At 47.0% G+C, this 115,343-nt stretch carries 114 protein-coding genes, 3 pseudogenes and 2 other annotated features (1 of these 119 only partly in view); of the genes and pseudogenes, 25 read left to right on the top strand and 92 right to left on the bottom strand.

The window, feature by feature from the left end:
• Positions 1-439 precede the first annotated feature (439 nt).
• Together BLS58_RS05095 and BLS58_RS05100 are read left to right on the top strand one after the other, a co-directional pair.
• Positions 440-1,075: a DUF4328 domain-containing protein gene (locus tag BLS58_RS05095; protein WP_090396650.1), complete on the top strand. Its 636-nt coding sequence runs from the start codon at positions 440-442 to the stop codon at positions 1,073-1,075.
• A gap of 6 nt (positions 1,076-1,081) precedes the next feature.
• Entirely contained in the window at positions 1,082-1,813 is a 732-nt protein-coding gene (locus BLS58_RS05100; RefSeq protein ID WP_090396653.1) for a (S)-benzoin forming benzil reductase, read from the top strand.
• Between the two features lie 2 nt (positions 1,814-1,815).
• Here the strand turns inward: BLS58_RS05100 and BLS58_RS05105 are convergent, their stop codons facing one another.
• The 4 genes from BLS58_RS05105 to BLS58_RS05120 all read right to left on the bottom strand — a co-directional run bounded on the left by BLS58_RS05105 (position 1,816) and on the right by BLS58_RS05120 (position 6,374).
• Positions 1,816-2,394 (bottom strand): CPBP family intramembrane glutamic endopeptidase, encoded by a 579-nt coding sequence (locus BLS58_RS05105; RefSeq protein ID WP_090396655.1) that lies wholly within the window; start codon positions 2,392-2,394, stop codon positions 1,816-1,818.
• 42 nt (positions 2,395-2,436) lie between these two features.
• Positions 2,437-2,994: a thiol-disulfide oxidoreductase ResA gene (gene resA / locus BLS58_RS05110; RefSeq protein ID WP_090396657.1), complete on the bottom strand. Its 558-nt coding sequence runs from the start codon at positions 2,992-2,994 to the stop codon at positions 2,437-2,439.
• A 104-nt stretch (positions 2,995-3,098) separates the two neighbouring features.
• Positions 3,099-5,141 (bottom strand): thioredoxin domain-containing protein, encoded by a 2,043-nt coding sequence (locus tag BLS58_RS05115; protein WP_090396659.1) that lies wholly within the window; start codon positions 5,139-5,141, stop codon positions 3,099-3,101.
• Positions 5,142-5,426: 285 nt separating this feature from the next.
• Positions 5,427-6,374 (bottom strand): metal ABC transporter solute-binding protein, Zn/Mn family, encoded by a 948-nt coding sequence (locus BLS58_RS05120; protein WP_090396660.1) that lies wholly within the window; start codon positions 6,372-6,374, stop codon positions 5,427-5,429.
• A gap of 147 nt (positions 6,375-6,521) precedes the next feature.
• Here BLS58_RS05120 and BLS58_RS05125 point away from each other — a divergent pair, with 147 nt between their 5' ends.
• Genes BLS58_RS05125 through BLS58_RS05140 form a run of 4 tightly spaced genes read left to right on the top strand, consistent with a single transcriptional unit; the run spans position 6,522 to position 9,913 of the window.
• A complete protein-coding gene (locus BLS58_RS05125) occupies positions 6,522-7,457 on the top strand; it encodes an AEC family transporter (RefSeq protein ID WP_090396662.1) in 936 nt (311 codons plus the stop codon).
• A 14-nt stretch (positions 7,458-7,471) separates the two neighbouring features.
• On the top strand, positions 7,472-8,032 hold the full coding sequence (locus tag BLS58_RS05130) for a cysteine hydrolase family protein (RefSeq protein ID WP_090396664.1): 561 nt from the start codon (positions 7,472-7,474) through the stop codon (positions 8,030-8,032).
• Between the two features lie 22 nt (positions 8,033-8,054).
• Positions 8,055-9,026 (top strand): 2-hydroxyacid dehydrogenase, encoded by a 972-nt coding sequence (locus BLS58_RS05135; RefSeq protein WP_090396666.1) that lies wholly within the window; start codon positions 8,055-8,057, stop codon positions 9,024-9,026.
• 17 nt (positions 9,027-9,043) lie between these two features.
• A complete protein-coding gene (locus tag BLS58_RS05140) occupies positions 9,044-9,913 on the top strand; it encodes an SMP-30/gluconolactonase/LRE family protein (RefSeq protein ID WP_090396668.1) in 870 nt (289 codons plus the stop codon).
• Between the two features lie 100 nt (positions 9,914-10,013).
• Here the strand turns inward: BLS58_RS05140 and BLS58_RS05145 are convergent, their stop codons facing one another.
• The 4 genes and pseudogenes from BLS58_RS05145 to BLS58_RS05160 all read right to left on the bottom strand — a co-directional run bounded on the left by BLS58_RS05145 (position 10,014) and on the right by BLS58_RS05160 (position 15,208).
• Positions 10,014-11,684 carry an FAD-dependent oxidoreductase gene (locus BLS58_RS05145; RefSeq protein WP_090396670.1) on the bottom strand — a complete coding sequence of 557 codons (1,671 nt, stop codon included), beginning with the start codon at positions 11,682-11,684 and terminating at the stop codon, positions 10,014-10,016.
• 132 nt (positions 11,685-11,816) lie between these two features.
• Positions 11,817-12,749, bottom strand: coding sequence for an alpha/beta hydrolase (locus tag BLS58_RS05150; RefSeq protein WP_090396673.1), 933 nt, complete (start codon positions 12,747-12,749; stop codon positions 11,817-11,819).
• Between the two features lie 22 nt (positions 12,750-12,771).
• A pseudogene (locus BLS58_RS05155) lies at positions 12,772-13,434 on the bottom strand (SDR family NAD(P)-dependent oxidoreductase); the annotation flags it as partial.
• A 106-nt stretch (positions 13,435-13,540) separates the two neighbouring features.
• Positions 13,541-15,208 (bottom strand): flavin-containing monooxygenase, encoded by a 1,668-nt coding sequence (locus BLS58_RS05160; RefSeq protein ID WP_090396676.1) that lies wholly within the window; start codon positions 15,206-15,208, stop codon positions 13,541-13,543.
• A 122-nt stretch (positions 15,209-15,330) separates the two neighbouring features.
• On the opposite strand from BLS58_RS05160, the gene BLS58_RS05165 reads away from it, so the two are divergent.
• A complete protein-coding gene (locus tag BLS58_RS05165) occupies positions 15,331-16,023 on the top strand; it encodes a helix-turn-helix transcriptional regulator (RefSeq protein ID WP_090396678.1) in 693 nt (230 codons plus the stop codon).
• Positions 16,024-16,084: 61 nt separating this feature from the next.
• Here the strand turns inward: BLS58_RS05165 and BLS58_RS05170 are convergent, their stop codons facing one another.
• The 5 genes from BLS58_RS05170 to BLS58_RS05190 all read right to left on the bottom strand — a co-directional run bounded on the left by BLS58_RS05170 (position 16,085) and on the right by BLS58_RS05190 (position 21,877).
• Positions 16,085-17,221, bottom strand: coding sequence for a Gfo/Idh/MocA family protein (locus BLS58_RS05170; protein WP_090396680.1), 1,137 nt, complete (start codon positions 17,219-17,221; stop codon positions 16,085-16,087).
• 13 nt (positions 17,222-17,234) lie between these two features.
• Positions 17,235-18,206, bottom strand: coding sequence for an ABC transporter permease (locus tag BLS58_RS05175; protein ID WP_090396682.1), 972 nt, complete (start codon positions 18,204-18,206; stop codon positions 17,235-17,237).
• A 1-nt stretch (position 18,207) separates the two neighbouring features.
• Positions 18,208-19,704 (bottom strand): sugar ABC transporter ATP-binding protein, encoded by a 1,497-nt coding sequence (locus BLS58_RS05180; protein WP_245723059.1) that lies wholly within the window; start codon positions 19,702-19,704, stop codon positions 18,208-18,210.
• Positions 19,705-19,784: 80 nt separating this feature from the next.
• Entirely contained in the window at positions 19,785-20,762 is a 978-nt protein-coding gene (locus tag BLS58_RS05185) for a substrate-binding domain-containing protein (RefSeq protein ID WP_090396686.1), read from the bottom strand.
• Positions 20,763-20,887: 125 nt separating this feature from the next.
• Entirely contained in the window at positions 20,888-21,877 is a 990-nt protein-coding gene (locus BLS58_RS05190; RefSeq protein WP_090396687.1) for a LacI family DNA-binding transcriptional regulator, read from the bottom strand.
• Between the two features lie 169 nt (positions 21,878-22,046).
• Here BLS58_RS05190 and BLS58_RS05195 point away from each other — a divergent pair, with 169 nt between their 5' ends.
• Complete coding sequence (locus BLS58_RS05195) at positions 22,047-23,015, top strand: sugar phosphate isomerase/epimerase family protein (protein ID WP_090396689.1); 969 nt, start codon at positions 22,047-22,049, stop codon at positions 23,013-23,015.
• Between the two features lie 116 nt (positions 23,016-23,131).
• Here the strand turns inward: BLS58_RS05195 and BLS58_RS05200 are convergent, their stop codons facing one another.
• From BLS58_RS05200 to BLS58_RS05240, 11 genes are all read right to left on the bottom strand, one after another.
• Positions 23,132-23,416: a metal-sensitive transcriptional regulator gene (locus tag BLS58_RS05200; RefSeq protein WP_090396691.1), complete on the bottom strand. Its 285-nt coding sequence runs from the start codon at positions 23,414-23,416 to the stop codon at positions 23,132-23,134.
• Positions 23,417-23,565: 149 nt separating this feature from the next.
• Entirely contained in the window at positions 23,566-24,534 is a 969-nt protein-coding gene (gene trxB / locus BLS58_RS05205; protein ID WP_090396693.1) for a thioredoxin-disulfide reductase, read from the bottom strand.
• A gap of 193 nt (positions 24,535-24,727) precedes the next feature.
• On the bottom strand, positions 24,728-25,405 hold the full coding sequence (locus BLS58_RS05210; protein ID WP_090396695.1) for a hypothetical protein: 678 nt from the start codon (positions 25,403-25,405) through the stop codon (positions 24,728-24,730).
• A 121-nt stretch (positions 25,406-25,526) separates the two neighbouring features.
• On the bottom strand, positions 25,527-25,733 hold the full coding sequence (gene copZ, locus BLS58_RS05215; RefSeq protein WP_090396697.1) for a copper chaperone CopZ: 207 nt from the start codon (positions 25,731-25,733) through the stop codon (positions 25,527-25,529).
• A gap of 82 nt (positions 25,734-25,815) precedes the next feature.
• Entirely contained in the window at positions 25,816-26,385 is a 570-nt protein-coding gene (locus BLS58_RS05220; RefSeq protein ID WP_090397046.1) for a YdhK family protein, read from the bottom strand.
• 142 nt (positions 26,386-26,527) lie between these two features.
• Positions 26,528-26,866 (bottom strand): YncE family protein, encoded by a 339-nt coding sequence (locus tag BLS58_RS17925; protein ID WP_245723060.1) that lies wholly within the window; start codon positions 26,864-26,866, stop codon positions 26,528-26,530.
• Between the two features lie 19 nt (positions 26,867-26,885).
• Positions 26,886-27,293, bottom strand: a complete 408-nt coding sequence (locus BLS58_RS17930; protein WP_245723061.1) for a YncE family protein — start codon at positions 27,291-27,293, stop codon at positions 26,886-26,888.
• Positions 27,241-27,474: a hypothetical protein gene (locus tag BLS58_RS17935; RefSeq protein WP_245723062.1), complete on the bottom strand. Its 234-nt coding sequence runs from the start codon at positions 27,472-27,474 to the stop codon at positions 27,241-27,243. The genes BLS58_RS17930 and BLS58_RS17935 overlap by 53 nt, the downstream gene beginning before the upstream one ends.
• 107 nt (positions 27,475-27,581) lie before the next feature.
• A complete protein-coding gene (locus tag BLS58_RS05230) occupies positions 27,582-28,109 on the bottom strand; it encodes a GNAT family N-acetyltransferase (protein WP_090396699.1) in 528 nt (175 codons plus the stop codon).
• A gap of 88 nt (positions 28,110-28,197) precedes the next feature.
• Positions 28,198-28,533 (bottom strand): thioredoxin family protein, encoded by a 336-nt coding sequence (locus tag BLS58_RS05235; RefSeq protein WP_090396701.1) that lies wholly within the window; start codon positions 28,531-28,533, stop codon positions 28,198-28,200.
• Between the two features lie 115 nt (positions 28,534-28,648).
• Positions 28,649-29,779, bottom strand: a complete 1,131-nt coding sequence (locus BLS58_RS05240; protein WP_090396703.1) for an MBL fold metallo-hydrolase — start codon at positions 29,777-29,779, stop codon at positions 28,649-28,651.
• Between the two features lie 837 nt (positions 29,780-30,616).
• Between BLS58_RS05240 and BLS58_RS05245 the strand changes: the two are divergent.
• Positions 30,617-31,205 (top strand): annotated as a pseudogene (locus BLS58_RS05245) (CGNR zinc finger domain-containing protein).
• Between the two features lie 206 nt (positions 31,206-31,411).
• Complete coding sequence (locus BLS58_RS05255) at positions 31,412-32,200, top strand: C40 family peptidase (protein ID WP_090396709.1); 789 nt, start codon at positions 31,412-31,414, stop codon at positions 32,198-32,200.
• Positions 32,201-32,295: 95 nt separating this feature from the next.
• Here BLS58_RS05255 and BLS58_RS05260 read toward each other — a convergent pair whose 3' ends face one another.
• From BLS58_RS05260 to BLS58_RS18325, 13 genes are all read right to left on the bottom strand, one after another.
• Positions 32,296-32,913: an SCO family protein gene (locus BLS58_RS05260; RefSeq protein WP_090396711.1), complete on the bottom strand. Its 618-nt coding sequence runs from the start codon at positions 32,911-32,913 to the stop codon at positions 32,296-32,298.
• Positions 32,914-32,936: 23 nt separating this feature from the next.
• On the bottom strand, positions 32,937-33,104 hold the full coding sequence (locus BLS58_RS18245) for a thioredoxin domain-containing protein (RefSeq protein WP_342705459.1): 168 nt from the start codon (positions 33,102-33,104) through the stop codon (positions 32,937-32,939).
• Positions 33,105-33,124: 20 nt separating this feature from the next.
• On the bottom strand, positions 33,125-33,526 hold the full coding sequence (locus BLS58_RS05265) for a peroxiredoxin family protein (RefSeq protein WP_342705460.1): 402 nt from the start codon (positions 33,524-33,526) through the stop codon (positions 33,125-33,127).
• An 18-nt stretch (positions 33,527-33,544) separates the two neighbouring features.
• Positions 33,545-34,303, bottom strand: a complete 759-nt coding sequence (locus tag BLS58_RS05270) for a cytochrome c biogenesis CcdA family protein (RefSeq protein ID WP_090396713.1) — start codon at positions 34,301-34,303, stop codon at positions 33,545-33,547.
• On the bottom strand, positions 34,303-34,938 hold the full coding sequence (locus BLS58_RS05275) for a hypothetical protein (protein ID WP_090396716.1): 636 nt from the start codon (positions 34,936-34,938) through the stop codon (positions 34,303-34,305). Before BLS58_RS05275 ends, BLS58_RS05270 begins: the two co-directional genes overlap by 1 nt.
• A gap of 38 nt (positions 34,939-34,976) precedes the next feature.
• Positions 34,977-35,696: a cytochrome c biogenesis CcdA family protein gene (locus tag BLS58_RS05280; RefSeq protein ID WP_090396718.1), complete on the bottom strand. Its 720-nt coding sequence runs from the start codon at positions 35,694-35,696 to the stop codon at positions 34,977-34,979.
• A gap of 41 nt (positions 35,697-35,737) precedes the next feature.
• Entirely contained in the window at positions 35,738-35,953 is a 216-nt protein-coding gene (locus BLS58_RS05285) for a hypothetical protein (protein WP_090396720.1), read from the bottom strand.
• Positions 35,950-37,302, bottom strand: a complete 1,353-nt coding sequence (locus BLS58_RS05290; protein ID WP_090396722.1) for a HAMP domain-containing sensor histidine kinase — start codon at positions 37,300-37,302, stop codon at positions 35,950-35,952. Before BLS58_RS05290 ends, BLS58_RS05285 begins: the two co-directional genes overlap by 4 nt.
• Before the next feature lie 3 nt (positions 37,303-37,305).
• Positions 37,306-38,007, bottom strand: a complete 702-nt coding sequence (locus BLS58_RS05295) for a response regulator transcription factor (RefSeq protein WP_245723063.1) — start codon at positions 38,005-38,007, stop codon at positions 37,306-37,308.
• A gap of 161 nt (positions 38,008-38,168) precedes the next feature.
• Positions 38,169-38,612: an OsmC family protein gene (locus BLS58_RS05300; protein WP_090396726.1), complete on the bottom strand. Its 444-nt coding sequence runs from the start codon at positions 38,610-38,612 to the stop codon at positions 38,169-38,171.
• 18 nt (positions 38,613-38,630) lie between these two features.
• A complete protein-coding gene (locus BLS58_RS05305) occupies positions 38,631-39,287 on the bottom strand; it encodes an ArsR/SmtB family transcription factor (protein WP_090397048.1) in 657 nt (218 codons plus the stop codon).
• Between the two features lie 72 nt (positions 39,288-39,359).
• On the bottom strand, positions 39,360-40,334 hold the full coding sequence (gene trxB / locus BLS58_RS05310) for a thioredoxin-disulfide reductase (RefSeq protein ID WP_090396728.1): 975 nt from the start codon (positions 40,332-40,334) through the stop codon (positions 39,360-39,362).
• Positions 40,335-40,688: 354 nt separating this feature from the next.
• Complete coding sequence (locus BLS58_RS18325) at positions 40,689-40,838, bottom strand: helix-turn-helix domain-containing protein (protein WP_218126149.1); 150 nt, start codon at positions 40,836-40,838, stop codon at positions 40,689-40,691.
• A 42-nt stretch (positions 40,839-40,880) separates the two neighbouring features.
• Between BLS58_RS18325 and BLS58_RS05320 the strand changes: the two are divergent.
• Positions 40,881-41,345 (top strand): annotated as a pseudogene (locus BLS58_RS05320) (arsenic resistance protein); the annotation flags it as partial.
• A 148-nt stretch (positions 41,346-41,493) separates the two neighbouring features.
• Here BLS58_RS05320 and BLS58_RS05325 read toward each other — a convergent pair.
• The 3 genes from BLS58_RS05325 to BLS58_RS05335 all read right to left on the bottom strand — a co-directional run bounded on the left by BLS58_RS05325 (position 41,494) and on the right by BLS58_RS05335 (position 45,228).
• Entirely contained in the window at positions 41,494-43,659 is a 2,166-nt protein-coding gene (locus BLS58_RS05325; RefSeq protein ID WP_090396732.1) for a heavy metal translocating P-type ATPase, read from the bottom strand.
• Positions 43,631-44,008 (bottom strand): ArsR/SmtB family transcription factor, encoded by a 378-nt coding sequence (locus tag BLS58_RS05330; protein ID WP_090396734.1) that lies wholly within the window; start codon positions 44,006-44,008, stop codon positions 43,631-43,633. The genes BLS58_RS05325 and BLS58_RS05330 overlap by 29 nt, the downstream gene beginning before the upstream one ends.
• Positions 44,009-44,628: 620 nt before the next feature.
• Positions 44,629-45,228, bottom strand: a complete 600-nt coding sequence (locus BLS58_RS05335; protein WP_090396736.1) for a class I SAM-dependent methyltransferase — start codon at positions 45,226-45,228, stop codon at positions 44,629-44,631.
• A gap of 62 nt (positions 45,229-45,290) precedes the next feature.
• On the opposite strand from BLS58_RS05335, the gene BLS58_RS17455 reads away from it, so the two are divergent.
• From BLS58_RS17455 to BLS58_RS05360, 6 genes are all read left to right on the top strand, one after another.
• Complete coding sequence (locus tag BLS58_RS17455; protein WP_176764625.1) at positions 45,291-45,437, top strand: hypothetical protein; 147 nt, start codon at positions 45,291-45,293, stop codon at positions 45,435-45,437.
• Positions 45,438-45,894: 457 nt separating this feature from the next.
• Positions 45,895-46,839 (top strand): metal ABC transporter solute-binding protein, Zn/Mn family, encoded by a 945-nt coding sequence (locus tag BLS58_RS05340; RefSeq protein ID WP_245723065.1) that lies wholly within the window; start codon positions 45,895-45,897, stop codon positions 46,837-46,839.
• Positions 46,840-46,918: 79 nt separating this feature from the next.
• Positions 46,919-47,674: a metal ABC transporter ATP-binding protein gene (locus tag BLS58_RS05345; protein WP_090396738.1), complete on the top strand. Its 756-nt coding sequence runs from the start codon at positions 46,919-46,921 to the stop codon at positions 47,672-47,674.
• A complete protein-coding gene (locus BLS58_RS05350) occupies positions 47,667-48,947 on the top strand; it encodes a metal ABC transporter permease (protein WP_090396741.1) in 1,281 nt (426 codons plus the stop codon). Before BLS58_RS05345 ends, BLS58_RS05350 begins: the two co-directional genes overlap by 8 nt.
• On the top strand, positions 48,948-49,829 hold the full coding sequence (locus tag BLS58_RS05355) for a metal ABC transporter permease (RefSeq protein ID WP_090396743.1): 882 nt from the start codon (positions 48,948-48,950) through the stop codon (positions 49,827-49,829).
• A 307-nt stretch (positions 49,830-50,136) separates the two neighbouring features.
• Positions 50,137-51,003, top strand: coding sequence for a YitT family protein (locus BLS58_RS05360; RefSeq protein ID WP_090396745.1), 867 nt, complete (start codon positions 50,137-50,139; stop codon positions 51,001-51,003).
• Positions 51,004-51,345: 342 nt separating this feature from the next.
• Here the strand turns inward: BLS58_RS05360 and BLS58_RS05365 are convergent, their stop codons facing one another.
• The 7 genes from BLS58_RS05365 to BLS58_RS05395 all read right to left on the bottom strand — a co-directional run bounded on the left by BLS58_RS05365 (position 51,346) and on the right by BLS58_RS05395 (position 58,831).
• Positions 51,346-52,047: a hypothetical protein gene (locus BLS58_RS05365; RefSeq protein WP_090396747.1), complete on the bottom strand. Its 702-nt coding sequence runs from the start codon at positions 52,045-52,047 to the stop codon at positions 51,346-51,348.
• Positions 52,048-52,065: 18 nt separating this feature from the next.
• Positions 52,066-53,739 (bottom strand): gamma-glutamyltransferase family protein, encoded by a 1,674-nt coding sequence (locus BLS58_RS05370; RefSeq protein ID WP_090396749.1) that lies wholly within the window; start codon positions 53,737-53,739, stop codon positions 52,066-52,068.
• Between the two features lie 38 nt (positions 53,740-53,777).
• Positions 53,778-54,920 carry a CapA family protein gene (locus BLS58_RS05375; RefSeq protein WP_090396753.1) on the bottom strand — a complete coding sequence of 381 codons (1,143 nt, stop codon included), beginning with the start codon at positions 54,918-54,920 and terminating at the stop codon, positions 53,778-53,780.
• A 13-nt stretch (positions 54,921-54,933) separates the two neighbouring features.
• Positions 54,934-55,383, bottom strand: coding sequence for a poly-gamma-glutamate biosynthesis protein PgsC (gene pgsC / locus BLS58_RS05380; protein WP_090396755.1), 450 nt, complete (start codon positions 55,381-55,383; stop codon positions 54,934-54,936).
• 20 nt (positions 55,384-55,403) lie between these two features.
• Positions 55,404-56,618: a poly-gamma-glutamate synthase PgsB gene (gene pgsB / locus BLS58_RS05385; protein WP_425433667.1), complete on the bottom strand. Its 1,215-nt coding sequence runs from the start codon at positions 56,616-56,618 to the stop codon at positions 55,404-55,406.
• Positions 56,619-56,877: 259 nt separating this feature from the next.
• Positions 56,878-57,522 carry an SDR family oxidoreductase gene (locus BLS58_RS05390; RefSeq protein WP_090396756.1) on the bottom strand — a complete coding sequence of 215 codons (645 nt, stop codon included), beginning with the start codon at positions 57,520-57,522 and terminating at the stop codon, positions 56,878-56,880.
• A gap of 73 nt (positions 57,523-57,595) precedes the next feature.
• The gene (locus tag BLS58_RS05395) at positions 57,596-58,831 is read right to left on the bottom strand and encodes a M20/M25/M40 family metallo-hydrolase (RefSeq protein ID WP_090396758.1); all 1,236 of its coding nucleotides are present in this window, start codon (positions 58,829-58,831) and stop codon (positions 57,596-57,598) included.
• Positions 58,832-58,951: 120 nt separating this feature from the next.
• On the opposite strand from BLS58_RS05395, the gene BLS58_RS05400 reads away from it, so the two are divergent.
• The gene (locus tag BLS58_RS05400; protein ID WP_090396760.1) at positions 58,952-60,451 is read left to right on the top strand and encodes a BCCT family transporter; all 1,500 of its coding nucleotides are present in this window, start codon (positions 58,952-58,954) and stop codon (positions 60,449-60,451) included.
• Positions 60,452-60,961: 510 nt separating this feature from the next.
• Here BLS58_RS05400 and BLS58_RS05405 read toward each other — a convergent pair.
• On the bottom strand, positions 60,962-62,833 hold the full coding sequence (locus BLS58_RS05405; RefSeq protein WP_090396763.1) for an ABC-F family ATP-binding cassette domain-containing protein: 1,872 nt from the start codon (positions 62,831-62,833) through the stop codon (positions 60,962-60,964).
• A 111-nt stretch (positions 62,834-62,944) separates the two neighbouring features.
• Between BLS58_RS05405 and BLS58_RS17460 the strand changes: the two genes are divergently transcribed.
• The gene (locus tag BLS58_RS17460) at positions 62,945-63,097 is read left to right on the top strand and encodes a hypothetical protein (RefSeq protein WP_176764626.1); all 153 of its coding nucleotides are present in this window, start codon (positions 62,945-62,947) and stop codon (positions 63,095-63,097) included.
• 59 nt (positions 63,098-63,156) lie between these two features.
• On the opposite strand, the gene BLS58_RS05410 is transcribed toward BLS58_RS17460, so the two are convergent.
• The 3 genes from BLS58_RS05410 to BLS58_RS05420 are packed head-to-tail and all read right to left on the bottom strand — an operon-like array spanning position 63,157 to position 65,856.
• Positions 63,157-63,963: an iron ABC transporter ATP-binding protein gene (locus tag BLS58_RS05410; RefSeq protein WP_090396765.1), complete on the bottom strand. Its 807-nt coding sequence runs from the start codon at positions 63,961-63,963 to the stop codon at positions 63,157-63,159.
• Positions 63,963-64,913 carry an iron chelate uptake ABC transporter family permease subunit gene (locus BLS58_RS05415; RefSeq protein ID WP_218126152.1) on the bottom strand — a complete coding sequence of 317 codons (951 nt, stop codon included), beginning with the start codon at positions 64,911-64,913 and terminating at the stop codon, positions 63,963-63,965. Before BLS58_RS05415 ends, BLS58_RS05410 begins: the two co-directional genes overlap by 1 nt.
• Positions 64,903-65,856 carry an ABC transporter permease gene (locus BLS58_RS05420; protein ID WP_090396767.1) on the bottom strand — a complete coding sequence of 318 codons (954 nt, stop codon included), beginning with the start codon at positions 65,854-65,856 and terminating at the stop codon, positions 64,903-64,905. The genes BLS58_RS05415 and BLS58_RS05420 overlap by 11 nt, the downstream gene beginning before the upstream one ends.
• A 337-nt stretch (positions 65,857-66,193) precedes the next feature.
• On the opposite strand from BLS58_RS05420, the gene BLS58_RS05425 reads away from it, so the two are divergent.
• Entirely contained in the window at positions 66,194-68,842 is a 2,649-nt protein-coding gene (locus BLS58_RS05425; protein WP_090396769.1) for a S8 family serine peptidase, read from the top strand.
• Positions 68,843-69,176: 334 nt separating this feature from the next.
• On the opposite strand, the gene BLS58_RS05430 is transcribed toward BLS58_RS05425, so the two are convergent.
• From BLS58_RS05430 to BLS58_RS05440, 3 genes are all read right to left on the bottom strand, one after another.
• The gene (locus BLS58_RS05430; protein WP_090396771.1) at positions 69,177-70,130 is read right to left on the bottom strand and encodes a hypothetical protein; all 954 of its coding nucleotides are present in this window, start codon (positions 70,128-70,130) and stop codon (positions 69,177-69,179) included.
• Positions 70,131-70,264: 134 nt separating this feature from the next.
• Positions 70,265-70,480, bottom strand: a complete 216-nt coding sequence (locus BLS58_RS05435; RefSeq protein ID WP_090396773.1) for a hypothetical protein — start codon at positions 70,478-70,480, stop codon at positions 70,265-70,267.
• 593 nt (positions 70,481-71,073) lie between these two features.
• Positions 71,074-71,496: an organic hydroperoxide resistance protein gene (locus BLS58_RS05440; RefSeq protein ID WP_090396774.1), complete on the bottom strand. Its 423-nt coding sequence runs from the start codon at positions 71,494-71,496 to the stop codon at positions 71,074-71,076.
• A gap of 173 nt (positions 71,497-71,669) precedes the next feature.
• Between BLS58_RS05440 and BLS58_RS05445 the strand changes: the two genes are divergently transcribed.
• The gene (locus BLS58_RS05445; protein ID WP_176764628.1) at positions 71,670-72,110 is read left to right on the top strand and encodes a DUF4064 domain-containing protein; all 441 of its coding nucleotides are present in this window, start codon (positions 71,670-71,672) and stop codon (positions 72,108-72,110) included.
• A 34-nt stretch (positions 72,111-72,144) separates the two neighbouring features.
• Here BLS58_RS05445 and BLS58_RS05450 read toward each other — a convergent pair whose 3' ends face one another.
• Entirely contained in the window at positions 72,145-73,305 is a 1,161-nt protein-coding gene (locus BLS58_RS05450; protein WP_090396778.1) for an FtsW/RodA/SpoVE family cell cycle protein, read from the bottom strand.
• A 167-nt stretch (positions 73,306-73,472) separates the two neighbouring features.
• Here BLS58_RS05450 and BLS58_RS05455 point away from each other — a divergent pair, with 167 nt between their 5' ends.
• Positions 73,473-73,790, top strand: coding sequence for a hypothetical protein (locus BLS58_RS05455; RefSeq protein WP_090396780.1), 318 nt, complete (start codon positions 73,473-73,475; stop codon positions 73,788-73,790).
• On the opposite strand, the gene BLS58_RS05460 is transcribed toward BLS58_RS05455, so the two are convergent.
• The 4 genes from BLS58_RS05460 to BLS58_RS05475 all read right to left on the bottom strand — a co-directional run bounded on the left by BLS58_RS05460 (position 73,787) and on the right by BLS58_RS05475 (position 77,491).
• Positions 73,787-74,218, bottom strand: a complete 432-nt coding sequence (locus BLS58_RS05460) for a chemotaxis protein CheW (RefSeq protein ID WP_090396782.1) — start codon at positions 74,216-74,218, stop codon at positions 73,787-73,789. The two genes, BLS58_RS05455 and BLS58_RS05460, sit on opposite strands and share 4 nt — an antisense overlap.
• A gap of 18 nt (positions 74,219-74,236) precedes the next feature.
• Complete coding sequence (locus BLS58_RS05465) at positions 74,237-76,180, bottom strand: chemotaxis protein CheA (RefSeq protein ID WP_090396784.1); 1,944 nt, start codon at positions 76,178-76,180, stop codon at positions 74,237-74,239.
• A 140-nt stretch (positions 76,181-76,320) separates the two neighbouring features.
• On the bottom strand, positions 76,321-76,953 hold the full coding sequence (locus BLS58_RS05470) for a superoxide dismutase family protein (protein ID WP_090396786.1): 633 nt from the start codon (positions 76,951-76,953) through the stop codon (positions 76,321-76,323).
• A gap of 142 nt (positions 76,954-77,095) precedes the next feature.
• Complete coding sequence (locus BLS58_RS05475; RefSeq protein ID WP_090396788.1) at positions 77,096-77,491, bottom strand: DUF1516 family protein; 396 nt, start codon at positions 77,489-77,491, stop codon at positions 77,096-77,098.
• A 126-nt stretch (positions 77,492-77,617) separates the two neighbouring features.
• Here BLS58_RS05475 and BLS58_RS05480 point away from each other — a divergent pair, with 126 nt between their 5' ends.
• Positions 77,618-78,670: a glycoside hydrolase domain-containing protein gene (locus BLS58_RS05480; RefSeq protein WP_090396790.1), complete on the top strand. Its 1,053-nt coding sequence runs from the start codon at positions 77,618-77,620 to the stop codon at positions 78,668-78,670.
• A 169-nt stretch (positions 78,671-78,839) separates the two neighbouring features.
• Here the strand turns inward: BLS58_RS05480 and rpmA are convergent, their stop codons facing one another.
• The 17 genes from rpmA to BLS58_RS05565 form a co-directional block, all read right to left on the bottom strand.
• The gene (gene rpmA, locus BLS58_RS05485) at positions 78,840-79,124 is read right to left on the bottom strand and encodes a 50S ribosomal protein L27 (RefSeq protein WP_090396792.1); all 285 of its coding nucleotides are present in this window, start codon (positions 79,122-79,124) and stop codon (positions 78,840-78,842) included.
• Between the two features lie 14 nt (positions 79,125-79,138).
• Positions 79,139-79,477: a ribosomal-processing cysteine protease Prp gene (locus BLS58_RS05490; RefSeq protein WP_090396794.1), complete on the bottom strand. Its 339-nt coding sequence runs from the start codon at positions 79,475-79,477 to the stop codon at positions 79,139-79,141.
• Positions 79,478-79,489: 12 nt separating this feature from the next.
• Complete coding sequence (gene rplU / locus BLS58_RS05495; protein WP_090396796.1) at positions 79,490-79,798, bottom strand: 50S ribosomal protein L21; 309 nt, start codon at positions 79,796-79,798, stop codon at positions 79,490-79,492.
• Between the two features lie 13 nt (positions 79,799-79,811).
• Positions 79,812-79,885, bottom strand: a sequence feature (ribosomal protein L21 leader region).
• 85 nt (positions 79,886-79,970) lie between these two features.
• On the bottom strand, positions 79,971-80,819 hold the full coding sequence (locus BLS58_RS05500) for a M50 family metallopeptidase (protein WP_090396798.1): 849 nt from the start codon (positions 80,817-80,819) through the stop codon (positions 79,971-79,973).
• Positions 80,812-81,612: a M23 family metallopeptidase gene (locus BLS58_RS05505; RefSeq protein ID WP_090396800.1), complete on the bottom strand. Its 801-nt coding sequence runs from the start codon at positions 81,610-81,612 to the stop codon at positions 80,812-80,814. Before BLS58_RS05505 ends, BLS58_RS05500 begins: the two co-directional genes overlap by 8 nt.
• Positions 81,613-81,678: 66 nt before the next feature.
• The gene (locus BLS58_RS05510; protein WP_090396802.1) at positions 81,679-82,437 is read right to left on the bottom strand and encodes a Fic family protein; all 759 of its coding nucleotides are present in this window, start codon (positions 82,435-82,437) and stop codon (positions 81,679-81,681) included.
• A gap of 377 nt (positions 82,438-82,814) precedes the next feature.
• Positions 82,815-83,618 carry a septum site-determining protein MinD gene (gene minD, locus BLS58_RS05515; protein WP_090396804.1) on the bottom strand — a complete coding sequence of 268 codons (804 nt, stop codon included), beginning with the start codon at positions 83,616-83,618 and terminating at the stop codon, positions 82,815-82,817.
• 12 nt (positions 83,619-83,630) lie between these two features.
• The gene (gene minC, locus BLS58_RS05520) at positions 83,631-84,320 is read right to left on the bottom strand and encodes a septum site-determining protein MinC (RefSeq protein ID WP_090396805.1); all 690 of its coding nucleotides are present in this window, start codon (positions 84,318-84,320) and stop codon (positions 83,631-83,633) included.
• A gap of 66 nt (positions 84,321-84,386) precedes the next feature.
• Positions 84,387-84,902, bottom strand: a complete 516-nt coding sequence (gene mreD / locus BLS58_RS05525; protein ID WP_090396808.1) for a rod shape-determining protein MreD — start codon at positions 84,900-84,902, stop codon at positions 84,387-84,389.
• Positions 84,902-85,828 carry a rod shape-determining protein MreC gene (mreC, locus tag BLS58_RS05530; protein WP_090396810.1) on the bottom strand — a complete coding sequence of 309 codons (927 nt, stop codon included), beginning with the start codon at positions 85,826-85,828 and terminating at the stop codon, positions 84,902-84,904. The genes mreD and mreC overlap by 1 nt, the downstream gene beginning before the upstream one ends.
• 132 nt (positions 85,829-85,960) lie before the next feature.
• On the bottom strand, positions 85,961-86,998 hold the full coding sequence (locus tag BLS58_RS05535) for a rod shape-determining protein (protein WP_090396813.1): 1,038 nt from the start codon (positions 86,996-86,998) through the stop codon (positions 85,961-85,963).
• 507 nt (positions 86,999-87,505) lie between these two features.
• Complete coding sequence (gene radC, locus BLS58_RS05540; protein WP_425433668.1) at positions 87,506-88,198, bottom strand: RadC family protein; 693 nt, start codon at positions 88,196-88,198, stop codon at positions 87,506-87,508.
• A 17-nt stretch (positions 88,199-88,215) separates the two neighbouring features.
• Positions 88,216-88,803 carry a Maf family protein gene (locus tag BLS58_RS05545; protein WP_090396815.1) on the bottom strand — a complete coding sequence of 196 codons (588 nt, stop codon included), beginning with the start codon at positions 88,801-88,803 and terminating at the stop codon, positions 88,216-88,218.
• 15 nt (positions 88,804-88,818) lie between these two features.
• Complete coding sequence (locus BLS58_RS05550; RefSeq protein WP_090396817.1) at positions 88,819-89,787, bottom strand: hypothetical protein; 969 nt, start codon at positions 89,785-89,787, stop codon at positions 88,819-88,821.
• A 105-nt stretch (positions 89,788-89,892) separates the two neighbouring features.
• A complete protein-coding gene (locus BLS58_RS05555) occupies positions 89,893-90,642 on the bottom strand; it encodes a prepilin peptidase (RefSeq protein ID WP_090396819.1) in 750 nt (249 codons plus the stop codon).
• Positions 90,643-90,738: 96 nt separating this feature from the next.
• Positions 90,739-92,016, bottom strand: coding sequence for a bifunctional folylpolyglutamate synthase/dihydrofolate synthase (locus BLS58_RS05560; protein ID WP_090396821.1), 1,278 nt, complete (start codon positions 92,014-92,016; stop codon positions 90,739-90,741).
• Between the two features lie 2 nt (positions 92,017-92,018).
• Entirely contained in the window at positions 92,019-94,664 is a 2,646-nt protein-coding gene (locus BLS58_RS05565) for a valine--tRNA ligase (protein ID WP_090396823.1), read from the bottom strand.
• A 49-nt stretch (positions 94,665-94,713) separates the two neighbouring features.
• Positions 94,714-94,926: a binding site (T-box leader), on the bottom strand.
• 122 nt (positions 94,927-95,048) lie between these two features.
• Between BLS58_RS05565 and BLS58_RS17950 the strand changes: the two genes are divergently transcribed.
• Positions 95,049-95,267, top strand: coding sequence for a hypothetical protein (locus BLS58_RS17950; protein WP_090396825.1), 219 nt, complete (start codon positions 95,049-95,051; stop codon positions 95,265-95,267).
• A gap of 120 nt (positions 95,268-95,387) precedes the next feature.
• On the opposite strand, the gene BLS58_RS05575 is transcribed toward BLS58_RS17950, so the two are convergent.
• The 8 genes from BLS58_RS05575 to hemA all read right to left on the bottom strand — a co-directional run bounded on the left by BLS58_RS05575 (position 95,388) and on the right by hemA (position 104,171).
• Entirely contained in the window at positions 95,388-96,389 is a 1,002-nt protein-coding gene (locus BLS58_RS05575; RefSeq protein ID WP_090396827.1) for a protein kinase family protein, read from the bottom strand.
• A complete protein-coding gene (gene spoVID, locus BLS58_RS05580; RefSeq protein WP_176764630.1) occupies positions 96,382-97,425 on the bottom strand; it encodes a stage VI sporulation protein D in 1,044 nt (347 codons plus the stop codon). Before spoVID ends, BLS58_RS05575 begins: the two co-directional genes overlap by 8 nt.
• Positions 97,426-97,876: 451 nt before the next feature.
• Positions 97,877-99,169 carry a glutamate-1-semialdehyde 2,1-aminomutase gene (gene hemL / locus BLS58_RS05585; RefSeq protein WP_090396831.1) on the bottom strand — a complete coding sequence of 431 codons (1,293 nt, stop codon included), beginning with the start codon at positions 99,167-99,169 and terminating at the stop codon, positions 97,877-97,879.
• Positions 99,170-99,209: 40 nt separating this feature from the next.
• Positions 99,210-100,190, bottom strand: a complete 981-nt coding sequence (gene hemB, locus BLS58_RS05590; RefSeq protein ID WP_090396833.1) for a porphobilinogen synthase — start codon at positions 100,188-100,190, stop codon at positions 99,210-99,212.
• A gap of 3 nt (positions 100,191-100,193) precedes the next feature.
• Positions 100,194-100,943 carry a uroporphyrinogen-III synthase gene (locus BLS58_RS05595; protein ID WP_090396837.1) on the bottom strand — a complete coding sequence of 250 codons (750 nt, stop codon included), beginning with the start codon at positions 100,941-100,943 and terminating at the stop codon, positions 100,194-100,196.
• 5 nt (positions 100,944-100,948) lie between these two features.
• Complete coding sequence (hemC, locus tag BLS58_RS05600) at positions 100,949-101,881, bottom strand: hydroxymethylbilane synthase (RefSeq protein ID WP_090396839.1); 933 nt, start codon at positions 101,879-101,881, stop codon at positions 100,949-100,951.
• A 10-nt stretch (positions 101,882-101,891) separates the two neighbouring features.
• On the bottom strand, positions 101,892-102,725 hold the full coding sequence (locus tag BLS58_RS05605) for a cytochrome C assembly family protein (protein WP_090396841.1): 834 nt from the start codon (positions 102,723-102,725) through the stop codon (positions 101,892-101,894).
• Positions 102,726-102,758: 33 nt separating this feature from the next.
• Complete coding sequence (gene hemA, locus BLS58_RS05610; protein WP_090396843.1) at positions 102,759-104,171, bottom strand: glutamyl-tRNA reductase; 1,413 nt, start codon at positions 104,169-104,171, stop codon at positions 102,759-102,761.
• A 272-nt stretch (positions 104,172-104,443) separates the two neighbouring features.
• Here hemA and BLS58_RS05615 point away from each other — a divergent pair, with 272 nt between their 5' ends.
• Entirely contained in the window at positions 104,444-104,941 is a 498-nt protein-coding gene (locus BLS58_RS05615; protein ID WP_090396845.1) for a hypothetical protein, read from the top strand.
• Here BLS58_RS05615 and yihA read toward each other — a convergent pair.
• The 8 genes from yihA to leuD all read right to left on the bottom strand — a co-directional run.
• The gene (yihA, locus tag BLS58_RS05620; RefSeq protein ID WP_090396847.1) at positions 104,938-105,525 is read right to left on the bottom strand and encodes a ribosome biogenesis GTP-binding protein YihA/YsxC; all 588 of its coding nucleotides are present in this window, start codon (positions 105,523-105,525) and stop codon (positions 104,938-104,940) included. The genes BLS58_RS05615 and yihA overlap by 4 nt on opposite strands.
• Positions 105,512-107,848 (bottom strand): endopeptidase La, encoded by a 2,337-nt coding sequence (gene lon / locus BLS58_RS05625; RefSeq protein ID WP_090396849.1) that lies wholly within the window; start codon positions 107,846-107,848, stop codon positions 105,512-105,514. The genes yihA and lon overlap by 14 nt, the downstream gene beginning before the upstream one ends.
• Positions 107,849-107,958: 110 nt before the next feature.
• The gene (lonB, locus tag BLS58_RS05630) at positions 107,959-109,614 is read right to left on the bottom strand and encodes an ATP-dependent protease LonB (RefSeq protein WP_090396850.1); all 1,656 of its coding nucleotides are present in this window, start codon (positions 109,612-109,614) and stop codon (positions 107,959-107,961) included.
• 162 nt (positions 109,615-109,776) lie between these two features.
• The gene (clpX, locus tag BLS58_RS05635; protein WP_090396853.1) at positions 109,777-111,057 is read right to left on the bottom strand and encodes an ATP-dependent protease ATP-binding subunit ClpX; all 1,281 of its coding nucleotides are present in this window, start codon (positions 111,055-111,057) and stop codon (positions 109,777-109,779) included.
• Between the two features lie 236 nt (positions 111,058-111,293).
• Positions 111,294-112,625: a trigger factor gene (gene tig, locus BLS58_RS05640; RefSeq protein WP_090396855.1), complete on the bottom strand. Its 1,332-nt coding sequence runs from the start codon at positions 112,623-112,625 to the stop codon at positions 111,294-111,296.
• A gap of 100 nt (positions 112,626-112,725) precedes the next feature.
• On the bottom strand, positions 112,726-113,715 hold the full coding sequence (locus BLS58_RS05645; protein ID WP_090396857.1) for a tetratricopeptide repeat protein: 990 nt from the start codon (positions 113,713-113,715) through the stop codon (positions 112,726-112,728).
• Between the two features lie 31 nt (positions 113,716-113,746).
• On the bottom strand, positions 113,747-115,180 hold the full coding sequence (locus BLS58_RS05650) for a sodium/glutamate symporter (protein WP_090396859.1): 1,434 nt from the start codon (positions 115,178-115,180) through the stop codon (positions 113,747-113,749).
• Between the two features lie 103 nt (positions 115,181-115,283).
• On the bottom strand, positions 115,284-115,343 hold the 3' end of the coding sequence (gene leuD, locus BLS58_RS05655) for a 3-isopropylmalate dehydratase small subunit (protein WP_090396861.1). It continues 522 nt past the right edge of the window; only the last 60 of its 582 coding nucleotides appear in the window; its start codon lies beyond the right edge, outside the window; the stop codon is at positions 115,284-115,286.

Below are 115,343 nucleotides of genomic sequence, written 5' to 3' on the forward strand. Positions count from 1 at the left end.
GTATGATTTGAGGCCGTCGCGATGCATCCACCGCAAAACATTAATCAAAATCGATCAAGAGACTAAAGCGTTTTATTTAGCATACGAGAAGATACATCATAGGGGCGCACTTGAGAGCTTATGAGAGGCTTTTTTAGCAGATAAGAAACCATCATGGCGGCTGAGCATACCGCCACCATCTATCATGAAAACAACTGATTTAGCGCAAAAAGTATAATCGTGACATATGTTGGTTATACTGATTGGTTTGCGCTGCTCCAATAATGGTTGTTTTCATACAAAAGTATAACTTTCTTATCATGCATAAGTGCAACTAAGGCTTTCGCCAGGCTTGGCGATAAGCCAAGTTTTCTTTAGCGAGGAGGCTGCGGCTGCATTTTCCTTTCCATTCTGATATATTTTTCATAACGTGATTTTCTTTACAAAGGTGTCGATCGTGATGTATCAAGATCCTTCCGGGGCAAAAAAACGTTTATTGGCTTTGATGTTGATAACCACGCTTTTTGCCTTTGCTTTTTCGATCTCCAGTTTCTATGAATGGTATGTGCTTGCCGATTATGATCCCCGGGCAACGCCCGAAGATTTAAGCAACGACACGATGCAAACACTGGGATTGCTTTCCCTTGTGATCGTCATGCCTCGTATGCTTTTGTTTATCGTTACCGCCGTATTTTTTTTGATATGGGTTTATCGGATGCATGAGAATGCCCATGCGTTGCAACTGGACGGGAATATCTCTTCACCGGGGTGGGCCATTTCCGCTTATATCATTCCGTTTATTAACTTTTTCATGCCCCTCGTTTCGCTCGTACAACTCGCGAAATCACAAGCGGCCCAGCTTAATGTTCAAACGAAAAACGTGTGGCTTGTCTCCTGGTGGTTACTGTTTTTGTTTTCCATGTTAATGGCGGCTACCCGCGGTTTCTTTTCCGAAGAAGGAGCTACGGTGGAAACGTTGCGAAATGATGCATTGACGACGGGCGTCTCCGAATTTACGCTTTTTCTGTCGGGGTGTCTCGTGTGGATGGTTATTTCCCGACTCACGAATCAACAAGTTGAAATTAAAGAGGAGTGATGAAAAATGGAACACGTCATTATTACGGGCGCATCGCGAGGGTTAGGGGCAGCGATGAGCCGGGCTTTTCTCGAAGACGGTGCGACCGTGCATGCGCTCGCGCGCTCGGAAATACCCGCAACGAAAAACCAATACAGCTACCAGGTTGACATCGGCGATGTGCAAGCCCTCGTTCATACTTTTCGGGACATCTTTGCAAGTATCGATGGAGACACATGTACATCCGTAACCCTGATTAACAACGCAGGCCTTGTTTCTCCGGTGGGACCGGCGGCTGAGAATGACCCCGATGAGATCGCGACAAGCATCGCCGTAAATGTGAGCGCGCCCATGATCGCGGCTCGGGAGTTTTTGCAACACAGTTCGTCGTTGTCCGTGCACCGGACGGTTTTAAACATTAGTTTCGGAGCCGGCAAAAGCCCGATGGAAGGCTGGAGTGCCTATTGCACCGGGAAGGCGGGGCTGGATATGTATACGAAAACCGCCGCCCTCGAACAAGAAGACGCCGCGAATCCCGCCCGCTTTCTTGCCGTTGCTCCGGGGATTGTGGATACAGACATGCAGTCGACGATTCGCGACACATCGAAAGAATCCTTTAAACACGTGGATAAGTTTCGCGACTACAAAAAACAGGGCAGCCTCAGCGACCCTGACGTTACAGCAGCAGCCATGCTGCGTTTGCTCGCTGATCGCAAAGCCACTAACGGAAAACTGCTTGATATTCGGGAATATTTATAGGCCTAATTGGCGCGCAAGTGCCAGCCGAGAATAGCATTGTAAAGCGCGTGGGCAGCCACCGGCGCCCACAGCGTGTGACTGAGCAAAAATAAGGCCCCAAGCCATAGCCCCATGATAAAGACGATCGCGTGCATTAAGATTTTTCCTTTATACTGTGGAATGTGCAGAGCCGCGAAAACAAGCGCGTTTAAAACAAGGACGAGCGTTGTATTCCAGTGATCGATGACCAAACCCATGAGGACGCCGCGGAAAAAAAATTCTTCGGCAAAACCTGCGCCAAGGGCGATGGTTACAATACCCCCGCGCATATGTATGATTCTTTTCAGCATCTGGGTCAATTCATTTTCCGGCAACTCCATTTTCGACACTTTCATGATGACCGTGACGATCAAGGCCATGAGGGCACCGCTAGCGAGGCCGATTACGACATCAATACCAAAGGATTCCAGGCTAAAAAGCCCGGCTATAAAAGGGATGACTTCTCCCCACCGAAAAATAACACATAGAATAAGCCCGGCTAGAACCATAAAGCCAAACCCTTGCCACACGGCTATTAGCAGGCGTGAATCTGTCGTTCCCATTAAGTGGCCTCCTTCAACAAAACAAAAGAGCGACTGCTTCCGTTACGAAGCAGCCGGATCTACCATTTCCATAAAATCAATGACATGTTGCTCGCTCATACCGCCTGTACGTATATGTTCCACTTCTCCGCTTTCATCGATGAGATAGGTCGCGGGAAGTTGTCCGACGCCATATTGGTCGAGCACATCACGGTTTTCATCCTTCAGGAGCGGAAAAGTGAGTTGATGGCGCTCGGCAAACCGGTCGATTGTCAATTCGGATTCCCCGACGTTAACGGCAAGAATTTCTACATCTTCATCGGCATATTGTTGGTGCTGATCTTCCATATAGGGCATTTCATCTTCACACGGCGGGCAAAAAGTCCCCCAAAAGTTGAGGAATACGCCCTGTCCTTCGTAATCGGCAAGCTCCACTCGCTCGCCATCCATATTTTCCAACGCGAAATTCGGCGCTTGTTCCCCTTCGGATACAGCGGCGGGTTCAGCCTGAATGAAATTGGTATAAAACACATAGCCAACCCCGAGGGTGAGCGTGAGCAATATGGCTGTGCGCATGATTAAGCGGCGTCGTTTACGTTTATAGCGTTCCTCTTTACCCATATGTCCACCTCTACGATGATAATTATTACCATAAGCATCTCACACACGAAGGAAAATGATCAAGTAAACGGGCTGATTGTCTGCTGATTGTCATAAAAACTTTTTTAAATGCTTTTCAGCACTTCATCGTCATCGGTTGTTGGCCGTTGACAGGCGAAATTTTCACACAGGTAATACGTCGTCTTGCCATCTATAGTTGCGAATGCCTCGGCAAATGCCGGGATGCTTTCATCGCCTTCCGCGATCACGAGCGGATGAATATGGGGGCTGAACGCCGTTCTTAAATGATTGACGACGACGTCTTCTTCCAGGGACGTATTACCGCTTACAATCACGAGTGTTTTTCCGCGCCATTCGTGCATGAGCAAAGCCTGCAATAAATGGAGATGGCCGATCGGGTAATGTTCCAGTCGCCAACTGGCTGCCTGTAACAGCTCATCGACTTCAGCGAACAGCGACTGGTCAGCTGTGATTTCTGCCAGACGTAACATTTGCACGGCGGCCACCGAATTGCCCGCGGGCTCTGCCCCCTCTGACCATGATGACGGACGCGTAAGCAGCGATTCTGCATCCGTACCCGTGAAATAGAAGCCGCCGGATTCAGCCCGGAAAAGCCGCTTCATATCCTCGGCCATCTGCTGGGCGCTTTGGAGGTATTTCGGCTCATAAGTGGCATCATACAGTTCCAGACTCGCCCACATCACATTGGCATAATCATCGATAAACCCTTTTTCCTTCACTTCCCCATCACGATAACGCACCATTAAGCGGCCGTCCACGAACATGGTGGAATTGAGAAATTGATAGGCGTCTTCAGCCACAGCAATATATTCGGGTTCAGCAAACGCCGCTCCTGCTTTCGCAAACGCCGCGATCGCATAAGCATTCCAGCTCGTCAGGATTTTATCATCCTTATGCGGGTGCACGCGCTCTTCACGGATATCAAACAAGTGGGTGCGACACGCTTCCATGCGCTGTTCAAGGGTATCCAATGACATGTCGTGCTCTGTGGCGATTGCTTCTACATCCGCATCCAATTGATTCGGGATATTCTTCCCTTCAAAATTCCCCGCTTCGCTGATGCCGTAAACGTGGCAAAATAATGCGCCATCTTCATCGCCGAGGGCATCCATGATTTCCGCCTTCGACCAAATGTAAAATTTCCCTTCTTCACCCTCGGAATCCGCATCTTCGGCCGAGTAAAAACCACCGTTTTCATCGCGCATGCCGCGCGCGATGTAGTCGAGAATTTCTTTTGCGGTCGTTTTATACAGAGGCTCTCCCGTTAACTGATAGGACTCTGTGTAGGCAAGCGCCAGTAATCCGTTATCGTAGAGCATTTTCTCAAAATGAGGCACGAGCCAACGCTCATCGACGGAGTAGCGGGCGAAGCCGCCGCCAATATGATCATAAATGCCACCTGCACGCATTTGCGTGAGCGTTGTTTTCGCCATGTCCAACGCTTCGGAATCATCCGCCCAGGAGGCATAGCGTAAAAGATAGAAAACGTGTTGCGGCATCGGAAATTTCGGTTCGCCGGCCAGACCGCCGTTCGTATGATCAAAGTGTTCTTTCAACTCCGCGTAGCCGTTCTCAAGGGTATGTGCCCCGATGGCTTCCTGATCCTGTGTGATTCCCTGGGATAACGCCTGCTGGACACGTCCACCGATATCGGTAATGCGATCCCGGTTTTTTTGAAACTGCTCGGCGAGTTGCGGCAAGGCGTCGAGCATACCCGGCATTTGCTGCAGACTCTTTTTCGGCAGATACGTCGCCACATAAAACGGCGCCTGTTCCGGTGTTAAAAACGCCGTAAGCGGCCAGCCCCCGTGCCCGTTCATCGCCTGGCACGCATCCATATAAATAGAATCGATATCCGGGCGCTCTTCGCGGTCCACTTTAATGGAAATGAAATCCTTGTTTAAAAGCGCAGCCACCTCTTCATCTTCAAACGATTCATGGGCCATGACATGGCACCAATGGCATGTGGAGTAGCCGATCGATAAAAATACAGGTTTATTTTCATCCTTCGCTTTGGCAAATGCTTCTTCTCCCCATTCATGCCAATCCACCGGGTTATGGGCGTGTTGAAGCAGATAGGGGGATTTCGCGTGGATAAGTGCGTTCGGCGTTTCTGGCGTAGACATTGTGACACCTTCTTTCTCCTTTTATCATCCGTTGTACCCGTATTGCCTATGTATGAAAACAAAAATACTTTTAGTATCTTCATACACCAACGTTGACGACCTAACAACTTTCCCTATATCGCATTAGGGCGTCAAAACCAACCGTTGGCGACCTAACGGCTTCCGCCACAAAGCGTTAGGTCACCATAAGCCATTGTTGGCGACCTAACGACTTCTGCCATAACACGTTAGGGCGCCAACCCCCGTTTCAATCCGGTAAAAAACCGTCACCTTACCGCTTAATCCCTACTCATTCAACGCCGTTTCCAGCGTGTCGATATTCATCTGCATCATGCTGAAGTAATCTTCCTCGTTTTCGATGTCTTCTTCGGAAACGGATTCCAGGTTTCGGAGGATGAGGCTTTCGGCTCCGATTTCTTCCTGGATGACTTCCGTCACCGTACTGCTGACATTATTTTCAAAAACAATGTACCCGATATCGTCCTCTTCAGCGATCTCAACGATTTCAGTGAGCTCTGACTGGGAAGGCTCCTCCGTGGATGAAAGACCGAGGACGCTGAGTTGCTCCAACCCGTAACGCTCTTCCCAGTATCCGTAAGCGGCATGGGAAACGATCATCTGCTCACGCTCCGCTTCGGCAAACGTGTTTTCCAAATCTTGATCGAGTTCTTCTAAATCATCTCGAAGCACTTCGTAGTTTTCCGTAAAATATTCTTCTTGTTCGGGGTGCAATTCGACAAGGGTGTTTTTCACATTTTCCGCGACTTCAATGCTGCGGATCGGGTCGAGGAAAATATGAGGGTCGCCGTCGCCGTGTTCATGGTCATGATCATGGTCATGATCATGTTCATGATCATGATCGTCCCCGATGAGATCGACACCCTCCCCGGCCGGAACCATCGCCACGTCTTCGTCGCCAAGCATATCTTCAGCCGTATCCACAAATCCTTCCATCCCGACGCCGGAATAGATAAATGCATCCCCTTCCGCGAGTTCGACCATTTCATTGGCGGACGGTTCAAAAGTGTGGGCATCTGCATTCGGCGGGTAGATGCTTTCGGCTTCAACGTAATCTCCCCCGATTTTAGAGGCGAAATCCTCCAGGGCAAAAACGGTCGTATAAATCATTAATTGCTCCGGATCACTCTCATCTTCGGAACTTTCCGCCTGACACCCCGCGAACAACATCCCCGAAAGACCGATGGCAGCGATAAAATAAGCCTTCTTTTTCATCATTCAACATCCTTATAAATTGTAATCATTACGATTAAACAATAGAGGAATCTCCTTTTTATGTCAATCCCTAAACATTTGCAAGCGTCTCTAGTATAATAGCTATTAATGACATAACTTCATAGAAAAGCAGAAAGGGCCCCGTTTATGGATGTAGCAACTGTCACGTTTACGATCGCCACGATGGCGGTCATTATTGTGCTCGGCGCTGCCGTCACGTTTCGATATCCCATCACTGAAAATACGAAACAGACGTTTATGCGTATTATTCTCAACATAGCGGTCCCCGCAATCATCTTAAACGGGATATTCAACACGGAAATGACCGGTGAAGTGATCAATCAAGTTGTAACGATTTTTCTTTTTTCGGTTATTTTCCATTTATGTGCGCTTTTTTTCGCCTTTCTCATCGGCCGGATGATTCGGTTTCCATCAATGCTGGCGAAGCAACTGGCGATTCTCTCAACCTTTGGAAACGCCGGGTTTATCGGGATCCCCCTGAGTTTCACCATTTTCGGTCCGACCGGCGGCTTGCTCGCCTCCGTATTTACGACCGGCCTTGATCTTATCATCTTTTCACTCGGCGTTTTTTTGTTACAATCGGGTGAAAAGTTTGATCCCAGACAATTGAAAGCGTTGCTAAACGGACCCTTAATCGCCCTTGTTTCCGGAGGTTTGTTTGTACTCAGCGGGCTGGAGGCCCCGGTGCTTTTACAGGACCTGACCGAGATGCTGGCAGCGCTTTCGGCGCCGCTCTCGATGTTATATATCGGCTTTTTATTGCCTCCGTTTTTTAAAAAAGGACAGGCTTTCGTATTTCCGCAATTATGGTTCCCATTGTCGATGCGCCTGATCGTCATCCCGGTGCTCAGCATTACGATCATTGTGTTCTTGCCCTTCGATGAGTTTATAATACAACTTTTCATCATCCTCGTGCCTTTACCGACGTTTACGTTAGCGACGGTGTTGTTTTCCAGGTATACCGATCAGGAAAATGAATCAGTGATGGTGATCATTTATTCTACGCTTCTTTGCCTGGGGACGATTCCATTGATCGCTCTCTATGCCAATTTAATTACCTAAGGGAGGTTATTTTCATGAGTGAAGCATTGCTTGTCATCGATTACACGAATGATTTTGTGGCCAGTGACGGAAGACTAACGTGCGGAGAACCCGGTCAAAACATCGAGGGAAGGTTGGCGTCCATTCTGCAGGGTTTTCATCAAAATGAAAAAGAGATTTTCTTCCCCGTCGATGTCCACGAGGAAAATGACCCATACCATCCCGAAACCGAGCTTTTCCCGCCCCACAACATCCGCGGAACGAAAGGTCGTGAACAATACGGGCAAGTACAAACATTCCTCGACGATCTGGGCGAGGAATGGCCCCAGCATATCCACTGGATGGATAAAACACGCTACAGCGCATTTGCCGGTACGCCTTTAGAACTGAAGCTGCGGGAAAGAGGCATCACCCACCTTCATCTCGTCGGCGTCTGCACCGACATCTGCATCCTGCACACGGCTGTCGACGCTTATAATCGCGGCTTTCAGCTCACCGTTCATGAAGATGCGGTGCAAAGTTTCAATGCCGACGGGCACGCGTGGGCGCTCGGACATTTTCAAGATTGCCTGGGCGCGAACGTCGTTTCCGGATAAAAAACAGAAAACGGAGGTAACCATGAAACCATACGTCTATATCGCTCATCCCATTCCCGAACACGTGGAATCGTACATTGCTGAACATTGCGATTACAACATCTGGAATGACTCGAATGAAAAAATACCGAAAGAACGACTAAAGGAAGAACTGAAAAACGCTGATGGCGCGATGCTGACAGGTCAGCCCGTCGATGAAGAACTGCTGGCGGCCACCGAAAACCTTAAGGCTGTGAGCACCGTTTCCGTCGGTTATGATCGCTATGACATCGACGCACTAAAAAAATATAATGTCTACGGCACACACACGCCCTATGTCCTTGATGACACCGTCGCGGACTTGATTTTCGGGTTGATATTATCCGGCGGACGCCGCATCGCCGAACTCCATGAATATGTCAAAGCCGGAGAGTGGGGGGTGGAGCCGGATAGCGCGTTTTACGGCTATGATATTCATCACAGCACGCTCGGTATTATCGGGATGGGAAGAATCGGGGAAAAAATTGTCCAGCGCGCCCGTTTCGGATTCGAGATGGACATCGTCTATCATAATCGCTCCAGAAAACCGGAGCTGGAGGAAACGTTTGACGCCGTGCGCCTCGAACTTAACGAGCTCTTATCCCGGGCCGATTTCGTTGTCGTCATGGTGCCGCTCACGGATGAAACGAAACAGCTCATCGGCGAGGAAGAATTACGTTTGATGAAATCCAGCGCCGTATTAATCAATGGCGCCCGCGGGCCTGTCGTCGATGAAAACGCCCTCGTTGCAGCGTTGCAGGAAAAATCCATTTTTAGCGCGTCGCTTGATGTCTTCGAACAGGAACCACTGCCGAAGGATCATCCGTTGTTGGACCTTCCAAATGTTACATTAACACCCCATATCGGCTCCGCCACGCAAAAAACCGACGAAGAAATGATGATGCGAGCCGCCGTTAATATGGTCGAAGGCGCGAGTGGCCAGACGCCTCAGGATGTCATAAAAGAGCAGCGTTAATCAAGGAGGCATTTTTTATGAACAGCGCGAGATGTATCCATGATTTGAAATCTTCACTGGGAGAAGGGCCGGTATGGAATCACGGCGAGCAAGCGTTATACTGGGTCGACATCAATGGCCAAATCATTTATAAATGGCAGTCTGACGAAGAGGAACCCCACGCTTACCACCTTCCGGAAAAAGTAGGCTGCCTGTCCATGCGCGAACGCGGAGGCCTTTTGCTCGGAATGGAAAATGGGTTTTTCTTTTTCGACGAGACCACGGAAGCATTAACGGCGATTACCGACCCTGAACCCGACCAGCCTGATCAGCGTTTCAATGATGGAAAGCCTGATCCCGTCGGCCGCTTTTACGCCGGTACCATGTCTCCGGAAAAGGGAGGGGCTGCTTTTTACCGCCTGGATACGGACCTGGAAGTAAAGCGAATGTTCGGGGGCGTTACGACTTCCAACGGGCTGGCGTGGAACCTCGATGAAACGAAACTTTATTATATTGACACGCCCACGAAGAAAGTGAGCGTGTTTGACTATGAACGTTCAAGTGGGGTTGTGAGCAATGGACAAACGTGCATCACCGTTCCCGAGGGCATAGGAAAGCCTGATGGGATGACGATAGATGAAGAAGACATGCTCTGGATTGCTTTTTTCGGCGGTAGTATCGTCGGCCGTTTTAATCCTGACACCGGTGAATGGCTGGAAACGATCGATGTCCCCGCGAGCCAGGTGACGAGCTGCACATTCGGAGGTCCCGACTTAAAAACGCTATATATCACCACCGCACGGAAAAACTTAACCGCCACCGATTTGGAAAAGGAGCCTTTAGCCGGGGGACTGTTCGCCTATGAAACGAACGTACGGGGTCTGCCGGCGTATACGTTTCTGGGGTAACGCTTTATCAAGTGAAGTCAGGGGCCCGTTTCTTATTTCAATTCCGATTGCTCCAAATGTAAAAAGCACCTGTTTACGGACAGGTGCTTTTCTGAATCCATCAAGGATCACTTTTTTCAGCCATATGAGTTGCTGCAGCATAACCGAATACCATAGATGCACCTATGGTTGCGCCTGGTCCGGGGTAAGTTTCTCCCATGACTGAGGCCGTGCAGTTCCCGGTGGCATACAAGCCTTTGATTGTTCCCCCTTCTTTATTGACGACTCCCCCTGATTCATCGATGACAAAACCGCCTTTTGTTCCGATATCTCCCGGATATACAGGCATGGCATAATAGGGGCCCTTATTGAGCGGAGCCAAATTCGGATTTTTCAATGTGGGATCGCCATAATATTGGTCATACGCACTCTTGCCGCGTTGAAAATCTTCATCAACGCCATTAGTGGCAAAAGTGTTAAAACTCTCTATCGTTGCCGCTAAATTCTCTGGAGGGACGTCGATTTTCTCTGCTAATTCAGCTGGGGTGTCGGCTGCTTTGGCATATCCCTCCTCAAACCACACTTTCGGAAAAGATTGAAAAGGCATGATGCCAAATATAAGATAACGATTCTTCACACGCTTATCCAATATAATCCAAGATGGAATCGTTGAAGCGTTTTCTGTGTTATTTTCATACATTTTATCAACAAATTCATGATAGGGAACCGATTCATTAATGTAACGTTCCCCATTATGATTGACGATAATTAATCCTGGTGTGGACCGTTCTGCGACTGGCATGAATGCCGAAGATCCAGGTGGTGCTGAGGTAGGGGTCCCCCACATTTTATTCATCAGATCTATTTTTCCTCCTACTTTCACCCCTGCCTCAATGACATCTCCTACTTGTCCTTCAGATGCTAATGTCCATTCGGCGCTCGTTGGATGTAGCAAATACTTCTCCCGTAGTTCCTGGTTATGGGAAAAACCACCAGAAGCAAAAACAACACCATGGCGAGCTTGGATGTTAATTTTTTGCCCATCTTTCTCAGCAATGATCCCTGTTACTTGACCATTTTCATATACGAGATCGTTAAACGGTGTCGACAACCAAACTTCACCTTCTACTGCTTTCAGTGAGGCATACAGTCGAGCGACAAGTGCCTCACCCAATGTCGTAGGCTTATACGAAGTCAGTAGTGTACGTATGAGACGTAACCCTACTTTCAATGCTTTAACTTTGCCAATCCACGTGCGTGTAATCATATTTACTTTATGAAATTCGGTTGATTTAAGTACCATACCTTTTGTCGGCAATCCAGACGGCCTTAAATGATTGATATCTTCGCCCAAATTGCGCAGGTCAAAAAGTTGGGCTTCTACTGCTCGGCCAGCGGCCAATCCCCCCGGCAATTCCGGATAATAGTCGGAGTATTTTGGTGTATACTCCCATTTGAAATATCGGGCATGATCGTATAAATACTGTACCATTTCCGACCCTTTCGACAAATATGCGTTTTTTAATGAGTCTGGCACACGGTCCCCTATAGTGGAATCAAGATAAGTCTTAGCTTGTTCATACGTATCTTCAACCCCGGCCTCTTGTAGATACAAGTTGTTTGGAACCCAAATCGTTCCACCCGATCTTGATGTTGATCCACCGAAAAGCTCCGTTTTTTCAATGACGATAGCTGATAAACCACGTAAGCGTGCGGTTAGTGCAGTTGTTAACCCTCCGGCTCCCGATCCGACTACGACGACATCATATTGTTCATCCCAATGCTGAGCCATCGCTACATATCTCCTTTATTATCGCTCGTGTTTGGCAAGCTGTATAGTACATATTTCGCACTACACAGCTCCTTACATATATCTTACAGATCTATTAATATTTTAATTTGGTGGAAATGAGTGTAATACCTATCATTTTTGCATAGCTTGTTGTAAAGCACGAACATATTCCGTTTCAGCACGCTGACTGACTTCAGCTTGAGGAATATAGCCTTCAAATCCGTGGAAGCACCCCGGATATAGGTGAAATTCAGTTGGGACACCAGCCCGGTTCAGCCTTGCCACATAATCGATCGTTTCATCTCGGAACGGGTCTAATTCCCCCACACAAGTATATGTTGGAGGCAGTCCTGATAAATCAGTTGCACGAGCTGGAGCTGCATAAGGTGAGATTTCTTCCTTATTATCTGCTCCTAAGTACATGTCCCATGCTTTAATATTTAAATCTCTATTCCACACCCTTTCATCCGTTATTTCATAACTTGAAGGAGTCGTGTTACGATCATCAATCATGGGATAAAGTGGCATTTGGAATGAAATTGAAGGGCCTTCACGATCCCTGGCCAATAGTGAGACAGCAGCTGTTAACCCTCCACCGGCACTTACACCGCCAACAGCGAGACGCGTAGGATCTATCCACAGTTCATCTGCATTTTCGGAAAGCCATTTCAAAGCTGCATAGCAATCGTCCACAGGAACTGGGAACGGACTTTCAGGTGCTAATCGATAATCTACTGATACGACGATACAATCCGCTTCCGTAACAAAGCGCTGACATAAACTATCATGCATTTCGGGGCTACCGAGGATATATCCGCCCCCATGAATCCAAAGGAGCCCGGCAAGGGTTTCATTTTTCATGGCAGGTTCATAAATTCTCACACGAATATCATCTGCCCCTTCAACACTTGGAATAAACCTGTCTGTTATTGAAACAGATTGATTTACAGGCGTTGCCATAGCCATTTCCAGCATTGCGGCTCTAACCTCTTCTAATTGGTCAAAATGCATTGCAGGCATTTCAGAAAATATAGGTCTTAAAGTAGGATGAACTTTCGATTCCATTATAACGCCTCCCTAAATCTGTTTAAACTGCCAGCCCTCCGTCGACAGGCATTACAACACCGTTCACGTAAGAAGCTTCGTCCGAGAATAAAAATGATACAACTGAAGCGATTTCGTCGGCAGTTGCTGTACGCTGCATTGGGCTGGAGTTTTCTGAATCGTCAACCATTCCGTCTGTCATCGTAGTTTTTACGGCACCGGGGCAAACGGCGTTTACTCGAATACCTTGTGAACCATACTCATTGGCGGCTGTTAACGTCATACCGGCTAAAGCATGTTTTGTTGCCCCGTAAACACCAAGATACGGCTCGGCCCGTATGCCAGCATGGGAAGAACCATTAACGATCGAACCGGATTGCTGCTGGGCCATCATCTCAAGAACGTATTTCAAACCGAGAAAAGCCCCTTTTAAATTGACAGCCATAACCTGATCAAATTCTGCTTCTTCTACTCCATGAAGCAAGGAAGGTTTCTGCAAGATTCCGGCATTGTTGTGAAAAAAGTCAATTCTACCAAACTTCTCCTTTGCCTCCTTGACATATCGCTTGACATCTTCCGCCTTCGATACGTCTGCCAAAAACCCGTGAGCTTCAATGCCCTTCCGTTTAACCTCATCAACGGTTTTATCCAGTGTTTTTTCATTAAAATCGAGCAATAAGAGTTTTACACCTTGAGAGCCCAATTTCTCTGCTGTTGCTCATCCAATTCCGCTTCCTGCACCTGTAATAATTGTTGTTTTTCCTTCGACATTCATTTCTCTGGCCACTCTTTCTGATTTAATCTATATAACTCTATTCCGTTGTGACATGGTTTTTTTCAATGTTACGCATTTCTTTTTTATACATCCAAAAACCTTCGTAACCGTTCGCAGCAACTTCATTACATTTCTGCCGGTATATCGGGAAACCTGCGAGATAAATCGGGAATCTACCACTCGGCTTACCGGCGATATTAGCACCCGTGTACCATGATTCTGTCTTGGGGAAAAGCGTTGCCTGAGCTACTTCATTACAATGTTCACTCCATGCCTCTTCCGCCTCTTCCTTTGCCTCAATTTTTTCAATCTCATGATCAGAAAGATATTGAATACAATTCGCGATCCAATTAACATGTTGTTCAATAGCCGTAGGCACGTTGGCTAGTACAGAAGGGCTTTCAGGCCCGGTAATCATGAAAAAGTTTGGGAAGCCGGCGGTGGTCATTCCTAGATACGTTCTCGTCTCTGCACCATCCTTCCATTTTTCCTTGAGTGTTGTCCCATCTTCTCCATGAATATCAATCTTAAACAAGGGACCTGTCATTCCATCATAGCCGGTAGCAAAAACTAGAATATCCAGGTCGTATTCAGCCTCTGCGGTTCTCACACCACTGGGCGTCACCTCCTCAACCGGGTCTTTTTTCACATCTAACAAAGTGACATTGTCACGGTTATACGTTTCATAATAATAAGTATCCAAGATAGGCCTTTTGGTCGCATAATAGTGTGTTGGTAACAACTTCTCGGCTACTTCAGGGTCATGGACGGTTTCGCGTATTTTGTTTCGGATGAACTCGGAAGCGGTTTCGTTGGATTCTTCTGAAAAAAGTAAATCGTTATAAGTTGCTGCTGCAAACCCTTCTCCTCCTTTCTGCCAGGCATCCTCGTATACTTTTCGACGCTCTTCCGGCGTATCTTCCAGTGCCGAACGATTATGTGGCACAAAAGGAAGGGCACCCCAGGAATTATACATTTTTCTCTTAATTTCATTGTAATTTTCTTTTGTCTGCCGTATGAAATTCGGATCATACGCATGGTTTCTTGCAGGGACAGCATACTGTGGGGTTCTCTGAAAGACAGTGAGGTGACTTGCTTCTTGAGCAATGACCGGAATAGATTGAACACCACTTGAACCTGTACCGATGACGCCAACCCGCTTACCATCAAATTTTACTTTTTCATGCGGCCAGTTTCCGGTATGGTACCACTCGCCCTCGAAAGAGTCTAAACCTTTAAAATCAGGGATATTAGTCGCGGAGAGGCACCCTACACCTGTAATAAGGTATTTAGCCGATATGCTGGTATCATCGTTCAAGTAAATTTGCCATCTGTTATGTTCATTATCAAAATGTGCAGCAGTGACGCGTGTTTTGAACTGGATATCCTGACGTAGGTCGAATTTGTCTGCCATATAATTGAGATAACTTAAGATTTCCGGTTGCTCTGGGTATCTGGAAGACCATGTCCATTCTTGAAGAAGCTCATCAGAAAAAGTATAGTTGTAATATATGCTTTCCGAATCACAGCGCGCACCGGGATAACGACTCCAATACCATACACCGCCAACGTTCTCGCCTTCCTCATACGCGCGGGTTGAAAAACCATCCTCACGAAAACGATAAAGCGCATACAATCCTGCAAAACCAGCGCCGATGACAACTACATCCAAGCTAGTGGCCTGAGTTTTATCGTGAGATGCCATTTTTATTTCTCCCTCCATAAATATAGTCCATTTTCAAAGTCTATTTTAATCATAAATATTTTCCCATTATTTGAACATTCCCTATTTTGTATGTATAATTTCCTCTAAAAGAAGGTGTTTTTATGATACCCGAATATCTCCTTCAGGAACAACTTAGAAAGGTAGAAACTACTCTCAGTCATGAAGAGAAACTGTATAAAATCCTGGAAGTGTATATGGAGAACTTTCCCGTTTTGAATTCATTTTTATCAAGATATTCACCTCTCGGATATTTTGGGGAAGGTATTATTTCACTAACCTCAAACCGTTTTGAAAATATAAGTTATATGAGGGACGATATTCGGTCATTGCCCGTAATTTTCTCAGCCATTCGTGAAAGAAAAGCTAAATATTCTTCAGGTGTCGAATTTCTGAAACAGACGAGCAGTAAATACATTTCCCATGACCTTTCCGTCGTCGTTGTGCCAATTTGTTTCGATTCAGCCGTCATCGGATTTATTTGCTCAACAGAGCTTGAAAAAGGGACGACCATTGATGAAAAAATGCTTTCAACACTCACTCTTTATGGAAAACTGGTTGGACAGTTTCTCGAGAGCTCCGACAGTGTTATAGATGATGCACAAGTATTAAGCAAAAGAGAATTAGAAGTGATGAGAAGAATTTCTTGGGGAGAAAACACAAAAGAAATCGCTGACAGAATAAATATCAGTGAGGTAACCGTAAAACAATATGTTAAATCCGCAAGAGGAAAGCTTGGGGCTCAAAATCGTTCTCATGCCGTCGGGGAACTGTTTAGAAAAGGAATTATTAAGTGAATAAATCAAACCCGCATTTCACATCGATAATGCGGGTTTAACGTTGATTCCCTTCAATCGTTTAATCATTACTCTTTTCTACAATTTCCCATGTCCGGGTTTTCACGGAATTCTCGACAGCTTCCAGAACTTGTTGACAACGTAATCCGTCTTCAAAATTTGGATAAACAGGGTGTTCGCGTGTGATCGCGTTTGCAAGATCATTGGCCTGGTGTGTAAAAGTATGTTCATACCCTATTAAATGACCGGGCGGCCACCATGCCTTCATATAATCGTGAGCATCTGGTTCGGTCACAAGAATGGTTTTATATCCCTGTATATGTTCTTCATCTTCGTTTGAAAAAAATTGCAGCTCATTCATGCTTTTAAAGTCGAAAACGATCGATCCCCCGGACCCATTAATCTCTATATACTTTTTATTCTTGCGGCCGGTAGCATAACGGGTCGCCTCAAAGCTGCCTACAGCCCCATTGTCAAATCGAGCCATAAAAAGTGTGGTATCATCGACGGTTACATCCCTTTTACCCTCATCACTATCGACAGGACGTTCTTTTACAAATGTTTCAGACAAGCCGATGACTTCAGCAAATTCACCGACAAGATAACGGGCCAGATCCACAATATGGGCGTTTAAGTCCCCGTGTGCTCCGGAACCGGCTACATTTTTGTCTAATCGCCAGGCAAAAGGAGATTGGGGATCGGCAAGCCAATCCTGTAAATAGTGCGCGCGTATATGATAAACGTCCCCGATCCGCCCTTCAGAGAGCAAGCGTTTAGCCAAGGCAATGGCAGGTATGCGACGATAGTTAAAACTAACCATATGTTGCACACCGGCTTCTGTAACCGCCTGCAACATTTCTTTTGCATCACTTACACTTAATGCCATCGGCTTTTCGGTTAAAACATGCTTGCCTGCTTTCGCAGCCGCAATCGCAATATCTTTATGCGTATTACTCGGTGTACCGATATCGATAAGATCAATGTCGTCGCGTTCGATAACGGAGCGCCAATCCGTTTCATAAGACTCCCAACCGTACGTATGAGCCGCCGACTTTACACTTTTTTCGTTTCTGCCGCAGATCACTTTTAATTGATAAGGAGCTTGTGGTTCGAAATAAAAGTTGGTGTTTCTATAGGCTTGCGTATGGGCTTTTCCCATAAATTTGTAGCCGATCAATCCGACTTTGATATCACTCAAAAGACCACCTCATTTATTCTCTCTTTTGAAATACAACAGCAATAATAATCACTAATCCAGTGACAAAGCCTTGCAAGTACGGAGAAACATTCATTAAGTTCATCATGTTATTCAAAATACCCAAGATTAGCACGCCAAAAAGTGTTCCGACCACTTTCCCGCGTCCTCCGGTCATGCGTGTGCCGCCGATGATAACGGCAGCGATCGCATCCAACTCATAGAGCTGCCCGGAACTGGAGGAAGAAATGGAATTCAGGCGGGATGTCTCGATGATTGCCGCAACGCTTACGAGCATCCCCGCCAGGGTATAAACGGCCATTTTTATCCGATCTACCCGGATCCCTGACAAAAGCGCCCCTTTTTCATTACTGCCAATCGCATACACATAGCGGCCGAAACGTGTTTGATGCAATAAGATAAAAACGAGCACCGCCATCAATCCGAAAATAAAAATCGGCGATTGTACCGCGCCGATACTGCTGTTTGAAATGGCGCTAAACCCTTCTACTTCCCCGGAAATGCTACCGCCATCTGATGTATATAAAGCAATCGAGCGGGCGGCAGCCATCATCCCCAGCGTGGCAATAAAGGCAGCAATCTTTAATTTTGCGACCATAAACCCGTTAAGAAAACCTGTGAATGCGCCAACGGCCAAAGCCGTTATAATCGCAATAAAAATACTTCCGGAAGCATTTAAGGCGATCACCGAAAATACACCGACTAAGGCCAAAACCGACCCCACGGATAAATCTATCCCGCCTGACAGCATAATCATCGTCATGCCTAAAGCGATGACACCGATAATGGACACTTGCATTAAGATATTCATGAGATTGCTGAATTCCAGAAATCTCGGACTCAAGATGGACGAAACAACAAACAGAATCAAAAAGGCGATAATCACGCTGTATTCTGTCCATATCCACGAAAGGCGGCTATTCCATTTTGTCGATCTTTTGGCTCGTTCGAATTCCGGTTCTGCCATGCTATCGCCCCCTTTTTGAGCCTGTGGCATAACTCATAATCTCGTCATCCGTCGCTTCTTCACCTGCAAATTGCGCCGTTACCTCCCCTTGGTACATGACATGAATGGTATGACAAACTTTTCGGATTTCCGATGCTTCCGAAGATAAAATAATTACAGCTTTACCCTTGTCAGCCAAAGCAACAATATGTTGATAAATTTCACGTCTAGCTCCGACATCGATGCCCTGCGTCGGGTTATCAAAGATAATAATATCCGCGTTCACTTCAAGCCATTTGGCGATAACCACCTTTTGTTGATTCCCACCGCTTAACTTGTCGATCGTCGTTTTCGGGTTGGGGACTTTTATATTTAACTTTTGTTCGTAAAAATTGAACTTTTCTCGTTCAGCCCTTCCTTTAATCAGTCCTGCTTTTTCAAAATGGGCCAATGATGACAGGCTCATATTTTGGATGACGTTAAGATCCTTAATGATCGCATTCTCTTTTCGATCTTTAGGAACAAGCCCCATCCCCGCTTTTAATGCTTGTTTCGGATGGTTGATATTGACATCCTGAGCAAATATTTTGATCTGTCCGTTATATTTTTTCCGAAAGCCGAACAAACTTTCAAAAAGCTCGGTTCGTCCATCACCGGCCAGCCCCGTAAACCCAACGATTTCTCCTTTGCGGACGGTAAAATTGATATCCTTAAAAAAACCTTCACTCGTTAAGTGTTTCACTTCCAATGCCACCGGTCCGAATGAATGCGATTCTGTTAAACGGTCTTCAGAAACTGATTTGCCCACCATCAGCTTTGTGATTTCGTCCAGGTTCTCATCTTTCATACGGTTGCTGCCTACGACATGGCCATCGCGCAAGACGGTATAGGTGTCACACACTTCCTGGATCTCTTTTAATTTGTGAGAGATATAAATGATGGACACGCCTGTCTGTTTAAGATTTTTCATGAGTGCAAACAGGCGATGAACTTCGTGTTCTGCTAAAGCAGTCGTCGGTTCGTCCATAATAATCAGCCTGGAGTTATGTAGGAGCGCCTTTGCAATTTCAAGCATCTGTTTGTAGGACGTATCCAAATGACGGACGTACGTCTTCGGATGAATATCAACGCCTAACTCAGCCAAAATATCGCTCGTTTTGTCACACATCTCTTCTACCTTTACAAAACCAAACCGATTCTTAAGTTCATTGCCTAAAAACAGATTTTCATATACGCGCAGGTCGGAGATGACATTGAGTTCCTGATGGATAAAGCTGATCCCGTAAGATTGAGAGGTTCTGGGCGTGGTCATTTCTACCGTCTGCCCGTTTAAAACGATGGCGCCTTCATCGGGTTGATGAACACCGCCCAATATGTTCATTAACGTAGATTTACCGGCCCCATTCTCCCCCAGCAAGGCATGAATTTCCCCGTGTTCCACGTTGATAGAGACGTTTTTCAGCACCGGCACATGATTGAATGATTTACTGATATTTTTCATGGACAAAAAGGACGACATCGTCATCCACCCTTTCCATCTTAATCAAAAAGGGAATACAACATCTATTTTCTTCTATTGTATTCCCTTGAATTAATTCTCTAGAATGGCGCATCCTCGTAATGTTCATCCACGTTTTCATCTGTTACTTCGGTTGCTTCCATCACCACTTCTTCTTCCTCAGGCTCTTCCCCTTGAGCTAGATCTGCACCTAATCGAACACCTTCGACACTCATGGAAGGCGAATACAGGAAAGTGGCTGTAATCAAGCTATCTTCGTCCTGAATATGGTCATACATCTCTTCTTCTCCACCTGCACCCGTAATGTATTGAATATCCTCTCGGTCCGCCTCTTCAATCGCTTGCAATACACCAAAAGCCATGCCGTCATCCTGGGTATAGACAGCATCGATGTTATCTTGAGCCTGTAAAACGTTTTGCATGACATCTAGCGAGGTCTCCGTTGAGAAATCCCCGTCCTGGGAAGCGACGACTTCAATGCCGTCTTCGCCTTCAATCGCTTCTTCAAAACCGGCGCCACGTTGTTCCGTCACCGAGTTGGGCGGCCCGGTAATTTCTACGATATCCCCTTCCCCATCCAATTCGTCAATGAGATATTGACCGGCATTATAACCGATGCCTTCATTATCCCCGGTAACAACCACTTCGGCAGCATCATTTTCCAACTCCCGGTCTACGATAACCAGGGGAATATCCGCGTCAGCCACATTCTGTCCGGCCGGCGTCAACGCAGCTGATTCGATAGGAAGGAGGACCAGGGCATCTACATCCTGGGAAATTAAATCATCGACGTCGTTCGCTTGCTCGTTGGGATCCTCGGCATTAGTCATCACATAATCGATACCTTCATTTTCTGAAATGTCATTTGCTTCTGTTTCGGCCTGATCAATTAATGCGCCCATCCACCCGTGCGTGGCAGATGGTAAAGAGATTCCGATCGTCAGATCAGTATCTTCATCATCACCATTTTCACTGTCACCGGTGGCTTCACCGTCTCCACATGCAGACAAACTTATGGCTGTTCCCAGGGCCAAGCCGAAAAACCATACTCTCTTCATCACCGTTCTCCCCCTTTGTTTTGTGGATACGCTCTCCCTGTAAACGATTACAATTACAGCTAAGGACAGCGCTCTACTATTAATCCTTTTATATTTAATAGCAGAGCGCCAGCCTTAATTGCTTGTTATCCTGATGTCGACTCGCGCATGATTAATTCATGGTCCAAAATAATGCTTTCAACGTCATTTCCCTGAATCTTTTTAATCAGCATGTCAACGGCAAGCGTTCCCATTTTATACATGGGCTGGGCGATGGTTGTAAGAGCGGGGTTCGTCATATTGGAAAAATCGATATTGTCAAAGCCCACCACAGCGATATCATCCGGCACATGAAAGCCGCAGGCATGTATTTCTTTTAACGCACCAATAGCCAACAAATCAGACACGGCAAATACTGCCGTGGGGCGGTCCTCCAAGTTCAAAATACTTTTCACCGCTTGCTGCCCATACTCAAACCCCAGGTGCTCGGTGTGGTATATATATTCTTCTTTAACGGCCAGGCCATGCTCCTTTAACGCTCTTTGATACCCTTCATTCCGTTGTCTCGCATAAAGATATCTTTTATCCGAATTGATAAATGCAATGTTTTCATTCCCGATCTTGATTAAATGCTTAACGGCCCGATAAGCGGCTTCTTCGCTGTCAATCGTCACATAAGGAATGTCACTCTCCACCGCGTATTCACTGCATTGAACGATAGGATGGTTCTCAGCCAATTCCATTAGGGCTTCCATGTTCACAGCCGGGTCCATGGAAATGATGCCATCAGCCATTTTAGTCCTGACTAAATCGAAATATATGTTTTCCCTTTCCGGGCTGGAGTCTGTTTCACATAATAAAATATTATAACCTTGGCTGATCGCGATGTTTTCAATGCCTTTAATGATATCAAAATAAAACGGATTGGAAATTTTGGGGATAAGTATTAAAAGCAACCGGCTTTCAGAGTTTCTTAGGTTTCTACCGAGCATACTCGGTTGGTAATTCAATTTTTTAATGGTATCTTCAACTTTAATTCTTGTTTTTGTCGCCACTGACCCCTGGCCGTGCAAAACGCGGGAAACAGTCGCTACAGATACCCCTGCTTCTTGTGCCACCTGCTGAATGTTTGCCATCATTATTCGTCCCAACTGTTTGTAATCGATTACATTAATTATTGTAATGCCCTCATAATTATCTGTCAACTAAAAATTTTTTACTTGATAAACGCACATATTTTGTATATGGTAATAGTGTAAAGGATTACATTGCTGTCTATTCAGAATAATTGAAAGGGAGGCTATCATGAAATTAGGTGTTTTTACCGTATTATTTTCCGATCAACCATTTGCCGACATGCTGGACTATGTTTCTTCGAAAGGGATTGAAGCCGTTGAATTGGGTACCGGCGGCTACCCCGGTGACGCACACTGTAACGTTGATGAACTATTGAACAATGACCGGGCTCTCCAAACGTTTCAACGACAAATATCCGAACATAATCTTACGATCAGTGCTCTCAGCTGTCATGCCAATGCGCTTCATCCCCGCAAAGAGATTGCTGAACCAGCCATTGATTTATTGGATAAAACGATACGTCTTGCTTCCAAATTAGGGGTATCAGTCGTCAATACATTCTCCGGTTGTCCCGGCGATCATGAACATGCCCTATACCCTAATTGGCCGGTGACCCCGTGGCCCCATGATTTTCAGGACATTCTAAAGTGGCAATGGGAGGAAAAACTCATTCCGTTTTGGAAAGAAAAAAATAACTTCGCCGAGGAACACAATGTAAAAATCGGTTTGGAACTTCACGGCGGCTTCTCCGTCCATACGCCCGCGAATATGCTTCGTTTGCGGGATGCTTGCGGCGATGCGATTGGCGCTAACCTTGACCCGAGCCACATGTGGTGGCAAGGCATCGATCCGATCGAGGCCATCAAAATTCTCGGGCGCGAACAAGCGATTCATCATTTCCATGCTAAAGATGCGATTATCGATCAACCGAACATGAATCGCAACGGGGTCACCGATATGACCGATTACGCCGACATGAAGAGCCGCGCCTGGTATTTTCGCACCGTAGGGTTTGGACACGACACGAAAACGTGGGCCGACATCGTCAGCACCCTGCGATTAATGGGGTATGATGATGTTGTAAGCATTGAACATGAAGATGGATTAATGTCTATTGATGAAGGATTTACGAAGGCCGTTGAAAACCTGAAACCTGTGATGGTTAAAGAATCGGTTCAAGAGATGTGGTGGGCATAACTTTCAGTGGCGAGCGCGCAATACTGCGCGCTTTTTTGGGACGTTTTATATATTTACCCGTAGCAACCGTAGGCCTCCACCACATGAATCCTCGGTATTTCAATGCCGAGAGGATCTCACATTAATCGCTTCATAACATCCATCATTTCATTGATCATTTCTTCCTTATTCCCTTCTTGGATGGCATTGGCGACACAGTGGTTTGTATGGTCTTCCATTAAAGCAACATGCACCTGCTTCATGGCTGATTGAATCGCCGAGATTTGATGAAGGATATCGACACAATATTTATCCTCATCTACCATCTTCTGTACCCCGCGGACTTGGCCTTCAATTCGTTTCAGCCGGTTGAGTAATGCTTGCTTGTTTGGTTGGACGGTTTCCTTTTCTTGTGTTGGCATATATATTCCCTCCTTTGTTGAGAAGGGATCGTGCTGATGAGAACACGATCCCTCTTTTTTAAGCTACATTATACCCTTGTTCTTCAATGGCTTCCGTAATTCCTTGAGATCTATTTTCGATTATATTTCACCATACACGGGTAAGGTATTCAAGTGATGAGTTGAACGCTGCTTTTCTCGTCCATCTTCTCAGCCATGGTTTCAAGGTATTGCTGCACATGTTGAGCAGCCAGCGCACCGTCTCCCGTCGCTGTCACAATCTGGCGTAGGGATTTTTCGCGAATATCCCCGGCTGCATAAATGCCTGGGATGTTCGTCGCCATTTCTTCATCAGTGACCACATAACCTTCTTCGTTTGTAATGCCCAGTCCCTGGACACTATCATTTAAAGGAAGCATGCCAATGTAAATAAACACACCGCCTACAGAAAGGGACGACATTTCCCCGCTTTCCGTATCTTTCATGGTTACACTGCCGACTTTCCCCTCTTGTTCATGGATGTCTGTCACAACTTTGTTCCAGATAAATGTGATTTTCTCATTCTTAAACGCGCGTTCTTGTAGAATTTTTTGGGCACGAAGTTCGTCCCTTCGGTGAATAATGGTCACCTTGGAAGCAAAGCGGGTGAGATACATCGCTTCTTCTACAGCAGAATCCCCGCCTCCAATCACCACAAGTTCACGATCTTTAAAGAACGCGCCATCGCATACGGCACAATAGGAGACCCCACGCCCGAGAAGTTCTTGTTCTCCCGGAATGCCGAGCTGTTTATACGCTGCTCCTGTTGCTACAATGACTGAACGGGCACGAAATGCTTGATTTCCTGTCAGCACTCTTTTCGTGTCTCCTTCATCGATGATTTGCTTAATGTCGCCATACGCATAGTCAGCTCCAAATGCTTGGGCGTGTTGAAACATCTTATGCGAAAGGTCAGGACCTAGAATGTGATCAAATCCGGGATAATTCTCAACATCTTCGGTATTGGCCATCTGACCGCCCGGCATGCCACGTTCAAGCAATAGCGTGCTGGCATTTGCACGTGAAGCATAAACGGCAGCTGTCATTCCGGCAGGGCCTGCACCGGCAATGATTACATCATAGATATTTTGAGCATTCACAGTAAACACCTCCTTCCCATCGTTTATGACATTTTGAAATCCTACTGTGGGTGCTTCACTGTCTGTGCCCTGTTGACTCAGGAATTGAGCGTTTATCCCTTTTTTCATCCCCTCTTTTTTATGCTTGTATCCCTACGGGGGGTGGGTATTATTTCGTTTAAAAAACCCAGGTATATAATGATGATGACTTTGGTTATTCTTTTACTTCTATAATAAATGGATAGGCGTTAACGTCATCGCCAAACTTAAATTCGGCCCAGATTTTGTACATGCCAGGCTTAGAGAAATGCGCATTAAACGTTGTTGTGTTATCTGTTTCTGGATGGACATGAATGTAGTGTTCAACATCCTCATCAACAATCACAACATGACCCAAGGCGCCTAGATACGGATCCGGTTTTTCGCCATGCGTATCAAAGACTAAAGGAACGTCTTCCCCAACCGTAGCATCCACCGCATTTAACGTGACGGTCTTCCCATTACGCTCTTTCGTCCAATGATCTTTTCCGTCAAGGTTTGCTTTAGCTTTACTTGTTTCGTCGGTGCCCACTTGTAAAGTATTGGGCATAATTTGGTATGTCTTATTTTCCGGTGCAATATCAACGAATGCTTGATAAGTGCCGTCACTTAACGCTTGATTGACCGAATAATATCCCGGTTGCTCCTTCTCCGGATGTAAATGATAGTACGCCTCTAAATCATTGGAAACCATGATAAAATGCATCTTTTTATCATGTTGGATAGCTAATTCAGGCGGGCTCCCAGTATCATCTTCCAATTCAATAAAAACTTTCCCATCATTATATGTCACATTAGTTTTAACCTGTGATTCGACATTATGGTCATGATGATGGTGTTTGCTATGATCCATTGTTTATTCTGCCTCCTTTTGAACGTCTGAAGTTTCGTTGGCTATGGCTTCACCTCATACCTTATAGGGGTATATATTTTTGTTAAAAGGAGATCGTGCTGCATAAGCACGATCCGCCTTCCTAGGCAACATCGTATCCTTGTTCTTCAATGACCTCTGTAATATTTTTTAACTCCACTTTATCCGGATCAAAGGTGACGTCGACTTTTCCACCTTCCAAATTGACCTTTACTGTTTCAACCCCGTACAGTTCTCCCACATTTCCTTCTATAGAGCTCACGCAATGTCCGCAAGACATTCCTTGTACGTTAAGTGTTTTATTTGTCATTTAAATGACCTCCCTCATTTTTAATTCTTTTCCAGTTTACCCCGGATAGGTATTGTGAAGTGAAAATTTCCGTTCCACGCTCTTATTCAATATTTGATAGTTCATCTTCTGTGACCCATTTATGATTTTCCACTTCTTCGCCACCGGTCGTCGGTGTGTAATCAATCATATAGACGGTTGTTTCTTCAGCTTCATCAATCTCAGCCGTGGCTCCTTCCATCCCGTCCATATGATCAGCATCTAATGTGACTTCTGTTCCCGGTTCAAGTGTTTCCTCCCCGACGTCTTCGATTTCTTCATGAACCACCCATTCATGATTTTCTACTCTTTCTCCGCCATTGGTTGGGGTATAAGAAACAATGTAGGCAGTCGTATTATAAGCTCCAACGATGGTAGCTTCGGCACCTTCCATTTCTTCCATATGGCCGCCCTCCACCGTTGCTTGGCTTCCCTCTTCAAAAGATGGATTCTCTTCTTCCTCTAAATCATCCGGAACCTCACCGGAGCTGGAATGATCCATGTCTTCGTGCATGTCTTCGTCCATACTGTTATCCTCGCCGGAATCCATATCTTGATCTGGCATTGAATCTTCCTCGCCAGTGCCACATGCAGCTAATGCAAATGCTGTTACCAGGGAAACGGACCCTATCATGATTTTTTTCTTCACTTTAATACGTCCTTTCAAAATGGCATCCTTATTTTAATTCTTTTTTAATTTACCATACCCTGGATACGTATTGTCAAGTTAGCGCAGATTATCTTAATCGAAAACCACTTTCTGCCCTAAACAATGTTTATTGTATTGTAATTCCGTTTGGATTTTCGCCAACATTTACAGTTGTAATCACTTCACTTTTTTCTATATCAATAACACTCACGGTATTGTCATACATATTGGTTACATATACGAACTTGTTATCTTTGCTTGTAACAATGCCGTGAGCACCATTACCCACTTCGATGGTTGCAACAACCTCTTTTGTTTCTAAATCGACTTTCGTAACACTGTTTGACGGATTTTCGGAAGTCCCTTGATTTGCAACCCAAGCATATTTATCGTCAGATTGAATATAAACTTGGACAGGACCTTTACCAACTTTAACCTTCTCGACTTTTTCAGAAACAACGTCCACAATAGCTAGGGAATTTTCACTATTTAATGTCGCAACAAGTGTTTCTCCATCTTTGGTGATTCCTGTTGTAACCGGAACATTTCCCGACTATAATTTTCTTCGTTTCTTTCATTTGCCCTAAATCAATGACGCTAACAGTATTTTCATTCATATTTGCGATATAAGCGAACTTACTGTCTGCTGAAATTCTTAAACCGTGCGGACCATTACCTGTTGAAATAGTATGAACCACTTCATAGGTTTTCATATCAATAACAGGCACATTATTATTTCCGGTATTTGTCACAAGAGCATATTGATTGTTTTCTGTAAATACAATGTGAGCAGGATGTGCTCCACTATCTACTTCTTTGATTAGTTCGTTTGTTTTGGCATCATAAAAGAGCTGCCTTCTCATTTTTTGCATCGTGTCCATCATGGGCTTCATGTCCTCCATGTCCTCCTGAAGGAACAATCGTAATACCCATCATTTTATTATCAGGCGACATTTGTACGTTATGCACTGTACCATTGATTTTTATTGAGTCGAAAACTTTATTTGTTGAAACATCAATTTTTGAAATACCACCTTCATTTGCCGTGAAATAAAAAAGTGTGTTATTTGTCATTTTAATGACCTCCTAATTTTTGATTCCTTTTTTATTTACATTACCCCTGTTAGGTATTTTACGGTAAAAATTTATATTTTATTTCATGACCTTCTTGTATGAATTTTTTAGATCTGTATCCATTCATTCTCTAAAATGCTCATCTGCCACAAGCTCCAATAACCATCTTCCATTTTTCTAAAATCCCTGAGTAGACCTTCTTTTACAAAGCCCGCTTTTTCATAAGTCTTTATAGCTGGTTCGTTAAAAGCAAATACGCCTAGCCCAACCCTGTGTAAAGATAAGCTATCAAAAGCAACTTTGAGTAATTCAGTAACCATTTTCTGCCCTATTCCTTTGCCACGTATTTGGGTGTTGCCTAATAAAACTTTGCTTATGCTTGCAGAGCGGTTCTTTAAGTCAATATTTTTTAGAGAAATGTGTCCAATGGTTTCATTGGTTTCATTTAAAACGGCTTTGTATATATACACTGTTGAGTTTTCCTCATTTGCACCTTTTATATATTGATTTAATTGTTCTTCATCTAACGGGTAACTAAATTGCGTTCCCGCCCATTGCATAAGAAACTCAGGCGAGTCAATCCAACTTATTAGTAAATCAAAGTCTTCTCTGCCAAAGTGTTCCAACCTAATCAATAACATTCACCTCTCTCAAAAGTCATATTGCCAAAATCCATAATGCAATACGATCCTAGGGTATACAAAAAGTACGGGTGAGAACGATTTATTCAGTCGATTTAATTGAAATGCTTTCTAACCGATGTCTTAGCTGATCCATACGGACAAACCGGTCTTCCCGCATTACTTCCTTTTGGCCTTTGAATAATAGGAGGATAGGAGCGGTGAACACAAGAAATTGTCCTGCAACTTCCTTTACTTGATCCACATCGATATGTGCAAGTTTTATTTGAGGAAATTGAGATACCATTTCTTGAACCTTAGGCCACAGTGCGTGACACACACTGCAACTTTCACTTGATAGGAACAAGAATGTCACATCGTTGTTCACTAAAAATTGATTGACTTCTTCAATCGTCTTTAATTCCAAGAAATGGGCCATACTATCCCCCTAGCTTATAAATTTCCCCTCGAAATCATTATTATTCATTTGTGAATAACTATTATCTTTTCTATTGGTGTTAGATTTTCCAAGAGTTTGCACCAGTCTCAGAATCCTATACATGCACTGCACAGCGGTTTGGTCCAATTTCCATTTCGCGTTGTTTTTCTTCTGCCGGATTCACTTTACCCATATTGGTTTGGCGTATATTATCATGTTCATTTGGCTGCGGTGGCAGATTCTCGGTGACCATCTTCCGAAATGCTTGTTCATCCTCCACCTGCAAGGCTTTATTGCGCTGATATAAATCACCAAGTCGTACATTAACACTGGCATCTTCGCTCAGTTCCTCTATAGACGAATAGTGGCCAGGCAATACAATCAAATCATCAGACAGGTCTTTATAACGGCTGTACAAGGTTTCGCGCAAATCGCCAACCCAGTCTTCCGCCTTACCGGCAAGATCGGGACGGCCGATGGATTTAACGAACAGAATATCACCGGTCAGAAGGTACCGATCATCAATAATCAGGGACGTGCTCCCTATGGTATGTCCCGGTGAATAAATTGGTTGCACTTTTACAGTTGTATTGCCGACTGTTAGATCACTGCCTTCTTCTAATGATGCATAGTCAAATGTGACCTCGCGAGCGTCTTTAGGTGGAAGGTGATAAGTTCCGCCTGTATGGTTAGCAAGCTGAAGGCTACCGGAAACATGGTCGGCATGGAGATGGGTATCGATCGTATGCTTGATGGTGACACCTTTTTCTTCAGCAAACCGTTCATAAATGTCCGTCATCCGGTTGGCGTCGATAACCGCTGCTTCATTTTCGGAAATAACCATATACGACAGACAACCCTTGCCAAGACGAACAAATTGATAAAGACTTCCGGCGTCATTCAAGTCAGCTATTTTGACCGGCTCCAGGTGCTCACTCCAGGCTTTCATACCGCCTTCCAAGTCTTTGACATTCGTAAAACCGTTTTCTTCCATCATCTTAGCTACCTTCTTGGATGATCGGCCTTTTGCACAAACAACGATAATTTCCTGATCTTTATTCAGTTTCTTAGTGACAGGATCGATGCCGTCCAGCAGATTGACGTAAGGTTCATTGATGACATAGACGCTGTCTCCTTCAATCTTCCAGTCATCAAACTCATCTGTATTCCGAACGTCCAAAATAAGCGTTTCTTCACGATTAACCACACGTCTTGCAAGTTCCTTCGTCGTTATACTTTGTGACATTCTCCATAACCTCCCCTTTTCTTTTGCACTTCCTTATCCATTGCTGCTCCCTCCTCCAAGCTTGCCAATGACATAATTGCATAGAGGGGGGGGGCCAACATCCTTGTGTCTTTTTGGATCGTTGCTTACATTCATAATACTATACATGCCTAGGGTATGCAACAGGTTGTGCTTGGCTCTATTTATTCCGGTTGGGACTCCCGCAGCACAGTCAAACAACAATGCATAGTGCTTGTACCATTATTGAACGCATATTTGAGATCTCAAAAAACGGATACAGTCTTCGATGTGTACGGGGGAACATATGAGCATGTCTCGATTTGAAGAAGAACAGACTGTAAGAACACTAAAGAATAGGGAACACACTTTTCAGTGATATCCCCCCCAAAAGTTTTATTTTAATTTTGGCAGAGCCTCTAGTGCTCCATGCCAGAAATTCTTTTCCGAACAAGTCCTCCTAAAAAAGAGTCGGGAACAGCCTTTGGGATGCACTTGGTGGATGCTACAGCCGCCTATGCTATGAACCTAATATTTGGGATTTTTACCATTTCGAGGACACTGGAACGCCCTGCACACCCCATTGGGGTTGTTCATCTATTTTGGGGGGCGGTGGAGTGGAGTGCCCTTCTTTTAGAGAATCCTAGCCATATTGAAGAAAGAACTTAAGAAACGTTCCACTAGATTAAATCTATCGTTTTATATGCAATCGAAGGGAAGGTAGGTAAGAACTTTTCTTACCATTTGCTTTTATCTAGATTCAGACCAATGCACAAAAATTTAATGCAAGAAAACCTTCCCTCCCCGCTGCCTCCAACCGATTGTTGAGGTGAAGCATACATGGATAAATTACACTTCATATTAGGTGGAGCTACATGGATTAATCTAGTCAATACTAAGTATATCTCCCATAAACAAGAAGTTGACATCCTCCTGGATCCATCAAGAACTCTTCAATGGATGGTGGAAAATAACCTATTACGGGAGTCTGACACTTTGGCTTTAGAAAACGAAGATTTGCTTGTTCCATTAATTGAAGAGCTTCATTCGCTTCGTCACTTTTGCAAAGTGATTCTGTCTGAGTTAAAACAACAAGGAAAACTATCTCTCGATACTACCGAACAATTAAATAGGCTTGTCCAACAAGTAAAGGTTAGTTTGACTGTTGTTCCAAAACACGAAAAATTAAACTTGGTAACCGAAGGAATAACAGCTAGAGATCATGTACTTTACAATATTGTCTTCTCAATTATTAACACATTGGATAGTACCTTCTATCGGCCGTATTAGGGAGTGCGAACATCCGGAATGTATTCTCTACTTTGTCGATACATCAAAATCCGGAAAAAGACGCTGGTGCAGTATGGAGCTATGTGGAAATCGCCAAAAGGCGGCCGATTTTTATGCAAGGAAAAAGAATAAAAATTAAAAGAAGCGGTTAATGGCAATTGGTCGTATCATGACTTTTTGCCACATTTGTTTTTTGAGAGTGTTATATAAATATTGCTTTCCCTCCCTCCTCCCGGCTCATTCAATTTAAATATATTGTAATCATACAGTAATAGAAACTCCATATATTCTTCATATTTTCTTGTTATCTTGATTTATGAATTCAAATATAGGGAGGACGATTCCATGTCAATTGGAAAAACTGGCAAAATACTTTTCTCTTCATCGCTCATAACGGCGGTTATGTTTGCACCGGCGTGGAGCGAAAGTGTCTCCGCATATGCCCCGGGAGACGAAGATTCTAGTGGACAAAATGTCGAGGAAAACACAGGGGATTCCCAAAACTACCTATTGAGAAATGACCAAGGTAGTGAGGTGGAGCAACTACAATCTGATTTAAGCACTCAAGGGTACACTCTTCAAGTCGATGGGATATTCGGTCCTGAAACAGAAAATGCTGTCGAAGCGTTTCAAAGTGATCAAGGACTCGGAATAGACGGAGTAGTAGGCCCAAATACATATGATGCATTATCATCAGACAATTCAGGTAGTGGTGATGCATCAGCATCAGAAGGATCAGATAACGGTGAGTCGCAAACCCAAGATTCATCCTCTGACTCGGGAATTGTGGCCACCGCTGAAAGTGTCCTGGGAACACCTTATGTTTGGGGCGGTACAACACCGGACGGATTTGATAGCAGCGGCTTTATCAACTACGTGTATGATCAAAATGGCATCGATGTTTCCCGAACCCATGAAGCAATGTGGAATAACGATGGGGAACACGTAACGTCTCCGAGCATTGGGGATCTTGTCTTTTTTGAAGGAACGTATGAGACATCGGGAGCTTCTCACAGCGGTATATATATCGGAGATGACCAAATGATTCACGCAGGAAGTGATGGGATTGTAGAAGCAGACATCTCCAGTGATTATTGGCAAAACCACTTCTTGGGAGTTAAATCTATGCAGTAATCATAATAAGGATAAGCTGTTGCTATGATTAGTTCATTGCAACAGCTTTTTTTAGACCAACCGGAACGAAAATCACATATTATCGAAAGAGTTCGCTAAAATGGCCATAAATTTTGCGAATCGTCACTTTGCGCCGCTTCAATATCTGCAGCAATAGGCACCGTATCCGTCTCCATTCCATCATATTGGCGAATGATCTGACCATCCGGATCAATCAAATAATGCTGTGTGGAATGAATAATATCGTTTGCCTCCGGATCTTCTTCGACAACAGTTGCAAATGATTGTTGCGCAAGCGCTTCTATGTCTTCTTGTTCATATCCGGTGAGAAAATGCCAACTGTCAAAATCAGCGTTATAATTCTCCCCATACGATCGTAATTGTTCAGGATCATCAAAGTCCGGATCAACAGTAAACGACACGATGGGGATCTCCAGTCCTTGTTCTTGAAGATCCACTTGTAAACTCGCCATATTTGGCGTCATCATATTGCACACCGTCGGACAACGGGTAAATACCATATTGGCGACCCAGTAATCCCCTGCCAAGTCTTCATTTGTGACGGTTTCCTCATCTTGATTCGTAAAGAAAAAGTCATTCACGTATAACTCTGAATCCGACAAATCGGTGTCATCGGTCCCTGTTCCGTATAACCAACTGCAACCACCAGTCATCAACATCAGCGTTCCAAAAATAAGGGTTATTTTTTTCATTTATGATTTTCCCCCATCTGCCCCTATTCCATCTCTTCCAACTGTTGCAGCATTTGCTCGTGGTTCATGGCTCCAAGTGCCATGAATTGTATTCTTCCATTGGAATCAATCATATATGATGTCGGGTATGCCATAATCTCATAGGCATCCATGACGTCGGCTTCTTCATCCATAGGAATCGGGAAGGTCAAATCAAATTCGTCTACAAAGTCTAAACCTCCTCCAGATTATTTTCCGTCTCTGTCATATTGACGGCCAATATGACGACATCCTCTTCATCATAAAGTTTCTGCATATCAGGCATTTCTGCCCGGCACGGTGGGCACCAGGTTGCCCAGAAGTTGAGCATTACCCGTTCTCCCCGATAGTCGGATAAACGCATTGTTTCACCATCCAATGTTTTTAGCTCGAAATCAGGAGCAATTTCACCTTCCTCCAATCCAAATTCATCTGATTCATCTGATTCTTCCGCTCCCTCCGTAGGTGGAGATTGAACACTATCATCTAAAACGGTATTATTTTCTTCTGCTGAATCATCCGATGACATTACAAAATCAAAGATGGCCCAGCCAAGCGCTCCGATCACAATGACAATGAGAATTCCTTTTTTCATTGATAAGCCCTCCTCTAGTTACCCTAGTTGTGACATCCACGTATCATCGATTAAATCAAGCAAAAATGTGGAAATAGCCGGCATCAAACCTAAGAATAGAACCAGACCCATAATAACCATAAGTGCTCCGCCAACCTTCATAATCACCCCGCTGTGCCGCACAATCCATTTCGTTGAACCGAGAAAAAACGTTAAAATAATGAAAGGCAGCGCAAAACCAATGACATAAAACATCGTGTAGAACACACCCTGACCCGGATTGGATGCCGCAAGGAGCAAAATGGATCCAAAAATCGGCCCGATACAAGGCGTCCATCCGGCAGCAAAGCCTAATCCGACGAAGAAAGTGCCCATAAACCCGACCGGCTTTTTTGTATAGTGTAAACGTTTTTCCTTCATCAGTGTCGGTATCGTAATCCATCCAGCAACAAACAACCCCATGAATATGATAAATATCCCGACAATTCGCTGGATTAACAGGCCGGTATCACCGATTAATAAATTTTGCACCCATTGTCCCAAAAAGGAAGCCCCAGCCCCCAGGCCGATAAATACCAGCGACACCCCGAGCAAAAAGAACATTGAATGGCTTAATAGCTGACCGCGGATTTTTGTATCATGATCCCCCTGTAATTCCTTCACACTAATGCCGGTAATGTAGGACATGTAGGCAGGAAAGATCGGCAGTACACAGGGAGACAGGAAGGACAACGCCCCTGCACCGAGCGCTAACATCATTCCGACTAACAACATTGTTTCTGCTTCAATGGCACCCATTATGCATCCCACTTTCTTTTGCTAAAAAACATGATTGATAAACAACCAATGAAAAACAAACCGATAAACCACGGGTCAATCATATAACCAAATACGGTAACAAATGGTTGAATAAAAGTTAATACCAGCATCCCTGCTGTCCAGCCGGCTAATATCGTTATGAGCGTCGTTATATGCTCACGCATAGAAAAATATATGATGAGTAATATGGCCAATAAAACCAAATACCCTAGAGAGTATGAATTGTCCAAGACCATTTGCATAAATTCATAGAAAAAGGAAGCGACTAGAAATACATGCGCAAACACTTCAGCAAATGCGAAGATATCCAAATGATGACGTATCGTTTTATAAACAACGATGATGGCAGTGAACAGCGTTGCCAGATAGAATGCGCCCGAATCCCCGGGATAAGCCAGCACAGCCATGGGATCCTGAATGAATAATGATAGATTCAACAAGATTTTCCCAACCCAGACAAAGATAACGAAATTAATCAGTTGTGACGTCAACGCTTCTATTTGTTTTTTCTTTTCTGCTTTCGGCCAATCACTTAATAAATTAAAGGAAATCAACCCGACAGCAACACTTGCAATAATGATACCGATAGATACGATGGCGCTGGTAATCACCATGAAGCGCTTCCTCCATTTACTTTCATCTTAAGCAACGTTTATATCATCCAGGAAGGAACAAACTGCCCTAAATACATCGCGATCGTCTCGAAATAACCTGTGAAAAGAAGAATACCCAGGATAATCATAATGACGCCACTCCCTTTTTGAATGGCAGGTAAAAAACGATTGATGGAACTAAGCTTCTGGAAAGATTGCGCATAAAGAAGCGAAATCCCTATGAATGGTAACCCCAGTCCCATTGAATAAGCAAAAAGCATGGTTGATCCGGTGAGCATCGTTCCGGATGCGCCCGCAAGGGTGAGAATGGAACCGAGCGTGATACCAATACAAGGGGTCCATCCAGCTGCAAATACAAGCCCAAACAGAACCGAACCGGAAAAGCTCGTAGCTTTTTTCGGGGTTTTTGCTACTCGTTTTTCAGTAAACAAGGCGCGAATGGAAATGAGCCCCGTCATTTGTAATCCAAATACAATGATGAGGATGCCGCCCACTTGCATAATGGCGCTACTGTACTGATTAAACCATGATCCCAGCAAGGTTGAGGATAATCCCAGCAGCAGGAAAATAATCGTAAAGCCAAGAATAAAGCCGATGCTTCGGGAAAAAATTAACCGGCGATCCGCATTGATAGCCCCCGATGATACATTGGCGCCGGTCAATTGAGCCAAATAAGCCGGAAGCAATGGAAAAATACAAGGGGAAAAGAAAGATATAAGACCTGCCATAAAAGCGATGCCGAGCGATACATCATCCATATAACGAGACCCTCCTCTTATATTGAGACATGATCATCCACTTACGCTCTTCTTGAGCGACGTTTGCTAATGAACAAAAAGAGGACGTAGATGACCACACCTGCTAATAATGGTTTTCCCATCCAAAGACTAATGTTGAAAAGAAGATGGAAATAAGATGGAACATTGTACGCGGCAGATATAATCCCGGACATACACAAACAATGCAATCCGATGGCGATGACAGCCAAAGCAACCCACCAATCCCTTCCAGTCATTCATCGCCCTCCTTTGCTTCCGGAAACTGCAGCACAAATGTCGTCCCTTTTCCGGGAACACTTTCTGCTTGAATGCTTCCATATTGAAGTTCCGTTAATTGTTTCACTATGGCCAGTCCTAAGCCTGTCCCTCCGAAATCACGTGCTCTTGACTTTTCACCACGATAAAAACGCTCAAAAATGTAGGGAAGATCTTCAGCGGCGATGCCTCTTCCCGTATCCGAAATTTTTACTTCGATGTTCCCTTCTTTCAAGGATACCTCGATCCAAACATGCCCATTTTCCGTATAACTCACCGCGTTTTGAAGCAAATTGGTGAAGATCTGTTCCAGACGGAAACTGTCAGCTACAATGGGAGGAAGCTCTTCTTCTATATCGACAGTCAAGGATGTGTTCTTTTTCTTTGCTTCGGTCGCCACTTTTGTGTTTGTATGCCGGATGATGTCTCTGATATAAACCAACTCAAGGTTTAAGGGAAAACGCCCTTCTTCCATTCGGGATAATTCAAATAAATCATGGATCATTCGATTCACACGGTGCACTTCTTCATGAATAATATCGATAAACTGTTGTTTTTCGGTCTCATCCTGATAAAGCCTTTTCTTTAGTGCATCACCATAGCCTTGGATATAAGACAGTGGCGTCCGTAATTCGTGGGACACGTTCGAAAAAAAAGCCTGCCTATTGTTCCGATATCTTTTGAGTTCGCGCGCCAACTCATTCATGGAATGGGAAAGCAAGCCCACCTCATCTCTCGTTTTCACAGGTACTTCCACGTCTAGCTCCCCCCTCGCCATTTGATTTGCCGCTCCTTCCATCATCTGAAGAGGATTTGAAAATTGTCTGGAGATAATAAACGTAAAACCAAAAGCAAGAAGGAAGGCGCCAATCCCTGATAGAAACAATGCATGCTGTACTTGAATGGCTGATTGATCCATGAGGTCTGAAGGCGAAAAAACAAAGACCTCTCCAATATCGTCATCCTCCACTTGTTCTCCGGCATAAATATATTCTTGCTGATCATTTGGGTCTGTAAATGTTCCAATATCATGTTCAGGGGGATGAAAACCGCTGATTCCACAATCTTCGACAACGTTTCCACTCGGGTCAGTGATCATTATCTTTCGAGGTGTCTCCTGATCCATCGATTGGATAAGTGGTTCTATGTCAGGATTAGCGACCTCAGCAAGAATGGTTGCATAATGAGAAGCCATTTCCTCTGTATCTTCGTACAAATGGGCTTCATTATAGTTGGTAAAAATCTGGACCATCACATAACCTAACGGAAGCAGGACAATGAGAAACAAAATCATGATCGATCCGCCAAGCTTATAAAAAATCCTATTCATCGGCTATGTCCCTTCCGTTGTATTAAATGTGTATCCCACTCCCCACACGGTCTTTATTGGGTTAAATGGTAGACCGGCCTTTTTCAACTTGGTTCGGATATTTTTGATATGGGTATCAATCGTTCGAGGATCTTGCCATTCACTCTCGATTGACCAAATCTGCTCGATGACATTCTCCCTTGTATACACCCGTCCGGGATGGTTAGCCATTAAATATAAGATCTCGAATTCTTTTGCAGTTACTTCGACGGATTGGCCCGCCACTTTTACGTCGTACCGGTCCGGTTGAATAAATAATTCACCGGCTGTGATTTCTACCGGCTCCTCGTTTAAAGGGCTGGATTTTCGCCTGAGCAGTGCTTTTACACGTGCGACGAGTTCCTCCGGTGCGAACGGTTTGACGAGATAATCATCCGCCCCAAGATCCAGCCCTTTAACCCGATCTTCCACTTCTGTTTTCGCTGTAAGTATCAAAATCCCTATAGGGGACCCTCCAATACGCAGGTGCCTGCAAACCTCCCAGCCATCGGTTCGCGGCATCATAATATCCAAAATGATGGCATCGTAGCTTTGATTGGTGGCCATTTGTATCGCTTCTATTCCGGAACTTGCTTCATCAAGTTCATAGCCTTCCTTTGTCAGATAAAGTCCGATCAACTGTCGCATTTTTCGCTCATCATCTACAATGAGAATACGTTCCGCCACTTTGGCTCCTCCCATGATTAATCTGTTTTCAGTTTAACGAGTAAATATGTGATTTATGTGAAGACTGGGCGCTTAAAATTTGATCATTCTTTGAAAAATAAAAAGATACCCTGAAGACGGATAGGATACAGCCTCAGGGTCAAGAGTATTATGCAGTCTTTCTACGTCGATTCAATGGATACATTACCTTCCGCTTTTATTTGAACATCTGCTTTTCTCAACATATTTCCGACTTCGCATTTGTTGTCTGCGATCTCAATGGTTTTATGAGCTGATTGGATTTGGGCTTCTGTTGCATCGGCAGATACAGTAATACGGGTATCATGTATGATTTTAAAGCCTTCTTCCTTTGACTTGATCGATTCTGTATCCACGTCTATAGAAGAAACTGGTATCTTTCTTCCTTCAAGCATACCTGTAAGTGTCATAATGAAGCAGGCTGTCGCAGAAGTTAAAAGTATTTCTTTTGGATCTGCGCCTTCTCCACTTCCACCTAAAGATTCGGGTATCGCGATGTTTGTTTCCAGGTCATTGACTTTAATGCTTCCACTTCCTTTTGCGCCTCCACTCCAAACAGTCTTTAGGTTTGTTTTTGTATCAGCCATATTTATCAAAACTCTCCTTTAATGTAAATGATCCTGAAACTCATTCCAATCTTGAACGCTGTTTTCTAAACGAAAGGCATTGATGCCATTACTTCGTAAAAGCTCTACAGCCTCTGCCGATAGCAAACAGTATGGCCCTCGGCAATAGGCAACAACATCAGTGTCGGTTGGCAAAGAAGAGAGTTTTTCCCTTAATTCCTCAAATGGCATGGAAACAGCACCCGGAATGTGCGCATTTTCATATTCTTCTTTCGGTCTGACATCCAACAATAAGACTTCCCCTTTTTCCATACGATCGTTAAGGTCTGCAAGCGAAATCCCGTCCATGCCCATATTGGCATTTAGAAACGTCTGTTTTATTTGTTGGACTTGGGCAAACTGTTTTTCCGACAATGTATGCAGGGAATGAATAAAGTCGGAAATGACGTCATCTGCCAATTCATAGATCACATAATTGCCTTCCTTCCGAAACTTGACCATTCTGGCATTATTAAGCGTTTGTAAATGCTGCGATACATTCGCCACAGACATCGTCGTTGCTTTCGATAATGCTTCCACCGACTTCGGACCTTGAGATAAAAGATCAAGAACTTCCAATCGTTTCGGACTGGACAGGCATTTCCCTATTCGGGCGAATTCTTGATACAATAAATCTTTTAAATCTCTTTCATCCACCATTTCAAAACACCTCCTATTCAATTATATTGATGTATAGTTGAATTAAACCTGACTAACCTTTTGGTCAAACTAAACGGTACCTGCGATCTTTTGTAACCTGCTATTGTTTGAATGTTCCTTTATTTCTTCGACATATTGTTGTGCAGCTTCAGCGGCAATACTGCCATCGCCGGTGGCTGTTACAATCTGTCGAAGTCCTTTTGCGCGAATATCCCCTGCTGCAAAAATGCCCGGAATACTCGTTTCCATTTGTTCGTTTGTCGGAATATAGCCATCCTCATTTGTAATGCCTAACGATTTAAATGGTTCACTAAGTGGTATCAACCCAATGTAAATAAATACCCCATCAATCGGATGGTCATATTTTTCACCGCTTTTGACATTTTCAAGTGTGGCACTGCTCACCTTGCCGTCTGTTCCATTGATGGATTTAGCAACTGTATCCCAGATAAATTCAACTTTTTCGTTGTTAAAAGCACGATCCTGTAGGATTTTTTGTGCACGCAGTTTGTCGCGGCGGTGCACAATGATTACTTTACTGGCGAAGCGGGTGAGATACATTCCTTCTTCTACTGCTGAATCCCCGCCACCGATAACGATAAGTTCTTTCTCTTTAAAGAATGCGCCGTCACACACAGCGCAGTAGGACACACCGCGCCCTGTCAGTTCATCCTCACCTTCAATGCCGATTTTTTTAAATTGTGCTCCGGCTGTAATAATAAGGGAATGTGTTTTATATGCTTTATTACCGGCGATCACGCGTTTATAATCACCGTGATCTTCAACATCATTAATATTCCCGTAAGCATATTCAGTACCGAACTTTTTCGCATGCTCGAACATCTTATTGGATAAATCGGCGCCATAAATATGATCATAACCCGGATAATTCTCTACATCTTCCGTATCAGCCATTTGACCGCCCGGAATACCTCTTTCGATCATCAACGTATCTAAATCCGCACGTGAGGCATAAACAGCTGCTGTCATACCAGCAGGTCCAGCACCAACAATAATAACATCATACTTTCTTTCTTCGGACAAATGAATCCTCTCCTATTAAAATCGAACTCATCCAATCTATTCAATTGTTTAGTTGAATTATTGAATTATAAATCCTTTTTATCAAAAAGTCAATGAGGTTAACTTACCTACTTTCGTAATTGTACCGTCCTCAACGGATTATATTGTTTAATCTCTTGTATGGACAACAGGTTTAAGCTATAGTTCCCATGATATTCAATTCGTTAATTGTCAATCAATCATTGTATAAGCTCCACCATACAAAAGAATCGAATCGCCTGCCTCAGGAAGCAGCAGCTGAATTAATCATTTCCATATAGTCTTTATCATTTTCATCGTCGCAATTAGGGTATTTTTGCCCAACCCCTCAAAAAATCATGAGTTAAGAAACTTCTTACGAAATTCCTTTGGTGTTTGATTTTCTAACTCTTTAAATTTCGTTGAAAAATGGACACTATCGCTGTATCCTACTTCTAGACCAATTTCTGTGATCGAATGGACATTTTTATTATGCCCTAGACACAACCAAGACAGTATGTAGACCTTCGTGTACGGCTCGCAAGCCTAACCCTAAGAACATTGTTACCCGTGTATCTATTCATCTTTGTAGGCGCAATGGAAGCTGTTTCACCTTCCACGATTATCGAAAGCATTGTCATGGTTTTAGTTATACCATTTGCAATGGCTCATTTAACACGCTATTTATTAAAGAATAAGCAAACGTTTTTAAACGATAAACTGATCCCCTTTTTCTCTTCGGCTCAGATTATTTTTTTAGCATTAGCTATTACAGCCATGTTTGCTTCAGAAGGGTCTTATTTGATCAACAATCTAGAGATCATTTATATATTAATGATTCCTGTCTTGCTCTTCTTTGTCATTAACTTTGTTGTGGCACAGACGGTTGGAAAAGCATTGAAGTTTTCTTACGAAGATACAGTGAGCCTAAACTTAACCGTCATTGCACGTAATTCCCCTGTTGCTGTGATGATGGTGATCATGAGACATTATGGATCTCCTTCCTATCTTTAATATGTTCATATGTTCATATAATAACATCTATCTTTTTATACTACAAACTAATCCTGGCAGTATTCGACCTTGCAATATTGATCAGGAAGTTTTAAAAGGTACCTTTAGAGAAAACTTGCACAATCAAATTAAGGCGCTAAGAACCTTCTTAACGCCCGGCGTTTTCTTCTTTTACCCGTAACAACCGTAGGCCGTTCGCGGTCACAAGCAGTGTCGCCCCAACATCCGCAAGGATCGCGATCCAAAGGGTTAACCATCCCGGTATCACCAATAACAGCGCCAATAATTTAATGCCTAGTGAGAAACTAATGTTTTGTTTAATAATGCGTAGCGCTCGTCGACTCAGTTTCATCGTATAGGGCAATTTTTGTAAATCGTCTCCCATCAAGGCAACGTCGGCGGTTTCCAATGCGGTATCAGCGCCTGCTACTCCCATGGCGATGCCTACATTGGATGAAGCTAAGGCAGGGGCATCGTTTACCCCGTCTCCAACCATAGCTACTTTTCGATGCTTTTCTCTAAACGCTTGAACATAAGATAGTTTATCTTCCGGTAAAAGATTGGCTTGAACATCGGTCACACCCACTTGTTGGCCAATGGCAGACGCCGTATCTTGATGGTCACCCGTAAGCATAATCGTCTGGTCGATGCCGATGTCATGGAGTTTGGAGATGACTTCCTGGCTCGTGTCTCGAACTTCATCAGCAACGGCAATCAGAGCTAAAATGGACTTATTCGTTCCAACAAACATTCCCGTCTTCCCTTGCTTTTGGAGATCTTCAAGGGAATGACGAATGTCTGGATCAATGGCATATCCCAGCACATCTTCCCATAAACTTAGATTCCCAACGTGGTACGTCGTCCCATCGATCGTGCCTTTGATCCCTTTTCCCGTGATCGAAGTAAAATCTTGAACTTTTTTATGTTGGTAAGAAATATTCGCTTGCTTGGCTTGATCGACGATGGCCGAAGCTAAAGGATGCTGAGATCGCGACTCTAACGCAGTCACTTTGGCTAATAGCTCATCTTCGTCTCCCGGGTGAAAAAGAGAAAAATCCGTCACCACCGGAACCCCTTTGGTTAAGGTCCCTGTTTTATCAAAAGCGATCGCTTTCAACGATCCGGCTTCTTCCAAATAAGCGCCGCCTTTAATTAAAACACCATTCTTAGCCGCATTGCCAATAGCTGTAACAATGGAAACCGGGGTTGAAATTACAAGTGCACACGGACAAGCTACAACCAATACAGCAAGCCCTTGATAAATCCATGCTTCCCAAGACGCTCCCATCATCAATGGCGGTAAAACAGCTACCAGCATAGCCAAAACCATAACGGCGGGTGTGTAATATTTCGCAAATCGATCCACAAACGCTTGGGCCGGAGCACGCTCCGCTTGTGCTTCTTCCACGAGATGGATCACTTTTGAAATGGTCGTGTCTTCGACATGCTTGGTAACACGAACTTCAAGGAACCCTTCTTCATTCAATGTTCCCGCAAAAACCTCATCATCGAGATTTTTTTCAACAGGAATGGACTCGCCGGTAACAGCTGCCTGATTTATGGAGGAATGACCGGCTACAACAACACCATCCATGGCCGCTTTTTGCCCCGGTTTGACGATCATGATGTCTCCAATCGCAATGTCGTCGACATGCACGGCCATCTCTTGGCCGTGTCGTTTAATAAGCGCTTCTTTGGGGGCTATATCCATGAGCGAACGAATGGATTGTCTCGCCCGATCCATGGAAAATCCCTCGAGTTCTTCACTAATGGCAAAAAGAATGACCACAATGGCTCCTTCCACCCATTCCCCGATTATGGCCGCCCCGATGACAGCGACCGTCATGAGCGTCTTCATATCAAATCGCAGGCGCATTAAATTCATAAGGCCGGCCTTAAATAGCGTATACCCCCCAACGACCATTGAAGTGGCATAAGCAAGCCAAGTGAGAAGGTTCTCTTGGCTATTGATAATTTGAGAAGCCACTCCAAATCCAAAAAAGAGGATCGCCAATATTATGGTTTGATATTTTTGCAAAAAGGATGGCTGATGAGTTGGTTCCGCTTCATCAGATGCATGTTCTGAACGGACTTTCAAATTTTCAAAGGAACCGGCCTGCTCCAATTCTTCCTTTGATGTGGATCCGTAAACGGTAATCTTTGAAGCCGCAAAATTCACCTGCGCATTGTCAACGCCATCTAATCGTTGCACATTCTTTTCAAACGTATCGGCACAATTCGCACACGAAAAGCCTTGGACGCGATAGACATATTTCTCAGCCTGATCAGCCACGATGGGTCTCCTCCCGGCCATGCGCCATAGCCGTTTCAATAATTTCTGTAACATGGTGATCATCTAAGGAATAAAACACCAATTTTCCTTCTTTCCGACTTTTCGCAATGCGTAAGTTTCTAAGATGACGGAGATGATGAGAAGCCGTTGCCGTCGTTGTCCCGATAATATGGGCCACGTCACAGACACAGAGTTCAGTCTCCTGAGTTAAGGCATAAGCAATTTTTAACCGGGTCTCATCAGATAACGCTTTAAAAATATCCCCTGTGAATGTGAAGCTTTCCGATTCGATAAGGGAAGATAATCGATGAACCTTTTCCTCGTCATAACAAAACACTTCACACTGATCTTGTTTTTCTTTCGTTTTCATCTCCTTCACCTTCATTCAAATAATCATTTGATTATTATACTATGGTGTAAAGGTCACATATGTCAAAAGAAACGACTGCCTCAGGATGAAGCAGCCAGATCTGCAATCTTAGAAGGAGTGTTTTTAAAAGAAAAGCTTAATCGTAGGGGTTGGATGGATTCAAAAGCTACGCCGAAACCCTTTAAAATTATGTTATACTAAAGAGACAATAGACAACCCATCCAGGGGTGGATGTTCACCGTTTTACCTTCACGCCATTGGCGCCCTTTTCTCAAGGGAGAAGGGAGGTGAACCGTCATGATCACATATGATACGGCTATGCTCTGTGTAGCCGTGGCCACGTTAGTGCTCTTGATGATGAAAAATGACGACGAAAAAAAGAAGTAACCACCCCTGGCCGCTAACCAAAAGGGTGGCTACTTCATCTACTCAATAGGTGAACAAAACCCCTGGCAAGTAGCAAGGGTTGTTCTATTGGGAGACCGTCGGTGCAGCAACACCGCACGGTCTTTTTAGTGTATGCCATTTCTATCTTAAGTATACAACAGATCGTTGCTGATGGCAAATGTCTCAGAATACACCAACATTCCAAGATTTGGCACTTTATTCAGTAATAAATATCATTTCTTGATAACAGCCTGAATCACATGGCCTAAACCCGAATGTCTTTTTCCTTCATTCCGCGTCGCTTCACCGTAATAAAAATGAATACATGTGTAATCTTTCATCCAATTCAGGATGTCTGCCGGGTCATATAACAAGTCAAGAGAGGGCGGTCCACCTGTTTGATACTTGAGTTGATCCTTGGAATACACTTCAAAAATGACATACCCACCAGGTTTCACTGCATCGATCATGTTTTCCATCAAGAATGATTGATCTGTTTTTGCAACGTGTCCAAATACCATAATGGCTGCATCAAATTGATGAATATTCACTTTCTCATTCGTTAAATCAATTTGAATGGTTTTTACATCAACGTTACTTTCACTTGCCAACGTTTGAGTTTTCTCAAGGCCAATGGCTGATTGATCATAAGTCGTCACGTCATGACCCAGTTTGGCTAGATAAACCGCATTCCGACCTTCACCTTCGGCAAAACAACCAACGTTTGAATGGTCCGGAATGATACTGCTCATATCGTGTATGAATTCATTTTCTTTTTGACCGTAAACAAAATCATTATCTGCAAAACTGTTATCCCAATGTTCTTTTGACATTTTATTCCTCCTCGTATTTATTTCTTTTCCGAGGGCTTCCGCCAGCTTCAGAATATTACGGTTTGGCGAATATTATCATGTTCATTAATGCTTGCTTAATCGTAGGGGTTGGATCGATAGAAAAAGATACGCCGACACCTATGCTCTGTGTAGCCGTGGCCACGTTAGTGGTCTTGATGATGAAAAATGACGACGAAAAAAAGAAGTAACCACCCCTGGCCACAAACCTAAGGCGGTTACTTCATCTACTCAATAGGTGAACAAAACCCCTGGTTGAATAACAAGGATTGTTCTATTGGAAGACCGTCGGTGCAGCAACACTGCGCGGTCTTTTTAGTGTATGCCTTTTCTATCTTAAGAATACAACAGATCGCTGCTGATGGCAAATGTCTCGGATCACATTATTTCTCACCGAATCGATCATGCTTTCCCTTCAAGAATGGTTGATCTGTTATCCATTCCACGGGACAATTTAACCTCTTCACGATAAAATTTATACAACTCGATTGTTTTTTATTGACAAATAATCCTTCTGGGCATATCATGTAACTATAAGTTGCATTAGGGCAAAAATTATTGCTCATGCAAAATTGTTTGTCCAAAGGAAATTTATTGCTTTGCTGTCGTGCTCGCTTAACTAAACATAGAAGAAATGAGGAATGGAAATTGAAGAAACCAGTTGTTATTTTATCTCTCTTTTCAAGTTTAGGGTTGTTGGTGTCTGCCTGTAGCGATGAAGAATCCGGTGCGGAAGAATCGGCCGCGGATGGGGATGGCCCCATCCAAGTGACATCGACGACGAGCCAAATCAGTGATATCGTGGAAAATGTCGGCGGGGAACACGTAGACAACACCGGGTTAATGGGCCCCGGCATTGACCCGCACGATTATGAAGCTTCCCAGGGAGATGTGGAAACGCTCGACGAAGCGGATATTATTTTTTGGAATGGTTTGAACCTGGAAGAACAAATGACTGAGATGTTGGGGCAAATGGGGAACGAAAAACCGGTGTATACACTAGGGGAAGAGGTTCCTGACGAAGACATTTTGGAGGACGAAGAAGAAGCCGGGACACCTGATCCACACATTTGGTTTGACCCTGAACTATGGTCTTATGCGGTTGAAGGCGTAGCAGACGGTTTAGCGGAGCTTGACCCTGAAAATGAGGACGATTACCGAGCAAATGCTGACACGTACATCGACGAAATCCAGGAACTGCAAGCATGGTCCGAAGCGGAAATCGAAAATATTGATGAAGAGAGCCGTGTACTCGTGACCGCCCATGACGCCTTCCAATACTTCGGTGACGCCGTAGGCATGGATGTGATGGGGCTGCAAGGCATTAGTACAGAGGCCGAGGTTGGACTAAGTGATGTGCAAGGCGTTATTGATGAAATGATCGAACGGGATATCAACGCGATTTTTGCCGAAACGAGCGTGTCCGACAGTGCCGTGGATGCCGTCATCGAAGGCGCGCAAGAACAAGGGCACGAGGTTGAAAACGGCGGTGCCCTTTATTCCGATGCGATGGGAGAACCCGACACCGAAGAAGGCACGTATGTCGGAATGTACGAAGCGAATGTCAATCAAATCGTGGAAGCCCTGGATTAAAGTAAAGTGAAGTGGGGGGAAGCATTCATAATTCGCTTTCTCCCAGTATTTCGTTTAATCACGAAAAGGAGTATCCATTATGAATCCGATAACTGCAAAGAACGTTACGGTGGCCTATCAGCGCAAACCGGTCCTCCAAAGTATTGATTTTGAGGCCCCGGAAGGCAAACTTATTGGCATCATCGGCCCCAACGGGGCGGGGAAATCAACATTGTTGAAATCGATTCTCGACCTTGTGCCCAAAGCCTCCGGGGAAGTCAACATTTATGGAAAACCATACCGTAAGCAACGGCAAAAGGTCGGTTATGTTCCGCAAAGAGGGTCGGTCGACTGGGATTTTCCGACGAATGCCCTCGACGTTGTGCTCATGGGACGATATGGACAGATTGGTATGTTTCGCAGAGTAAAAAAGAAGGACCGCAGAGAAGCCATGTCCTGTCTTGAAAAAGTCGGTATGGATCAATACGCAAACCGGCAAATCAGCCAGTTGTCGGGCGGCCAGCAACAGCGTGTGTTTCTCGCTCGCGCACTCGCCCAAAACGCGCAGGTCTATTTTATGGATGAACCATTCGTTGGCGTGGATGCCGCTACGGAAAGAGCGATTATCCAGTTATTAAGCGAGCTGAAAGACCAGGGCAAAACCGTTCTCGTCGTCCATCATGATTTGCATACCGTCCGGGACTATTTTGACTGGACCATGCTTCTGAATGTCCGTAAAATCGCTTTCGGGCCGACGACGGAAACATTCAAAAAAGACCTTTTGCAAAAAACATACGGCGGCAAATTAACACTTCTCGACCAGGAAGAAGAACAGGAAGTGACTCCACTTGCTTGAAATACTCAGTAACCCGAATGTCCAATGGGTGCTATTCGGGACGACCGCACTCGGCATCGCCGGCGGGGTGCTCGGAAGTTTTGCGCTGTTGCGCCGGCAAAGCCTGATCAGTGACGCCATGAGCCACGCTGCCCTCCCCGGCATTTGCATCGCCTTTCTCATCGTCGGCGAAAAAATGATGGGCGCCTTGCTGGTAGGGGCAGGATTGACGGCTTACCTGGGAACGTATTGCATTCAAGCGATCGCCTATTATACGCGCCTAAAAACCGATGCCGCCATCGGTTTGGTTTTATCTGTTTTTTTTGGGATCGGCATCGTTCTCCTCACCTTTATTAACAATCTTCCCATCGGGGGGCAAGCCGGTTTAAATGAATTTATTTTTGGGCAGGCAGCCGCGATGACAAGCTCGGATGTCCGTGTTATTTCTTCTGTCGCCTTGGTTTTGGTCATTATTACTATTTTACTTTTTAAAGAACTGAAATTGCTCATTTTTGATCGCGAGTTCGCACGAGGTATTGGTTTACCTACGACGGTTCTCAATGGTCTCTTAATGACGATGATCGTCGCAGCTGTCGTCATCGGTCTTCAAGCGGTCGGTGTCGTCTTGATGGTCGCGATGCTGATTGCGCCGGCGATTACCGCTCGCTATTGGACGGATCGGCTGGACGTCATGGTCATTTTATCCGGTGTTTTCGGTGCCATTTCCGGTATATTGGGCACGGTGACCTCGGCGCCGATTTCCGGTATGCCTACAGGTCCGATTATTATCGTTGCCGCTTGTATTGTTTTCTTTGTTTCCCTGATCGTTGCGCCAAAAAAAGGACTTGTTGTCAAAGCTTACCGTTTGCAGCAATTGCGCAAGCAAACGGCGAGAGAGCAAATTTTGCAAAGCCTGTATGAACTCGTGGAAGAACATTACCAAGCGTCCGGGTCGCTCACAGATTTCGCACGGGAAGAAATACGTGCATTACGCCCGTTATCCGAGCGAAGGTTTCGGAAAACATTGAACGGTCTGGAACGATCCGGGAAGATTGATGCAAAGGAAGAAGGGTATGCATTAACGACATCCGGGAGAGAAACAGCGCATAACGTTACACTCAACAATCGTTACATGCAGATGTATGCCATGCACGAAGCTCGCTTCGCCAATCTGCAAATGGAAAAACGGAACTGGGATTTCCTATCCCTCCCTGAAGAAGAGCGGGAACGTCTACACGCGTTATTGCAGGAGCATCAACTGGAACCAAGATTAATGCAGGGAGGTCGGCTTTAAATGAGTTATACATTTTGGATTCTTTTAACCGCCTCTCTTGTGGGTGTTTCCTGCGGGATCATCGGCGTCCTGCTTATTTTGCGGAAATTGGCGATGCTGTCCGATGCCATTAGCCATACGGTGTTACTGGGCATTATTTCTGCTTTCCTCATCACCCAATCGCTGGATGGGTGGACCATGTTTATCGGGGCAGCGATTGTCGGCTTGCTCACGACCGTGTTTGTGCAAATGCTCCATTCTGCAGGCGTACAATCCGATGCTGCGATCGGCATCGTATTTACATTTTTGTTTGCCATCGGGGTTATCCTCGTGTCCATGTATGCGGGCAATGTCCACATTGACGTGGAGCACAGCATCATGGGGGACATTGCGTTTATTCCCTGGGAGACGGTCAACTGGTTCGGGATTGAAGGGATTCCGCAGGCAGTTTGGATGCTTGGCATTGTCCTCGTCATCGATGTGATCCTGCTCTTTCTCTTTTATAAAGAATTCAAGGTTAGCACCTTTGACCCGGAACTGGCGGCTGCGATTGGGCTTCCCGTCGGTGTATTGCATTATCTCCTCATGGGAATGACATCCCTCACGGCGGTTGCCTCTTTCGACGCGGTTGGCGCCATTCTCGTCGTGGCCATGTTGATCGCGCCGGGCGCCACCGCGTATTTGCTGACGGAACGCTTAAGTATGATGTTTGTCCTTAGTGCTGTTTTCGGGGTGCTCGCCGCATTTTCTGGGTATTACATCGCGGCCTGGCTGGATGCTTCCATTGCCGGCATGATGGCGACGATGGCAGGCGTCATCTTCTTGCTTGCGTTTGTTTTCTCCCCGACCCATGGATTAATTGCGAAACGATTGCTGCAAAATCGGATCAAATATGAAGTATAATTGAAACCTGAGTGACGAATTTCAGGTTTCTTTTCACGTGATCAAGGCTTATGAATTCCAGTCTTATGATTTGTATGAAGCATTAAAATACTTTTCGAATTATTTTGTATTTATATCACTCAATTCTTTGATCGAATTGTTTTAGCGCTATTTACTTAATCATAAATTTGTTGTTATTATATTATCACTTGTCTCTTTTCTACCTACAGCATTTTCGTCACTCATGCTCTCCGGTGAATATGGTTCAATTTAGGGTGAAGGCTAGAGGCTGAGATGTATATTTCATAAAAGGGGGGGGAAATAAGAATTGAAAAATATTTCATTATTATTTTTTGGCACATTATTATCAGCATTGAGTATAACGTTATTTGCAATGCCTAATGAAATTGCTGATGGGGGCCATGTTGGTGTATCCTTACTTTTGTACTTTTCTTTAGGTATTTCCCCGGCACTCGTCGTATTTATATCATTTATCGTTATAACACTCATCAGCATTAAATATTTATCCCGGATTGTCGTTATTAAGACTGCCATTTCTACCGCGCTATTATCTCTTCTGACTTATTTGACAGAAGACCTCGGGCAACAACCAATCGGTGATCCATTGGTTGGTGGTATTTTTTTTGGTCTTTTTATGGGGGTGGGTTTTGCACTCATATTACACGCAGGTGGTTCTTATGGTGGGTCATCGACTGTAGCTTTAATATTGCGTAAAAGATTTGGCTGGGATGTCGTATTAGTCACTTTTATTTTAGATATTCTAATCGTTACGTCAGGTATCTTCATTATCGGTATACTAAATACATTGTATACGGTCATTGCTTTGTTTGTTGCAAAAGTAGCAACGGATTATGTATTAAATGGGTTCGATGCTAAAAAAGCTTTCCAAATCATATCGATCCATAATGAAGAAATTGCCAGGAGAGTAACGACAGATTTAGCATCCAGTGCCACGTACATTAATGGTTCTGGTGTATATACCAGTAAAGAGCAAAAAATATTATACATTATTGTAAAAAATCACAGGGTCATCCACTTGAGGAACATGATTAATGATATAGACAGTGAAGCTTTTGTCGTTGTTAGCAATGTCAAAGATGTTTCCGGAGGTACATTTTTTGCAGGAGATATGTTCCAAATAAATGAGGAAGAACAGGAAGATCAATCGAGTTAAATCCTTTTAACCGCACACGGAATTGATTGCAAAGCGGTTTTTACGCAAACGCATTCGTGACGTTAATGCCTATTTTCCTTCATTTGTGGTCAATGATCCTCCTGCTTCGACCACTTCACCGACTTTTTCTCCTAATCGATTTTGAGGGATCACATCCCGCTTCTGATCCCTCTCGGAACGGTTCAACCGACGGTTGAGGGATCACATCCCACTTCTGATCCCTCTCGGGACGGCTTCACTGGCGTTTGAGGCCACTTCGCCTGTCTGTTCCGATATTCTTTGCAACTCTGCACAAAAAAGAGCATCCTCCAAAATGGAGAACACTCAATCCATTATCTCTCATTATGATCCGGCTTCCAACTCTTCCGCCTGGGTCAGTGCGGAATCACTCACTCCCTGTTCATCCGGGCCCACATATTGAAGTTCTTCTTCATCCGCAAAATCTGTCCATTCCTGAACGAATGGCTCGGGGTCGCCCGAATTTTCATAAGAAGGGATTTTTAAAACGGGGTAACCGTCGAAGCCGTTGATGATTTCACTCGTCCTTAATTTCGATTCTTCCAGCTGACCATCACGATGAGCGAGGGGCTCATAAATCACCAAATCCGCCCCTGTTTCGTTAATGGTTTGCCAGTCTTGCTGCTCTACGAATTCCGTGGAGTCATTGCTCTGAAAATCATCCATATTAAAGTTATAAACCTGAAATTGATGATCGTAGTTATCCTCCAGGCTCTCCAGAAAAAGATTCGTCGCTTCGTCCTCTCCTGCCTCATTCGCAGTAAAAACCGCAACATGAATCTCATCGCCGGCTTCATACTGCTGTAAAAGCTCATCGATATCTTGATCCCCGTCCGCAGATGGAGCAGCAAACTCTCCTTCCATCTCCTGTTCCTGATCGCCTTCATTTTCTTGCTGGCTTTCGGAGAACTGCGCTATATATTGTGATTCTCCACGAGTGAGGGTATCTTCATGCTGCAAATTATAAAGCGCGATAACAACTACAACGGCTACTGCGTATGGGGCTACTCTTTTTAATATTTGCATCGTTATCCCCTTTTCCCTTTAATCACGGCGTTCATCATTGATGTCTTCGACCGTTTCGTCTTCATAATTAACTTCCAGGAGCTGGATGCCACCGAAGAATACGTCCGTCGGTCGTTCCTCGACGATATAGTCTAATTCACTCAGCTCTGCATCGGTTTCAGCATCGCCCCATTCCCCTTCGATGATGATCTGGTCTACACCTTCCTGACCGCTATAAACAAAGCGGGGGTAGTTCATCGCCTCGTAAATATCTCCATCAAAGTATACCGTATTCATGAGCACCTGACCCATAATTTGTGGAATTCTGCGTCCACCGGGGCTCCCTAGCCCCATAACAGTTTCCTGTTCTTCGCTGATAAAAATCGATGGCGCGATAAAACTGCGGGCACGTTTGCCGCTATCATAGTTATTCGGAGGCAAATCTTCGGGCGCAAAATTGCTCATCACGTCGTTGAGAAAAAATCCGGCGTCTGTCATCTCGCCTGAACCGAAGAAATTGCTCAGTGTATTCGTCGCGGATACCATGCGACCCTCTTCGTCAACGACGACGATATGGGTGGTATTTCCGTCACCGCTGTACTCGGACACCATTTCCTGTTCTTCCCCGGCCACGCTCACTTCATCGGTCTCGACCTCATCGGCCAAACCCTGCGTGTGTTCTTCACTCGTTAAATCATCCACATCCACATCCACATCGTTTGGGTCGCCAATATTTGACATTCGATCGTCGTATGCCACATCCGAAATTTGCGCGAACAAGTGCGCGAACGAGGCTGAATCCGGTTCATGTTCGTAGATCTCCAGTTGTTCAGCCATCTGTAACATTTGGATAAACGTTACCCCCGACGTGGGTGGTCCGCCTGAATAGACTTGATGGCCGTAAAACGATCCGGAAGCAGGTTCGGTTTCCAGCACGTCATAATTGTCCAAATCGTCTTCGGTGATACTGGACCGGTCTCCGGCTATCTCACTCGCCAGTTCACCATTGTAGAAATCCTCAAAACCCTCATCCCGAAGTTGCCTTAGCGTTTCCGCAAGCCTGGGCTGCACAAGCTCCTGCCCTTCCTGAAGCGCCATCCCTTCCGGATAAAATTCTTCGGCTGCATCGGGATCAATCCGACCGTCCGGTTGGTTGATCGTGCCGGCGTACTCCAGACGATTCGCCAACATATAATCGACTTCAAAGCCTTCCTCGGCATATTCAATCGCCGGTTCTATCAAGTCTTCCAGCGGCAGCGATCCATGTTCATCGTGAATATGCTCCATACCTCTCAAAAAGCCGGGCACGCCCGCCTGACTTTCACGTCCCTCGGCAGGTGATTCTTCCCGATAATCATAATAATCCGGATCCGCAGCCGGGTTATCGAGAACCAGCATTGCTCCGCCGCCCCCGATGCCTGATCCGTAAGGTTCTGTAACACCAAGGGTAAGGGAGACGGCAATCGCGGCGTCAACAGCATTGCCGCCGGCATCCAGCACATCCATGCCTACTTGCTGTGCCTGTTCATTGGATGTGCTCACACCATAATCACCGTCAAACTCGACGACATCTTCGGTTACCTCATCGTTTGTTTCCGTATCATCGGAGCCGTCTGTCGCCGGCTCCCCATCATTATCCTGAGTCATTATAAACGCGGTTATGAGCAAAAGCACCGCAATCATCGACATAACCACGATCATGTTTCGTGACAAAACCCGACCCCCTTCTTCAAAACACTACACCATAAAAGTTATTCTAACACATGTCCATGGTCAACTTCGAATACTAAGCGTCCATCGGATTGTTCATATGTCGAATCATCCGATGTATCCTTTGTTAATTGTTGAAAAATCCGCTCGCGATGATACGGCTCGGCCAGGCCATCTATCGGTCTTGGCTGGGCTTCGCGAATGCGAAAGGGGACGAGCTCAATCTCGGCCATGCCATCCTCGCCTAATTCATATTGAGCCACTACAGTATCCCTTGCCCGTGTCCAGCCCTGGTCAAACACAAAATTGCCGAGCGAGTAAAAGATAATACCGTCATTATAGACATCGACAGATTGCAATACGTGGGGATGATGCCCGACAACGATATCCGCTCCGGCATCCACATAGGCTTTCATCAACTCTTCCTGTCGATCCGTAACCGTGCTTGAGTATTCCACCCCGCTGTGAAGATGAGCGACGACGAGATCGGCTTGTTCATCCGCATCCTGTATCATTTCCAATGACTCGGCAGGACTGGACTCAGCGACGCCTTCACTCCCGGTGAGGGGCCAAACGTCATTAAAACCGACCGTCGCCACGGTGAGGTCATCATGCTGCTCGATGGAGATCGCTTCCTCGTCCTGACCGAAATAGGCACCCACCGTATCCACTTCTGAAGGTTCGAAAGCTGTAAGCGTAGACTGTAGCCCTTCTGAACCGTAATCGCGAATATGATTATTGGCGAGATTAACATTGGTAAAACCGGCATCATCAAGAATGCCGACGGTTTCCTGACCAGCTTCGAGAACGATCTCCTTGTCCTCGGGTTCATATTCGTTACCATCCATTAAGACGGGATTTTCAAGATTTCCGGTTACATAATCCGCTTCGTCAAAATAAGGCCTGGCATACTGAAACAAGGCCTCCGTACCACGATGATCGACCACTTGCTCGACATAACGGCCCGTCATAATGTCGCCGACAAAAGAGGCCGTGAAGGCATTTTCCTCATCACTGGCCACCGATGCAACATCCGGTGTGGGCCACCAATTGACGGACAGCAGGATGAGCAAGCAAATAATGGTACCAATCACCGCGTGCGGGAACGCTTTTCTTTTATGTTTTTTCGTTCGGGCGAGCATCGATTCCTGTAAATTAAACTCGCGTGTACGCTTTTCTCTCATCTCATCCCACACCCTAGATCATGTAAAGTATCGTTATGATGAAGAACGTAATGCCGCTGATCACCAACGTGCTCAACAATGTCGGCAGGACACCCTGACGTTGAAAGGAATTCGCGACCAGTCCGGGCACAATCACACCCAGCCCCCGAAACTCAACGGTCTCAAACGGGAAAATCGGAAAAAAATAATCGAAGATCATCTTCAACAAAATCCCGATCGTCATCATCGCCGCAAATTTACGGCGTCCGTATAAAATCGTCAAACGGCCGACGACCTGCATCGTAATGATGTATGTCAAAAAGCTGATAAAAAAGATCATCACGAGAAAGATCGGCTGATCAAAAACGAGGGCGACATATCCCGGCACAATCAGTCCCGCAGGCATAATGCCTGTCCGTTCCGTATAAATAAGGCTCAGTATCGTTCCGATCACGAGCGCAATATAAAGTTCTGTTCCAAACAATGCTCACCCAACTCCTCTGTTTAAACGGTCGACAGTTTCTTGTAATTTTCCAGTTCATGTATTAAGGGTTCTGCTGCACCATGGTAGTTGCCAATGCCCAATATGGTCGATCGGTCCATGGCTGAGACAACGAATTCATATATTTTTTCGGTTTTCTCATTTTCCATATTGTACAGTTCTTTAACATCCAGTTTTCCTTGTTCATAGGCTTTCACGATCTTGTTTGTACCTTCACCGATCAAAACGAGCTTACCTATGGACATATACGGAAGTAAATGCTCCAAAAATTGCTGCGTTCGTTCCGGACGATCCTCCCGGCAGTTCATGATGACGATAGGGTCGTCCGCGGGATATCCAAGGTGTAACGCATTTTCCCAAATATTCATCGTCGATGTCGGTTCATTCGCCGAAAACCCGTTCACAAAAAAGGAAACCTGTTGCTTTTGATCAACCATGGGCATTACGTGTGTCGCGCCGGGGGCTGCCTTCGCTTTTAACATCCCGCGGCTCGCTGTATGTTCATCGATACCGAGCGCTTTGGCAACGGCCAGGGCCAACGCTACATTTTCGGGAAAAACCATATACTCAAATTTTTGCAGAAAATGCGGGGATACAGCATTGGTATCCGCGACGAAGACCTGGGTATTTCGCCTGGCGGCCTCTTCTTCAAAATCCTCGACAAATGGTGACGGTGATGTGATGAATATGCCGTTATATGGAATCGTCACGCGGAATGCATCGACGACGTCCTCGATGGTTGGCCCCATCACTTCCATGTGATCTTCAATCACATTAACGACAACGCCAATATTCGCCTGCATCCAGTCATCCTGGAAAATTTTCTGGTACTCGGGATGAACCGCCATACATTCACTGACAAAAGCTTCGGCACCGTCATCGGCGGCTTCTTTCACCGCTTCTTTCTGTTCGCGAATGTTCGGCCCCTCCAGGCGTCGGACGATCGGTTTTTCCTCTTCCTGATACCAATAGAACATGCGCGCTTCAGTACCGGTTATTTTCCCGACGGTTTTGATGTCCGCTTCCATGAGAGCACCGGCGACGAGTCGAGTCACGGTAGACTTTCCGCGCGTACCGTTAATATTGATCCGAATCGGGATTTCGTTCACATGTTTATTGTGATTCTCTTTTTCACGCATACCTAACGCGAGGACGATGAGCAGGCTAATACCTACAATAAGGGTAAACACATAAGGCCCTTCTTTCTTGGCTTCCATTCTTTTTCCTGTTTAAGTAACATGTTTCGACAAGCATTGGTTCCATAAAAAGTATACGTGAATCACGCTCATTTATCTACCGTTAAAACGTTGCAATTCTATTACAATCTCTGCTCATTTTCTTACCCGTCTGTAATCGTTACAAAATTGCTTTTAAAACGATTTTTCTTTTTCCAGCATACCCTGATTTTCACCCTTCCATAATTTTAATAAAGAAAAAAATATGCCTAGCAGCGGGTTAAACTGCTAAGCATAGCCCTTACATGTTTTGTAATGCGCTTTCAATAGATTCTTCGCCTGAAGTGAGGTCAAATGATTTGCCGATCGTATCTCTATTTTTTAATGATGCTATGATCGTATTCGCAACGTCTTCACGAGGGATCTCATCCCGGTCAAGATCGTACGCGGCCTTGATCTTCTCTTTTCCGGCATCGTTCGTTAAGAGACCGGGTCGAATGATCGTGTAATCGAGACCACTGGAGGCAAGCCATACATCGGCATAGTGTTTCGCCGCACTGTAATAAGCCGCTTTTCCCATCCATTTTTCCCGATGATGAACCCCGATCGCACTCACGATCACGAAGCGTTTGGCACCGGCTGCTTTCGCGGCCTCCATGGATTTAACCGCGCCATCGAAGTCGACCATCATCGTTTTATCCGCACCGGTATGTGCGCCGGATCCTGCCGTGAACACGACGGCATCCATCCCCTGGGCGGCGGCCGTTAAATCTTCAACGCTTCCTTCGACATCGGCCAGCACGGTGTCGGCCCCCATATCCTTAAATGGCTTTTGCTGCTCTTCTTTTCGCACCATCGCCCTGGGTGTATAGTTTTCCTCGTTAACGAGCTTTTCTACAAGTTGGTTTCCTATTTGACCATTTGCGCCTATGACGAGTACATTCATGGCTTGTCCACTCTCCTTCAAATACTGAACTCACTTAATATGTGTACCCTAAAGCAAGGCAAAACAAACATCGTTACCGCTTTGCCAATAAGGGGCGAATAAGGTCACCGTCACTATATAAACCCACGAGTCCAAGCATTGTTAACAACACGCGTTGGGGACCGAGATAGCTCTTCTCCGGTTGATACCATTCATCGAGGGAGTGGGCCGCCCCCGCCTGCCCCCCGCCACCCAGGGTAAGTGAAGGTATCCCAATGCTGATCGGATAGTTGGCATCTGTACTGACAGCTTTTGAGAGCTTTGGTTGCAGCGAAAGCGTTTCTGTTGCCTGCCAGGCGGTCCGGACGATAATATCATCCTCGGCTTGCCTGGCAACCGGCCGGTCGCCGATTTTTTCAATCGAAGAGCTGATACCGTGATCCTCCGTGTATCCCCAGCGCTCGTTTTCCGCATTCATCGCTTGCTCCACAATCTTCTGTATGTTTTTCTCCAGTACATCCAATTCCCCTTTTCCATTTGAACGAATATCCACACCTATCGAGCACGTTTGGGCGATGGCTGTCGGAATCGTTCCGCCTTCGATCACACCGACATTAAACGTCGTCTTCGGATCGGTCTCTACTTCCAGTTCGGCAATGGCAGTCGTTGCCCGTGCCGCTGCATGAACAGCGCTCGGCGTGCCAAAAGAACCGAAGCTATGGCCTCCCGGCCCCCGAAACGTGATCGTATACCGGTAGCTCCCGGTGCCTTTATAGATGATTTCGCTCGGAGACACGGCATCGATGGAAATAAACCCGTCAACGTTATCGTGTTCCCGGAAAAAAGCTTTCACTCCCCGCAAATCTCCCGGCCCTTCTTCTCCTACCGTTCCCCCGAAAATGATATCTCCGATCGTTTGCAGGCCCGCTTCATTGCAGGCACGAATCAACGATAATAACGCCGCGAGCCCGCGCGCGTCATCAGTAATCCCGGGCCCGTAATAAACACCCGCTTTTTCCGTTACCGTGAGGTCAACATCGGCCGAAAAAACACTGTCCAGATGAGCACTCACAAATAGTGTAGGGCCTTTGCCCTCCCCTTTTTGCCAGCCGTATACATTCCCTTCCATATCCGAGGTGACATCCTCCAAACCGAGGGAACGCAAACGTTTTTCATAATCTTCTGCCCGTGCCTCCTCCGTAAACGGCGGGGCCGGAATCTCTGCGAGTTCAATTTGTTCTTTCAGGACACGCGCGTCATCTTCAAAAAGAAACTGCAGCGCGCGCTTGACTTGTTGCGATTGCTTAAGGCGTGCATAAACATCATTCATTTTCAAGCCTCCTCTCCCCTCATTATGGAGGATATCCTTTTTCCGGTCACTGTCTGCATGAAATTTATCCGTTTGCAGACGATAAACGGATAAGAGATTTTCGGAAAAGAGGTCGAGCCCATGAACAAGAAAAAGATTGGGGCCGTTTTTTATTGGTCAGCCAGCATTGTTTTACTCATTGTTATAGTTGGATTCTTCGCACCTGATTTCCTCGAGACGGTGACCGCGCAAACACAGGAAATGATCTCGTCAATCTTTGGTTGGTATTACTTAATCATTGTCTCAATCTTTGTGCTGGTATGTCTCTTTTTTATCGTTAGTCCGTACGGGAAAATAAAACTGGGCAAAGAGGAGGATCAGCCTGAGTTTAAGCTGCCTTCCTGGTTCGCTTTGCTGTTCAGTGCCGGTATGGGTACCGGTCTGCTCTTCTGGGGAGCAGCCGAGCCTATTTCCCATTACGCACTCGATTCGCCGACTGTTGAACCCGGAAGTGATGAGGCTATACTGGAATCCATGAGATTCGTGTTTTTCCATTGGGGCCTGCATGCCTGGGGTATTTATGCCATCGTTGCCATCTGCCTCGGTTATTTTAAGTTTCGCAAAGAGGAATCCGGGACGATTAGCTCTGCGCTTTCTCCGCTCATGGATTCAGAAGGCGCATGGGGGATGATCATTAATGTGATCGCGGTTGTCGCGACCGTGAGCGGGATAGCGACCACACTTGGATTCGGTGCTGTGCAAATAAACGGGGGCATTACGTTTCTGACCGGCATAGGCGAGAGTTTCCTGTTTCAATTAGGGATCATTGCGGTGATCACCGTCTTATACCTTATCTCATCAGCCACGGGCATTCAAAAAGGCATTCGTTACTTAAGCAATACGAATATGGTCCTTGCCGGTGTATTGCTGTTATTTGTCATAATCGCAGGCCCCACCCTTTTTTCATTAAACATTTTTACAAACACCATTGGAGAGTACTTGCAATCATTGCCGGAAATGAGCTTTCGCATCGCCCCCACTGATCCGGATGCCCGGGCCTGGATTAACGACTGGACGATTTTCTATTGGGCCTGGTGGATGGCCTGGTCACCCTATGTTGGTACCTTTGTCGCCCGTGTATCAAAGGGGCGTACATTACGGCAATTCACCGTAGGTGTCCTGCTCGCCCCTTCGATTGTCGGGTTCATCTGGTTTTCTTTTCTGGGGGGATCGTCGATCTTCCTGGAAAGCCAGCAGGGGGCAAATCTTTCATCACTGGCAACCGAAGAAATGTTGTTCGGGCTGTTGGACCATTTGCCGCTGGCGACGGTTATGTCCATATTAGCGATCGTGCTCATTGCCATATTCTTCATAACTTCCGGAGATTCGGCAACCTTTGTCCTCGGAATGCAAACGAGTAACGGGGACACGAACCCCGCCAGAAGGGTCAAGTTCATCTGGGGGATTTTGCTCTCGGCGATCGCCACCATTCTTTTATATTCAGGCGGCCTGCAAGCGGTAGAAAATACGATGATCATAGCGGCGTTTCCATTCTCGATTGTGATGCTTCTCATGATATTCGCTTTACTAAAGGCTTTACGTAAAGAGAGAAAAGAGCAAAAACAAGCGAACACGCGATAAAACCCTGGGGGGCTCCGGGGGGCCTGCTTTCGGGAGGGGGGGATCTCATTTTTCGTACCCCTCGGAGTTGATCGGCGTCCTTTTGGGGATGATTTTCGCTTTTTCGTACCCCGCGGAGTTGATCGGCATCCTTTTGAGGGATGATTTCCGCTTTTTCGTACCCCGTGGAGTTGATCGGCATCCTTTTGGGGGATGATTTCCGCTTTTTTATACCCCGCGGAGTTGATCGGCATCCTTTTGGGGGATGATTTTCGCTTTTTCGTACCCCGCGGAGTTGATCGGCGTCCTTTTGGGGGATGATTTCCGCTTTGTCGTACCCCGCGGAGTAACTCCGCATCCTTTTGGGGGATGATTCCCGCTTTGTCGTACCCCGCGGAGTTGATCGGCATCCTTTTGGGGGATGATTTCCGCTTTTTCGTACCCCGCGAAGTAACTCCGCATCCTTTTGAGGGATGATTTCCGCTTTTTCTTACCCCGTGGAGTTGGTCGGCATCGTTAAAGCCCCCAACGCTACCTCTCTTCTTCCATCACCGTCGCGAGTTCCGTCCAGCGATTCATGGCTTCCTCCAGATCAGCGGCGACTTGTTCCTGTTCTTTTAACAGTTCCTGAATACGGGCGGAATCGCTGCCGGCAGCCGCCATGTCTTTTTCCAGTTCCGCTTGTTTGTGCTCAAGGTCGGCGATGGTGTCTTCGATCGTTTTCCATTCCTGTTGGTCTTTATAAGAAAGTTTTTTTCCCTGGCGCTGTTTAGGTGCTCGTGAAGCTGATTTTTGTGTTGTCTGCTCGGCTTCCTTACTCTGCAAATAGTCTTCAAACCGGCCATAATAGCTTTCTATCTTCCCGTCCGATTCAAAGATCAGGAGACGTTCGGCGACGCGATCGAGAAAATAACGATCGTGCGAGACACTGATGACAGCACCGGGAAATTGGGTCAAGTAATCTTCAAGCAACCGCAACGTTGAAATATCGAGGTTATTCGTCGGTTCGTCCAAAAACAGCACATTCGGCTCTTCCATGAGGATGCGCAGCAAATACAAGCGGCGCCGCTCCCCTCCGGAAAGACGGCTGACATACGTCCACTGCTGCGCGCGGGGAAACAAAAACCGCTCCAGCATTTGCTCGGCCGTGATCGTCACGCCTTCTTTCGTCGTGATCACTTCCGCGCCTTCGCGTATATATTCGAGTACGCGAAGGGAACCGTCAATCTCCGCTTCGCCTTGCGTAAAATAACCGATGCGCACCGTCTCGCCTATGTCTACAACGCCTCTATCGGGTTGCAGGCGCCCGGCCAGGAGGTGAAGAAAGGTGCTTTTCCCCGTCCCGTTGGCGCCGGTGATTCCGATTCGATCGCCCCGGTCCACGCGCATGCTGACATCATCCAAAATGACTTTATCCCCGAACCATTTCGAAACGTCCGTCGCTTCAATCACTTTTTTCCCGAGCCTTTTCGAATCTGAAACGAAGTCAATCGTCCCCTGCTCCGGCTCGGGCGTATCCGCTTTTAAAGCTTCGACGCGCTCGACGCGTGCTTTTTGTTTCGTGCCCCGCGCTTTCGGCATGCGTTTGAGCCAGGCCATCTCCCGGCGCAGCGTATTCTGGCGCTTTTCTTCTTCCCGTTCGGCCTGGGCGTCCCGTTCCGCTTTTTTGATTAAATACGTTTCATAATTGCCTTCATAATAATGGAGTTTGCCATGTTCAAGTTCATAAATGGCATCTGTCACCCGGTTCAAAAAGTAACGGTCGTGCGTCACGAGGAGGAGTGCGCCCGTATAGGCATGCAAAAATGATTCAAGCCAGGTGATCGAAGCGGCATCGAGGTGATTGGTCGGCTCGTCAAGGATGAGCAGATCGGCAGGTTGAATGAGCGCTTTAGCCAGGGCCACGCGTTTATGTTGGCCACCGGAGAGCTCATCAACATCGGCCTCCAGATCGGCGAAACCTAATTTGGTCAGAACGGTTTTCGCCGCTGTCTCTGCTTCCCAGGCACCTTCTGCGTCCATGTCCGCCTGCGCTTCATAGAGTTGTTTTTCCGCCGCTTGGTCTGAAGGATTTTGTTGATAGCGGCGAAGCGCTTGCTCATAACGACGAAGGGTGCGCAACACCGGAGCCCCACCTTCATATACTTTGGAAAGAATACTCCCGCCTCCGCTTAACTGCGGCTCCTGGTCGACATAAGCGACGGTAAATGATTTGGCGTGTCGAATCTCTCCTTGTTCTGTCCCTTCAGCTCCGGTCAGTATTTGCAGCAGCGTTGACTTCCCGGTTCCGTTCGCTCCGATTAATCCGATTCTTTGTTTCGGTTCGATGGTAAAAGAGACATCGTCCAGTAATGTTTTATCCCCGAACGTTTTCTTGAGATCATTGGCGACTAATAGACTCATAAATGCCCTCCTTCCATCACTGTCTGCCATATTAACACATATTTTGAACGTTTGAACATCTGTCAACCTGGGAAGTAATCGTTATAGATGAGGATCACAAGGAGGAAAGCCATGTACATTATCGAGAAAAAACGCCGACTCATCCATGATCATGATGGTCGCTGCACCCCCTCCGAGCCGACGGAAGTCATTTCAAGGACACAGGCCCGCCAAAAAGTAGCCTATAAAGCCTATCACTTTTGTTCCTGCGCAAGAAAAGACTAGCATTCATTATTTCTATTACGACTAGCGGCTACCTCATCACTCGTGAGGTAGCCGCTTCTTTAGGTAAAGTAAACACAAATTCTATTACAGTTCACTTCCTGAACGTCAATCTCCATGTCATAAATATCGCGCAACGTATCCCGATTAATAATCTCGTGGCATCGTCCCTTTTGAACGAGACGCCCGCCTTTCAAGGCGATAATTTCATCGGAATAACAGGAGGCAAAATTAATGTCGTGGACGACGATCATGATCGTTTTCCCCAAATCATCAACCAGGCTTCGCAACGTTTTCATAATCTGGACCGAATGTTTCATATCCAAATTATTTAACGGTTCATCCAGGATGATATAATCCGTATCCTGGGCGAGGACCATGGCGATATAAGCCCTTTGCTTTTGCCCCCCGCTCAGTTGATCGAGAAATTTATCCTGGATGTCCCGCAGCGCCATATAGTCAATGGCATCATCCACGTGCAACCAATCTTCTTTCGTTAACTTGTTTTGCGAATAAGGAAAACGGCCAAAGCTCACGAGCTCCCGAATCGTTAAACGAATATTGATATCGTTGGATTGTTTTAATATCGATATTTTTTTCGCCAGTTCGTTGCTCTTAAATTTGTCAATGTTCTTGCCGTCAAAAAATACATCGCCTTCATCTTTTTTGAGCAAGCGGCTAATCATCCCGATGAGTGTGCTTTTGCCTGCGCCGTTAGGACCGATAAAAGATGTAATCGTCCCTTTCTTTACTTGTACCGAGACATCATCGACGACTTTTTTTCCATCATACATTTTCGTTAGATTATTTGCTTCCAGAACGGATTCTTTGGATACGACCTGTTCTTTTTCCAACATTTTCATGCTCATTACCTTTTCGTCCCCCTTAGTAACAGGTAAATAAAGTAAGTGCCGCCGATGAAGTTAATAATGACACTGAGTGGCGCAGCATATTCAAACACGTGCTCAACGACCAGCGTTCCCCCGACGAGGGCAACAATACTGACGAGAATCGATGCATTAATCAAATGGCTGTGCTTAAATGACCGGAGCAGCTCGCGGGCTACATTGACGACGAGGAGTCCAAGAAACATGATCGGCCCGACGAGGGCGGTTGAAACGGAAACCATAACCGCAATCACGATCAGAAATCTCCGGATCACACGGTCATAAGGGACCCCAAGATTGATCGCCTGATCACGCCCGAGTGAAAGGGCATCGAGATACTTGAGGTATGGCCGGACATAGATCATCGTCAGAATGAGAATCACCATCGCCAGCCATAAAAGGTCTTCATTAATATTGCTGAAGCTGGCAAACATCTCGTCCTGTATGGATAAATATTCATTAGGGTCCATAAGCACTTGCATAAACGTCGATAAACTTGAAAACAGTGTTCCGAAAACAATGCCGACCAGCAAAAGAAAATAAATATTTTGTTGTTCGCCCCGAAACAGCAAAAGGTACAACAGAAGCGCAAAAAGCACCATAATGATAATCGACGCGATGAAATTGGCCCCTTGACTAAATAGAACGAGACCGGCCGTCCCGAAAAAGAAAATCAGGACCGTTTGTACGAGTATATAAAGGTTATCAAGGCCGATAATGCTCGGCGTTAAGATGCGGTTATTGGTGATCGTCTGGAAAATCATCGTCGAAAATGCGATGGCAGCGCCCACGATGATGATCGCGATGACACTTCTTCCTCTTCTCGGCAGGGCGTAATCCCAGCCTTCCGGGCTAAGGCCGATAAACATGTAAGTGGCGATCAGTCCGGTTGCGGCAACGATAAGTGCGGTAAATATCCATCTAGCCTGCATGTTTGTTTCCCCTTAAGAGAAGGTAAAGAAATATGGCGCTGCCGATGATTCCTACCATAAGTCCGATCGGGACTTCATACGGATAGATGATAACCCTTCCCAAAATATCACAGGCCAACAGGAAGATAGCACCGAATAAAGCGGTATGCGGCAGACTACTCTTAAGATTATCGCCCCTCATGATCGAGACGATATTCGGGATAATGAGCCCCAGAAAGGGAATGGAACCGATCGTCACAACCACCGTTGCCGTAATGATCGCGACGATAAACAGGCCGGCATTCATAATTCGATTGTAGTTCATCCCTAAATTGGCTGAAAAATCGCGTCCCATACCAGCCACCGTAAAGCGGTTGGCATATAAAAAGGCAAGGATCACCAACGGTACACCGATATACAGAATTTCATAATTCCCTCTGATTACGAGCGAAAAGCTCCCTTGCATCCATGAAGACAGGCTTTGCATCAAATCATTTTGATAGGCAAAAAACGTCGTTACCGCTTCGACGACACTGCCGAGCATTAAACCGACGAGCGGAACAAAGATCACATTTTTAAAGCGGATCCGCTCCAGTATTTTCATAAAAAGAAACGTTCCCCCGAGGGCAAACAACATGGCGACGAACATCCGCTCCAGCGTACTCGCCCCCGAGAAAACCAGTATCGCGACGAGAATGCCCAGGCGCGCCCAATCCATCGTTCCCGCGGTCGTGGGAGAGACGAATTTGTTCTGTGTGAGCTGCTGCATGATTAATCCACATACACTTAAGCTGACACCGACAATGATAATGCTCATCAACCTGGGAAACCGACTGATCAGAATGGTCTGGACTTGTTCGTCGTCAAGATTGAAAACATCCAATGGTGTTATGTCCTGAACGCCGACGAATAAAGAGACCAGCGATAATATAATAAGCAGCGGCAGTAAGTATTTGATTTTCATAAGTTTATCACCATGCAGCAACTCTGAATCAACACAAAACAGAAAATGATAATCATTATCACTGATATGCTACCTACGATTATATCATTCATTTGCCTCTGGTCAATGCCTATTGAGAATATTTTTCAAGTGCCGAAACGCGGTTTGTCTTTTCGTCTCTTATTGGTCTTAAGGTCATATATTATTTTCCAATAATTGAAGGAAATACCTCCTGATTTGTCTAATTTTGCAGGAAATTAGATATCTTTCCAGAATCCTGTATTAAGTACCTGAAAAAGGAGGGTGAGTGAGACGAACGTCGGGTAGACTAAGGGATTCAAATATCAGGAGGTATTGTATGTTTGACAAAGGTCGTTATATTGCCATGTCCAGCGTGCTTATTCTACTCATGTCAGGGGCTTTTCCGAACGCTTCATTAGCCGAGGAAGATGAACCGACAGCGGATCTCTACGGCGAGCATGATTTCTCCTCTTCGGATGATGCCACCGTCATTGTCGAGCTGGAAGAAGAATCGGTGGCTGAAGCCAATCACGAGGGCTTTACTCAATCCGAAGACACGATTGAAACACAGCAAACGCAGGTGCTTTCCGAAATTGAAACGTTTGCCGGCGACTATGAAGTCGGCCATACCTATAGCCACGTCTTCTCAGGCTTTTCCATCGATGTGCCGGAAGACGAAATTCCCAACCTTTTAACGGTTGACGGTGTAGAAGCTGTTTATCCTTATGTTGAATACGAGACGACCGACATCGGGGAGCCTCTCATGATTCAGGAAGACGAAATGGATCCGCAAATGTTGGATAGCGGTCCGTTTATCGGTGCCGACGAAGCATGGGATTTAGGGTACACCGGTGAAGGATCAACGGTCGCTGTCATTGATACCGGAGTCGATTACACCCATCCTGATCTTGAACACGCGTTTGGAGATTACAAAGGGTATGACTTCGTGGATGACACCGACGATCCCCAGGAAACACCTCCGGGCGACCCACGTGGGACAGAGACGAATCACGGGACCCATGTGGCCGGAACCGTTGCGGCTGATGGCTTAACCGTCGGCATCGCGCCTGATGCCGACCTACTCGCCTACCGGGTACTGGGACCGGGCGGCACCGGCTCGAATGTTGATGTTATCGCCGGTATTGAGCAAGCGGTGATCGACGATGCCGATGTCATGAACCTTTCGCTCGGAAATACGCTAAACGACCCTGACTATGCGACGAGCATTGCGCTGGACTGGGCGATGGAAGAGGGCGTAGCCGCAGTGACTTCCAATGGTAATGCCGGTCCGGACAATTGGACGGTTGGTTCTCCCGGCACATCCAGAGATGCCATTTCTGTCGGGGCTTCCGAGCTTCCTTACAGCGAGTACAGTGCCGAGATAGAAACCGAACAGAACGAATATCCTTCCGCGGCAGTTATGGGCTACCCGAATGAGCTCGATTTGTTAGCCCTTGACGAGGAAGAATTTGAGTTTGTAGATGTCGGCCAGGGACACCCGGAAGATTTTGAGGGCGAAGACCTCGAAGACAAAATCGCACTCATGATTCGCGGGGATATTCCCTTTGTGGAAAAAGTGGAAAATGCCGAAGAAGCGGGCGCCGTTGGCACGATTATTTTTAACAATGTCGAAGGGGAGCAACCTCTGGTCCCCGGGCTGCCTTTACCGACGATGATGCTCTCGCTTGAGGACGGCCAGCAAATGCAGTCGGCACTCGCCCAGGGGGACGATACGGTGTCTTTTGACCTCGCATTTGAACGTGAAGTCGATGAGACGATCGCCGAATTTTCTTCGCGGGGACCGGTGATGGATACGTGGATGATTAAGCCGGACGTCGCTGCGCCGGGCGTGGATATCATCAGTACGATTCCGACTCATGAGGAAGATGACCCGCACGGATATGCATCCTTGCAGGGGACGAGCATGGCAGCCCCCCATGTTGCAGGTGCTGCAGCCGTTCTCATGGAATCAGACCCTGATGCTGATGTTGAAGAATTAAAGGGACTGCTCATGAATACGTCCGAGACATTACAGGACCCTGAGAGCGACATTTACCCGTATAACACGCAAGGAGCCGGAAGCATCCGCGTTCCCGATGCGATTGAATCCAACACGGCCGTCACCCCGGGCAGTCATTCTTTCGGTGTTTTTGCAGAAGACGACGGGGTCCAGTCCGAGCGCAGCTCCTATACGATTCACAATCGTTCGGACGAGCGCCAGCCCTATGCATTTGATATCGAATTCGCCGGTAACCCGGATGGCATTGATGTGTTGACGAGCAGTGATGTTGCGTTGAATCCGGGTGAATCCGAAGAAATTCGCGCAAACATTCAAGTTGATCCCAGCCTATTGGATGAAGACTATTATGAAGGTACGATTACGATCGACAGTATGGAAGAGACGATTGAAGTACCGACGATTCTTTTCGTGGATGAACCCGATTATCCGCGCATAACGGAACTCGGCGTTGCCGAAAATGACGAGGGAGACTTTGACTACACCGCTTATCTCCCCGGTGGAGCCGAGGAATTCGGCCTTTGGGTATATCAGGCAGAGCCTTTCGAATATGTCGGCCTGACAGACGTTGAAACCGACGTACCAGAGGGTGAATTTACCGGAACCTGGGACGGCACTATTGACGGCGATTCCATACCGGGCGGAGACTATGTCCTCGTCGGCTATGCCAATCACGAAGGACAAGTCGATTATGCCCAAAGTCCTGTCATCTCTTTGGAAGCAACCACAAGTGCGACACAGCAGTTGATCGAAACATCCGTAGCTGATGACGAAGCCGCACATGCCCTCTCGCTGCATATGACAGCGCTGACCCATTACGAGGATCAGGGTGACAGCGATAAATTCATCAATCACATGGGAGGCTTCCACGACTTGCTTGACCAGCAATTGGATAGCGAGTTGATATCGGAAAATACGTTTAACGTGCTTAGCACTCAGGCTGATCTGTTGATTGAGCAGTGGCAATAGAATTAAAAGGCATCCGCCCCCGATACACTGTAGCGACCGGGGGCGAATGTTTTGGTGAAACTGTGTAAAAGGACAAATTGACGACCTAACGGGTTCCGCGATCTTTCGTTAGGGCGCCATAAACCGAGGTTGACGACCTAACGGCTTCCGTATCATTGCGTTAGGTCTTCATCTGGTGTCATTGACGACCTAACTCCTTCTGCGTTTCCAAGTTAGGGCTCCATCACCCAACGTTGGCGACCTAACTACTTCCTTGATACCGCATTAAGGTGTCACAACGACCTGAACATACGAAAAAAGCAATGCCCCTGCTGACAGGAGCATTGCTTCTTGATCATTCATAACGATGAATCATGGAAATGCGCCATTCGTCTTCGATTTCCGAGACAAGCACGTCTTCTGTGAATAAGTGTTCATCCGAATCCGTTTGATATTGGGCGCGTACGATATAATCGTCATTTTCGGTCGTATAGGCGAATAATTCCGGAATGACCTCCTGGACATCTTCGGCGAACAATTCACCCATGATGACCTGTGTGTCCCGGGGTTCAATCTCCCCCTCCGATAATTCTTCAACGTATTCGTCGTCATCCATTTGTCGTTCATCCCGATAATCTTCAGAGAAAAACTCATAAAGTTGGTCATACTCTTCATTTTCCAGGCGTTGATAATACTCGGCTACAAATGCTTCCGGTGTATACAGCAACCCGCCCTGCGTGGCCGCCGACTGCTCAGCCGGTAACGGCGTATGGGCGAAATTCCCTATGACCTCCCAGTCCTCAGCCTGCTCGTGGATCAATAAATCATTGCGAATCACCATCGTTTCGTCCCCATACAGCTCGGCGTCATCCCCGCCGAATTCGCCCTCGATGAGAACGCTCACCGCTTCAATGCTATCTTCCTCTGGATAATAATCATAAAAAAAATCAACTCTCGACGCTTGCTCTTCTTCTAAAACTTGTATGTTCAAGTCATTCATGGAAAATTGCTCAAATTCTTCAACAATGGCTTCCGTCGCTCCCTGTCCCTCCTCTGTTTCAAAATTGGTTACGAGCGCTACCTCTTCTTCATCCCCGCTATTCACCGCTGTAAAATAATTGTATACGAAGGTTTCCAAAGACGGCGTTCCCTCTTCCTCGCTATTTTCTTCCTCCTGAGCGGATCCTTCTTCCGTGGCTTCATCACCTGCGTCTATATCATTGTCTACCTCTTCGGACGCATTAAAACAAGAAGCTAACGGGAGTAAAACGGTGAGTAGTAACAAGCCGTGCCACACCGTTTTAATCATAAGCGCCTCTCCTCTCCTCACCTTCTTCATATCGTAAAGAAAACTTGGCTTATCACCAAACATGGCGAGCCTTAGTTGTATCTTTCTTATCTGCCAAGAAAAAACACACGCCCCGTCTCTCAGATCCGTGTGCTTCACTCACTCTCCTGCTTGTACTGTTCAACGGTCTCCTTTACATCGTCATCCGCTTCTTTTTGCCGCTCATCACGAACAAGTCCCGCAATGGACCGCTTTTGGATGATAAATCGCAAATCAGCCATTAACTGGACCGTGTCAATGCCCGGGTTTTCCGGGTTATTAACGACTCTTCCCCTGTAACTGTCAAACTTCGTGTGGTTCAAAAATTTCAATAAACAGTAGTAACAGCCTCGGCGTGTCCCCAATTTTAAATACTTTTCCCGGATATTTTTTTTGCATATATTGCAAGTGATATCCGGCTTTCTGACGTTGTTCAAACGCAGGGATTCAAGCAGCCAAACGGATTCTTTTGATATGTTCCCGACATTAATGGAAAAAACCTCCCCTCAGCAATCCTTCTGAAAACGCATACTTCTCTTTCTTTAAACCTATCCTAAATGCTGCAAATTTTCAAGTCGTTTATGCAAAAATAGGGACGAAAGATTATGATAAAGAAAACTTGGCTTATCACCAAGCCTGGCAAAGGCCTTAGTTGCACTTATGCATGATAAGAAAGTTATACTTTTGTATGAAAACAACCATTATTGGAGCAGCGCAAACCAATCAGTATAACCAACATATGTCACGATTATACTTTTTGCGCTAAATCAGTTGTTTTCATGATAGATGGTGGCGGTATGCTCAGCCGCCATGATGGTTTCTTATCTGCTAAAAAAACATTTTGCCTATATAATATAACCTTTGAACTATTATGTATGACAGCGCCCGAAGCAACAATCAACATACCTTCGGGCACTTCCCCGCCTTACTTGGCGGTTACATTTAATGATACGTCTATATTGCCCCTCGTCGCTTTGGAATACGGGCAAAAATTGTGGGCTTTGTCCAGCAAATCTTCCGCTTTTGCCTGGTCGACGCCTTTCACTTCCACGTTCAACTGTACTCCCAGTTGAAAACCGTCATCACTTGGATCCTTGAGAAGACTAACGGCCGCCTCCGTTTCAGTCTCAACGTCTTCCTTATCCTTACTGGCCATCAAATTATATGCGCCATCGAAACATGCAGCGTAACCGGCAGCAAACAGTTGCTCGGGATTGGCGGAATCCGAAGGAATGTCATCGCCGCTCGGCATTGCCAAGCCGACATCTATGATCCCATTATCCGATTTTACGTGACCTTCCCTGCCGCCGGATGCTGTTGCTCTTGTTGTAAAAACTTTATCTGCCATTATAATCATCTCCTCTTTGAATTGGTGTGAATGTGTTAGTGTTTCTACTCTATATGTTTACGTTCCCGAAGTTTTTTAAACCTCATTTTCACATGAAGATTATAAAAACACGTGCGCGGGTATAGTAGGACGGACCCGTCATATACATAGTGACAAAAAGGAGGGACAAGCGATTGAAACGGACAGCTGAACGTGTTTTAGCCATTATCGGGATTGTATTGACTTCGCTTGCATTCATCTTCGCCATTTTTATGGTGATTGGACAAACCGGAATCGAGCAACAAGCAGATCTCCTCGAACAGCAGCTGATGGAGGAGCCAAACATCCAGGCTGGAGAAGCCGAAATGCTTGTTCAGGCTATGATAGATTTCGGTTCGGTGATCGGCTGGTGGGCTTTTATAGTGCATGCTGTCGGGCTCGTTCTCGGTATAATCGGCCTGGTTAAACTCATCAATCGCCCCAAAACCGCCGGCATCCTGTTTTTGGTATCGGGAGGCGGAATGCTTCTGTTCACCATGGGGATCGCCCTTATTTATGCTGCACTGTTTATCATTGCCGGAATCATGTGTCTCGTTCGCAAACCGCCGGTCAACCTGGAACCGCAACCGGAGTAAAATTCAAATGGAGGGGCTCTCAACCCCTCCGTAACTATTCTTCCTCGAAGAAATACGATTTCGAATGATAGTAAACACCGAGCACTATTCCGATGGCCAGAAGTGAGCTTAACAGCGAGCTTCCCCCGTAACTCATAAGCGGCAACGTAAAGCCCGTAACAGGGAGCAGCCCAAGGTTCATGCCGATATTCTGAAAGACCTGGAATGTAAACAGGGCAATCACACCCGCGCTCATATAAGTCCCAAAACTATGGTGGCAACGGATGGCCGTCATCATAATCTGATAGAACAGAATAAAATACAGGGTAATCACGAGCGCAGTTCCAATAAAGCCCGTCTCCATCCCGACAACGGCAAATATTAAATCGGTATGTGCTTCCGGAAAATAAACATTGTGTTCAGAACTTCCGGTTAACCCCCCCGAGCCGATCGCCGTCATCGCCTGCGCGACCTGAAAGCCGTCATCCGGGTTCTCAAGCGGCTGTAACCAGCCGTGAAAACGATTGACCTGATAATCGGCCATATGATCAAACAACAATCGTTGCAAAACCTCCGGAAAACGGAAATAAAGAACGATAAACGCGCCGAACAGAAGCGCAGGAATACCATATAAAAAGGCAAGCAGTTTATAGGAGATCCCGGAAATAAGGGTTAAGCCAACGGCAATCGCAATCATCATCATCACCATGCCCATATCCGGCTGATCATACAATAGTATGATCGGCGGCACGATGATGCCCCCCATTTTTGCCAGCAGCCATATATCCGATCGAAACTCTTTAGGGGTATACATATTGTTATGCTGATAAATGACCGCACTCAGGGAAATAATGATGAACACTTTCATAAATTCCGAAGGCTGCAGGTTAATCGGACCCAGGTTAAACCACCGTGTCGCCCCTTCGGTTTCCGGTGCTAAACTCTCGGGTGCGATCGCCAGGGCGATTAACATAAACAGCCCAAACCCATACAAAAACCAATGTAAATTCAAATAATACTCAAAATCAAAATGCATAATCGCAAAGGCAACGGCAAAAGAAATTACATAAAAAGCGATTTGCATAATGACAAAGTTTGTCTCATATTGCTCCTGCTGCTGGGCCAAATAGACATAAAAGCAGCTAACGACCGCAAAAATGAACAACACAAACATCATATTGATATCGTACTGCTTTTCGTTGTTGTACGGTTTCACATCTTCATCTCCTGCATTTTTCTCGTGTACCCATCATACACGATTTTTTTATCTTCGTATATGAACAAAGTTTAAAAAAAAACAGACACACGATGGCAGCTGGTTTGTCAAATATTGTGTTAAAATAGACACACCGAACTCTTTTCGATTCAGAAAGGAAACATTCCATGCAAACAAGGGACCGTATCATTTATATTCTTATTACTGGCCTCGCGCTGGGAACCCTCGTCTTTGGCGTTGAAGGGACAGAAACCATGCCCTTTCTCGTTCTGGCAGTATCTTTATTCGCCCTTTCACTCATTGGTTACTTTTTGTTTTATTCGCTTTTGAACACGGGCTGGTTTTATAATATCTGGCTACTGAATGGTGTTACCCTCGGGCTCGCTTTCTATTTTGAGGACGTCTACATTGTGCTCATTCCGTTAACCGTGATTTGGCTCGCCCTTCTCGCTTCGGACTCCTTCATTCGTCAACAGAACTTTTAAAGGACCTTATCGATATCCAGCAACGTGACAAGCCGGTGATTGATTTTCGCAATCCCGTGAAAATAGTAGAAATTCTCGTCGTCATTCACTTCAGGCAGGGCTTCGATATCCGACGCAGGAACATCCAATAGATCATCTGCGCTGTCGACGAGCAAACCGACGTTACCCTCTTCACCGGCCACTATCAGAATACGCGTCTGTCGATCAAAAGAAATCGCTTCGTAACCAAAACGACGGCTAAGATCAATGATCGGCGTAATCTTACCCCGTAAATTCAGCACACCTGTGACATCGGGACGCACCCCGGGAAGCCGGGTAATGGTTTGCACGCGCTCAATCGACTGCATGCGCATGACATCCACCCCGTATTCTTCTCCATGCACCTGAAAAACGATGATTTTCCTTGACTCGGTATTCGTAACCGTCATCTTCCTCCCCCCTCTTTATTATTGAACGAGTTCGTTCGTATCGATGATTAAAGCGACTTCGCCGCCACCGAGAATCGTCGCTCCCGAGATCGCGAAAAGCCCCTGCAAATAAGAGCCGAGCGACTTTAAGACAACCTCCTTCTGACCGAGCAAGCGATCGACGACAAGGGCGCCGTAACGATCACCATTACGGACGATCACGATGGAATAATATACTTCAGACACGCCCTCATCCGTACTCGGAACGTTAAAGATATCCGGTAAAAATATAAGCGGAATCGTGCTCCCCCTGAAATCAAACACTTCCCGATCATCCATACTGTAAGTATCCGATCGCGCTATGACGGCCGTTTCCATAATCGCCGAAATCGGAATGCCATATGTTTCAGATTGAAGCTGAACGAGCAGGATATCCATAATCGAGAGCGTCAACGGCAGTTGTATGGAAAACACCGAGCCCTTTCCGGTGTCGGAATCCACCGAAACGACACCACCCAGGGATTCAAAGGTTTCCCGGACGACATCGAGACCGACGCCCCTTCCCGACACATCCGTGATTTCATCAGCCGTGCTGAACCCTGAGGAGAACAACAGGTGATATATCTGCCTCTCAGACATTCGTTCCAGTTCTTCTTCATTGACGAGCCCTCGCTCCAGCGCCTTGGTGATGATTTTATCCTTATTGAGACCCGCGCCATCATCCGCCACTTCAACGTAGACATGGTTGCCTCTATGATAAGCTCGTAACCGGATGGTCCCTTCTTCATGTTTACCGGCGGCGATGCGCTCGTCAGGTAATTCAATGCCATGATCGATGGAATTCCTCAGTAAATGCACGAGCGGGTCGCCGATTTCATCAATGATGGTACGATCCAGTTCCGTGTCGGCCCCTTCGATCTCTATCGTCACTTTTTTCCCGAGGTCCTGGGACACTTTCCGAACCATACGCGGAAAACGATCGAAAACATTCGCTACCGGCATCATGCGCATATTCAAGATAATCGCTTGCAAATCCGAGGAGATTCGGTTCATCCGCTCGACGGTTTCCGTTAATGCGGGGTTTTTCAGCTCCAGCGCCGTCATTTCCAGCCGTCCGCGCTCGAGCATCCATTCTTCAAACACGTTCATGAGCACATCGAGACGCTCGACATTTACCCTTATCGTCTTCTGTCCTTTTTTGGGAATGAGTTTAGTCGCGTCACTCGCTTGCTCCTGGGCAGGGTTCTCCTTTTCATCATCCTCTAAAGACTGGATATGAACAGTGGCAACTTCCGAGACGTTCAGGAGGATTTGTTCCAATTCCGAGGACCCTTTTTCCGATATAAAAGAAACCGTAAACGACAACGCAAAATTTTCATTTTCCAGTTCTTCAACCGGTGGCGCGGACTTTACAATATCGCCGTGCTCTTCCAATGCGTTGAATACCATATGTACACGGGCCGCTTTAAGAAGGATGGTTTCCTCGAACGTTATCGTCAGTTCATAGGGGGTAAATCCTTGCTCGATCGATTGCTGCAACACCGTTTGCTCGAATTCATCATAGTTTGAAAAAGAAAAGTGTTCTTCCGTTGTAGGCATTGTTTCGAGTTGTGCCAATGTTTCAAGTTGTGATAGATGCTCTCCGATGTGTGCGCCCCCATTTCCCCCTTCAGCGATGTCATGGATCATTCCTTCGATGACATCTACGGCGGAAAAAACGGGATCGAGAATGTCAGAGGTAACCTTTGTCGCTTCACTGCGAAAAACATCCAGCACATTTTCGATCGCGTGCGTGAGCTTGGCCATCTCATCGTATTCCATCGCGGCAGCCATCCCTTTTAAAGTATGGGCGGAACGAAAGATTTCCTCGATCAGGACAGTAGCCGTCGGATCTTTTTCCAACTGTAATAAATATTCGTTCATGTGCTGAACGTGTTCTTGCCCTTCCTCGATAAACATTTGCAAATATTTCGCTTCGGTCATTGATTATCACTTCATTTCAAATGGAATCGCTGCTCCTATCATATCATATATTTTGTTCAATTGAGTATTTTTTCCTATTTTCCTTAATAAAGAAAACTTGGCTTATCGCCAGCCTTTAAGGCGATAAGCCTTAGTTGCACTTAAGGCGCTTCAATTACACCGCAAGCAAGGCGATCACCCGCGTCCCCGGTATCAAGGGTATCTTCGTCCGAGCCGGGCTCGTCTTGATCCTCTGATTGATAGCGATCCGGAATATGGGCAAAATTATCCGGGTCTTCATGCACAATCATCGCGGTTTCTTCTTCGATAAGTTCATCAGGTGAAAATCGATCGACTTCTACCGACATCATCGCCGTTTCATCCTCGTTGACATGAAGCGGGGGCAAATCGCCGGCATGTTCGGGATGAGCATTATCCTCCGGGGCATAATGGCCTTCAGCCGTATCAAATGGACCTTCATCGGCATCAGGTTCACAGAGACCTTCTTCATGAATATGGAAACCATGATAGCCCGGATCCAAATTCTCGACTTCTGCCGTTAAAAGCGTGTTCCCATCCCCGCTTTCAAAGAATTCGACCGTCCCGACAGGCTCCTCATTCTCATCCTGAAGGTCGACGGTGGCTCCCGGTTCGCCCTCTTCTTCTGCCGCCTCGCCGTTTTCATCGTTTTCAGAAGTCTCTTCCGCCTCTTCGGAGTCATTCGCTCCCTCCGGCGAGCATGCTAGCATCAACGAGATACTCCCGGCCAGCATGGCATAAAAAACTTTTTTCATTTAAAACACACCTCCATTTCTTTATTTCTGTAGGCTATTGCCCAGGCAGGAGGTGTGTTAAACGATCTTTTTCGATATTAAAGAAAATCCATTCGCAAGTCTTAAGACGATTATGCTGTAAATGAGAAGACGGTTTATACCTTTAATAATCCAGTATGATCCCGTAACCGATGAGAATGACGACAAATAGGGCAATAGCCCATTGCAGCCAGTAATACGTAAAGACACTGCCCACTAGTTCATCGCGATTTTTCCTGCCGAGAATCACTTCCATTAAGTATATCAGCCAGATGGCGATAATTCCCTTTGCCGTGTCATTCCAGGGGAAAATGTCGCTGCCAGCAGCCAGATAGATCAGGTTAAATATCCCCGTCAGGATCATGACAACGTAAAAAAACCTGGCGATCTGATGAGTGATAAAGGATCCTTTGCGTTTCCCGGCAGCCAGCAATATGCACGCTATAATAAAGACAATGACGAGCAATACCCAGCCGACCCGGTGGATATTAAATAAAATGTCATTTAATGTTTCGATCAACCTATATTCCCCCTCCTACCTATAGTATGGACGATAGCTTCTTTCGGCAAACCCCAGACCTCCACCCGCCCACACAGGCTATCCCCTCTCGGCATAGAATGATCAGATGCCAGGGGGGGTGGAGCAATGTATGCACAAAAAGGCAAACTGTTTCTTCTGAGCATTGCAACGTTTGCCGTTTTAGTTGTTCTCACGCTATCCGTCTATGCGATCACCAATAATGAAGCAGACGGTATTGATAACAATATCAACAATAACATTGACGGGGAAAATGTCGATATTGACAATTCGATTGAAAACAATATCAGTGGCGATGAAAAAAGTGACATTGATAACGAGGTGAACAACAATATCGACGTCAGTGTTGATGTCAATATATCCAATGACATTTCGAACAATGAGGATGGAAACGGAAACGGAGAAGAGAATGGGAACGGCGAGAACGGTGAAGACGAGAACGGCAATGGGAACGGGAACGGCAATGACGACGATAACGGAGAAAACGGGAACGGCAATGATAACGGGGAGACACCTGACACCGTTTGGGGGGTTGATTCGGCGAGTGTGACTGATGAGGCGATGCTCGAATGTGTCACAGACAATTACGGCGACCCTGAAGTGTGGGGCCGTTACCTCGGCGATAACGAAGGAGTCTCCTACGGTATTACCGATGAAGAAATGGACTTGTTGCAGGAGAATGATATTCAAACCCTCGTCATTTGGAACCATACGACCGACGTCACCGGCTATGACCACGGAGAAAGCGAAGCCAATGAAGCGATAGAAATGGCTCAAGAGATGGGGATTCCCGAAGATGTCGCACTTTTCATCAACGTAGAACCCATCTATCCCGTTGACAGCGCGTTTATACTAGGGTGGCATGACGCGCTGATGGACTCCGAATACGAATCCGGCATCTACGGCATATTTGATCCCGACGAAGAAGTTTATAACGCTTTTGAAGCTGCTGCTGACGAAAACGATGATTTACTCGATGAAATGTACGTATGGACGTCATCACCGAACGTCGGCATCACCAGCGAAGAAGACGCACCGGCTTATGACCCCGATTATCCGGAAGGTTCCCTGCTTGCCGGTTGGCAGTACGGACTGGATGATGAGATCTGTAACATCGACACAAACGTATTTGACGGAAACGTTTTGGATGCGGTTTGGTAACCGGGCAGATGATTTTCTACTCGGTTTTTTTAATATAAAGAAAACTTGGCTTATCGCCAAGCATGGCGAAAGCCTTAGTTGCACTTATGCAGGATAAGAAAGTGGTTTATACTTTCTTACCTGCTAAAAAAGACCCCGGCCAGCGGCCAGAGTCTCATCATGGAGACATTTACGCTTCCTTCGCGTAAACACTTACTTGTTTACGTTTTTTATCCATACGCTCAAATTTCACTTTGCCGTCGATTTTCGCGAACAAAGTATCGTCGCCGCCTTTGCCGACGTTTACTCCGGGGTGAATTTTCGTTCCGCGCTGGCGCACGAGGATGGATCCGCCGTTCACGTTCTGACCGTCGGAGCGCTTTGTGCCCAGGCGTTTTGCAATGGAATCACGACCGTTTTTCGTGCTCCCAACCCCTTTTTTCTGAGCGAAAAATTGCAAGTCCATGTTAAGCATTGTTCTGCACCTCCTTATCGTTCGGTTACTTGTATAAAATCACTGTATGATACCTGAATGCCCTGGATGGCCACGAGCATGCCTTCCAGCAATAGTTGGCCGTCCTCGGCCTCCCGGCCTTCCCAGCCTTCGGGAACGACGCCTTGCAAATACCCGCCGCCATCCCCTGCTTGCTCAACCGCTAGCGGGGATGCACATAAGGTTTCGATGGCGTTAACCGTTCCGATGGCAACCGCGGACACACCGGCACAAACGATGTCTTCCCCGTACTCGTCGGCGTTGGCGTGCCCGGACAGCGTGAAGGATTGTATCGTACGATCTTCTCTATCGCGCACAATCGTCATTTGTATCATCACAAGGCATCCTTAAGCCTGAATACTGTTGATGGTTACTTTTGTGTAAGGCTGGCGATGGCCCTGTTTACGACGGTAACCTTTACGGCGCTTGAATTTGTAGACGATGATCTTCTTGCCTTTATCATTCTTCTCAACGGTTCCCGCTACTTTCGCATTATCAACGTAAGGAGCACCGACTTTTGCTTCGTCTCCTCCGATAAAAAGCACTTTGTCAAAAGTGACATCATCGCCGGCGTCGGCCGGTAATTTTTCCACAAAAATCGATTGGCCTTCTTCGACTTTTACCTGCTTGCCGCCTGTCTCAATAATCGCGTACACGTCCTGCACCTCCTGTTTCTCTCAGACTCGCCATGTAAGGTGCCATAGCTTCAGCTTACAACCTTACCTGTGCGGTTGCAGTTTGGAGGTTCCAAACAACATGCATATATTATCACAAGGCCGAGTGGTTGTCAAAGGGAAAAAGGGTCGATCCCTTGTGAGAAGCGGTTTTTTACCCTTTCGCAAGCGTTCCGATTGCAGCATGGCTCTCCCGGGTGTTAAACCAATACTCAATCAAATCGGCTTCATCGATCGTTTCGCCATTCTCGATAATTTTATAAACGGTTTCTTTGCCTTTGTACAGACGGCGCAAGGAAGTATGAACGCTCTCGCTGAAAGAAACCTTGGTAATCACCTTTTTATCTGTTTCTTTTCGGCGCAGCAGGCGCCTTTCCAGTATGAAACGCAAAAACCCATAGGGTTGCTGGCGCCACTCCATATATTGGGCGATCGCAAGAAAACCGATAATCAGCCACCACTGCAGGTGGAGCGGATACCAGATGGCCGTCAGGAGAGCAGCAATCGTAAGAAAACCGAACGAAAAACGCAAAGACCATGTCTGGGCTTCACGATACGGAAGAAATTTGCACGTAAGCAATTGTAATATTTTCCCTCCATCCAAAGGCCAAATCGGGAGTAAATTAAACAGTAACAGCGCGCTGTTATGGAATAAAAAGGTATGATGGTCGCTCATCGTCCAAAAGGGGAGGAACGTAACAGCCCCCCAGGAAAAAACGATGAGGACGAGATGTTGAAAAGGCCCGGCCAAATGTACAATCAGCTCTTGGTGATACGGTCGATTCCCGTATTCATCCGTCTCTGCAACGCCCCCGAAAGGAAGCAATTGTATTTTTCGCAATCGCCAGCCAAAATACTTGGCGGCTGCCGCGTGGCCGAGCTCATGACAGCAAACGATGACAAACAGCATCAACAGTTCGCGAAAATAACCGGTGGCAACCCCCAGCGCGATGACAACCCAAAAGAGTGGATGAACACGCACGAGCAGCAGGAGGTTAATCAAAAGTCATCACTTCACCGGGGTCGATGTATTCATCATTCGCACGAATGGCGAATGTGAACCGTCCCCCCTCTTCGTCTGCAGCGATCGTCACGTTCCCCAATAAATCGCCTGCGCCAACATGATCATATAATCCGACGTCAATGGCATCAAGCGACCCATACCAGGCTTCCGTGCCATCGTCATGTTGCACGACAACGACTTGTCCCCAGTCTTCATCGGACCCGGCCTGAATGACAACACCACCGCGAGTGGCCGTCACCTGCTCATCTTCCATCGTTTCAAGGACAACCGCACGGCCGTTTTCCGAAAAACTTTCAGCAATACCCGCACCAGCCGCAGGTAATGCATAACCTTCAGAATCAACCGTCTCCACTTCCTCGCTCTGGTCTTCCGGGAAAAGAGCAAGCGGACGGCCGAATTGCGATTCATACCAGTTGGAGACAGCCGCGAACTGAAATTCATTTTCATACATATTCACCGCCGTCTGCCTTGCATCGTCAAAGAGCATGTCCGTTTGCACGACCATGGCGGTGAGTAAAAAAAGGGCTAGCGCGCCCAGCCACTGTATGAAAAAACGTTGCTTCACCTTTTCTTTGCGAGTACTTATCGCGGGCTTTATATCACGATCTCTCCACAAGTAGAACTCGGGCTCGTGCTCGTTCATTTCCTCGCGGCTTTGATAATAGCCGACATAAGGTTTTTGTTCCTTCGGGATTGATTCTTTCTTTCCGGGCAGTTCCTGCCTGCGTTTTTTGGACAACTCTTTGCGCACACGATCGATATCCCGGCCCATAAGCTTTACCCCCGCTCCTCATACGTTTTGTACATGGTATGAACGGAAGGACAAGGATATGTGTGTTTACGCAAACTCCAGGTAGAATTGCAATGCTTCCTTTAGATTACTGCCAACGATCTCCACAAAGTCGGAATGGTCTCCGGTTGTATGAGATTGATCCAGTGCGCGATAATAAGCCAATCGTTCATGATTGTGAATCACTATGGGAACGTATCCTGACCTCATAAGTTCCAGGTTTAACAATAATCGGGCCGTCCGACCATTCCCATCCATAAAGGGATGAATTTTCACGAATGCACTATGCAAAATAGCCGCCCTAAGCACAGGATGGTGATCATTGTCTTCATACCAAACCATTAAATCGTCCATCTGCTCTTGGACCATGACGGGATCCGGCGGTCTATGTTCCGCACCACTTATCACGACGTTTGTTTTTCGGTACGTTCCCGCATTTTGACGGTCAATTCCCCGCAAAATAAGGCTATGAATCGTTTTGATGGTATGTTGAGTTAATTGTTCTCCTCTTCGGATCACTTCTTCCAAATAAAGAATCGCTTCTTTGTGATTGATCGCTTCCAAGTGTTCTCTCATCGTTTTCCCGCCGACGGTGATACCGTCCTCCAAAACAACCTTGGTTTCTGCCAGAGTCAAAGTATTCCCCTCGATAGCGTTGGAGTGATACGTCCATTCGACAAGCAAATGTTCTTTTAAATTTTGCAAAGTTTCGGGGGGGAGGGGCCGCTTTTCATCCAATTGTTTTTTTAACTCGTCAATCTCCTTCAAAAGTTTTTCCACTTCGTCACACTCCTTTCTCAAAGGCATACGGGAGCGCTCTCACTTATATTTTGATTGAATTATAACACAACGTATTTCAATTCACGTCACGCACGAAAAAATATATACTGACTTGACGATTGATTTTGTATTTCATTTATGACTGCACACCAAGAGCGCGAAACATCGGCCACATATGTGGGGAAACGGCATGCGAGGTGGTCGAAGCGGAGGAAGAACCGATTGATGACCCCTCAAACGCACCGTTGGAACGTAAATCCCAGTGCGATAACCGAAAAAGTGTTCCAACCGCATTCGTTGGGACGTGAATCACGGTCTAATGAAAGAAAAAGTGCTCCAACCGCGCGTTATTTCTCACGAGCACAAAAAAAGACCCAGAATACACTCTGAGTCCAAATCACCTTCTAAGCTTCGATCCCGAACAATTTTTTCACTTTCGCGAGAAAGCCCGTTTTCGTTTCAACCGAGAGAAGAGGGACGGATTCACCGAGAATACGTCTTGCAATGTTCCGGTATGCGAGGGATGCCGTTGTATTCGGGGTCGTCGCCACGGGTTCTCCTTTATGCGCGGCTCGCAGAACACTTTCATCATCGAAGACGATCCCGAGTAGGTCGATGGCAAGCGTTGAAGCGACGTCATCGACATCAAGCATGTCCTCATCTTTTTTGTTGGACGATTGCTTATGTACCCGATTAACAACCAACTTCGGCGCGGGGATATCTTCTTGTTCCAGTAGTCCGATGATGCGGTCGGCATCACGTACGGCTGCCGTATCGGGGGTCGAGACGACGATAGCCTGATCGGCGCCGGCGACCGCATTTCGAAAACCTTGTTCAATGCCCGCGGGGCAATCGATGATTAAGTAGTCATAATCAGGTTTAAGTTCATTGACAATGGCCGCCATTTCTTCCGGCGTAATCGCTGACTTGTCCTTCGTCTGCGCCGCGGGGAGCAAATGCAGGCAATCGAAACGCTTATCCCTGATTAATGCTTGTTGCGGCTTGCATCGTTCTTCCAGAACATCGACGAGATCATAAATAATTCGATTTTCCAGACCCATGACGACGTCAAGATTTCTTAAGCCGATATCTGTGTCCAGGAGGCAAACTTGTTTTCCCTGCAATGCCAGGGCTGTTCCAATATTGGCCGATGTCGTTGTTTTCCCGACACCGCCTTTGCCGGATGTTATGACGATAGCCTCTCCCACAATATCCCCTCCTTACGCGTTTGCGGTTCTTTGTTTTCTTAAAGTCGCCAGGCTGCTCATGTGATTGAACACGATCTCTTCTTGTTTGATACAAGCATACCGTGGCTTGGCATAGGCGGCTTCCTCTGCCCGCTCCGTGCGGGTGAGGCTCGTTAAGTATAAACGATCGGCAATCATTAACTGCGCAGGCAAAAGTACGGAGGCCGCTATAACCGCGGCTTCATCTCCTTCGACCCCTGCACGTGCCGTTCCTTTCAGGGCTCCCAGCACATAAATATCCCCGCTTGCCTCGACCGTTCCCCCGGGGTTGACATCGCCGAGAATCAGTAAATCCCCTTTGACGCTAAGGACCTGGCCCGAACGAACGAGACGGGCATATGAATGGGTTTGTTCGTCCTCTTTTATTTCCAGGGCCTCTGTCTTTGTCATGACCTCAGAGGTGATATCACTGACGATAATCGTACCTGGCTGCTCAATCGTCGCCTGGATTTCCCGGCGTTCCTCAACATCGACATAGCGCTTCCCCACGCGCACATGAACATGAAGTCCCTTATCATGTTCGCTTCCTATCCTGCTTTCCGTCATTTTTTCCTTTAATTCCTGAATAAGCTCCGCATATGAACACTTATCATCAAGATGAATGACCAGTCCTTCTTTTGTCCCCTTGATCGTCACCAATTGATTGGAGAAGCTTGTTTTCACGAGCTCACCTCGATTCCTTCCTGTTTACATATTCGATATGTCATGACCTTTTTCCTTCCCCTGTATTCATACTTGTTTTAATCGTTCCTCCTGTTGCAGTCTGTTAAAGAGCTTGCGCATGGGGGTGAAGATGAGAATAGCAAAAGCGCCATTTAATATCATGGAAGGCACCCAGCGTTGCGTTACGAACTCGGTAAATGGTATCGACGTATAGTCGATCCAGTGATAGATGCCGTACGTAAGGTATTCCAGGGCACTCACGACCAGAATAACGATCAATATGACAAGCAACGGACGATTTTTCACCGTTTCATAGGAGATCCCGCCACTATAACCGAGAAAGGCGAATGAAAACATATAAATCCCCAGCAGCGAAGAATAGACGACATCCTGAAAAAAACCGAGAATCAGCCCATAAATGAGTCCCGGCACCGCTCCTTTGTATATGGACACGAATACAACCATGACAAAAGCAAAGCGCGGAACCCATACAATCTCACCGGTTGCAGGAAATAAAACTTGAAACCATGTTCCTTCGAACAAGAACACGAAGGCGATAAGTACAGGGAGCAAGTAACGCATCAATCCGTGCTCCCTTCCGGATCAATTTCAACCGCTTCTTCATCCTCATCGTCGGACTCTTCTTCTTCAAAATCTTCGAGAACGGGGCTATTACGGTCAAGAACCATAACATGTTCGATATTATGATAATCGGCGGCAGGTTCAACATAGGCATTCAATGTTAATCCGTATTCGTCGGTTTCAATCGCAGTAATCTCGCCTATGGGCAGATCAGCGGGAAATCCAAGCCCCCCTAATCCGGACGTGCTAACCGATTGCTCTTCGGCAACATCTGTTTCCGCATCGATCATGCTCAAAACAAACGCGTCTTCCTCATCATCCCAGCCATCGATAAAGCCGTAGACCGACTCTTCCTCCTCGGTGGTTACTTGTGCTGAAACGCGGTTCATACGCTCCCCGTCGGATAACAATTGCACTTGCGAGGTGAACATTCCGGTATGTTGAATGCGGCCGATCAACCCCTCAGCGGTAATCACAGCCATATCATTCTCAATCCCATGTTGAGAACCGCGATTAATGCCGATCGTTTCCGTCCAGTGATCAGGCTGGCGTTCGATTACAAGTGCGCTCAAACTTGCATAATCACCGAGACTCTCGCTCATCTCCTGGGCTTCCAACAGACTGGCATTTTCCTGTCGCAGGCCATCGACCTCCGAAGAAAGCATTGCATAATCGTCCATTTGGGATTTCAATCGTTCGTTTTCTTCATAAACATTGATCACATTAACGATGTCATCATAGACCCCCCGCACAAAGTTCGCCGGGCGTTGAAAGGCGGATTGTACGACACCGACGCTATCATTAACAAACTGCTCCGGCCATGTGACCTCTTCTCGTTCATTCAATGTTAAGCCCACTAAAATAACAAGTATAATGATACTTACCATGAGTATAATCAAACGCTTATTCGAAAAAAAATGGGGCATGGATGACACCTTCTAGAATTAACTTCTTCTGAACAGTCCTCCTTCTTGGAGGTGAAAATTTACCATCAGGGATGAAAATAAGACATTGATCCGTCGGTGATTCGACGAATATCAATGCCAGCATTGACAGAACTACTTACGGTTTGAACGTGCCGTAATGCCTTCGCGCGACCTGAAAAGATGCAGGTTTTCCAACGCTCTGCCCGTACCTAAAGCCACGCTGTCCAATGGTTCTTCTGCGACGAGCACCGGCATCTCCGTCTCGGCCCCGAGCACTTTATCAATGCCGTTCAGGAGAGCGCCTCCTCCTGTCAAGACAATACCCCGATCCATAATATCAGCGGCCAATTCCGGCGGCGTGCGTTCCAGCGTCGCTTTCACGGTTTCCACAATCGTATTCACCGTATCCCTTAATGCATGGGAGATCTCATCCGAGTCAATCGTGATCGTTTTCGGCAATCCTGAAACGAGATCCCGACCGCGAATATCCATGCTGCTCACATTTTCCAGTTCTCCCGCCGATCCAATTTCCATCTTTAAGGTTTCACTCGTACGTTCGCCAATCATGAGGTTGTACGTTTTTTTAATGTATTGAATAATGGCTTCATCCAGTTCATCCCCGGCAACGCGAATGGATTGGCTCGTCACAATCCCTCCGAGTGAGATGATCGCGACTTCTGTCGTTCCACCGCCGATATCGACGACCATGCTCCCGGTCGGTTCCCAAACCGGAAGGTCGGCACCGATGGCCGAAGCGAACGGTTCTTCAATCGTGTAGGCCTCGCGGGCACCGGCTTGTTTCGTCGCATCTTCCACCGCTCTTTTTTCCACGGCCGTAATGCCGGACGGGACGCAAACCATGACATTCGGCTTACGCGTAAACACCGAGCGGTTTCGTTGAGCCTGGCGTATAAAATATTTCATCATGGTCGCTGTCGTATCGAAGTCGGCAATGACCCCATCTTTCATCGGCCGCACCGCTACGATATTTCCGGGCGTCCGTCCGATCATGTTTTTGGCATCGTTTCCTACTGCCTCGATGGTCTGCAGGTCGGAACGCGTAGCCACGACCGACGGTTCCCTGACGACAACACCCTTGCCTTTCACGTAGACAAGTGTATTCGCTGTTCCCAAATCAATCCCTAAATCCTTTGAAAAACCACCAAACATCTATGTGTCTCCCTTCATGTACCCTATTCATAATTGTCGTTTTTAAAGAAAAAACGTTACATTTCCTTATTTTATTGAACATGACGTTCTAAGCACAACCCCATAATGGTCGTGCTTCCTGTTAAGAAAATTTGCTCGTGGCATCTAAATTTCCCATCCTTATTATACGCAACTTTTTCCGAAAAACATAGCATTTCATCAAGCTTTCATAAATTTCCTCAAATCGTCTCACACTATTATAGATTACACTATGACAGCGGCAAGTGACCAGCCGGTGTTGCTTCCGCTTCGGCTACATTTAGGGATTGTTCTTCTAGTTTTTGTGGTCGACAACACTAACGAACACTCCCCCTTATTATCCTAGGTCATTTTCCTTATTATATAAGTATAAGAACAGGGAAAGGAGAGGTAATGTTTTTGAAAGATGTTTAAAAAAGGCGGGTTTGTGCTAGATCGATATCGCCCCTCCTGCCGAAAAAAACCAGCGCATACGCGCTGATTTTTCATCTATGGAATGATCCCATGTTCACGTAAACTGCTGTAGCGCCGATCGCCGATGATAATATGGTCCAGCACCTCGACGCCGAGGACTTTGCCGCATTCCACCAGACGTTTAGTCACTTCCCGATCTTCCCTGCTCGGGGACGGGTCGCCCGATGGATGATTATGCAGGCAAACAACGGATGCTGCCGATCGTCGCAAGGCTTCTTTAAACACTTCCCGCGGGTGGACGATCGAAGCATTTAAACTGCCGATAAACAATGTCTTTTTGAACAGCACCTGATTCTTCGTGTTTAAATAAATGGCGACGAAGTGCTCCTGATTAAGAAAACGCATATCTTCCATCACATACTCGGACACATCTTCGGGGGTTTTTATGACATAGCGTTCTCCGTGCTGAGAGGTATGAATGCGTTTCCCGATTTCCAGGGCGGCCCGCAATTCAATCGCTTTCACCTGTCCGATGCCTTTGATCGCCTGCAATTCTTCGAGGCTCGCATCCTTAATCATCATAAGGCCGTCAAATTCTGAAAGCACCCGGGAGGCTAACTGCAGAACCGTTTCATGGGGCGTGCCGGTTCGCAGTAAAATCGCAAGAAGTTCCTGGTTGGAAAGGTTCTCCGCTCCTTCCTGCGTGAGTCGTTCACGGGGCATTTCCCGTAAAGGGAGTGGGGTTTTTAGTGCGGGGGTCTGTATCAATGCTTCACCTCATTATTCTATTTTTTCACCCATTGGGGGTAGATGTGAAAATATGCCAGCATTTGCGTAACTTTGAAGACAGGCAAACCAACGATGTTGTAATAATCGCCCGTAATGGTTTCGACAAACAGCGCGCCCTTGCCCTGAATGCCGTAAGCACCGGCTTTATCCATCGGCTCGCCCGTCTCGACATACGCCTGAATACATTCCTTTTCTAAAGCGTGAAAATGAACGGTTGATTTTTCCGTACACGTCCGGATGTTTATGCCGTTTGTGATAAAAACGCTCGTATAGACGTCATGGGTTCTACCGGATAACTGTGTGAGCATATGAATAGCTTCGCTTTCATCTGCAGGTTTTCCGAGCGGAGCGTTATCCAGGGCGACGATGGTATCCGCTCCGAGAACGACAGCCCTTGGGTTGCGCCTTTCCACTTCTTCAGCTTTTCCCGTTGCCAGAAGTCTGGTATTGTCCTCAGGTGATAATCCCCCTATGAAGGGCTCTTCGCGATGACTGACGTCGATACGATACGCATAGCCGAGTTGGCTTAATAGCTGTTGCCTCCGCGCAGAGACAGACGCCAGTATCAATCTGGGTTCATCCATTTAAAAATCCTTTCGCTACTGGAAGCTGTTGGTCCATTCTTCATACGCCAAGGTCGCTTCCATCCATGCCTCGTGATCATCGGCATTTTCTTCTTCATCCAATCCTTGCAGAGCTCCGGAGAGCACCTCCGCTTCTTCATCATCTTCATTCAGCAACGGATCCATGTCCATATTGTCGAGGCCGGCTTCCTCTTCTTCCGCGCTTGCACCGGGTCTCGTCGCTTCCAGCCCCGTTAATAACGTTTCGCCTATATCATTGGCCGCCTGTTGGGTTTCCGCATCCATGCCCTCCGCCGCAATGGGAATCGCCAACGTTTTTACATATCCTTCCAAACCCGCGTCGTCTACTTCCGGAAGCACTTCATCTTCCGCAGTGCCATGGGCGGTCATGCCGGCATATAGATAAACCATATCGTCATTTTCATGCCATACCGTTGGAAAACCGGCTTCCGAAAACGCTTCTTCCATCTCCCGGCTGGCTTCTTCCGTGGAAAAAACCCCTGCCTGTACAATATCCACTTGTAATTGTTCGTGGGAATCTTCTTCGTCGGCAGCCATAGGACTCCCCTCTCCGCCCCTCACATTCCCTGTCGTATCAACTTCCGAAGACAGTGAAAAATTTGTGGCGAGTTGCAGCAAAGGCAAGCCAAACATTAAACCTACCGACAGGGCAGCGATAATCAATGCCGGTATTTTCCAGTGTCGAACGGACCAACGTCTTTTCGGGAGGGTTTCTGTCGTTTTTTTCTTTTTTCGGTGCACGGGCAGCCCCGGGCTTGTCATTTGTGACTGTCGATCTCGCTCTTCCCATTCCTTGCGCTTGAAGCCAAGGTCGATGACGTCCCGTGATCGCTGTTCCCGATCATCGTTTTTCCCGGCGCTATTTTTTTGTTCGCCGCCTTCTTTTTCATCCGTATCTTCTTTACGAGGATTTACTTCTTTTCCATTAATCTTAAATGTCGTTTTCCGGTGATGGTGTGCCATTTCAGCCTCCTCCTCAGTCAGAACTCTGAGGTATAAACGTTACCACAGCCAAAAGCAGAAGGAAGCAGAGATTTGTCACTCACCGTTTGCAAAGATCCGACAAATTTACATGACCGGATACAAGCCCCACAACCAATCCCCGATGAACAAGACGACAATGCCTGCCAGCGCGATGCTCGGCGCAAATGGAAAGGCTTGACCTCTTTTTAAGTGCCCGCTCGCAAAAGCGGCTAAACTGCTCAAAGTGCCGAACAGCGTCGAGAGAAAAAAGACGAGCAGCAAATCCCAGAGACCAAAGGCGAGCCCAAGGACGGCAAACAATTTGACATCCCCGCCGCCCAGCCCCCCGCCACTCATGATCATAACGCCATACAGAACACTGAAACTAAGCAGCGCGGCCAAAAACGGATCCCACCACGGGTCATAAGGGGCGACAAATATACGAATCAACAGCAAACAGGAAGCAAAAAAGAGAAGGATCGCATTTGGAATGCGCATATAACGAAGATCAGTGATGGTGACGATCATCACAAGCGAGAGGACGAGCAAAGCCAACATCGTATCAAGGGTAAATTGATAGCGGAAGTAAGCGAGAACGAACAAGAAAGCGGTCGATAGTTCGACAAGGACATATTGTCCAGATATACGCGTGCCACAATAGCGGCATTTCCCCATGGTAAAAAGGTAAGACAGAACCGGCCAAAGGTCACGCGCCTGCAACGTTGTCCTGCAGTGAGGACACACGGACCGGCTCCAGGCGAACGGTTCCCCTGACGGCACACGCATACCGACCACCTGGAAAAAAGATCCGAGCACAAGACCGAGCAGCAAAAATACGATCACATCAAAAAGCAAACATAGCCCCTTTTCTCAAACACCAAAATAACCAAAACCACTCTCCACATAGTATTCGACGTTTTCGCCGTTTTTCCTGCTTTTTTTGAAAAAACTTTATAGCAAATGCGCGCGCACTTCCGAGATGAAGAATAAAGACCCTGTAATCACAATAATACCCGTAACATTGACACGCCGGAGCAACTCGTCATATCCCTCTTTCCAGTCCATAAAAATTTCCGCGTTCAACGGCGAGTGATTCGGATCTGCGGCTCTCGGGTGGGCAAAGGTCGAGATCGCAAAACTTTTGGGCTGCAATGCCAGCAACGGTTCAAACATCACCGCGCTGTCTTTCTCTTCGGTCACTGCTGTTAAAATATGAATATCCTTATCCGCGTACATCTCCTCGAGAAAGCGGGCCAGTCGAGCAATGCCTTCGGGATTGTGGGCGCCATCGACCAACACCGGCGGCGTCGTATGCAACATTTCCAGTCGCCCCGGCCAGTACGCCTGCGCCAAACCGTTTTGTACCGAGGCCTCATCGATGGGAAAAGATCGGTATACCCTTAAATAATCAGCGATCATAACCGCCACGGCGCCATTTTCAAGCTGATGTTGCCCGCGCAGGGAAACATAAAGGTCATGATAATGATGAAAAGGGGTGCGTACCGATAATGTGCCGCCGTCTTCTGCAATCTGTCCGGCGGTTATCTCAAAATGGTCATCAAGGGCGTAATAAGGGGCGCGTTTTTCCCTGGCATGAACGCGAATGACTTCAGCCGCCTCACTTTTTTGCGAAGCGGTAATCACAGGGACCGCCGGTTTCATGATGCCCGCTTTTTCACCTGCAATCGCTTGCAGATCCGAGCCGAGGATATGCATGTGATCCATCCCGATATTCGTCATCGCCGTTAAGATCGGTTGAATCACGTTCGTGGCATCCAGGCGACCACCGAGTCCTACTTCCCAGATAACAATATCAGGCACAGCGACTTTGGCAAAATGCCACATCGCGATCACCGTTAAAAGTTCGAATTCCGTAGGCGGCCCCCATTCTGTGTCCGCGAGGGCCCGCGCATGGGGAGCAACGACACGCGCGGCGGAGACGAAATCCTCGCGGTGGATGGGCGTGCCGTTGACACTGACTCGCTCTTCAAACTGAACGATATAAGGCGAAGTAAAGGTGCCCACTTCCAGGCCTGATTCCTGTAAAATAGCCCGAACATACGCGAGCGTTGATCCTTTACCGTTCGTGCCGGCAATATGAATCGAGAGCAGGCGACGCTCGGGGTTCTCCAGCGCCGCCAATAAATACTCCACGCGCTTCAGTCCCGGTTTAATACCAAAGGTGCGATGGGCTTGTAGCCATGTCATAACGTCAGCATAGGTTTCCATACTTATCCCATCTTCTCCAGTTCGCTCATGCGCTCGATAATTTTCCTGCGTCTTTCCGTATAATCGCCGTGCTTGGTCCGTTCTTCCTGTACGACATGGTCAGGAGCATTATTGACGAAGCCCTCATTGGCCAGTTTTTTGTCCAGACGCTCGACTTCGGCATCCATTTTTTCTTTTTCAGCCTGGAGACGCTTGAGTTCCGCGCGTATATCGATGAGTCCCGCCAGGGGGATGTATAGTTCAAGACCACTCAGAACGTGTGACACCGCTTGATCCGGCGCTTCAAGTTCGGTGGAAATAGCAAGCGTTTCTGTCTGGCAAAAGTATTCGAGGTAACGCCGCCCGCGGGTCAAGCGCTCGTTTGCCTCTGTAGCCGTCGGCTTTAAATAGAGCGGAATGTCTTTACGCGGGGAGACGTCCATTTCTGCGCGGGTGTTGCGGACCGTGCGAATGACCGCCTGGTACAATTCCATATCCTGGAGCGCTTCTTCGTCAATACGGGCCTCGTCCACTTGCGGCCACGGCGCGCGGGTGATCGTCTCTCCGGTGTGCGGGAGGTACTGCCAAATCTCCTCTGTTAAAAACGGCATGAACGGGTGGAGCAGACGCATCGTCTCGTCAAGCACATGGGCGAGTACCGAACGGGCGGTTTGTTTATCTTTTTCCTTTTCGCCGTAAAGAGGCAGTTTGGCCATCTCAATATACCAATCACAGACGTCTTCCCAAATAAAGTTGTAAAGCGTCTTGCCTGCCTCCCCGAATTCATAACGGTCCAGCATTCGGGTGACGTGGGAGACGGTGTGCTTCAATTTCGTCAGAATCCAGCGATCAGCCGTCAGTGTCACATCACTGAGATCAATGTCTTCATAAGTGAAACCTTCCATATTCATGATGGCAAAACGGGCCGCGTTCCAGATTTTGTTGCCAAAATTCCAGTTTGCCGTCACCTTTTCCCATTGAAACGTCAAGTCATTACCCGGCGACGTCCCTGTTGCCAATGTGAAACGAAGGGCGTCCGCCCCATATTTTTCCACAACGTCCATAGGGTCAACCCCATTGCCGAGAGACTTGCTCATTTTGCGCCCTTCGGCATCGCGAACGAGTCCGTGGATGAGTACGTCGCGGAACGGCCGCTGGTCCGTAAACTCCAGACCCTGGAAAATCATCCGGGACACCCAGAAAAAAATAATGTCGTAACCGGTGACAAGTACGTTCGTCGGATAGAAATACTGAAAATCCTCCGCTTCCGTATCCGGCCACCCCATCGTCGAGAACGGCCACAGGGCGGAACTGAACCACGTGTCGAGCACATCCTCGTCCTGCTCCCAATTCTCACTGTCGGCGGGTGCTTCCTTTCCGACATGGATCTCTCCAGTTTCCTTATGGTACCAGGCCGGAATCCGATGGCCCCACCATAACTGCCTGGAGATACACCAGTCGCGAATATTTTCCAGCCATTGCAAATACGTATGCTCAAAACGGGACGGCACGAAGTGGATTTTCTCGTCCGCTTTTGTTTGCACATCTATCGCCGCTTGTGCCAACGGTTTCATATCCACGAACCATTGCGTGGATAAATACGGTTCGACTACCGCGCCGGAGCGTTCCGAATGGCCGACCGAATGCGTATGTGTTTCTGTGTGAAAAAGGGTGTCTGCTGTCTGTAAATCCCGGACGATTCGCTCGCGACATTCAAACCGGTCCAGCCCCTGATAATCGCCGGCATTTTCGTTCATGACGCCCGCTTCATCCATAACCAGAACGCGTGACAGCCCATGGCGCTCTCCCATCTCAAAGTCGTTCGGATCGTGGGCAGGGGTGATTTTCACGGCTCCCGACCCAAACTCCCGGTCTACATACTCATCAGCGACGATCGGCATTTCCCTGCCGACGATCGGCAAGATCACCGTTTCCCCGATGAGGGATTGATAACGCTCGTCTTCCGGATGGACAGCCACCGCGGTATCGCCGAGCATCGTCTCCGGGCGGGTCGTTGCCACTTCAATGTGCCCATCCCCGCTTTTAAGCGGATATTTCATGTGGTAAAAGGACCCTTCCACTTCTTTATACTCCACTTCGATATCGGAAAGGGCGGTCTGGGTTTCGGGATCCCAATTGATAATATATTGCCCCCGATAGATAAGTCCTTTTTCATAGAGACGGACGAAAACTTCACGAACCGCGTCGGAAAGGCTATCATCAAGGGTAAAACGCTCCCTCGTGTAATCGAGGGACAAACCGAGCGTCGCCCATTGATCACGAATAAAGTTCGCGTATTCCTCTTTCCAGTCCCAGCTCACCTCGAGAAAATTTTCCCGTCCCAGCTCGTGGCGGTCCTGGCCTTTTTCTTTCAGCTGCGCTTCCACTTTCGCCTGCGTGGCGATACCGGCATGATCCATACCCGGCAGCCACAGCATATCATAGCCTTCCATTCGTTTCTGACGGGCAATGATATCCTGCAGGGTGACATCCCAGGCGTGGCCGAGATGCAGGCGACCGGTCACATTCGGCGGCGGGATGACGATCGAGAAAGGTTCGCCTTTGCGTTCGCCTTGCTCTGTCGCTTCGAAATACCCGTTGTTCACCCAGAAGGGATACCATTTTGCTTCTGTTTTTTGTGGAACATATTTACTTGCCATTTCACTCATCTGTAAACCTCCATGAAATTTTTTATATAAACAAAAAAACGCTTCCTCCTCAAAGGACGAAAGCGTTCGCGGTACCACCTTTGTTTATGAATAATGATTCATACACTCTTGGCAGCGATAACGTTGCCAACGGCTATTCCTACTTTTTTCAGAACAGCAGCTTCGTGGACGACTTCCACGCGAGAGCCCCCGGGAACCTTCCAGCCGCGGGTTCCTTCTCTGTAAAGGGATCGCGCATACTACTTCCACGCATCGCTTTTTAATCTCAACATCTTGATTATGTTTATTTTACGCAACCGCACCGGATTCGTCAAATGACAGTTATCAAATCGCGGTCGGTATTCATAAGATGAATTAATGAGACAGAAAGGAAGGCTTCCTGCCATGTCGCGCCATTATTATAAATCACCCCCAGGTTATCCATACAAAAAAAAGAAACCCCCGTGGGTCATCAAATGGCGGTGGGCCGCCGCCCAAATTTTATTGCCGCTCATTTGTTTCCAGGCCCTCCGCACGATTTTTTTACCGACGACTTTCGATGTCCTTCTATTAATATTATTGGTGTCCCTTTACTGGCTTTTCCGAAAAAAACCGTTTTGTTAAGTCGTTGGTACAAGCTAATTAAAGAAAACTTGGCTTATCGCCAAGCCTGGCGACAGCCTTAGTTGCACTTATGCATGTATCTGCCAAGCAAAAACGGCCATGGCGGTTGGCGTATTTGCGCTACGAACCTTTCATGGCCGCTTCCTGTTTTTCCTTCCACTGTATCATTTGCCGTAAATAGCGCAAATGGCTCACTTTGGCCGCAAGCATGGCCGTCCACTGATGTTCGGCATACCGGTAGGGTTCCCGGGCGTACGTATCGGCAAAATCCAAAATCGGTCTCGGGGTAAGCATGAGGGCTTTTAAAAGGCCGGTATCTGCTTCACTCCAGCTCGGTCCGTAAGCTTCATAGGTTTCATAAAGCCTCTTGCTGTCCAGGGCATGAAAGGGTTGACGTCTGGATAGATCCCGATAAAAGCAGGCAAGATCAAAGGCAAGATGCCCGGGGCCACTCGTTTCCCAATTCGTAAAATAGGCATTTCCATCAGCGGAAATGAGTCCATGATCCAACGTAGGGAAACCATGGCAAAAAGCAAAACGGCGAACCCCTTTCTCCTGTACTTGGCGAGCCCAGGTTTGAAAGCCTTGCCGCATATCTTTGAACATATTTTCAAAAAAAGGATACCCCTGTAAAAAGGTAAGTTCAAACGGAGATAAAAATCTTGATTGCTCACATTGATCAGCCAGTCGGTTCATCATGAGTTGTTCCTGGTGCCATGTATGTTGTACTTCTTGTTTATACGCGAACCATTCCTCCTCTTGCATCTCTTCTTCATCTTCGGAGATTTTATGATTACCGGCGAGGACCGCCAACAGTTTGAGTTCCTTTTCCCGGGAAGATGTTACCGTTGGTTCCTCGATCCATGGTTCGAAATAGTAGACATGCCGGGCGCTTTCAAACATAGGCGTATCACCCCTCACCGGTTTAAGAGGGATGATACCTTGCATGCCGGCACGTTCCGCGTAACGTAAATGATGCAAAAAATGTTCGCGTTCCTCGGCGCTGCGTTGCCATTGCTTGAGTGCAACCGGACCATCCTGGTCCTGCACTCTGATGACACGTTCACTTATCCATGACCAGTCCGCGTTTTTGTAGCCTATATTCGAGAGAACATCATTCATTCGATGTCTGCACCGGGATATAGATGATTTCCCCTTCATCGACATGATTAATATCCATTTTGTTCCACCTGAGCAGCTGTTGAACAGAGTAACCATACCGAGCGGCAATCTTATCTAAGGACTCATTCTCCTGAATGATGCACATCCGCATTTTTGTAAAAGATTCATGTTCCCGATTCCCGAATATTTCGGTTAGATACAGGGCGTTATCCCGTTTGGACTCAGTGGTGACGGCTTCATCTTCCGTTGCCTCTGCTTCGTCGCTTTCCTCTTCAGCCTGTACGACATCTGTCGCGGTTTCTTCTTGCTCTTGTTCTGCAGATGACGATTCTGCGTTGCTCACTGGCGTGAGAAACGCGGGTGACAGTTCCCGTTCCGATTCTTCAGGTTCGTCATGTGCCGGAGCCGGTTCTTCTTTTTGCGGTTCCTGCTTATCAAAGGTCACGTCCGGTCCTCGTTCATGGTCTTCCTCTTTTTTTTCACGGGTGTCTGCTTCAGCAAAATCGTGAGATTCGGTTTCTTCCTCAGGCGGTGATGCCTTGGCCTCGTCCGTAAAGGTCGGAAAAGGTGTTGGCGGGGGACTGACCGCTCGCTCTGTTTGGGTTTCTTCTTTCATCCCCGAAATGGTCACATCGGCGGTTAACTGAATGCAACTCGGTTCCGGAAGATCGTAATCGAAGCTGTCGATTTGCACGTACAAGTCGTCCAGACTTTGAATGCGATGGAGCGGAATCGTTACATCGACAGGAAAAAAATGCTTGATTTCTCTTTCCCCCGTATCCGTAGTGCTCAAGCTATCCGCCCTTTGCGGCACGCTTTGTTGTTCATCATATGTTTCTTCTTCACTGTGGTCATAAGGCTGATACTGGCCGACGAGGTGCAAGCCCCCCTGGATAAGAACTTCCTGGTCATCCTCTTGCATCGTGATATCCGGTTCCAACTCCAACCCGAGAATCGTTTGAATACGTTCACCCTGATCAAGCCATACGGCTTCTTCAAGGTTGAAAGTCAAAGACGTTGGTTGTTCCTGGGTCACAGTTTGTACCCCCTCTTCGTTAAAATACAGTCCAGTATCAAAGTATGTTTCATCTTCAACGGTTATGACTGGTTTTCTTCAGTAATGGTGGGATGGGGCTCGGCCACTTTCGCTTGTTTCATATTTTCGAAATTTGGGCCGATACCTCTCGAAGTTGAATTCACTCTGTTTTGGCGTCACTCCCGTCGAGTGAGACCTTTGGGCGATGATCTCACTCGATTTATGGTGTCACTCCCCTCACGTGATACCTCAGCACGCTAGCTTTGCACGATTTTGCCGTGATCCGCTTTTCTCGTTCAATTTTTATCAGCGACCTTGCCAATTTATCAGCGAAATCTTAAATATATCAGCGATCTCTTAATTTTATCGGCGAACGCTCGGTTTGGGGCGATTCACAGTCGCTCTCTATTAAAAAGGGGCTGCCCCAATCGGAACAGCCCTCCTTATTCTATTATTCTCCGATCCTCGCGAACACCCGCTCCGCGGCGGCAATCGTTTCTTCGATAATCTCGTCATTGTGCTTTGTGGACAGAAACATGCCCTCGAATTGGGATGGAGCCACGGATATGCCTTCCTGCAGCATTTCCCGGAAAAAGGATGCAAATAACGTCAGGTCCGCGCTTTGTGCGGTCTCAAAGTTTTTCACATATTCATCGGTAAAGAAGAGGCCGATCATCGAACCTGCCCGGTTAATATGGTGGGGGATACCATGTTTTTCGGCTGCCGAGCGCAGACCGTCTTCAAGACGAGCGCCCCGTCGTTCGAATTGCTCATAATCTTCAACGGTTACGCGCGACAACGTTTCATACCCTGCCGTCATGGCAAGTGGGTTCCCCGACAACGTTCCGGCCTGGTAAATCGGACCGACCGGCGCGATTTGTTCCATGATATCGCGTCTGCCGCCAAAGGCTCCAACGGGCAGGCCGCCGCCAATCACTTTGCCTAGCGTGGTAAGGTCAGGGGTGACCCCGAACCTTCCCTGAGCCGAATGATAGCCGACACGAAAACCGCTCATGACTTCATCAAAAATCAACAGGCTCCCATAATCTTCTGTAATCTTGCGAACACCTTCGAGATAGCCTTCCTCCGGAGTCACAACATTCATATTGCCGGCGACAGGTTCGAGGATAACACCTGCTATGTCATCGCCGTATTCTTCAAACACGAGCGACAAGCTTTCCAAATCATTATAAGGCACCGTGAGCGTCTGGGCTGCCGTTCCCTCGGGGACACCCGGGCTATCCGGTAATCCCAGCGTGGCGACACCGGAGCCAGCCTTAATGAGCAGGGAATCGCCATGCCCATGGTAACAGCCTTCCATTTTTACGATTTTACTGCGTCCGGTAAACCCACGGGCAAGTCGCAGCGCGCTCATCGTTGCTTCTGTGCCGGAATTGACAAAACGCACAACGTCAACGGATGGAACGCGCTCAATCACGAGTTCGGCGAGTGCGGTTTCCATTTCGTGAGAAGTACCAAAACTTGTGCCGAAAGCCGCCATTTCCTGTAAACGACTCACGACGCCGGGATCGGCATGTCCAAGCAAAAGGGGGCCCCATGACAAAACGTAATCGATGTACGTTTGCTCATCGAGGTCTGTAATATAAGGTCCTTCCCCTTTGTCCATATAAATGCCGTGGTCCATGCCCACCGATCTATAGGCCCGAACGGCACTGCTCACCCCTCCGGGCATAAGGGGTTCGGCCTTCCGAAACGCTTGCTCCGATCGTTCAAATGTCCGCATTCTATCACCCTCCATTTTTGAGTTCGACGCTTTTTTGACTCTATCCTTCGTCGATCCAGCGCGCCGCGTCTTTGGCAAAATACGTGACGATCACATCCGCCCCTGCGCGTTTCATGCTCGTTAATTTTTCCATCACCGTTTCTTTTTCATCGAGCCAACCCTGGGCGGCGGCCGCCTTGATCATGGCATATTCCCCGGAGACGTTATAGGCTACCACCGGGCGGTTGAACTCAGCCCTGACATCACGGACGACATCCAAATAGGAAAGCGCCGGTTTCACGATTAAAAAGTCGGCCCCTTCCCGATTGTCAGACGCAGCTTCGCGTAATGCTTCCTCCCGATTGGCCGGGTCCATCTGGTACGTGCGCCGGTCCCCAAACGATGGAGAACTATGGGCGGCATCACGAAAGGGACCGTAAAAAGCCGAGGCATATTTGACAGCGTAAGACATCAGCGGCACATTCACGAAACCCGCTTCGTCCAAGCCGTGGCGAATCGCCGTGACAAAGCCGTCCATCATGTTCGATGGCGCGATCACATCCGCCCCTGCTTCCGCCTGGGAGACGGCTGTCTTCGTAAGCAAATCGAGAGATCGATCATTTAAAATATGCCCCTCTTCAATGATCCCACAATGACCGTGATCCGTAAATTGACACAAACACGTGTCAGCGATGATCGTCAGCTCCGGATGCCTGATTTTCAATTCACGAATCGCGCGCTGGACAATACCGTTCTCGGCATAGGCGTTACTTCCAACCTCGTCTTTGTGAGCGGGCACACCGAATAAAAGAATGGCCTTAATGCCGCGCTCCACGACATCATCGATTTCTTCTTTCAAAAGATCAAGAGAGTATTGATAAACGCCGGGCATCGACGGCACTTCATTTTTCGTGTCATATCCTTCAACGGCAAATACGGGATAAATCAAATCATCCTTCGTTACGGCCGTTTCCCGGACGAGATCGCGTAAAGCACTCGTCATGCGCAAACGCCGATGCCGGTCAAACTGAAGATTACTCACTGATCACTCACCTCCATAATGAAAATTGGCAGCCAGTTCTGCCAATGCTTGAAACGTATAGGAAGAAGCCGTTTTCACTTGCGAAAACCCTGCCGCCAACGCTGCATCTGCGGTAACCGTACCGATGCAGAGGGCAGGCCACGCCGCACCACTGGGTTGCATCGTCTTAAAAGCCTCCACACCGCTCGGGCTCGTAAACGTAAGCGTTGTTTGTGGGTGATCCTTTAAAAATTTTTCCAATTCAGGGGTATTATCACAGCGTGGAACGGTTTCATAGAGAGCGGGATCGATGACGTGACCCCCTTGCTCGCGTAAAAAGTCTGGCAGGTAAGGCCTGGCCTGTTTGCTTTTCGGGATGACGATAGTCTCTTCCGGGCGAATCGCATTCCCCAAGGCATGGGCGAGCGTTTCACCCGTATAGTATTCCTCCGGCACAACCTCAACTTTAAAACCGGCTGAAGACGCGGCTTCCGCGGTTTTTGGACCTACTGCGGCGACACGCACACTGGAGGCGATCCATTCCTCTGTGTCAAGCAGTGAAGCAAAATAATAGATGGCATTCGCACTCGTAAACACGAGCCAGTCGACATCTTTCGCAGCCGGAATGTCTCCATGATTATCGAGGATTTGCTGGCTCACGAGGGGAATATGCTCTACAGGCACTTCGAACGCTTGCAATTGCGAAACGAGGGGGTCAGCCACACCATCTGCTTTTGCGCGGGTGACAAGAGCGATGGGGTTATCCATTGACATGGCAGCTACTCCTCCAGTTCCCGCTTCACTTGATCGAGAATTTCTTTTCCGCCACGTTCCAGCAAGTTGGCAGCAACCGTCTTCCCGATATGTTCGGGGTCAACGCCTGTCACTTCATCCTGCAGCAAGGTCCTTCCATCCGGGGACGCTACCAAGGCCCGCAAACTGATATCATTCCCTTCAAGAAGCGTTGCGTGTCCTGCAACGGGCACCTGACAACTGCCTTCTACGTTTTTCAGGAAAGCCCGCTCCGCTTGCACCGTGCGTGCCACCCGCTCGTCGTGAATATGGGTGAGCAACTGCAGAATGTCGTTATCCTCTGCCCGGCATTCAATACCGAGGGCACCCTGGCCGACCGATGGCAAGCTGTCCTCCGGGTGCAAATATTCGGTCACAACTTCATCCGACCAGCCCATCCTGCTCAATCCGGCGGCTGCCAAAACGATGGCGTCAAAGTCTTCTTCTTTCATCTTCCGCATCCGCGTTTCGATATTGCCGCGAATCCACTTCACTTCCACATCCGGGCGGGCAGCGAGAATCTGTGCTTGTCTTCGCAAACTGCTCGTCCCTATAATCGATCCCGCAGGCAGCTCATGAAGGGTGTGACCGGATTCTGAAATCAACGCATCCCGCGGATCCTCACGCTCCGAGACAGCTCCGATGGCGAAACCATCCGGAATCTCGGAAGGAATATCCTTCATGCTGTGCACAGCCAGGTCGATCTCTCCATTCTCAAGTGCCTTTTCAATCTCTTTGACGAACAGCGCTTTCCCCCCCACTTTCGAGAGGGTGACGTCAAGAATTTGATCTCCCCTGGTCACAATCTTTTTCAATTCAAACCTGTACGGAAGACCAAGCCCTTCCAGCTTCTGCTTCACCCATTCAGCCTGCTTGAGTGCCAGGTTGCTTTTCCTCGTTCCAATTACGACCGTTTTCATCATCTGCCTCCTACACGTTCCATATGTGAAAACTCGACCATTCACTCGTCAACAGATAGTTGGCGAGCAAAACCAAAAAGGCGAGCATGTTATAAAAAACCATGTTATACCCTTGTTTCCCTTTGACCGTCCGCTGATATAAGTAACCGCCATAAAACAATAATACCGCCAGGGAGCCGAGCACCTTCGGATCGAAAAGGGGCACCGTCTGTATTCCATCCCCGCTATATGCCCAAATGAAACCAAGAATAACGCCCAACAGCAGGAGCGGATACGCGGACATCGTTGCCACAAAGGCATAGCGATCCAGTTTACTCAGGCTTCCAAACCGTAATAGCCGCGTTCCCCAAACTTTTTTCTTCAACATTTGATGTTCAATGAGATACATAACCGAACAGGCAAAAGCAACGGTAAAACCGGCATAGGAAAGAATAATCAACGTGATGTGTACGATCAGAAGCTCGGAGGTAAGAATGTTTTCCCAGGCAAGCGAGAGATCACCCGTCGGTAAAAACAGGCTCACGGCCATTAAGGAAAACCCAACTACATTCATAAAAAAAACAAGAAAATCAACGCGGAAATAAAAATTAACGAGCAAAGAAAGGGTCACCATCGCCCAGGCATAAAAGAATAACCCTTCAAAGGGGGTGAGCAAAGGTAAGCGTTCGAGTTGAATAGCGCGAAAAAATAAGAAGATCGTCTGTAAAACCCAGACGATGGCAAGCAACCGGAAGGCGATGCGGTTGGCCCTCCGATTGTTCTGCAGAAAATCGATAAAATACCCGAATACACTCAAGCTATACAGGATGATCGTCAACACGTAGATAACATTTGAGGCGGCCAATCGCGTCCTACCACCTTTGCCCTATAACTGATCCTACACAGTGAGATCGTGTCCGTATGCTCCATGGAGGGGCACTGAGACCTGAGGATCGTCCTGTTTCTTCTCTTCGTTCTCGGCTTCTGCTTCCTTCTGGGCTTGTTCGAGTAATTTGAGCGCCTCTCTCTCTTTTTCTTCCGCGACCTCATCCTCCAGCCCGAAGATCTCCGTGAACAGGGCCAATGATGCTTCCCTGTTCTCTTCACCGGCCATTTCCTTGGCACGCGTGATCGGCTCTTTCAACATTTGGTTCACAATGCTCTTCGTATGCTTGCGTAACACTTTACGCTCACGGTTATCCAAATCCGGCATTTTACGCTCGATACTCTTCATCGTCTCGGCCTGGATCGAAAGGGCCTTCGTACGCAAAGCTGAAATGACGGGGACGACCCCAAGTTCGTGGAGCCAATCCTTGAAATCATCCATTTCCTTTGCAATCATCGTCTCGATTTGCGCGGCTGCCGCCCTTCTTTCGCCCATGTTCGCGGCGACGATCCCCTCGAGGTCATCGATATCATACAAAAAGACATCTTCAAGCTGGCCAAGGTCAGGGTCAAGGTCCCGGGGAACGGCGATATCCACCATAAACAACGGGCGCCCTTTCCTTTTCTTCACGATCTCGCCCACTTGTTCTTTTTTTAAAACATATTGATCTGAACCGGTCGAGGAGATGAGTATATCCGCTTCCAGAAGGGACTTCTCCATCTCTTCCAGCGAGCGGGTGTGTCCGCCCACTTGTTCCGCGAGTTCTTCAGCCCGTTCATACGTCCGATTCATAACCGTAATACGCTCGGAACCATTCGCGTTCAAGTGCTGGGCCGTTAATTTGCTCATTTTGCCGGCGCCGAGAATGAGCACATGCTTTCCGGTAAAATCACCGAACATTTGCCGACCAAGCTCAACGGCCGCATAACTGACCGATGCCGGTTTGTCATTAATCTGTGTTTCCCTGTGCGCGCGTTTCGCGAACGTAAGCACCTGGCGGAAGAGTTGGTTAAACACGGTACCCGTCGCGCCGAGTTTTTGCGCCGTTCGAAAACTGGCCTTGACTTGTCCCAGTATCTGGGTCTCGCCGAGGACCATGGATTCCAACCCCGTACTGACCCGCATAAGATGGGTGATCGCTTCATCATTTTCCCGCACGTTTAACACGTGCATAAACGCTTCTTTAGGGACGTCAAACCAGCGGGAGATAAATTTCTGTATAAAATGGCGTCCCGTATGTAGTTGATCGACAACTGCATACACTTCCGTGCGATTACATGTGGACACGATCGTGCACTCGAGGATGCTCTTCATGTCCCGTAAGACCCCAATCGCCTCGGGCAGCTCCTCATCATCAAAAGCAAATTGCTCACGCATATCGACAGGGGCATTTTTATAATCGATGCTGGCAACAAGGATATGCATAAATACCTCCACCCCTATTAGTCTTCTTAATAAACAACAATATATTATATTTCAGCCCAAATCGTCATTCCTCCCGCTATTATAACATGAACGCGTTCTTCTCATAGCAGGAAAATGTGAACAGGCACTGAAAGGATATGTTACGATAATCTCGTTAGCAACATCATTGAAACACACAGCCATCCTTATTCGCAAATCATGTGTTTTAGGATTGTATACAGTGTTTCCGATCTCACCAATGAACATACACAATAGACAGGAGAGGCTTTTTCGTGAAAAATAACCGGATTTTCCCTGGCATGATCTTCATTGGAGGCGGCTTGTATTACCTCGCCTACGCGTTCGCCCCGCAGTTCGCAAACGAATGGATGACCTGGGAAACATTGCTCGTCTGGCTGGGCGTCGCCCTTGCATTCGAAGGCTTTTTTACAAAATCGGGAGCGGCCGTTTTACCGGGGATCTTTATAATCGGTCTGGGGATTCATTTCCATGCCGTAACGATCTACCCAAACTGGCCGAATGATGTCGGCGTCATCGCTACCCTTTTGGGCATCGCCTGTCTCATCACTTATTTGTTTGCGCGAAAAGACACCCTTTTGCTCGGTGTCTTGCTCATCTGTCTGGGCGCTTTATTTCTCTTTTTCGAACCCGTCGTGGCAAACATCGCGGAAGCCACGGAAACCATCACTTTTATTTGGCCCATCCTGCTGTTGGTGATCGGCGGGTTACTGCTGTTTCGGCGGAAGAACAAAAGGTTTAAACGCCGCTAAAAACGCCCGAGCTCGCGAATCGCTCGCCATGCCTCATCTTTTCCTTCGCCCGTCTCGGCGGAAAACGGGACATGTCCGTCTTCCGGCTCCGGGTCGATGGCGTTTAATACTTGTTTGATGTGTGCATGCCGTTTTGTCTTTCTTACTTTATCCATTTTTGTCAGAACGAGTATGACCGGTATTTCATAATATTTGAGCCAATCATACATCATCAAATCCTGTTCCGATGGTTCATGGCGAACATCAATCAGCAAAACAACGCCTTTCAGCTGCGAGCGGGTTTGCAAATATTCCTCGATCATGCGCCCCCATGCGGCCCGCTCCTTTTTGGACACTTTCGCGTACCCGTAGCCGGGAATGTCGACAAAGTGACAGACGTCATTGATGGCAAAAAAATTCAATGTCCGTGTTTTCCCCGGCTGCTGGGATGTATACGCCAAATTTTTGCGCTCGATGATCGTGTTGATAAACGAGGACTTCCCTACATTGGAGCGCCCGGCAAAAGCAATTTCCGGAAGCCCTGCCTCCGGATATTGTTCGGGACCGACCGCGCTGATGATGAGTTCGGCGTTATTCACTTTCATCCCGGCGGCCTCCCAATGCATATTGAATCACCTCATCAAGGTGGGAAACGAGGTGAATGGAAATGTCGTTCCGAATGCTCTCCGGAATATCTTCCAAATCTTTTGCGTTCTCTTTCGGTAACAGGATGGTCGTTAACCCGGCCCGATGTGCGCTCATCGATTTCTCTTTCACGCCACCGATAAGCAGCACGCGCCCCCGTAAAGTAATTTCTCCGGTCATGCCGACTTCTTTTTTGACCACGCGGCCGGTTAATGCTGAAATCAGAGCAATGGCGATCGTAATGCCTGCGGAAGGGCCATCTTTTGGCGTCGCGCCTTCGGGTACGTGAATGTGGATATCGGTGTTTTCATGAAAGCGTTCATCGATCCCCAATGTATCGGCGCTGGAACGAATATAACTAAAAGCGGCCCGCGCGGATTCTTTCATGACATCTCCGAGATGACCGGTGAGCGTTAATTCGCCTTTTCCCCCGTATATAGAGACTTCAATGGAGAGGGTATCGCCTCCCGCGGTTGTATATGCAAGTCCGGTGGCCGTTCCGATCTGATCCTTTTCTTCCACCTGGCCGTAACGCATGCGCGGTTTCCCGAGCATATCCTCTAGCGTCTTAAGGGTGACGATCACTTTCTTCTTTTCGCCGGTCACGATCGTTTTCGCTGCTTTTCGGCAGATGGCCGCCAGCTCCCGTTCCAGATTGCGCACGCCGGCTTCCCGCGTATAGTAACGGATGACTTTCACCAGGGCATCTTCCTTGATTTGCAGGTTGGTTTTGGACAGGCCGTGGCGTTCCAATTGTTTTGGCAACAGATAATTGCTGGCGATCGCTTTTTTCTCGATTTCGGTATACCCGGCGATCGTGATGGCTTCCATGCGGTCCAAAAGCGGCGCCGGAATCGCCGAAACATTATTGGCTGTTGTGATGAACATCACATCGGAGAGATCATACGTTTCTTCGATGTAATGATCGCCAAACTGGCTGTTCTGTTCGGGGTCCAACACTTCAAGAAGGGCTGACGACGGATCGCCCCGGAAATCCATAGCCATTTTATCCACTTCATCCAATAAAAAAACAGGATTCCTGACGCCTGCCTTATTTATCCCCTGAATGATTTTTCCCGGCAGCGCACCTACATAGGTACGTCTGTGCCCGCGAATTTCAGCTTCATCCCGGACACCGCCCAAAGAAATGCGGACGAATTCACGGCCGAGGGAACGGGCCACCGATTTGGCAAGCGACGTCTTCCCTACCCCCGGAGGACCGGTCAGGCACAGGATTTGCCCGCTGAGGGATTGGGTCAGCTGCTGGACAGCGAGATGTTCCAGTACACGTTCTTTTACTTTTTCCAGACCATAATGATCTTCGTTCAGCACTCGTTCCGCGTTCTCCAGGTCCAGTTGGTCTATCGTTTCTTCATGCCAGGGAAGGGCCACGAGCCAATCAAGATATGTACGAATGACCGAACTTTCCGCGGATGCTGTGGGCACGCGCTCGTAGCGGGCTAATTCCTTGTGTGCCTTTTCTGCAACATTTTCCGGCATATTCGCTTCTTCAATCTGGGCGCGCAGCGTTTCCACTTCCGAGCCTTTACCTTCCTGGTCCCCCAGCTCATTTTGAATGGCTTTCATTTGTTCACGAAGATAATATTCTTTCTGTGTGCGCTCCATGGACTTTTTCACACGTTCGCCGATTTTCTGTTCCAGGTCGAGCACTTCTTTTTCGTTACTTAAAATATCAAGCAATTTTTGCAGACGGCCCTCGATGCTTATCGCTTCAAGGATGTCTTGTTTGCGCTCGACTTTTAAAGGTAAATGGGAAGCAATCGTGTCGGCGAAATGACCGGGCTCATCGATCGCCCGAATCGATTGGGTCGTTTCCTCGGAGATTTTACTCGATGCTTTGGCATAGTGCTCAAAGTGATCGAGAACCGTCCGTTTTAAGGCGGTCACTTCCGCTTGATGGCTTTGCTCGGCCGATAATGGTTCAATGAGCACTTCATAGTATCGGTCGCTGGCCGTGATGTCATTGATCACCGCCCGTTGCAGTCCTTCGACGAGGATACGTGTCGTGCCGTTCGGCATTTTCAGCATCTGCTTGATATAGGCAAGTGTCCCCGTTCGATATAAATCATTGATGGTCGGGGCCTCGACTTCCAGGTCGATTTGGCTCGCCAACAAGATGTACTGGTCATCCTCCATCACTCGCTCAATGGCTTGCACCGATTTATCACGCCCGACATCCAGATGCAAAACCATACCGGGAAAAACAAGGGCACCTCTTAAAGGCAAAAGTGGGATCTTTCGGCTCGTTTCCGTCGTTGGCATCGTCAACCCCCCGTTCTGTGTTCATAGGTTCCATTTTAGCTGAAGAGCAAGTAGGTGTCTATACTTCCGGAGTTCAGATTGCAGAGGCCAGGGGCCGGAAAGAGCCTTTTCTAGGAGGACGATTCGGTGACCGGGACCCCTTGCCTGTTCATATCCATCTCTTCGACGAGAACATTGGAAAACAATTCATTTAACGTGTTAAGGGGCTTTACGGTGATGCCCTCCACTTGATGCACGACTGTTTCATCGTTATCTGCGGGGATAAAGGCGTGGGTCGCACCGGCTTCCTGGGCGGCTGCCACTTTAGAAGGGACACCCCCGACAGGCTTTAATCGACCCCAAATGCTTAATTCCCCTGTTATGGCCGCATCATTCTTTACCTTTCTTTGGTTGACGGCCGAATAGATCGCAGTGGCGATTGCAGCACCCGCGGAGGGACCGTCAATCGGAGTGCCGCCCGGAAAGTTTACGTGGATATCATACCTTTCGACAGGCACACGCAAATGTCGCAATACCGTCATGACATTATCAACAGAACTTCTCGCCATACTTTTGCGCCGAATTGAACGCATTTCATTGCCGGCGTTTTCCTCTTCTGCGATGCCTGTTACCGTCAGCATCCCTTCCCCGCTCGTTTCCTGGGCGGTCGCTTCGATTTCCAACAACATGCCCAGATCAGGCCCGTAGACTGCGAGTCCATTGACCCGGCCGACGACGGGTTCGGGGTGAATATTCTTCTCCGGTCTTCGGCTCAGGCGGCTGGCATGCACCACCCATTCGATATCGGAAACATTTATCGACTCCCTTTCTTCGGTCGTCGCCAGCCCGGCCGCAATTTGTACCGTATTCACCGCCTCACGGCCATTTTTCACATAAGAAGAGACGGTTTCCAGCCCTTGTTCTTCAATGTGCATATTTAAACGTTCTGATGCACTTTTCGCCACGGTGGAGAGTTCTTTTTGCTTAAGCGGGCGAAAAAAAACCTCGAGACAACGGGAACGAATCGCCGGTGAAATCTCTTCGGGCGTTCGAGTTGTCGCACCGATGAGACGAAAATCAGCCGGCAGTCCGTTTTGAAATATATCATGGACGTGCGTCGGGATTGAGGTATTTTCTTCACTATAGTAAGCACTTTCGAGAAATACTTTGCGGTCTTCGAGCACTTTTAACAGTTTATTCAACTGAATGGGATGGAGCTCGCCGATTTCATCGATAAACAGCATTCCCCCGTGTGCTTTTGTAATCGCTCCCGGTTTAGGTTGGGGGATGCCGGCTTGTCCCATGGATCCGGCCCCCTGATAGATCGGGTCATGAACGGAACCGATCAACGGATCGGCGATCCCTCGTTCGTCAAAGCGGGCCGTTGTACCGTCGAGCTCGATAAAGGGTGCATCCCCGAGAAACGGGGAGCCCCCGTTCATTTTTGCTTTCTCCATAATCAGACGAGCGGCCGCGGTCTTACCCACGCCCGGCGGACCGTACACGAGTACGTGCTGGGGGTTGGGACCGCAAAGCGCAGCTTCCAAAGAGCGAATGCCTTCATCCTGGCCGATAATGTCGGCAAACGTCAGGGGGCGAACTTTTTCGGCCAATGGCTCATTCAGGGAAATGGATCGTAGTTTTTGCAGTTGATGCATTTCTTTTCGTGATTCACGATCCACGGATACACGTTGGGTACGTTGATTTTTAAGTAAGTTCCAAAAGTACAATCCGATAACGATACCGAAAAATACTTGTACGAACATAATTAATGACGTGAAGTCCAAAACAGGTTCCTCCTCGCTAATGGTTAGCTCACTGCTCGTTAGTATAACTCTGCAAAACGAACACTATGCCATTCACGAGGAGAAGTAAGTGGAAATTCTGTCAGGGGATTCCCGGATGAGGGGAATTAAAAAACGGCATGGGCTTTACCCATGCCGCCTGTTTTATGCACTTTCCCTCGGTTCATCGAGTTTGATCAATTCGCCGTCTTGCGTAGTCAGTTCCGGTGAAGCTTCACCCAATACACATTCTGCCGTGATCGTGCATTTGGCAATGTCTTCTTTGGAAGGAAGATCATACATGATATCGAGCATGATCGATTCGATAATGGAACGAAGGCCACGCGCTCCCGTTTTTCGGTCGATGGCTTCCTTTGCGATTTCGCGCAGGGCTTCCTCCGTGAAATCAAGCTCAACATCATCGATTTCCAACAACCGCTGATACTGCTTAACGATGGCATTCTTCGGTTTCGTCAAAATCTCCATCAATGCAGATTCATCAAGAGGTTTCAGACTGGATATCACCGGTAGCCGCCCGATAAATTCAGGGATTAAACCATAGCGAAGCAAGTCTTCAGGGAGAATTTTATCAAGGTATTCCGAATCGTCTATTTCCCCACTCTCGGAGTCCGATCCGAAACCGATCACCTTTTTGCCGAGCCGGCGTTTAACGACTTGATCTATGCCATCAAACGCGCCGCCGCATATAAAGAGAACGTTGCTCGTGTCAATTTGGATAAATTCCTGATGAGGATGCTTGCGTCCACCCTGAGGCGGTACGCTCGCGGTCGTTCCCTCGAGAATTTTTAGAAGGGCCTGTTGGACGCCCTCTCCCGATACGTCTCTTGTGATAGATGGGTTCTCCGATTTACGGGCGACTTTGTCAATCTCATCGATGTAGATGATGCCTTTTTCGGCTTTTTCAACATCATAATCGGCCGACTGGATAAGTTTCAGGAGAATATTTTCCACGTCTTCGCCAACGTAGCCGGCTTCCGTTAATGAAGTGGCATCCGCCATCGCAAATGGAACGTTAAGGATGCGGGCGAGTGTCTGCGCCATCAGCGTCTTCCCGCTTCCCGTCGGTCCAATGAGGCAGATATTACTCTTGGCGATTTCGACATTTTCCCCGCCGGAGTTATCGGAAACGGAGGCGTTCACACGTTTATAATGATTATAAACCGCGACCGACAGCGATTTCTTTGAGTTTTCCTGCCCGATGACGTAGTCATCGAGGATCTCGTCGATTTCCTGCGGCTTCGGTACTGTTTCCAGTTCTACTTCTTCGTCCGTGCCCAATTCCTCTTCCACGATTTCCGTGCAAAGTTCAATACACTCATCGCATATATATACACCTGGTCCGGCCACTAGCTTACGGACTTGATCCTGTGTTTTTCCGCAAAAAGAACATTTGAGTTGCCCTTTTTCCTCGTTGAACTTGATCATGTTATTCACCCCTCACTGTATAGTGTACCTTACACCCTACCCTTACTCCCAGTCAAACAAAATACGTTGGCTACAACCTAGGCTACCCATTCTACATGAGCTTTACGTTACAAAAAGCAAATTCATGCGTTTATTTTTGAATAAAAAATACCTGGCTTATCGCCAAGCCCGGTGAACCTGCAAAAAAAGGAAGACACGAGTGTTGTTCGTGTCTTTTTATAGTTTTCTTCCTCAGTTTACGTCTGTTCTTCTTCGGTTTCCCCATCTTCCTCTTTCGCTTCAACCGTTACACTGTTGTCGACGAGGAACTGAAGGGCGGATTGCATACGCAACTCATTTTTTAATGTCTCGATGTTGCCCTGCATCTCAAGAAATTGGCGGATTTCTTCTTTGTCCCTTTGGTTCGCTTCCGCGATCTGCTCGAGCTGTTCCTCTATTTTCTCATCATCAGCCTCGAGTTCTTCGGCATCAGCAATCGCTTCGAGCACCAAATTCATGCGTACCCGTTTTTCGGCTTCCGGCTTAAACTGTTCTTTCATACCTTCTTCGTCCGTGCCCGCCATTTGATAATACATATCCATAGAGATGCCTTGCGATTCAAACTGCTGCTGCATTTCCTGGGCCATCCGGTCGGTTTCACTTTTAATCATTCCATTCGGAACATCGACGCTCGCGTTATCTCGAGCTTTTTCCACAACGGTATCCTGCTGATGGTGTTCTTTCTCATGTTCTTTATTGTGTTCCAGTTCTTCCCGTTTTTGTTTTTTCAATTCGTCGAGCGTTTCGATTTCCTCATCAACGTCTTTGGCGAGTTCGTCATCCAGTTCGGGAAGTTCCTTGCGTTTAACTTCGTGTAACTTAACCTCGAAAGTGGCCGGTTGGCCCGCTAAATCTTCAGCGCCATAATCCTCGGGGAAAGTCACTTCAACGGTTTTTTCGTCACCGGGTTCCATGCCCACCATTTGTTCTTCGAAGCCGGGGATAAACTGTCCGGCGCCCAGCTCAAGCGAATGGTTTTCCGCCTGGCCGCCTTCAAATGGTTCACCATCCATGAAACCTTCGAAGTCGAAGATAACCGTATCTCCTTCCTGGGCGGCTTCCTCTACAACGACGAGGTCCGAGTGTTGTTCGCGGAGTTGTTCAAGTTCGTTCTCAACTTCCTCTTCACTGACCGACGTGTCAAATTCTTCTATCTCGAGGCCTTTGTATTGGCCAAGCTCGACTTCAGGTTTGACTTCGACCGTCGCTTTAAATACGAGCGGCTCTCCTTTTTCAATTTCTTCCAGGTCGATCTCCGGTTGATCCACCGGCTCGATTCCGGTTTCTTCAATAGCCTTGGAATAGGCAGGAGGAACGACAATATCCACCGCGTCCTGATAAAGGGCTTCAACCCCAAAACGTTGTTCAAAAATTTGCCGTGGCACCTTGCCTTTTCGAAATCCGGGGATATCCACATCTTTTTTCACTTTTTGAAATGCTTGATCAAGCGCAGACTTGAATTCGTCTGCTCCTACTTCTACGGTAAGGACGCCTTGATTTCCTTCGCCCTTTTCCCATTTGGCAGTCATTTATATTTTCCCTCCAAGTTTCATAGGTTACGCTCTGGTTTACAACCCCTACATTATAACATAAACCACCATCATTTCAACGCCTACGCAGCAGATATCTTCATCTCATCGCCTTCAGCAACCTCTCTACTTCCGAAGCATCCGCTCCATAATAAGGGATGATCCACTTCTGGTCTTCATCATTTCCCATGTACCTTGTACTTTCTACATGGATGGCTGCGGCCCAATCATGGGCAGCTGCTTCCGGAAGGGGAAAAGGATACTGCTCCATAAGTAACCATTCCAGGATCGACTGCGCCGTTTCATACAACATCGGGTTTTCCTGTGCCAATGTCTCCTCCAGGAGGCTGAAAATAGGTTGTTTTCGTTCGGACTCATAGTCTGTAAAACTGTCCAGTTGCGTCGGAATGATGGTTTTCTCCCGTCCCTGTTTGCGTACGGGAAGGGGTGTGCCTACTCCCCAATCTTTCAATAATAATAAAATCAACGTCTTTAGCATACCCGTCGTGTGATCATGGACAAGTGCTGCCTGGAATGTCGATTTCACACGCGGCCATGATAACTGTTTCAACTGCTGAAAGGAACGCCATTGTTCTTCTGAAGAAAGCGCAAAGATTCCTGCGTCTTTATCGGGTTCATCGGAAAAATCGGCTTCCTCCTCTTCACTCGCTTCCAGCGATAACGGACTTTTTCTCATCGTTTGCGCCGTCGCCAGAAATTGATAAAATTGTTCCGCGTATTTCGCCGGGAGTCCTTGCTTTTGCAGTCTTTCTATCGTATGGACGACCGCGTCCCATTCGCCGAGCTGTACGAGCGCGGAGACATAAAAGAACAGGACTTCATAATATTCGCCCATGCCTGCGTGCAGCATATCTTTAGCCGTTTGCTTACCCTCTTCAAGATATCCCAGTTCGAGCAAACAAACGAGGCGCCCGTAATGCGCCTGCTCATGGGCGTCATCATAGTCGAGAATGTGATTGAAATGCTGTAATCCCCGCTGAAAGTCTCCCGCTTCCAGGGAGCTCAAGCCATCGCTCAGCAGACGCTTGATCGTCCCCGGAAACAGGACGACATTATCATTGTCACGCAAAACCTCTCCACCTTACTTTTTAAACGCGCTATCATTCTTGCACGTCTTGCTTTTCCGCTTTATTTTTCCCAAAGTATAATACGCCCAATAACCAGAAAGCAATCATCAAAATCGTAACGGCAATTAAAACGGGGATCGGTCCAAACTGGATGATAAACGGTATGGACGCAGCTGTCACCAAGCCACCGCCAACCATGGGCTCGAACAGAATTTGTTTATAACCGAAAGCCTTTAAGGCCGGTGATTTGTTTTCGGGATCTACGATGCGCATGAGCAAAATGCCGGTAGCCGCGACCCCCATCGATTGTCCAAGGTCTCCCATACCCCTTTCAAACCAATAACTCGGGATCATGCGCGGAGCGAGATACATGAAAAACACGATATTCAGCGTGACGCCGGCAACTGCCAGAATCGCAAACGGAATAATATTGTCCCCGATAACAGAAAGGCTCAGCGTCGCCATCGCGCTTACGATGAGCAAGTCAAGGGCTATGCCCTGAATCCGGCTGATCGTAGCACTATCCACAATTTCTGCCTTGTCCGTTTTGGCAATCACAATCTGGACAATAATCCCGCCGATCATCGCGATCGGAAACAATGGGACATACTCAAACAGGTACACACCATAAGCACTCCCATACGTCACATCTTCCAGCCAGACGAACGCTTCCAATATGATATAGCCGAGGAAGATGGCCAGACCGACGAGGCCAACGTGGAAAGCTAACGGCTCAATGGAAATGGGCGATGTTGTCAATTTGCCGGCGGACTCGCGGTCCTCTTCCTGGATCACACCTGTCATCTGCGCCGAGGAAATATCATCGGGATGATTTAATGTCTTGGAGACCCCTTTACGAGCAGCCCAGTTAATAAAAATAATACCGACAATGACCCCGCTCAAAATTCCGACTGTAGCCAAGCCAAGAGCTAAATCTTGTCCCTCCGGAAAACCGAGCTCTTCAAATGTGCTGCCTAAGCCTGCCGCAGTCCCATGTCCACCGACAAAACTGATCTCAATGAGCGCACCTACAGCCGGGCTTAAATTAAATAACGGCGTAATGACCGTGATAGCGAGTAAGATCCCCACCACATATTGAGCCCAGGAGATCGTATAACCGAGCGCGACTTGCGGCCCACCCGTTCTCCATATTTCCTGAACTCTCGGAATGGCGAAGCCGATAAACAAACACGCAAATACGACATTAATCAACAGTTCAGGTAACTCGGCCCATACTTCAAACATGTCCTCTGTAAAAAGGCCATGATCGAAGGCCTCGTCGCCGCGGGTTGCCGTCATAATTCGCCCTAAAACTTCAGGGCCGAGCAGCAACGCAAAAAAACCGCCGATAATCGAGCTGGGTAAAAATAGCTTCTGGAAAAGCGGCACTTTCAGTCGAATCCATTTTCCGATAATTAATATAATGCTAATGACCACGAGGGCAAAGCCCGCTACTTCTAGTGACACACATCCTCAACCTCCTTCTCTTTCAAATTTTTCTCTTTCATTCTTCCCTATGTATAACGGTATGAAACAAAAAAAATACGCCCTAGCCCAGGCGTATTCTTTGCTACTCAGCTTTTTCATATGCGCGGATATAATCTTCATACTGAAGCGTGACCCCGATTTC

The sequence above is a fragment of the Natribacillus halophilus genome, from assembly GCF_900100185.1.
Classification (GTDB): domain Bacteria; phylum Bacillota; class Bacilli; order Bacillales; family Marinococcaceae; genus Natribacillus; species Natribacillus halophilus.

Excerpts from the sequence above, each read along its gene's own strand:
- BLS58_RS05095 (WP_090396650.1), top strand. The coding sequence starts at position 440 with ATGTATCAAGATCCTTCCGGGGCAAAAAAACGTTTATTGGCTTTGATG.
- BLS58_RS05100 (WP_090396653.1), top strand. The coding sequence starts at position 1,082 with ATGGAACACGTCATTATTACGGGCGCATCGCGAGGGTTAGGGGCAGCG.
- BLS58_RS05105 (WP_090396655.1), bottom strand. The coding sequence starts at position 2,394 with ATGGGAACGACAGATTCACGCCTGCTAATAGCCGTGTGGCAAGGGTTT.
- resA (WP_090396657.1), bottom strand. The coding sequence starts at position 2,994 with ATGGGTAAAGAGGAACGCTATAAACGTAAACGACGCCGCTTAATCATG.
- BLS58_RS05115 (WP_090396659.1), bottom strand. The coding sequence starts at position 5,141 with ATGTCTACGCCAGAAACGCCGAACGCACTTATCCACGCGAAATCCCCC.
- BLS58_RS05120 (WP_090396660.1), bottom strand. The coding sequence starts at position 6,374 with ATGAAAAAGAAGGCTTATTTTATCGCTGCCATCGGTCTTTCGGGGATG.
- BLS58_RS05125 (WP_090396662.1), top strand. The coding sequence starts at position 6,522 with ATGGATGTAGCAACTGTCACGTTTACGATCGCCACGATGGCGGTCATT.
- BLS58_RS05130 (WP_090396664.1), top strand. The coding sequence starts at position 7,472 with ATGAGTGAAGCATTGCTTGTCATCGATTACACGAATGATTTTGTGGCC.
- BLS58_RS05135 (WP_090396666.1), top strand. The coding sequence starts at position 8,055 with ATGAAACCATACGTCTATATCGCTCATCCCATTCCCGAACACGTGGAA.
- BLS58_RS05140 (WP_090396668.1), top strand. The coding sequence starts at position 9,044 with ATGAACAGCGCGAGATGTATCCATGATTTGAAATCTTCACTGGGAGAA.
- BLS58_RS05145 (WP_090396670.1), bottom strand. The coding sequence starts at position 11,684 with ATGGCTCAGCATTGGGATGAACAATATGATGTCGTCGTAGTCGGATCG.
- BLS58_RS05150 (WP_090396673.1), bottom strand. The coding sequence starts at position 12,749 with ATGGAATCGAAAGTTCATCCTACTTTAAGACCTATATTTTCTGAAATG.
- BLS58_RS05160 (WP_090396676.1), bottom strand. The coding sequence starts at position 15,208 with ATGGCATCTCACGATAAAACTCAGGCCACTAGCTTGGATGTAGTTGTC.
- BLS58_RS05165 (WP_090396678.1), top strand. The coding sequence starts at position 15,331 with ATGATACCCGAATATCTCCTTCAGGAACAACTTAGAAAGGTAGAAACT.
- BLS58_RS05175 (WP_090396682.1), bottom strand. The coding sequence starts at position 18,206 with ATGGCAGAACCGGAATTCGAACGAGCCAAAAGATCGACAAAATGGAAT.
- BLS58_RS05180 (WP_245723059.1), bottom strand. The coding sequence starts at position 19,704 with ATGTCGTCCTTTTTGTCCATGAAAAATATCAGTAAATCATTCAATCAT.
- BLS58_RS05185 (WP_090396686.1), bottom strand. The coding sequence starts at position 20,762 with ATGAAGAGAGTATGGTTTTTCGGCTTGGCCCTGGGAACAGCCATAAGT.
- BLS58_RS05190 (WP_090396687.1), bottom strand. The coding sequence starts at position 21,877 with ATGGCAAACATTCAGCAGGTGGCACAAGAAGCAGGGGTATCTGTAGCG.
- BLS58_RS05195 (WP_090396689.1), top strand. The coding sequence starts at position 22,047 with ATGAAATTAGGTGTTTTTACCGTATTATTTTCCGATCAACCATTTGCC.
- BLS58_RS05200 (WP_090396691.1), bottom strand. The coding sequence starts at position 23,416 with ATGCCAACACAAGAAAAGGAAACCGTCCAACCAAACAAGCAAGCATTA.
- BLS58_RS05210 (WP_090396695.1), bottom strand. The coding sequence starts at position 25,405 with ATGGATCATAGCAAACACCATCATCATGACCATAATGTCGAATCACAG.
- copZ (WP_090396697.1), bottom strand. The coding sequence starts at position 25,733 with ATGACAAATAAAACACTTAACGTACAAGGAATGTCTTGCGGACATTGC.
- BLS58_RS05220 (WP_090397046.1), bottom strand. The coding sequence starts at position 26,385 with ATGATAGGGTCCGTTTCCCTGGTAACAGCATTTGCATTAGCTGCATGT.
- BLS58_RS17930 (WP_245723061.1), bottom strand. The coding sequence starts at position 27,293 with ATGAAGCCCATGATGGACACGATGCAAAAAATGAGAAGGCAGCTCTTT.
- BLS58_RS17935 (WP_245723062.1), bottom strand. The coding sequence starts at position 27,474 with ATGACAAATAACACACTTTTTTATTTCACGGCAAATGAAGGTGGTATT.
- BLS58_RS05235 (WP_090396701.1), bottom strand. The coding sequence starts at position 28,533 with ATGGCCCATTTCTTGGAATTAAAGACGATTGAAGAAGTCAATCAATTT.
- BLS58_RS05240 (WP_090396703.1), bottom strand. The coding sequence starts at position 29,779 with ATGTCACAAAGTATAACGACGAAGGAACTTGCAAGACGTGTGGTTAAT.
- BLS58_RS05255 (WP_090396709.1), top strand. The coding sequence starts at position 31,412 with ATGTCAATTGGAAAAACTGGCAAAATACTTTTCTCTTCATCGCTCATA.
- BLS58_RS05260 (WP_090396711.1), bottom strand. The coding sequence starts at position 32,913 with ATGAAAAAAATAACCCTTATTTTTGGAACGCTGATGTTGATGACTGGT.
- BLS58_RS05265 (WP_342705460.1), bottom strand. The coding sequence starts at position 33,526 with ATGAAAAAAGGAATTCTCATTGTCATTGTGATCGGAGCGCTTGGCTGG.
- BLS58_RS05270 (WP_090396713.1), bottom strand. The coding sequence starts at position 34,303 with ATGGGTGCCATTGAAGCAGAAACAATGTTGTTAGTCGGAATGATGTTA.
- BLS58_RS05275 (WP_090396716.1), bottom strand. The coding sequence starts at position 34,938 with ATGGTGATTACCAGCGCCATCGTATCTATCGGTATCATTATTGCAAGT.
- BLS58_RS05280 (WP_090396718.1), bottom strand. The coding sequence starts at position 35,696 with ATGGATGATGTATCGCTCGGCATCGCTTTTATGGCAGGTCTTATATCT.
- BLS58_RS05285 (WP_090396720.1), bottom strand. The coding sequence starts at position 35,953 with ATGACTGGAAGGGATTGGTGGGTTGCTTTGGCTGTCATCGCCATCGGA.
- BLS58_RS05290 (WP_090396722.1), bottom strand. The coding sequence starts at position 37,302 with ATGAATAGGATTTTTTATAAGCTTGGCGGATCGATCATGATTTTGTTT.
- BLS58_RS05300 (WP_090396726.1), bottom strand. The coding sequence starts at position 38,612 with ATGGCTGATACAAAAACAAACCTAAAGACTGTTTGGAGTGGAGGCGCA.
- BLS58_RS05325 (WP_090396732.1), bottom strand. The coding sequence starts at position 43,659 with ATGGCCGGGAGGAGACCCATCGTGGCTGATCAGGCTGAGAAATATGTC.
- BLS58_RS05330 (WP_090396734.1), bottom strand. The coding sequence starts at position 44,008 with ATGAAAACGAAAGAAAAACAAGATCAGTGTGAAGTGTTTTGTTATGAC.
- BLS58_RS05335 (WP_090396736.1), bottom strand. The coding sequence starts at position 45,228 with ATGTCAAAAGAACATTGGGATAACAGTTTTGCAGATAATGATTTTGTT.
- BLS58_RS05345 (WP_090396738.1), top strand. The coding sequence starts at position 46,919 with ATGAATCCGATAACTGCAAAGAACGTTACGGTGGCCTATCAGCGCAAA.
- BLS58_RS05355 (WP_090396743.1), top strand. The coding sequence starts at position 48,948 with ATGAGTTATACATTTTGGATTCTTTTAACCGCCTCTCTTGTGGGTGTT.
- BLS58_RS05365 (WP_090396747.1), bottom strand. The coding sequence starts at position 52,047 with ATGCAAATATTAAAAAGAGTAGCCCCATACGCAGTAGCCGTTGTAGTT.
- BLS58_RS05375 (WP_090396753.1), bottom strand. The coding sequence starts at position 54,920 with ATGAGAGAAAAGCGTACACGCGAGTTTAATTTACAGGAATCGATGCTC.
- pgsB (WP_425433667.1), bottom strand. The coding sequence starts at position 56,618 with ATGGAAGCCAAGAAAGAAGGGCCTTATGTGTTTACCCTTATTGTAGGT.
- BLS58_RS05390 (WP_090396756.1), bottom strand. The coding sequence starts at position 57,522 with ATGAATGTACTCGTCATAGGCGCAAATGGTCAAATAGGAAACCAACTT.
- BLS58_RS05395 (WP_090396758.1), bottom strand. The coding sequence starts at position 58,831 with ATGAATGATGTTTATGCACGCCTTAAGCAATCGCAACAAGTCAAGCGC.
- BLS58_RS05400 (WP_090396760.1), top strand. The coding sequence starts at position 58,952 with ATGAACAAGAAAAAGATTGGGGCCGTTTTTTATTGGTCAGCCAGCATT.
- BLS58_RS05405 (WP_090396763.1), bottom strand. The coding sequence starts at position 62,833 with ATGAGTCTATTAGTCGCCAATGATCTCAAGAAAACGTTCGGGGATAAA.
- BLS58_RS17460 (WP_176764626.1), top strand. The coding sequence starts at position 62,945 with ATGTACATTATCGAGAAAAAACGCCGACTCATCCATGATCATGATGGT.
- BLS58_RS05410 (WP_090396765.1), bottom strand. The coding sequence starts at position 63,963 with ATGAGCATGAAAATGTTGGAAAAAGAACAGGTCGTATCCAAAGAATCC.
- BLS58_RS05415 (WP_218126152.1), bottom strand. The coding sequence starts at position 64,913 with ATGCAGGCTAGATGGATATTTACCGCACTTATCGTTGCCGCAACCGGA.
- BLS58_RS05420 (WP_090396767.1), bottom strand. The coding sequence starts at position 65,856 with ATGAAAATCAAATACTTACTGCCGCTGCTTATTATATTATCGCTGGTC.
- BLS58_RS05425 (WP_090396769.1), top strand. The coding sequence starts at position 66,194 with ATGTTTGACAAAGGTCGTTATATTGCCATGTCCAGCGTGCTTATTCTA.
- BLS58_RS05430 (WP_090396771.1), bottom strand. The coding sequence starts at position 70,130 with ATGATTAAAACGGTGTGGCACGGCTTGTTACTACTCACCGTTTTACTC.
- BLS58_RS05440 (WP_090396774.1), bottom strand. The coding sequence starts at position 71,496 with ATGGCAGATAAAGTTTTTACAACAAGAGCAACAGCATCCGGCGGCAGG.
- BLS58_RS05455 (WP_090396780.1), top strand. The coding sequence starts at position 73,473 with ATGCAAACAAGGGACCGTATCATTTATATTCTTATTACTGGCCTCGCG.
- BLS58_RS05460 (WP_090396782.1), bottom strand. The coding sequence starts at position 74,218 with ATGACGGTTACGAATACCGAGTCAAGGAAAATCATCGTTTTTCAGGTG.
- BLS58_RS05465 (WP_090396784.1), bottom strand. The coding sequence starts at position 76,180 with ATGACCGAAGCGAAATATTTGCAAATGTTTATCGAGGAAGGGCAAGAA.
- BLS58_RS05470 (WP_090396786.1), bottom strand. The coding sequence starts at position 76,953 with ATGAAAAAAGTTTTTTATGCCATGCTGGCCGGGAGTATCTCGTTGATG.
- BLS58_RS05480 (WP_090396790.1), top strand. The coding sequence starts at position 77,618 with ATGTATGCACAAAAAGGCAAACTGTTTCTTCTGAGCATTGCAACGTTT.
- rpmA (WP_090396792.1), bottom strand. The coding sequence starts at position 79,124 with ATGCTTAACATGGACTTGCAATTTTTCGCTCAGAAAAAAGGGGTTGGG.
- BLS58_RS05490 (WP_090396794.1), bottom strand. The coding sequence starts at position 79,477 with ATGATACAAATGACGATTGTGCGCGATAGAGAAGATCGTACGATACAA.
- BLS58_RS05505 (WP_090396800.1), bottom strand. The coding sequence starts at position 81,612 with ATGGGCCGGGATATCGATCGTGTGCGCAAAGAGTTGTCCAAAAAACGC.
- BLS58_RS05510 (WP_090396802.1), bottom strand. The coding sequence starts at position 82,437 with ATGCCTTTGAGAAAGGAGTGTGACGAAGTGGAAAAACTTTTGAAGGAG.
- mreD (WP_090396808.1), bottom strand. The coding sequence starts at position 84,902 with ATGCGTTACTTGCTCCCTGTACTTATCGCCTTCGTGTTCTTGTTCGAA.
- mreC (WP_090396810.1), bottom strand. The coding sequence starts at position 85,828 with ATGCCCCATTTTTTTTCGAATAAGCGTTTGATTATACTCATGGTAAGT.
- BLS58_RS05535 (WP_090396813.1), bottom strand. The coding sequence starts at position 86,998 with ATGTTTGGTGGTTTTTCAAAGGATTTAGGGATTGATTTGGGAACAGCG.
- BLS58_RS05545 (WP_090396815.1), bottom strand. The coding sequence starts at position 88,803 with ATGGATGAACCCAGATTGATACTGGCGTCTGTCTCTGCGCGGAGGCAA.
- BLS58_RS05550 (WP_090396817.1), bottom strand. The coding sequence starts at position 89,787 with ATGGCACACCATCACCGGAAAACGACATTTAAGATTAATGGAAAAGAA.
- BLS58_RS05560 (WP_090396821.1), bottom strand. The coding sequence starts at position 92,016 with ATGGAAACCTATGCTGACGTTATGACATGGCTACAAGCCCATCGCACC.
- BLS58_RS05565 (WP_090396823.1), bottom strand. The coding sequence starts at position 94,664 with ATGAGTGAAATGGCAAGTAAATATGTTCCACAAAAAACAGAAGCAAAA.
- BLS58_RS17950 (WP_090396825.1), top strand. The coding sequence starts at position 95,049 with ATGTCGCGCCATTATTATAAATCACCCCCAGGTTATCCATACAAAAAA.
- BLS58_RS05575 (WP_090396827.1), bottom strand. The coding sequence starts at position 96,389 with ATGAATGATGTTCTCTCGAATATAGGCTACAAAAACGCGGACTGGTCA.
- hemL (WP_090396831.1), bottom strand. The coding sequence starts at position 99,169 with ATGCGGACATTTGAACGATCGGAGCAAGCGTTTCGGAAGGCCGAACCC.
- BLS58_RS05595 (WP_090396837.1), bottom strand. The coding sequence starts at position 100,943 with ATGTCAATGGATAACCCCATCGCTCTTGTCACCCGCGCAAAAGCAGAT.
- hemC (WP_090396839.1), bottom strand. The coding sequence starts at position 101,881 with ATGAAAACGGTCGTAATTGGAACGAGGAAAAGCAACCTGGCACTCAAG.
- hemA (WP_090396843.1), bottom strand. The coding sequence starts at position 104,171 with ATGCATATCCTTGTTGCCAGCATCGATTATAAAAATGCCCCTGTCGAT.
- yihA (WP_090396847.1), bottom strand. The coding sequence starts at position 105,525 with ATGAAAGTGAATAACGCCGAACTCATCATCAGCGCGGTCGGTCCCGAA.
- lon (WP_090396849.1), bottom strand. The coding sequence starts at position 107,848 with ATGCCAACGACGGAAACGAGCCGAAAGATCCCACTTTTGCCTTTAAGA.
- clpX (WP_090396853.1), bottom strand. The coding sequence starts at position 111,057 with ATGATCAAGTTCAACGAGGAAAAAGGGCAACTCAAATGTTCTTTTTGC.
- tig (WP_090396855.1), bottom strand. The coding sequence starts at position 112,625 with ATGACTGCCAAATGGGAAAAGGGCGAAGGAAATCAAGGCGTCCTTACC.